Below are 110,192 nucleotides of genomic sequence, written 5' to 3'. Positions count from 1 at the left end.
CCGGAACGGCCGGTAAGCCAGGCCGGCCAAGGAAAACAGGGCGAGGTCGGCGGTCTTGCCGGCCTCGACCGACCCCAGCCGGTCCGCCGCGCGCAGGGCCTTCGCCGCGTTCACCGTCGCCATCTCGAACACCGACGTGACCGGCATGAGCGAGTGGTCGCGGTGCGCGTCCTTGTGGCACACCGCCGCCAGGTACATCACCCGCACCAGGTCGAGGAAACGGCTGATCGCGGCGGCGTCGGTGCCGAGCACCAGCTCGGTCCCCGCCGCCGCCAGGTCGGGGATCACGCCGTGGGCGACCCAGCCCTGCCCGCCGAGCAAACTGGTCGACGGGCAGTGGGCGACGAACGCCGGCGACGCCCCGAGCCGCTTCACGTCGTCCTCCGGCAGCCACCCGACGTGCGCGAGCACCGGCGCCAGCTCCAGCACGCCGAACCGCTCGTAGCGTTCGAGCTGGGGGTTCCGCTCGGGCTGCGAAGTGCCCGGCGCCGGCGGCATCCCGATGAAATGGCCGGACACGCCCGTGTCGCGGTCACCGGCGTGTTTGACGACGCCCCGGATCAGCTCGTCGCTGACCGACGTCGGGTCGTCGAGCCCGTACCAGACCTGGATGCGGCCGCCGGCCGAACCGTGGAAGCGGTCGTAGACCTCGTCCGCGTGGTCGAGTACCGAGTGGACGGTCTCCGGGTCCCGGCCGAGCATGCCGGGCAGGTCGCTCGTGCGGGGCACGATCACGCCGCGAATGCCGATCTCCTCGGCCGCCTTCACGGCTTCCGCCGACTGTGGGCTGCCTGCGTCGATGAAGGTAGTGGTCCCGTGGCGGATGAGCTCGGCGTACGTTGCCAGCGAGCTGGCGTAAGCCTCTTGCGGGGTCAGCATTTTCTCGTGCGGAGCCATGACACCCGCCAGCCTTCGCGCGGGCGGCAGCTCGTCGATGAAGCCGCCGCCGACGAGGAACCCGCTCGCCGGGTGCTGGTGGGCGTCGACGAGCCCGGGGGTCAGCAGGCTGTCGGCCTCGTCGATCAGCGTGTCCGGGCGGTAGCGCGCGAGGATGATCTCCCGCTTGCCGACCGCGACGATCCGGGTGCCGCGGATCGCGACCGCGCCGTCGAGCAGGATCTGCCGCCGCGCGTCCATCGTGGCGATCGCGCCGGCGGCGATCACGAGGTCGACGGGCTGCTGCTCGGTCTCCGCCCCGGTCATCGCGCCACCGCCAGAGAACGTGCCGTTTCGTTCGCTTGCACTGAGCTGTCCTCCCCGTCGGGTCTTTCGGGTGAGGATCGTCGGTTCGCGCCGCCGCGGCCATAACCCCTGGGTGTTATCCGAAGTCGAGCCGGGAGATCTCCGCGGAGATCCGCTGCGCCTCGGCGACGAGATGGCCGATCAGGAGCTGGGCACTCTTCGACGGTGTGCGACCGGCCAGCGTGGTGATGCCGATGGCACGAGGCACGGTCTCCAGCCGGACCGGCAGGTAGCCGAGGGCGTCGTCGGCGGCGCCGATGAGCAGGGGCAGGGGTGTGATCGCGTCGGTGTGCAGCAGGATCGAGCGCATGGTCAGGATCGTCGAGCACTCGATGACGTTGCGGGGCAAGGGAACTTCGTGGCGCGCGAACAGCTCGTCGAGCTCGTCGCGCAGCGCGGTGGGCCGGCCCGGCAGGATCCAGGGGAACTCTTGCAACTCGGCCAGGGAACGCAGTCCGCATCGGATGGCCGGGTGGTCGCGGCGCGCGACGAGGCCCACGGGTTCCTCGTACAGCGGCGCGTGGTGAAACCGGCTCGCGACGGCCGGCGGGCGGCCGACCAGGAGGTCGACCTCGCCGTGGGCGAGCCGGACGTCGAGATCGGCTCCCAGGCCCTCGATCACGGTCGCCGTCAGGGTCGGGTGCTCGGCCTTGAGCCGGACGAGTGCCGAGGGGAGCAGCACGTAGGCGCCGGCGAGGTTGGTGCCGACGCGCACGGGTTCCGCCCCGTCCCGCAGCAGCCCGTCGATGCGGTGCTGCGCGGAGGTCATCGTGCTCACCACGGCCCGCGCGTGGTCGAGCAGGATGTCCCCGGACGCGGTCGGGCGCACCCCGCGCGGGCCACGCACGAACAGCTCCACACCGACGATCGACTCCGTCTCGCGCAGCGCCCGGGTGACCGCCGGCTGCGTCACGTGCAGATCTTTGGCGGCGCCCAGCAGGGAGCCGTTTTCCGCGATCGCGATCACCAGCACGAGGTGCCGGATCTTGAGGCGGCCGTCGAGGAAACGTTGCCGGTCCACTGGCCTCACCCTTTCCGTGGCGAGGTATAGCAGACCCGTTCCGGTATAACCAGACAGGCATAACCAGGCCGGGATAGGCATTGGTGCGCCGGTGCCCGCGCGCACACGATGCATTCATGTCTTCTTCGCCTGAGACCACCGGATCCGTCTCCGTGCTGGTCGGCGCTCTCGCCCGCGGTGACGTGTCGATCATCGAGCTCACGGCGCCGCTCTCGTCCGACACCCCCGTGCTCGACCTTCCGCCGGACATGGCGCCGATTCCCCGGTTCCGCTTGGAGGAGCTGGCGAAATACGACGAACGCGGCCGCACGTCGTACCAGAACGGCATCCACACCGGCGAGCACGTCGGCACCCACTTCGACGCGCCGCGGCATTGGGTCACCGGCGCCGAGCTGGAGGATGTCGCGTCCGTGCCGCCGGCCCGCCTGGTCGGGCCGGCCGTCGTGATCGACAAGACGCGCGAGGCCGCCGCCGACCCGGACTACGTGCTGCGCCGCGACGACGTCGAGGAATGGCAGCGCGAACACGGCCCGCTGCCGCAGGGCTGGCTGCTGTTCCGCACCGGCTGGGCTGCGCGCTCGCACGACCAGGAGACCTTTCTCAACGCCGACGACGACGGGCCGCACACCCCCGGCGTCGATCCCGACTGCGCGCGCTGGCTGGCGCAAGAGACGTCGATCCTCGGGTTCGGCGTCGAGACGGTCGGTACCGACGCCGGGCAGGCGTTCCGCTTCGATCCCGAGTTCCCCGTCCACTCGTACCTTCTCGGCGCCGGCAAGTACGGCATCACCCAGCTGCAGAACCTGCACCTGCTGCCCCCGACCGGCGCTCTGCTGATCGTGGCGCCGCTGCGGATCGTCGGCGGCTCCGGGAGCCCGACCCGCGTGCTGGCTCTCGTCGAGAACGGAGCGAAGTGACCATGCTCGTGCACGAGGCCATCGGCCGGTACCTGACCGAGCACGGTGTGCGTGCCGCGTTCGGGGTGGTCGGCAGCGGCAACTTCCACTTCACCCAAGCGCTGGTGGCCGGGGGAGCGCGGTTCGTGGCGGCGCGCCACGAAGGCGGCGCGGCGACGATGGCCGACGCGTACGCGCGCATGTCGGGCGAGGTCGCGGTGCTGTCGTTGCACCAGGGCTGCGGCTACACCAACGCGCTCACCGGGATCACCGAGGCGGCCAAGAGCCGGACCCCGCTGCTGGTGCTGACGGCCGAGGCCGGCGACCCGGCGTCCAACTTCTTCATCGACCAGCCCGGCCTCGCCGCCGGTGTCGGCGCGGTGCCGCTGCGGGTGGGCTCGCCGGGGACGGCCTTGCGGGACGTGGCCCGCGCGCTGGCCATCTGCGCGCAGCAGCGGCGGACCGTGGTGCTCAACGTCCCGATCGACGTCCAGGAGCTGGAGCTGCCGGAGCAGGAGCACGGGACGGTCCCGGCTGCGATCGCCGCGCCTCAGCCGGCGCCCGAGCCGCTGGCGGAGTTCGCCCGGCTGCTGAGCGAGGCGGCCCGGCCGGTGTTCATCGTCGGCCGAGGTGGCCGTTCGCCCGGTGCGGGCGAGGCGGTCCGGGAGCTCGGCAACCAGGCCGGCGCGCTGCTGGCCACGTCGGCCGTGAGCCGCGGACTGTTCAACGACGACCCGTGGAGCATCGACGTCTCGGGCGGGTTCGCCTCACCGCTGACGGTCGAGCTGGTTTCGCAGGCCGACCTGGTCGTGGCGTTCGGGTGCGCACTGAACATGTGGACGACGCGGCACGGCGCGCTGATCGGGGCCGACACCCGCGTGGTGCAGGTCGATCTGGACCCGGCGGCGATCGGCCGGCACCGCGGCGTCGACCTGGGGCTGTGGGGCGGGATCGCGGAAACCGCCCGCGCGGCCACCGCCCTGCTCCGCTCCGGTGGCGCGCCGCCGCGGACGGGCTACCGGCGACCGGAGCTCGGCGACCGCCTCCGCACGGGCCTGCGCTGGAACCAGCTCCCGTTCGACGACGCCTCCACCGAGGACCGCATCGACCCGCGCACGCTGTCGGCGAAGCTCAACGAGCTGCTGCCGGCCGAGCGGACCGTGTCGCTGGACTCCGGCAACTTCCTCGGCTACCCGAGCATGTACCTCGACGTGCCGGACGAGTACGGGTTCTGCTTCACCCAGGCGTTCCAGTCGGTCGGGCTGGGGCTGGCGAGCGCGATCGGCGCCGCGCTGGCGCGGCCGGACCGCGTCCCCGTCGCGGCGCTCGGCGACGGCGGGTTCCTGATGGGGCTCTCGGAGCTGGAAACGGCCGTGCGCCTCGGGATTCCGCTGCTGGTCGTCGTGTACAACGACGCCATGTACGGCGCGGAAGTGCACCACTTCGGCGCCGGGACAGCGGGCCTGGACAACGTCACCTTCCCCGACGGCGACCTCGCCGCGCTGGCCCGGGGCCACGGCTGCGAGGGCCTGACCGTGCGCTCGGCCGACGACCTGGCCGCGGTCAAGGACTGGCTGTCGTCGGCGCCCCGGCGGCCGCTGGTGCTCGACGCCAAGATCACCTCCGACGGCGGGGCCTGGTGGCTGCACGAGGCCTTCGGTCACTGAGTGCGGCGGCGGCCCTTTCGGCTGACACGATCGTGGTCGCGAAAGGGTCGCCGCCGCTGCCGAGTCCGTAATATCTCGAGGCGGGGCGGCAACCGAGGATCAGCCGCCGGCCGGCGGGAGGAGCACACGATGACCGGTCTCGACTGGCAGGAGGTGGCCCGGTTCGGCGAGCTCGCCTGCGGTTCACTACGTCCGGTCACGGTGCAGCAGCGGACCCTGCCGGAGCTGGTGCGCCTCCTGCAGTGCGATTCGGGCGCGATCCATTTGCTCGACCGCCGCTACCGGGGCCAGGTGGCATCTTTGACGGGCGCGCCGGTGAAGATGCTCCTCGAGTTCGTGCCCATCGCCGGGCCGGCGAACCCGTACTTCAAGCGTTCGACCGCGTCGCGGTTCCCGGTCCACGACGCGGTGCTGCACGGCCGCCGCACCGACCACCTGCGCTCACCGGTGGGACAGCTCCTGGCCGACTACGGGTTCGAGCACTGCCTCTACGCGTTGCTCGTCGCCGAGGGCCGTCCCGTCGGCACGGCGACCTTCGCCCGCCGGACCGGCCGTCCGGCGTTCACCACCCGGGAGCAGGAGCTGGCGCACCGGCTGTCGAAGTTCCTCGCGATCGGCCTGGCCAACGCCGCGGCCTACGAGCGGCGCGCACCCGGGGCGCCACTCGCGGGACCCGCCGCGGCGACCCTCGACATCGACACGATCGATCTGTCCGAGCCTTCGGGGACACCCCAGGCCGGCACCTCGCCGTCCGCGGGAGCCGACGGAGGACTGACCGAGCGGGAGCGCGAGGTGCTCGCGCTGGCCACGAGCGGGCTGAGCAACGCGGAGATCGCCGCCGAGCTCGGGATCGCGGTCAACACCGTCAAACAGCACATGAAGCACAGCTTCCACAAGCTCGGCGTGCGCTCCCGGCTCGAAGCCCTGCGGTACCTGCAGGAGAACAATCTCGTAAAGTCCTGAAATCCCGGCGGAACACAAAACCGCCGGGATCGCTCGCAAGCGGTCCCGGCGGCGTTGATCACCCGGCGGTGGCGGGCCGGCGCAAACCGGCTTCTTCGATCCGGGGCAGCACCTCGCCGGCGAGCTTCTCCAGCCCCTGTTCGTAGTCCAGCCAGATCAGCATCAGGCCGTCGACGCCGGCCTCGGAGAGCTCCTTCATGCGCTGCGCGATGTCGCTCGCCGTCCCCACCAACGGGTAGGCGCCGTAGCCGGCCTTGAACTCGTAAGACATTTCCGCCATCTTCTCCGGCGGCATCGTCTTGGCGTTCGGGATGTTCGCCTCGATCAGGTCCGCGACCGCGATGTCGTCGCCTCGCGTCACGATGTAGTCCTGGGCGTAGGCCTCGGCTTCGGCGGTGGTGTCCTTTTGCACGACGTACGCGGAAAGCCAGATCTGGATCTCCTTGCCGAACTTCTTGCGCGCTTCTTCGCGGTATTCCGCGACCCGCGCCTTCACGGCCTGGGGATCGGGATCGTCGGGAATGGTGAAGGCGACTTCGGCGTGCTGCGCGGCGAACTGGCGGCCACGCGGCGAGCCGCCGGCGTTGAGGAGAACGGGGCGCGACTGCAGCGGACGCGGCTGCGACATGGCGTTCTTGACGTCGAAGTATTCGTTCTTCAGATCGAAGCCCTCGTCCGAGGACCAGAGCTTGTCGAACACCTCCATCCACTTGTCGGCGTAACCGTAGCGGTCGTTGTGCTCCTGCATCGGGACGCCGAACAATCCGAACTCGGGCGGGAACCAGCCGCAGACCAGGTTCATCCCCGCACGGCCGCCGGAGATCAGGTCGACCGTCGCCTCGGCTTTGGCGACGAACGCCGGGTTGATCAGTGACATGGGGAACGTGCTGATGATGCTGATCCGCTCGGTGATCGCGGCGATCGCGCCGGCCCAGGCGAAGGTTTCCATCACGTCGCCCGAGTAGTGCCCGTCGCCACCGAACGCGCGCCAGCGCGACGCCGAGACGAAGCCTTCGATGCCCAGCTGATCGGCCCGTTTGGCCAGCCGGCTGATCTCGTCCCAATCGCCGGAGAACCGGTCGGGGTGATGGGTGAAGGCAGCGCCTTTGCCGTTCACGCCGAAAATGCTCAGCTTGAGCTTGTTGGCCGAGTCTCGAATGGGATTCGGCTTGACCATGCTGTCGTCCACGGTGACCACATTTCTCGTCGAGAAGATTTGATCGACAGTTTCTGCTCGCGAACGCCGGCGTGGCCATAACCCCTGGGTGTTATTGTGCCGGCTCCTCACTCCGCGCTAACGTGATCGTCACTCCGCGCCAAGACGCGGCCCGTGACATGAGCTGTCGCGGGGCTGTACGGGCCACAAGATCTCGTACCAGCTGCAGGAAGTTCGTCAGCGTCCCACTGTCGCGACGAAGCCCGAGGCCTCGCGGGGCCGAACGGAGCAGCTATGAAAACCACCATTGTCGTCGGAAATCCGAAGCCCGCTTCGCGGACGAGGAAAGTCGCCGAAGCCTTGCTCGACCGGCTGGTGAAGGACGATGCGGATCGGCAGGTCATCGACCTCGCCGACCATTCCGCCGAGATCTTCGCGTGGCCGTCGGAGGTGATGTCGGCGTTGACCGAGCGCGTCGCCGGCAGTGATCTCGTGGTGATCGCGAGCCCGACTTACAAGGCCACCTACACCGGGTTGGTCAAGGCATTCCTGGACCGCTACGCGGCGGGCGCGCTGGCCGGGGTGACGGCGATCCCCGTGATGACCGGGGGGAGCCCCGCCCACTCGATGGGCGTCGACAGCCACCTCGCCCCGCTGCTGACCGAGCTCGGCGCCGTGGTTCCGGGAGCCGGGTGGTACTTCGAGACCTCGTCGATGGACGCGCTGGACGCCCTCGCCGACGAGGCGGCCGCGCGCTACGCCCGCACGATCGGGCAGCTCGCCCGCCTGGCCGAGGGGGTGCGGATCCCGTGACGCGACAGTTGACGAGCGTCAGTGATTCCCGCGCGTACCGCGACGCCGTGGGGCGTTACGCCTCCGGCGTCGTGGTGGTCGGGGCGACCGCGGACGACGGGCAGCGTCTCGGGTTCACGTGCCAGTCGTTCCACAGCGTTTCGCTGGACCCGCCGCTGATCCTGATCGGCGTCGCCCGGACTTCGAGCACGTATCCGCTGATCCGGGACGTCGGCCGGTTCGCCGTATCCGTGCTGGGCCACGGCCACCGGGAGGTCGCCTCCGCGTTCGCTCGCAAGGGCGTCGACAGGTGGAGCGGGGTCGCGCACACCGAAACCGCGACCGGGAACCCCGTCCTCGCCGGGAGTCTCGTGTGGCTCGACTGCGAGATCGACGCCGAGCACGACGCGGGCGACCACCACCTCGTCCTCGGCCGGGTGCTGGAGATGAGCTCGCCGGACGCGCAGGACGGCGCCGAGCCGCTGCTGTTCTACCGCGGTGGTTTCCACCGCATCGCCTCGAGGCCCGCCGCCGGCTGAGCGACCCGGGTCCGGCGGTGGAGAGGGCCGTCTCTCCACCGCCGGACCCCACGAAGGAAGACGACAATGACACAGCAGCTTTCCTCAGCAGGCAGCCGGTTCGACACGGTGAGCGTCGAGCAGGCCGCGGCCGCGATCGCGGCCGGCCGGCCGGTGGTGGTGGCGGGCACGCACGGCGACCTCGTGTTCGCGGCGCAGGACGCCACGCCGCACCTGGTGTCGGTGTCCGTGCGCTACACCGACGGGTTCGTCTGCGTCGCCCTGCCGGACGAGGACTGCGACCGCCTCGGGCTCCCGCTGATGTACCCCGGGTCGCCGGCGTGCGGAGGAGAAGCCTTCGCCGTCACGGTCGACGCCCGTGCCGGCGGGACGACCGGCATCTCCGCGGCCGACCGCGCCCGCACCATCCGGCTGCTGGCCGATCCCGCCGCCACTCCGGCCGACTTCACCCGGCCCGGCCACGTCGTGCCCATCCGCACGGCCCGCGAAAGCACCCCGCACCGCGCCGGGCGCGGCGAGGCCGCCCTCGCCCTGGTGCGGCTCGCGGGCAAGCGGGAAGCCGCGGTGCTCAGCGGCATCGTGTCGCAACGGGACGCGGGTGACCTGGCCGGTCCGGAAGAACTGGCGTCGTTCGCCGCCGAGCACGGCCTGCTCGTCGTGTCGGCGGCCGAAGTGCTGGCCCCCGGCTTGACGGCTCAGCCGGCGTGCCCCCACTGCGGGCACGCGGTGTGACTCCGACGTGCGCGCCGGTCAAGCGGTTGCGGCGCCGACCATCCCGGCGTCGCCACCGACCCGACTTTCTCACCCGCCAGCTCGCCGTTCTCTACGACGGGGCCAGCAGCCGCGCCGACGACCTGCGCGGCCTGGCCGTCGCCACCCCGGGAACCCTGCTGGACGCGGCCGGCGTCACGGACTGACCGTCGTCGGCGGACGATCTCCACAGTGGACGGAGTCCGCGCACTGGCTCCTCCTTCTGAGGCGAGGACCGATACCCGTGGCTTGGTTACCATCGCAGGCACCGGCTGTCGGCAGAAGGGATCGACGCCATGGTCCAGTGGATCCCCGGTCTGCGGGTGGTGCGGACCTACCGGCGCCAGTGGCTGGTCAAGGACGTGGTGGCGGGTGTCGTCCTCACGACGCTCCTGGTGCCGCAAGGCATGGCGTACGCGGAGCTCGCCGGGTTGCCCGCGATCACCGGTCTGTACACGTCGATCCTGTGCCTGCTGGGTTACGCGGTGTTCGGGCCGTCGCGGATCCTCGTGCTGGGACCCGACTCGTCGCTCGGGCCGATGATCGCCGCGACGATTCTGCCGCTCGTGGCGGCGGACGGCGACCCGGCGCGGGCCGTCGCGCTGGCGTCGATGCTGGCGATCATGGTCGCGGTGATCATGATCGTCGCCTCGGTCGCGAAGCTCGGGTTCATCGCCGACCTCATCTCGAAGCCCACGATGATCGGGTATCTCAACGGGCTGGCTCTGACCATCGTGGTGGGCCAGCTGCCCAAGCTGTGCGGGTTCAGCGTCGACGGGGAGGGGCTCATCGCCGAAATCGGCGCGGTGGCCCGGGCGATCGCGGGCGGCGAGGTGGTCGCCGCGGCCGCGGCGGTGGGCCTCGGCGCGCTCGCGGTGATCTTGGTGCTGCAGCGCTGGGTGCGCAAAATCCCCGCGGTCCTGGTCGTCGTCGTGCTCGCGCTCATCGTGGTCCCCGTGTTCGACCTGGCCGAGCACGGCGTGCCGGTGGTCGGCGTTCTTCCTGCCGGGTTTCCTCCGCTGACGCTCCCGCACGTGGGGTTCGCCGATCTCGCGCCGCTGTTCGCCGGCGCGGTGGGCATCGCCTTGGTGTCGCTGGCGGACACGATCTCCACGGCTTCGGCCTTCGCCGCCCGCACCGGGCAAGAGGTCCACGGCAACCAGGAGATGGCGGGCATCGGGGTGGCGAACCTGGCGGCAGGGCTCTTCCAAGGGTTTCCGGTCAGCACCAGTGGCTCGCGGACCGCGGTCGCGCAGCAGGCAGGGGCGCGCACCCAGCTGACGGGGGTCGTCGGCGCCGTGCTGATTACGGTGATGATCGTGGCGGCGCCCGGCCTGTTCCGGAACCTGCCACAGCCGGTACTGGCCGCGATCGTCATCACCGCCGCGCTGTCGCTGTCCGACGTGCCCGGGACGGTGCGGCTGTGGCGGCAGCGCAAGACCGAGTTCCTGCTCTCGGCCGCCGCGCTGGCCGGCGTCGCCCTGCTCGGCGTGCTGCCCGGCATCGCGATCGCCGTGGGACTGTCGATCCTGAACGTGTTCCGGCACGCGTGGCTGCCCTACCACACGATTCTCGGGCAGGTCGAGGGTCTGCGCGGCTTCCACGACGTCCGGTCCTACCCGCACGCACTGCGGCTTCCGGGCTTGGTGATCTTCCGCTTCGACGCGCCGCTGATGTTCGCCAACGCCAGGACCTTCCGCACCGAGATCCGCCGGCTGGCCTCGGCGAGTCCCGCACCCGGCTGGATTCTGGTGGCCGCCGAGCCGGTGACCGATGTGGACACGACCGCGGCCGACATGCTTCGCGAACTCGACGACGAGCTCAACGCCCGCGGCATCCACCTGGTCATGGCCGAAGTCAAGGACCCGGTGCGGCGCAAGATCGACCGGTACGAGCTGACCCGCACCATGGACCCCGCTCATTTCTACCCCACTGTCGGCGCCGCCGTGGCGGCGTTCCGTCAGGAGACGGGCGCCGACTGGGTGCCGTTCAATGCAGATGGACGAGAATCAGGTTCTTCAAAAGGATCATGACGACGCCGAGCAGCCCCGCCGCGCAGGTCGTCACGATCAGCGCCACGCCGCGCAGCCGGGCCACCCGCGCCGCGGACCACGCGTGGTAGGTCAGGACCACCACGGCCACCGCCAGTCCGGTGTTGGCCGCGGCGACGGGGGAGGCGCCCGCGAACCGGGCCAGCAGCAGCGCGGCGATCGGGCCGAAAGAGGCCGTCACCATGGGCCACGTGGCCCGCAGCTCCGCGGCGATCCGCGCCCGGCTCGGCAGTTTGCCGTCTTCGACTTCCTCGCCCAGCAGCTCCGCGTATTCCTCGGCCGTCCAGTAGATCAGCAGCGTGACCACGACCGCGACGGCCAGCGACAGGGTGGAGAGCTGTCCGCCCACGGCGGTCAGGATGGCCGCGGTGACGATCACCCCGTAGATGCCCGCCGCGCGGCGCCGCCCGGCGCTTCGGTCAACCACCTGCTCGGCCACGCCCACCTCCGCCTGCGCCTTGTCGGAAACCGGCCCGCCCGGTCACCCGGTCGCGGCGGAGAGCAGGAGCGGCCCCGCCGGCCTCGGCCTGCCGGCGGGGCCTGGCCGGCCCGCGCTCACCGAGCGAGTGCCTTGGCCTTCAGGGATTCGTACTCCTCCGCGTTGATGGCGCCGGTGTCGAGAAGCTTCTTCGCTTCGGCGATCTGGCCGGCGGCGCCCTTGTCGCCGTTGCCGGCGACCGAGCGGACGTAGTCGTCGAACTGCTTCTGGTTGGACGCCACCTCGGACTGGCGGCGTTCGCCCATGTGCTTGCCCTGCGCGATGAGGTAGATCAGCACGCCGACGAACGGCAGCACCAGGACGAACACGGTCCAGCCCGCCTTGCCCCAGCCGGAGACGTCCGAGCGGTGGAAGAGGTCGCCGAAGATCACGATGAGCATCCAGAACCAGACCACCCAGCCGAAGAACACCAGCATGGTCCAGATCACGTCCAGGAACGGGTAGTCCGATTGAGCCAGTGCCATCACGCCTCCGATGCTCGAGACCCGCACGACCGGGAGGTCCGTCCACAACGGATCGGTTACCAGGGTCGAACGGCTTCCGGCCGTGTCCCCCCGGCCTGACCCGGACGCGGGTTCTGCCGCGAGAATTGCCGTACGCGGTCACCGGCAGCGTTCCCATCGACCGCCCCGCGCGACATCACCCGGGGGAGGTGAATTCCGGCGCCGGGATCGGTTCCCCGGTGCCCCGGGGCGGAGCTCACCGCACCGGCCGGCGCGCCCGGACCGCCGCGCCGGCGACGCCGGACAGCGTGCTCGTGATCACGAGACCGATGAGGAGGTTCCCAGCGGCCGTCGCGATCCGGGCGCCGCGGTCCGCGTCGAGGCCCAGGGGGATGACGACGGCGATCGCGGTGACGAGCAGCATGATCGAGACGAAGAACGACTTCGCGCGTGGCGTACTGATCAAGAGCAGATGGAGCAGTCCCGTCGCCGCGAGGGCGACGACGGCGGCGCCGACCGCGTAGGCGACCGTGCCGACACCGCCCCAAGCGCCCTTGCCTTCCGGGGCCAGCACGGGCACGTCGAACAGCCCGCGCGCGACGAGCACCACCACGATGGCGGCCAGCGCCGCGACCAGTGCCGTCGCGCCGCCGCCGGCCCACAGCCTGCCCGCGACGACCCGGTGCTGCGTGTCTCCGGTCATGAGCCCTCCGCGGTCCCGTGCCCGCCCCCGGGCGATCGCCGTCACCGAATCACGTCCGGGGCCCGCGGTGCTCCTCCGATTCGGGTGAAGCGGTGTCCGCGTGCCGTCACGGCCGTGTGCGGCGCGGATTCCGCTCCACAGTGGATGGACAGCGGGATGGACAGCGGACGGACCGCCGTCAGTGTGCCGGGTCCACCAGCTGCCGGACGGTGTCGGTGACGAGGCGGCGGCGTTCGGGTTCGGGGACGAGGCCGCGGACGTCTTCGCCCTGGTTCTGCCACATGTTCGCGACGGTCAGCACGAGGGCGAGCAGCTCGCCGGGCGTCCGCTGAGCGGTCACGGTGCCGCGGCGCTGCGCGTCCTCGATCGCCGCGGTTTTGTCGGTCATGGACTTGGCGACGACGGGCCGGACGCCGCCGCGTTCGAGTTGGTACCAGGTGATGAAGCGCATCACGTCCGGGTACCGCAGTCCCGCGTCGTAGAGCTGTCCCGCGTATTCGGGCAGGTCGTCCGCGTCGATGGGGATCCCGGAGACGACCTGCTCGACGATGGCGTCGTAGACCGCCTCGTACAGCCCTTCTTTGCCGTCGTAGAAGGAATACACGAGCCCGGCGCTGACCCCGGCGCGGGTGGCGATGCGCTCCACGCGTGCGCCGCCGATGCCGTGCTCGGCGAACTCGGTGAGCGCGCCGTCCAGCAGCTGCCGCCGTTTGCTCTCGGGGTCTCGGGTCCGTGCCATGCCGTCATCCTAATGAATGTTCATTCTCGCTGAGCTGCCGCAGCAGGCCGAGCATGTCCTCGCCGAACCACGCCTCGGCGATCTTGCCCGCCCGCACGGTGTAAATGCCGATGCCGAACCAGCTCGCGTGACGGCCGGTGGCGGCGACACCGAGGAACGGCCCGGTGTGGGTGCCGCTGTTGGTGAACCGGAGCACGACCGTGTCGCCGTCGACAAGGGTGTCGTGCACGGTCAGGTGCATGCCGGTGAAGGCACCACCGATCGCGGCACGCAGGGACGCCTTGTAGGCCTCGAGGCCGTGGAGGTCGCCGGCGCTGCCGGCGTGCCACGCGAGGTCGTCGTGCCAGAGCTCGTCGACGACGTCGAGGTCGCCGCCGTTGACGACCTCGGTGACGAACCGGTGCACGAGGGCCGCGGGGTCGGGCGCCGTGCGCGGTGGCTCGAGGAGGTCGTTGATCCACGCGATGGCGCTGTCGAGGGCGACGTCTCCGAGCGGGGTGGCCATGTTGGTGAACGCGTGCGGGGCTTCGGGCCAGATCTCCAGCCGCGCGTCGCAGCCGGCGAGACGCAGGCGGGCGGCGAGCAGGATCGCGTCGTCGCGCAGTGGGTCGAGGTCGCCGACGGTCAGCAGGGTGGGCGGGAAACCGGTGAGGTCGGCCAGCGCCGGGGACAGCTGCGGGGCGCGCCGTTGCTCCGGCGTGTGGTGGGGGAGGGCGAGGTCGGGCAGGTCGTCGATCCAGGACCGGGTGAGCACGAGGCTGTCTTCGGTGGCCGCGGCGGCGCTGGGGGACAGGCCCAGGTCGTAGATGCCGCAGTCGAGGTACGCGCCCGCGAACGCGCCGAACGCGGGGTCACCGGCGTCGCGCAGGGCCAGCAGCGTCGCCGCGGCGAGGTGCGCGCCGGCGGAGATGCCGCCGATCAGCAGCCGGCCGGTGCCGAACTCCGCGGCCGCGTGCCGGGCGAGCCAGCGGGCGACGGCGACGGTCTCCTCGATCTGCTCGGGGACGGTGGCCTCGGGCGCCAGCCGGTACTCCGGGCTGATGACGATCGCGCCGGTCGCGTGCGAGAGGCGGTCGTTGACGAGGTCGTCGTCCTCCGGTGCTCCGGCAGCCCAGCCGCCGCCGTGGATGCGGTAGAGGACCGCGCGTGGCTCGGGCGGCGTGAACACGCGCAGCCGCAGCGGGCCGGCGGGGCCGTCGACGTGGCGTTCGGTGGGGCTCAGGTCCGTCACACCGGGTTTGGGGGCGGTGCCGGCGCGTAGGGCGGCAAGCCCTCCGGGGGTTCGGACGTCCGGGTGAGGCATCTTCGCGAGCACGACGTTCACCTCGCGCTGGGCCTCGAGGAGCGCGGGGTCGACGTTCTGCCGTCGGAGGTCGAAGGTCGGGTCGGTCATGGGATCAGGTCCTTTCGGGAGGTCAGAGGGCGAAGGTGACGCCGGTGAGGCGTTCGCTTTCGGCCCAGAGGCGGGCGCCTTCGGCCGGGTCGTCCGCGCCGCGGGGGAGCTTGACCGGCTTCGGAGTGCCGGAGGTCTGGTCGCGGCCGGCCGGGCCGTAGAAGGCGCCGCTGATCACTTCGGGGCTGGTCGCGACGTACAGCGACGGCCAGGCCGCGCCCTCCGGGGAGCCCATGGCCACGTTGCGGAGCAACGCGATCATCGCCCGGGAGGCCACGCCTTCGGAGTGGCGCTGCAGGTTGGTCACGGCCGAGCCGGGGTGCACGGACACCGCGCGCAGGGCGGTACCGGCCAGCCGCCGGGACAGCTCCTGGGTGAAGACGACGTTCGCGCGCTTGGACTTCGCGTACGCGCTCATCCCGCCGTAGCGCTGCCTGCTCATCAGGTCGTCGAGCCGGCCGGAGCGCCAGGTCGCGGCGATCGCGCTGACGGTGACCACTCGGGCGGCCTCGGCGCGGTGCAGCGCGGGCAGCAGTCCGGCGGTGAGTGCGAAGTGCCCGAGGTGGTTGGTGCCGACGGTCAGCTCGAACCCGTCCGAGGTCGTGCGGCGCTGCGGCACGTTCATGACGCCGGCGTTGTTGAAGAGCAGGTCGATCGTCTCGGTGGCCGCCAGCCGCCCGGACGTCTCCGCGATCGAGGCCAGCGAGCCCAGGTCCAGCACGACGGTGTCCAGCCGCGCGGTGGGCTGGTCGTTGCGCAGGGTGGCGACGGCTTCGTCGAGCTTCTCCTGGCTGCGGCCGGCCAGGAGGACGCGAGCGCCGTGGCGGGTCAGCACGCGGGCGGTCTCGAGACCGATGCCGCTGTTGCCGCCGGTCACGAGCGCGACACGGTCGCGCAGGTCGCCGATCCGGTCGGGGGTCCAGTGGGCCGGGGCGAGGGTGCTGGTCATGGCTACCTCCACTAATGAATATTCATTTAATACTACGATGACACGGGTGCGCCCGGGCGTCAATGAATGTTCATTCAATAGTGGCGGCGCTCACCGCCGGCGCGCGCCGGCCGATCGAGGGTGGCGGCCCGCGCGTCGCGACGAGGCCCGGACTTACGAGGCCCGGCCGGTCTTCTTCGGCGCCACGACCGGAGTGTCCCGGTACTTCAGGATTCCCTCGACGCCGAGGCGGAAGGTTTCGCAGACCGGTGCCGGATCGGTGAGGCAGCCGGCGGCCATGGCGCCGTCCCGCAGCATGACGAAGTGCCTCGCGGCCGGCTCGGGCGCCGTCTCGCCGGCCTGCGCGAGCAGCTCGGTGACGACCTCCAGGAACCACTGCCGGTGGGCGAGAACGGCCCGGTGGACGGGGTGCGCGGGATCGGGGTACTCCGCGACGGCGTTGAGGAACGCGCAGCCGCGGAATCCGGGCGTGCGGATGCCGTCGGCGATCGACTCGGCGACCGCGCGGACGGCGTCGGCCCCGGAGGCCTTGCCGGCGCGGGCGGTCTCGACGTCGGCACGGATCGCCTGGTCGGCCGCCGTCAGGTACGCGACCAGCAGGTCGTCCTTGCTCGGGAAGTGCCGGTAGAGCGTGGCGCGGGTGACGCCCGCGTCGGCGATGACCCGGTCGATGCCGACCGAGTGGAGACCCTCCGAATAGAACAGCCGCGTCGCCGAAGCGAGCAGCCGGGCTCGTGCTTCAGACACTTCGCCGTCCACCTCTCGTCGCTGGTTCCACGGTAGCAGATAGAACGGTCGGTCTTGACGACTCGGCGTCGCGGCTGCCATAGTCCTCACCACGAGATAGAACGATCTGTCTACCTCAGGCCCCACGACGAAGGAGCACTCCATGAGCACCACCACCGTTCCGGCACCCGCAGGCATCGCGAAACCCTTGCGGCGCCTGTACTTCATCCGCTTCGCGTTCGCTGTGGTCTGGGCCGCGCTGCTGTTCGTGACCGGGTCGAGCCTCGGTCCGGTCAGCACCATACTGCTCGTGCTCTACCCGCTGTTCGACGTGGCCGCGGCCGTCGTCGACGCCCGTTCGGCGAAGGGGAGCAAGCCGGTCGCGGGCCTGTATGTGAATGTGGTGACCAGTCTGCTCGCCGCCGTGGGCCTGGCCGTCGCGGCCTCGTCGGGCATCCCCGCCGTCCTCGGCGTGTGGGGCGCCTGGGCGATCGTGGCCGGCCTCGTGCAGCTCGCCGTCGGCCTCCTGCGCCGCACCCTGGGCGGCCAGTGGCCCGTGATCCTCAGCGGCGGCATCTCCGTCGTGGCCGGCGCTTCGTTCGTCCTGCAGGCCACAAAGGACAGTGCGTCCCTCACGACCCTCGCCGGCTACGCCACCCTGGGTGGCATCTTCTTCCTCGTTTCCGCTGTGCGGCTGGGACGCACCGCGAACGGGTCCGACGCCGGCTGAGTTGTCCTGAATCGGACGGGTTTCCCGTCCGGCGTTGCCCGCCGGTCGCCTCGGCAAGCAGAATCGGCGCCGACGCGATGACAAGGTTGTCAACGAGGGGGCGGACATGGCGCTGAGGCGGCGCGCGGTGCTTCAGGGACTCGGCGCGGGTGGGCTCGCGCTGGTGAGCGCGGGCCTGGTGACCCCGGCGGCGCGGGGCGACGCCCCGGCCCCGGCCCGCAGCGGGGGAGCGCCCGACGACGTCGCCGCGACCTACCTGCGCGTGCTGCTGCGCCACACCCGCTGGGCCGAGCAGCAGTTCGACCCGGCGGCCGGCGTCTACCCGGCGAAGGACTTCACGTTCGCCGTGGTTCTGGGCAACGCCGTCCTGCTCACGCGAGACGGGTACGACGCGGCGGTCACGGGCGTCGAGCGCGAGGTGCTGCACCGGCACACCGTCGACACCATCCGGCACTTCGCGGCAAGCAACCTCATCACCGGCGGCACCGAGTGGGGCCGCCGGCTGTTCTTCGACACCACGTTCCAGTCCTACTTCCAGCTGGCCGGCCGGTTGCTGTGGCACGACCTCGACGCCGCCACGCGCGCGAACCTGGACGAGATCGCGACCGGGCAGGCCGCGTACACCGCCGGGCTCGGTACCGGCAACGACCCGCTGTCCGGCGACTGGACGCCGAACGGGCTGGCCGGCGGGCACGTCGGCGACACCAAGCTGGAGGAGATGGGCGTGTACGCCCAGGCCCTCGCCCCGGGGATGGCCTGGGCCGCAATGGATCCCCGCGCCGCGCAGTGGCGCGAGTGGTTCGGGCGGTGGAGCCGCAACGAGACCGCGCTGCCCGCCGCGGACCTGGCCAACCCGCGCGTGGTGGACGGTGTGCCCATCTCGGCCAACACGGCGGAGAACCTCTACGACACCTTCCTTGTGGAGAACCACGGTTCCTTCGGCCCGCACTACCAAGAGGAGCTCTGGCGGACCTCCGGCCGCAACGCGATGCACTTCCTGCTGGCCGGGCGGCCGCTGCCGGAGGTGCTCACCGCGCAGCCCAACGGCGAGCTGCTGTGGCGCACGATGCTGCTGATGGCCAGCGACGCGGGCGAACCCCTGATGCCGATGGTCGCCGACCGCGAGCACCTGTACGGCCGCGACGTCATTCCGCTGGCGTTCCGCGCGCAGGTGCTCGGCGACCGCTACGCCGCGCGTGCCGAGGCGCAGCTGGCCGAACGGCTGGAGCCGTACCAGGCCTACGCGCCCGCTGATCGCGTCACGAAGTTCTCGGGCGAGCCGAAGTACGAGCCGGAGGCACGCGCGGAGATCGCGATCAGCTACCTGCTGCACGAATGGCGCGCGAACCACGGTGGCCCGGTGCGTCCGGTGAGCCAGGCGGAGTTCGACGCGCACGCCGTCGGCGTCGCGGATTTCGGCGACGGGCCCGGCCTGCTCGCGCACCGCAGCCCGGCCGCGTGGGCCGCGGCGGTGAGCAAACCGGGGTTCACGAAGTTCGCGTGGCAGCCGCACCACGACGACTGGCTGTTCACCGTCAGCGGTGCCACGCCGATGCTGCTGCCCTCCACCGCGCTGGCCGTGCGGGAACGGCACGCGACGACGTGGGTGAAGGTCCGCGACGGATTCGACGCGAGCGCCGCGGTGTGGAAATTCGACAACGGCTACGCCGGTTTCGCGACCCTGCCGACGGGCGCGGCGGTCTACTCCAGCACCGGTCTGGGCGCCGGCGAGGGTGTGGTGTCGGTGTACAACCTCGCCATGCCAGGCGTGCCGGGGCTGACCGGCGAGCGGACCTACCGCACCGCCGAAGGCGTGGTGACCGTCCCCGTCGCGCCGGCGCCGCCGTCCGGCGGTGGGCGCACCGACGACGTGACTTTCTCCGCGGTGACGGCCCGGCACGTGCGGATCCTCGGCGTGCAGCCGGATCCGGCGTACGGATATTCGGTGTGGTCGTTCGAAGTCCGCGACGGGGCGCCGGGCCCGGACCTCGCCCGCGCGGCCACGGCTTCGGCGTCTTCGGCTTCGCCGGGCAAGGAGGCGAAGTACGCGAACGACGGCGACGCGACCACGCGCTGGGCCGTCTCCGTCGCTGACCGCCCGCGCGCCGACAGCTGGCTCGCCCTCGATTTCGGTGCGCCACAACGGTTCGACCGCGTTCGCGTGGCCTGGGAGGCCGCCGCCGGCCGTCGCTATCGCGTGGAAACCTCGGCCGACGGCATCACGTGGACCGCGGCCGGCACCTACCCGCTGCCCGCCATCAGCACGACCGGCGGCTGGCTCGACGTCGACGGCCGCGCCGGGTTCGTCGTATCCGGCTCACCGCACCCGGCCACCGTCACCGGCGACCGGATCGTGCTGTCCGACGGCGATTCCGCGCCCCTGCACGTCGAATGCCGCCCGGATCCGCGCGACCTGGCCGCTGCGGTGCGCGCGCCCCGCCCGACGGCGAGTTCCGCGGCACTGCGGGTTTCCGTGCTCGACGGGCACCTCGTGCTGTTCAACCTCTCCGCCGCGGCGACGTCGGGAACCCTCACCCTGCCCGCCTCGGACGGAGCCGCGGCGCTGTACCAGGGCTCGCAGGTCGTCACCGCGACCGGCACTTCGTTGTCGGTGTCGGCGTCGCCCGCCGAAGCCCGCGTCGAACCGGCGCGCTTCACCGTGCGCGGCGTGGGCGGCGCCCTGCCCGCCGGCGTGCGCGCGACCGTCGTCGACGCCGCCACCCTCCGGCTGACCGCCGACCACACCGTGGTCCTCTCCGTGCAGCCGGCGGGCGAACCGTGGCGGCCCGTGGTCCTCCCCGCCCGGCACCCGGTGACGGTCACTGCCCACCGAACCCGCCCGTACCCCTTGCCGGACTTGGCTTTGGGTGCGGTCACCTTCCCCGCCGAACCCCTCCCGCCGGGCATGACCACCCCTGCCGCAGCCGTCGACGACGACCCGCGCACCTCGTGGCGCCCGGGCCCGAACGGCCGCCTCGTCCTCGACCTCGGCGCGGCCCACGACGTCACCACCGCCGAACTGACCTGGACCGGCGGCCGCCTACCCGCCTTCACGGTCGAGACGAGTGTCGACGGCCGCACCTACACCGCGGCGCGAACCCCGGCTGCGCGCCGCGCCACCACGGTTCCCCTCACCGGCAAGGCGCGCTACGTCGCCGTTCACGTGACCGGGAACCCGACGGCAAGCCTCACGCGGCTCACTGTGCGCTGACCAGGCGAGCGGCCGACGGACTGTCCACACAGGAACGACAATGCGGACGAGTTGCTCTACCTCGCCCGCGACGGGGCGAGGTAGAGCAGGGCGTACCGGTCAGGAGCGGAAGAACTCCAGGAGATCCGCGTTGATCGTGTCGGCCTTGGTGGTCGGCATGCCGTGCGGGAAGCCAGGGTAAATTTTCAACGTGGAGTTTTTCAGGAGCTTCGACGACAGCAAGGCGGCGTCGGCGTAGGGGACGACCTGGTCGTCGTCACCGTGGCCGACGAAGACGGGGACGCTGATCTTCTTCAGGTCCTCGGTCTGGTCGGTCTGGGAGAACGCGACGATGCCGTCGTAGTGGGCCAGCGCGCTGCCCATCATGCCCTGGCGCCACCAGTTCTGGATGATCGCCTCGTCGGGTTCGGCGCCCGGCCGGTTGTAGCTGTAGAACGGGCCCGAGGCCACCGCGCGGTAGAACACGGAACGGTTCGCCAGCAGTTGCGCCTGCAGGTCGTCGAAGGCGCTCTTGGGCAGGCCGCCCGGGTTCGAGTCGGTCTGCAGCATGAGCGGTGGGATGGCGGAAAGGATCGCGGCCTTGGCGACGCGGGCCTCGCCGTGGCGGGCGAGGTAGCGCACGACCTCGCCGCCGCCGGTGGAGTGCCCGACGTGGATCGCGTCGTGCAAGTCGAGGTGGGCGGTGACCTCGGCCAGGTCGTCGGCGTAGTGGTCGAGGTCGTGTCCGTCGGCGACCTGCGACGAGCGGCCGTGACCGCGCCGGTCGTGGGCGATGACGCGGTAGCCGTGCTGCAGGAAGAACAGCATCTGGGTGTCCCAGTCGTCCGACGACAGGGGCCAGCCGTGACTGAAGACGATCGGCTGGCCGGTGCCCCAGTCCTTGAAGAAGATCTCGACACCGTCGGCGGTGGTGATCGTCGGCATGGCGTTGTCTCCGTTTCTCGCGACGTTCCCGAATACCTCGTGAATCTGTTGCGTGTGGACACTGGTCGAAGCGCGTCGAACCTGCGCTTCGCAGACTACGCTTGCGCGACCACTGGTCCGGTGGCGTTCATGCTCGAGGCCCTTGGATGATTGCCTGCACCGGAGTAGGGGGCCACGCGTGAACGGCTCACGTTTCACCGGAATCGGCTCATGGACGCGCTGAGCCGGCTCATCCGGCTCGTGCGCCCGGAGAGCAGCATCGACGCGGTGCCTGATGGCCGGCCGGTTCTCCGTGGACCACGAAGCGGCGGCGCCCGGGCAGGTGCCGTTCTACGTCGCGCTCGAGGGCAGATGCACCGTGACCACGGCGGCGGCGGTCGTCGACCTCGCCCCCGGGGATCTGCTCGTCCTCCCGCACGGCGACGCCCACCACGTCCACGTGACCTCAGGCCGGAAGCTGCCGTTCGAAGACGCGCAGGGCGCCACGTTCACCACTCGCCGCACCATCGGTGCCGAGCCCGACCACGACCTGTTCTGCGGCCACTTCCATTTCGACACGGCCGCGGGAATGCTGCTGTTCCGCCTGCTGCCGTCGCTGCTGCACGTCACGCTCAACGCTTCGGCGCTCGCCCTGGCCGAGGTCCTGCGCGCGGAAGCCGCCTTCGACGGCCCGGGAACGAGCGCCATCGTCTCGTCGGTGTGCGACGCACTGCTCGCGATGGCGCTGCGCAGCCGCCCCGAGCAACGTCTCGGGACGTCCGCGCTGTGGACCGCGATGGGTGACGACGTGCTGGGTGAGGTGATCGCCGGCGTCGTCGAACGGCCCGGCGAACCGTGGACCATCGAGCGCATGGCCGCGGCGGCCTCGATGTCGCGTGCCACGTTCGTGCGGCGGTTCACCGCGCGCACCGGGGGCACCGTGGCGACGCTGCTCACCACCGTCCGCATGATGGTCGCCGCCGACCTGCTGGCGAACTCCGACCGGTCCGTGGTGCGCATCGCGGGGGAGGTCGGCTACCGGTCCGAATCGGCGTTCGTGGAGGCGTTCCGCGCCGCGGTGGGCACGTCGCCCGCGCGGTTCCGGAAGAACTCGATGACCGGTGGGTGACGCCCGAGTGATCTCCGGCTTGGTGCGGTTCGCGGGCGCGTGGCGCCTCAGGACTGGCTGACCAGCCGGTATCCGGCGGCGGAGAACTCGGCCGTCAACGCGTAGCGGTCGCCTCGGACGAGGGTGTGGCGCCACTCCATCGGGCGGCCCTGCGAGTGGCTCAGGCGGTTGATGGCGAAGGCCGCGACGTCGTGGGCGCAGGCGAGCTGGGTGCGTTCGGCGGCGGTGGGGATGACGGCGTGCACCTCTTCGCGGCCGTGGTCGAGGCGGATCCCGGTGCGGCGGGCGAGTTCGCCGTAGAGGCTGGTGTGCGTGAAGTCGGCCTGCAGCAACGGTTTCGCGACGTCGGCGGGCAGCCACACGCGGTCCATCGCGAGCGGCTCGTCGCCCGCCAGGCGGAGGCGCTCCAGGTAGACCAGCGGCGTCGAGGCTTCGAGGTCGAGGCGCTCGGCGACGAGTGCGTCGGCGCGGACGTCGAACGTGCGGACGATGCTGTGCTGCGCGAGGCCGGCCGCTTCGACGGACGTGAACAAGCTGTAGAGCGCGCCCAGCGGCTGCGCGATCTCGGCCGGCGGGGCGACCCGCGGCTGACGCCCGCGCTCGGCGACGACCACCCCGTCGGCGCGCAACTGGCGCAGGGCCTGGCGCACCGTGTGGCGGCTGACACCGTACTCCTCGGCCAGCGCGAGCTCGCCCGGGAACTGTTCGGTGAACTCACCGGCATCGAGCCTGGTCAGCAGCTCGCGCTGGAGCTGGCGCCAGAGCGGTTCGGAGCCGGAGCGGCTCAGCGTTCGTGGGGCCATGGCCTCCTCCGGGCTGTCTCGCCCGACACTACCGGTAGCCAAATGTGCGGACATAATCTACGTTGAATGTACGTACATTTACGCATGGGCAGACTCGGGAGGGGAGCGTCGATGGGGACACGCGAACGAACGGGCGCCCGGTGACCGCCACCCAGGACCGGGTCGCCGACCGGCGCCCGGCGCGGGACCGCGTCGCCGAAGCCGCTCCGGGACTGCTGGTGGCGCTTCTCGTCGCCGGGGTCGCGACCGCACTGGGCTCACTGGTCCCGATCGTCGGCGGGCCCGTGTTCGGCATTCTGCTCGGCGCGCTGGCCGCGGCGGTCGTGCCGGGGCTACGCGAGCAGAGGTGGGCGCCGGGCTACGGCGTGGCCTCGAAACCGGTGCTCCAGCTGTCGATCGTCGTGCTCGGGACCGGGCTGTCGCTGCAGCAAGTGGTCCGCGTCGGCGTGCAGTCGCTGCCCGTCATGCTCGGCACGCTCACCGTCGCCCTCGGCGGGGCCTGGCTGCTGGGCCGCCGGCTCGGCATCGATCGCGACACACGCACCCTGATCGGCGTGGGCACGGGCATCTGCGGCGCGTCCGCGATCGCCGCCACCACCGCCGTCATCAAGCCGAAGCAGACGGACGTCGCCTACGCCATCGGCACGATCTTCACCTTCAACATCGCCGCCGTGCTGCTGTTCCCGCCGCTGGGCCACCTGCTCGGCATGAGCTCGCACAGCTTCGGCCTGTGGGCGGGCACGGCCATCAACGACACCTCCTCGGTCGTCGCCGCCTCCTTCGCCTACGGCGGTGACGCCGGCTCGTACGGCATCGTCGTCAAGCTGACCCGGACGCTCACACTCATCCCCATCGTGATCGTGCTCGCGTTCCTCACCGCCCGCCGCGAAGCCCGCGAGAACGCGGGCGGGGCCGGGTTCAGCATCCGCACCATGCCGTGGCGGCGCATCGTCCCGCTGTTCCTGGTGGGCTTCATCGCCGCCGCCGCGCTCGACAGCCTCGGCGTCGTGCCCGCGTCCTGGCACCCCGCACTGTCCACATTGGGCACGTTCCTCATCACCACCGCACTGGCGGGCATCGGCCTTTCCCTGCGCCTGGCGGACATGCGCCGCGCCGGCCCCCGCCCGCTCCTGCTCGGCGGCGTCCTGTGGATCGCCGTCGCGGCCACGAGCCTCGGCCTGCAAGCGGCGACTGGCTCTCTCTGAAAACGGCGCCGAACGGTCCGCGAGCAGGAGTCGCCTACCCGATGTGGTCGCCACGGTCGGGGGACGGCACGTAGCGAACGTCCGCGGGCGCGTCGTGCGTGTGGATGAGGCTCGTGTCCCATCGGTGCGGCACCGACGCCGCCACCCGTTCCACCAGGTGGCTGCAGAACACCGGTGCGCTCAGCCGCACCAGCCGTGTGTCGCCGGTGTCCAGCGCGAACGCGTCGGTCTCACCGGTCACCTCCACGCGCCGGTGCCGCACGTCGGCCGGACGGGGCAGGCCGTAGCCGTGCAGCAGCGAGTTGCGGATGATCCACAGCACCACGGCGTCGTCGTGATCCACGCCGTGTTCGATCAGCAGCCGCTTGAATCGCTGCCCCGCCGGCGCGGACGTCCCCGACAACGTGTCGAGCACGATCATGCCCAGGCAGACCCCGACCCACGACCGCGTGCCCGGCCCGTCACCCGTCTCGGGGTCCCGCCCGTGCGCCGCCCGCATGTCGCGCAGGGCGAGCTCGATGGGCAGGTACTCCCGCCCCGGGTGCGGCGCGCAGTGCAGCCGCCTGAGCGGCGCACCGCCGCGATCGTCGAGCGTGGTCACCGCCGCACGGTACCCGGCCGGCCCGGTGTGGCTCAGCACTCGCCGGCCCGGACGTCGTCGGCGGCGCGGCTCAGGCGAAGCGGGCCGCCAGCTCCTTGGCCTTGGTGATGGCGTCTTCGTGTGCTTGGACCCGAGACGCTTCGTACAGGCGAACAGGTTCCGGACCCCATGCCCGCTTCACGGCGGAGGTGAGCTCGGGGATGATGAACTCGACTTCGGTGATGCCGAAGTAGGTGGCGAAGAGAGTGGTCAGGTAGGGCACGACGAAATCCCTGCCGTCACGCGGGGTGCCGGGCCGGTAAGTGCTGCCGCGGCTGGAGACGACCACAACCGGGGTGCCCGCGGCGGACGGCTGCTCGCCGATGACGCGACCGGGGACCATCACCTGGTCGATCCAGGCCTTGAGCGTGCTGGGGACCGTGAGGTTGTACATCGGGGCGGCGATCAGGACGACGTCGGCCTGTTCGAGCTCGCGGGCCAGTGTGACACGCAGGGGGTCCTCGTTCCCGGCGGTGAACACGTCGTCGGTGAGGTGGGGCAGCGGGTCGGCTGCCAGATCGCGGTGGATCACCGTCCCGTGGGGGTGCTGGGCCTCCCACTCTCCGCGAAAGGTGGCTGTCACGTCGCGCGAGGTGGACGTGCCGGTGGGCCAGATCGAGCTGTCGAGGTGCAGGAGCGTGGGCATGTTCTGGTGACTTTCGTTGCGTCGGCCGGGGACGTTCCGGCTCCCGTGGCTCGCCGAAATGTCCACTGTGGACCCCGGTGGCGTAGCTGTGGGCGCGGCCCAGGGTCGGGCTGAGGCCGCCGCCCAAGGTGTAACCGGAGGATTTCGCAGCCGCCCAAGGAATGTCGGCCCGCGGAAATGGCGGCACGCGAAAGCCGTGGACGGGGCGGCCGAGGCCGCCAGTCCGCCGGCGCCCGGCAGACTGGCGGGGCGAGATCAGCCCGCGACCTGGTAGCGGCTGGTGATGGCGACGCGGTTGAAGGCGTTCATCACTGTGACCAGCCAGGAGACGGCCGAGATCTGGTCTTCGGTGAGTTCGGCCGCGGCGGCGGTGTAGTCCTCGTCGCTGACGTGGCCGTCCGGCACGCGGGTGATCGCCTCGGTCAGGCGGAGGGCGGCGCGGTCCGTCGCCGAGAAGTACTCGGTCTCTTCCCACGCGGGCAGCACGGCGATCCGGTCGGGGTTTTCGCCCTTCTTGAGGGAGTCACGGCTGTGCATGCGCAGGCAGAACGCGCAGCCGTTGATCTGGGAGGTGCGGATCCTCACCAGTTCGACCAGGAGCGGGTCGAGCCCGGCCGCGACGGCGCCGTTGTCCGCCTCCGCCGACAGGGCGATGAGGGCCTTGTAGGCGGCCGGGTGCTGCATGTCGATGCGGACGCGCTGCGTGTTCGTCACAGTTCCTTCGATTCCTTCGTGTGGTCCGAGCCGCGCCGTCCGGGCGCGTCGTGCGTTCTCGGCAGGGAGACGAGGCAGCCCCCGCGGGTGTGACAGCTCAGATCCGGGAAAGTTTGTCCGGGTTCATGACCCTGCGGTACGCGGTGATCAGACCGTCGGTGATCTGCACCGTGTCGACGGAGAAAACGCGGCCCTGCCGGCGGAACACGAGGGCGGGTTCGCCGCCGACCTCGACGAAGTCGATGTGGTCCGGACGCCACTGGCGACCCACTCGCACCATCACCTCGGCGATGCGCTCACCACCGTGGATCAGCTTGCGTGCCGCGGAGATCTTGCCGCCGCCGTCGGTGACGTAGACGGCGTCCGGGTGCAGGAGCCGCACCAGGCCGGCCAGGTCGCCGGATTCGTAGGCGGCGCGGAAGGTCGCCAGCACCCGTTCGCGCTCCGCTTTCGGTGCCTGCGAAGGGGACTGTTTCGCTTTGGCCACCCGGCGTCGCGCCCGGGAGGCGAGCTGCCGGGCGGCCGGCACGGAGACGTCGAGCACTTCCGCGATCCGGGCGAACTCGAAACCGAAGACGTCGTGCAGGACGAAGGCCACGCGCTCCGGTGGGCTCAGCTCCTCCATGATCAGCAGCATCGCCGCACCGACGGACTCGTCCACGAGCACCGGCTCCGAGGCGTCCGGCCCGGTCAGCAGCGGCTCCGGCAGCCACGGCCCCACATAGGATTCCCGGCGCGAGCGAGCGCTCTTGAGGATGTCGTACGACCGTCGCGCGGCCACCGTGACCAGCCAGGCCCGCAGGTCGTCAACCTCGTGCAGATCGGATCCGGCCGCCCGCAGCCACACGTCCTGGGCCACGTCCTCGGCATCGGCCACACTCCCCAGCAGCCGGTAGGCCACGCCGAAGACCGCAGGCCGGTGCGTCTCCCACTCGGCGCCGAGCCTGTCCTCCTGCTCGGACCGTCCGGGCGCATGCCCATCACCCATGCAGACCGCAACCTCCTCCGGCACGTGGATCCAGCGTACCCATCAGGATCCGGACGCTGGCACCGATGATCGCCGGACAGCCCTCGCCGCCCCCAGACGGACAGCGCGTGCCGCAGGGGCCTCGCGGTGCGGGTGCGGCGGCTATGGTCACTGGCGTGAACGACCTGCCGGAGTTCCAGGCGCGTGAGCTGGCCGCGCTCGTCGAAGACCTGAGCGCGCTCGAGCCGCAGCAGTGGCGGGCGCAGACGCTGTGCGCCGAGTGGGATGTCGAGGAGGTCGTCGCCCACCTCGGGGCGGCCGCGACGCTGTCGCGGTGGGCCTGGTTTCGCAGCATGATCGGGGCCCGGTTCGACGGGGATGTGCACAACCGGCGGCGGCTCGAAGAGTTCCGGGGGAGTACCCCGCAGGAGACGCTTGAGCGGTTTCGCCGCGTCGGTCCCATCGCGACGCCGGTGAAGCCGTCTCCGGCGGGGTTGGGTGAGGTGATCGTTCACGCGGAGGACATTCGCCGGCCCCTGGGGCTGAAGCACGCGCCGGACGCCGAAGGGCTGCTCGCGGTCGCCCGGTTCTTCGCCACCAAGAACTTCGCGGTGAACAGCAAAACCGTGGCCGCGGGTCTGACTTTGCGGGCGACCGACGCCGACTTCGCCCAAGGCGCCGGGCCCGAGGTCGCCGGGCCGATGCTGTCGCTGGTGATGGTGATGGCGGGCCGTGCGGCGTTCCTGCCCGATCTCAGTGGTGACGGCGTGGCGGAGTTGACCACACGGCTCGGCTCCTGAGCTACGCGCGTACCGCCGGTTCGAGCAGCGACAGCGTCCGCTGCCCCGCGTCGAGGCCGACGCGAAGGCCGACCGGCATCGGCAGGTTCGGGCCGGCGTGCCCGAACTCGACGTTGCCCAGGACCGGGATGTCGCGATCGCCGAGGACGTCGAGGACGATCTCAGGCAGGGTCGGGGATTCCGGGGACGCGGCGAGTCCGTCGATCGCGTGCGGCACGCCCACGACCATGCCCGAGATCCGGTCGAGGATGCCGCTGTGTCGCAGGACCTGCAGATAGCTCCACACGTAGGCCGCCAGGCCGCCCATCTCCTCCCAGAACAGCACCGCGCCGTCGAACCGCTCGAGCGGGAGCGCGAAAGGCGTCGCCTGCGCCAGCGCGATGCGGTTGATCACCCCGCCGATCAGCCGGCCTTCGGCCCGTCCGGCGCGCCAGCACTCCCACGACGGGGTGGCGGGCAGCGGACCGATCGCTTCCGTGCTGGTCAGCAACTTCGAGTAGAGCCTCTCCAACTCGGCTCTCCGCTGTTCGGGAGCGGCCTGCCAGTGCCCGCCGAGCCCGGGGGTGGCCAGGTCGGCGTGGAACCCGACCAGACCCGTGCGTGCGTGGAGCACGAGATGCAGCAGGGAGATGTCGCTGTAGCCGAGGATGGGCTTGGGGTCGGCGGTGATCGCGGCGAAGTCGATCAGGTCGAGGTAACCGAGCACCGTCTGGCCGCCGTCGTGCGCGATGATCGCGCGCACCTCGGGATCACGCAAGAGAGCGTTGAACTCCGCGGCGATCTCCGCCGGCGCGGCCGCGCTCCACCACCGGTGCCGTCCCGCTTCGAGCAACGGTGCCCGGCGTACGCGGAATCCGCTCCGCTCGAGCACGACCACCGCCTGGTCGAGGTCGGGCTCGTAGCCGGCTTGCAGCGGCCCGGACAGCGAGGCGATGACGACGAGATCTCCGGGCCTCAGGGCGCGGGGTCGTAGCAGCGCGGAATCGGTCACCGCCGGAGTATCCGCGGCCCGCGCGGCACCTCGCGACGCATTTGCTGAGCGCGCGGCCTCACGCTGACGGCAGCCGCGCGGCGACCACCGCGGCGATCGACTTCGCGGTGGCGCAGATGACGTCGAGCTTCCCCTTGTTGGCCTCGTCCGTGAACTCGACGAGGACGACCTCGTCGCGTTGGGCCGGCGTGCCCTTCACCGTCGGCAGGGCCGGTGTGTAGGTGCGGTAGACGACGGTGACGTCGCAAACGTCGCCGTCGTCGTCGTGTGGATCGACGTACGCGGGACGTCCGCCGACGGTCGTGGGGGTCGCGCCGTCGGGCGGGTCGGTGGCCAGCGGCCATTGACGGTCGTAGTACAGGTCCACGGATTCCGCGTCCTCGCCCCAGGAACACGCCCAGTTCGCGAAGTACCGGTCGGTCGGGTAGTCCGGGCCGGCGACGCGGCGGAGGGTCGCGTCGTCGACGAGGGTGCAGGCATCGACGCGCGCCAGTGACGCCGGCGGGAACGGCTGGGCACGGCGGGCGATGGGGCCGCGGACCACGCGTGCGTAGGCGTCGCCGACCACGGCGTCGGACATGGCGCACAGCTGAGGGGAGTCCTCGCCGTCGGCGCGGACGGTGCTGACGGTGACAAGCCGCAGGTCGGGCAGGACGAAGTAGCGGCGGCACTGGCCGGGGTCGGCGTTCGGGCGCTGGATGTCGCCGAGACGGCCGCGGACCGGCGGCACCTGCGGGTATTCCTCCGGCGCGGTCAGCTCCAGGCTGGTGACGATCGTGCTGCCGTCGGCCAGGGTGGTGTCGAGGTCGCAGCGCGCGAACGTGCCGAGGTTGGGTTCGAGGAACACCTTGCCGTACGGGGCCAGCGAGTTCACCGTCAGCAGCGAGCACGGGTCGGCGGTGCGGGGGTCGCCGACGAGGTCGGACGTCGCGTTCGCGGGCGGCGCGTCGCTGCGCGTGAAGACGAGGAAACCGGCCACCAGAAGGACGACGGCGCCGAGCACGCCGGCGGCGACGAGCTTCAGCCGTCGCGGGCGGCGTCGGCGGGGCAGCTGTGCGGTCGGGGCGCCGCTGAGGAGGGCCTCGACCTCGGCGGCGGTGGGCCGGTTCGCGGGCTGCCGGTCGAGCATCACCGCCAGCGTGAGGGCGAGCGAGCCGGCGTTGCGCGCAGCCTCCACCTTGCCTTCCGCCGCACGCCGCAGCTGCCCGAACGGGCCGTTTTCCCCGCTGCCCCAAGGGGAAACGCCCTCGACAGCGGCGAACAGCGTCGCGCCGAGCGAGAAGACGTCCGCGGCGGGGCCGGCGGCGTACCCGTTCGCCACCTCCGGCGCGAGGTAACCGGCGGTGCCGCCGACGCTGGCGCTGCCGGTGAGCGTGACCTCGTCCCAGCGGGAGATGCCGAGGTCGGCGAGCTTGGCCGTGCCGTCCTCGGTGACCAGGACGTTGCCGGGCGTGATGTCGCGGTGCACCATGTCGCGCGCGTGCATCGCGACGAGCGCGGACGCGATCTGCGCCCCGACGGCCGCGGCCCGCTCCGGTTCCAGAACGCCGTCGGCGCGGACGACCTCTTCCAGGCTTCGGGCCGGCAGGTACTCCATCACGAGCCACCGGTCGTCCCCGTCGACGACGGAGTCGAACACCGCCACGACGTGCTGGTGGTGCAGCGAGGCGCCCAATCGCGCCTCACGCCGGATCTGCCCGCCGTCGCCGTCGAGCGACCGCTTGAGCGCGACCGTCCGCCGCAATTCGAGATCCGTCGCCCGCCAGACGACACCCATCCCGCCGGCGCCGAGGCGTTCCTCCAGCCGATAACGCCCGGCGACCACCTGCGCAGACACGCGCACAGTGTAGGGGCTGGACGGCCGCCCGTTCACGGTATTCGGGTGCTCGCCGTCACAGCCGAGAGGAGCGCGACCGCCGTGGGGCGCCAGGGGCGGTCACCGGATCCTGACCGTCCGGACCGGACGGTGACGGTCCGGTCCGGTCCGCGGGTCAGCTGAACACGACCTCCGCGTCGAGGAACTGGCGCAGGTGAGCCAGGAACGCCTTCGGGTACTGGAACTGCGACGCGTGACCCGAGTCCGGGTAGATGATCAGCTGCGAGTTCGGGATGTGCTTCGCCAGGAGGTGCGAGTTGACCGTCGGCAGCATGATGTCGTGGTCGCCGTTGACGACCAGGGTGGGCTGCGTGATGGCCTGCAGGGCGGCGTCGCGGTCGGCTTCGGACCACTGGGCCCAGCTCACCACGGCCTGCTGCTGGCGCTCGCCGACGGCGGGGGTGGCCTCGGGGTCGTAGTCGGTGGTGCGCTGGTGGCGGCGCTGCCAGAACTCGCGGCCGGCCTGCTTGGCGGCGGCGCTGCGGCCGAAGAACAGGTAGAGGTAGTCGTCCAGGGTCAGATCGGGGTGCATGACGACGTCGAGCACCTTCGCTTCGGCCTCGCTCATGTCGCCGGCCGGCGGGATGGTGCCGAGCAGCACCAGGCGGCGCACGAGTTCGGGGTGCCGGAACGTCAAGGCCTGGGCCACGGCGCCGCCGATGGAGAAGCCGACCACGTCGACCAGCGCCAGGCCGAGGACGCGCACGAAGTCGGCGGCGAAGTCGGCCATGGCCTCGAAGGTCACCGGGACTTCTCCGGTCGAGCCGGAGACGCCGACGCTGTCCAGCAGGATCACGGGGCGGTCGGCGGCCAGGCCGTCGGTCAGCAGCGGGTCCCAGTTGTCGAGACCGCCGCGGAAGTGCTGCAGCAAAAGGACCGGCGTGCCAGTGGCGGCGCCGAAGCGGCGGTACGCGATGCGGTCGCCGTTGACGGTGACGTGCTGGGTCGGGGCGGTGGTGTGCGTGGTCATGGAGGTCTTCCTTCTACGGTCCGAATGCTGACTTTCAACAAACAAGCTAGCCGGAGAGGAAACCGATCGGTACCCGTTGAGCCTATGGCTAAAATCACGCCAACAGAACATCAAAACCGCCGATAACGAGGAATATGCTGAGCCTAAGGTACCGATCGGTACCCTGGGAGAGAGGCGGTGACATGACACAGGAGGCGACCAGCCCGCGATCGCGGATCCTGGCCGCGGCGACCGACCTGTTCTACCGCCAGGGCATCAACACCACCGGCATCGCCGAGGTGGCCGACCGCGCCGGCGTGTCCAAGCGGACGCTCTACCAGCTGTTCCCGGGCAAGGACCTGCTGGTGGCCGCCTACCTCGACGGCATCACCGCCACCACCGAGCGCGACACCGGCGACGGCAACAACGAGTACAAGCTCTTCGACACCGCCCTGAGCCCCCGCGAACGGCTGCTCGGGCTCTTCGACCGCCCCGGCCTCGTCGCCCGCTATCGCGGCTGCCCCTTCCACGATGCCGCCGTGGAGCTGGCCGAACCCGACCACCCCGGGCTGCCGCTGGTCATCGAGCACAAGCACCGGATCCTGCGTCAGATCATCGACACCGCCCGCCAGGCCGGCGCCCCCGACCCGGATCTGCTGGGCCGCCAGCTCGCGGTGCTGTTCGAAGGCGCCATGGCACTGTCCACTTCGCTCAACAGCACCGAGGCGTTCGACTTCGCGCGCTCCGCCGCCGAGACCCTCCTGGACGGGGCCCTGCCGGCGTAGCTGTTACGACGCGTAACCCCGCACCTGCCCGCCTGGACAATCTCACTCGAAGGTCAGGACGACAGCGCTTCCGTGCGTACCGCGGCGGACCTGGGCCAGCGCTTCCGCCGCGTCGGACAGGGAAAAGCGCGCCCCGACGTCCAGGGGCAGGGTGCCCGCGGCGAGCAGGCGCAGCAGGGTTGCCAGCCGCGGGCCGTCGGGGGCGACGTAGACCTCGGTGGGGCTGATGCCGCGTGCCGGGGCGGGCGGGTCGGAGGTGATGGTGGCGAGGTGGCCGCCGTCGCGGACCGCGGTGAGGGCGAGAGCGGCTTGGCCGGGGACGGCGTTGACCGCGCAGTCGATGCCGAGCTCGCGGGCGGTCTCCGGCCACGAAGGGTCCGAATAGGACAGCACTTGAGCGGCCCCCGCGGCGGTCAGGGCTTCGGCGCCGGACGGGCTGCCGGTGGCGATCACGCGGGCGCCGTAGTTCGCGCCCAGCGCGACGAGCAGGCGGCCGGTCACGCCGCCGGCGCCGTGCACGAGCAGCGTCTGGCCGTCCTCGAGTTCGACGGCGTCGCGCAGCGCCTGGTCGGCGGTGAGGGCCGGGACGGCGAACGCGGCGGCCGTGGCGAAATCCACCTCGTCGGGCAGCGCGGCGACCTCCGCGGCCCCGGCCAGGAACCGCTCAGCCCACGCACCCTGCGCCCGCAGCGGCGCCGAGTGCACGGCGACGCCGTCACCCACGGCGAAGTCCCGGACCGCGCCACCCACCTCGGCCACGACGCCGGCGGCTTCGACGCCGAGGGCCATCGGCGGCTGTGTCCCGAGGTCCCAGCCGCCGGTCCGGGCGATGTCGTCCCAGTTCCCGACGCCGGCGGCGCGCACGGCGACCACGACCTCGTCCGGCCCCGGGCTCGCGGGCGCGTCGAAGTCGAGGGCGCGGATGTCGCCGCCGAAGCGGTCGATCCCGGCTGCCCGCATCACTCGGGGTACGCGGCGTTGTAGCGGGCTTTCCACTCCGGGACCAGTGCCTCCTCGGTCGCACCGCCGAAGGTGTAGGCGGGGGAGAGGACCTGGTGGACCTCGTCGACGTGGATGAGCACGGCGTGGTGGAACGGGTAGCCCGGGCCGTTGGCCGCCAGCAGCCAGTCGGCGAGCCACTTGTGCACGGGGTCGCCCGGCGGGAGGATCTCGGCGGTGCCCCGGAAGCGGTAGCCGCGGCGGCGGAAGAAGTCGATCGAGTTCACCTCGACCCGCGGATCGTGCCGCAGGTTCTCGATGGTGCCCGGCGAGGCCATGTCCATGAACGCCAGGTGCTCGTCGTCGTACACGCTCACGGAACCCTTGGGCGAAAGGTTCGGCGCGCCGTCGGGGCGGACGGTGGCCACAAAGGACAGCTTCGCGTCGGCCACCACACGGCGCATGTCGTCGTCGAGGAGAGTCACGGGTTACCTCTTTTCGGATGTGGTCGCGAAGAGCCGGTCGAGGCTGAACGCGAACGTGCGGACGGGCGCGAGGGCCAGGAGCAGAGCCGCGGCGCAAGCGCTGAAGACCGAGGCGCTCAGCGGCGCTTCCCAGCCGAGGAACACCATCATGGACAACGCGAACACGAGCTGCAGGGCCGTCGCCGCCCAGGCCGACCACCGCACGGCGACCCCGGCGAGCAGCGTGAGGCCCAAAGTGAGCTCCGCGACGGTCGCCGCCCACGCGGCGACACCGGCCAGGCCGTCGGGCAGGTAGGGCACGAGCTGGTGCGTGTACGCCGTGAAGGCAGCGAAGCCACCCCACGCCACGTTGCCGGTGTGCAGCGCGCCCCAGAGACCGAAGCGGTCGGCCACCGCGGAGAGGAAGCCGGCGGCCAACGCCAGGCGCGCGAACACGGTCGCGACCGGCCACGCGCGCAAAGGCACGGCGATGGTCTCCACCTCGTCCGACACCGACATCAGGCCTCCTCCTCCGGCGAGGGCCGACCGTCTGGGTCCGTCCTCCCCTCGCGAACACCCTCGAGGCTAAGTCCCCGACCGCCCTGAGGGGAAAGACCGACCGCGGCGGATTGAGTACTTTTGAGTTATGGATCTTGAAGCCCGGCACCTGCGCTACGTGGTCGCGGTGGCGGACACGCTCAACTTCTCCCGCGCCGCGGAGCACCTGCACGTGTCGCAACCGGCGTTGTCCGCGCGGGTCAAGGCCATCGAGCGGCACCTCGGCGTCGCGTTGTTCCGCCGGACCACCCGCTCGGTCGCGTGCACGGACGCCGGGGCGCGGTTCGTCGAGCACGCCCGCGAGATCCTGGGGCTCCTGGGCGAAGCGGAACGCGAGGCCCGGCAGTCGGCGTACGGGCGGGTGCTGCCGGTCGGCTTCTACGGCGTCGCGGCCGGCGACCTGACCGCCGAGATCATCGACCGCTTCCGGGAGCGCAGCCCCGGCGTCGAGGTCGAGCTCAAGCGCCACGGCTGGGAGGACCCCTCGGCCGGGCTGCGCGACCGCACGACGTCGCTCGCGTTCGTACGCCCGCCCTTCCGTTCCCACGGGCTGCGCCTGCTGGTCCTGGGCACTGAACTCCGCGTCGCCGGGCTGCCGTCGCGGCACAGGCTCGCCGGGCGCGACAGCGTGGACGTGACCGAGCTGCTCGGCGACCCCGTCGCGGTCCGGCGCACGGCCGACCCGGTGTGGGCCGCGTTCTGGTCCGGGGGAAGCGTCCGGCCGGCCGCGCTCAAACCACGGCTGGTCGAGGTCGGCGACGTCGACGAAGAGCTGCAAGCGGTCGCCGCCGGTCGCGCGATCACGTTGACCGCGGCAGTGGCCGAGACCTACTTCCCGCGAGCAGGCGTCACCTACGTGCCCCTGACCGGGCTGCCGCCCAGCCGCCTCGCCCTGGCCTGGCACGCCGACGAGACCGATCCCGTCTGTCTCGCCTTCGCCGCCGCCACCCGTGACGTCCTCGCCCGGCGGCGGGCCGCGAACTGAGCTCAGTGGCCGGACATGCCCCCGTCCACCGCGAGGGTCGTGCCGGTGATGTAGGACGACGCGTCGCTGGCCAGGAACACGACGGCGGCGTCCAGCTCGTGCTGCTTGCCCAGCCGTCCGAGCGGGCTGTGCTGCTTCACGAACGGCAGGAGCACGTCTTCGGGGATGTCCTCGGTCATCTCGCTGGCGAAGTAGCCCGGCGCGATGGCGTTGACGCGGATGCCGCGCCGGCCCGACCACTGCTGCGCGAGGTCGCGGGTCAGCCCGAGGACGCCGGCCTTGCTCGCCGAGTAGGCCGCCTGCGGCGCGTAGGACTTGATGAGCGCGAGCACGCTGCTGATGTTCACGATGCTCGACCCGGCCGCCATCACGCGCCCGCACGCCTGCGCGGCCCAGTAGACGCCGTTGAGGTTCACCTCGACGACCCGGCGGAACTCCTCGGGCGTCTCGCGCAGGGCCGGGACGGCGGTGCCGACGCCGGCGTTGTTCACGAGCACGTCGATGCGCCCGAACTCGGCGAGCGCGGCCTGCACCAGGGCGTCGCAGGCAGCGGGGTCCGCGACGTCGGCGGCCACCACGGCAGCGCGGCGGCCCAGGTCGCGGACGCTTCCGGCGACCTCGGCCAGGCGGTCGGTGCGGCGGGCGGCGAGGACGACGTCGGCGCCGGCTTCGGCCAGCGCGCGGGCGAACCCCGCGCCCAGCCCTGAGCTGGCGCCGGTGACGACGGCGACCTTGCCGTTGAGGCGGAACAGGTCGAGCACTCCGGTCACGGTCACACCCGCCCGATCCGCGCGGCGGCGCGCAGCCCGGCGGCGGCGAGCGGAGCGACGGCGCCGCCGACGGACTCGAAGCCCGAGCCGCGCGTGAGCCCCTGCTGGTAGCGCGCGTGGATGCCTTCGGCGATCACGGCGATCTTGAAGTAGCCCAGCGCGAGGTAGAAGTCGAGCCGGCCCAGGTCGCGGCCGCTGATCTCGGCGTAGCGCTGCGCGAGGTCACCGACTGCGGGCAGCCGATCGCTCGTCGACGCGGCGGCGCCGGCGAGCACGGGCGCGAACGCGGGGTCCGAGTACACCAGGTGCAGGCCGAGGTCCGCGAGCGGATCGCCCAGCGTCGCCATCTCCCAGTCCACGACCGCGCGGGCTGTCGCCGGGTCGTCCGGGGCGAGGATGATGTTGTCGATGCGGTAGTCGCCGTGCACGATCGACGCGCCGCTCTCGGCCGGGCAGGTCTCTTCCAGGCGCGCGTGCAGCGCCTCGATGTCGGGCAACGGGCGGGTCCGGACCCGTGACCACTGGTCGTGCCAGCGGCGGACCTGCCGGCCCAGGTACCCCTCGGGCCGGCCGAAGTCGCCGAGCCCCACGGCGTGCGGGTCGACGGCGTGCAGGCGGGCCAGCACGTCGACGAGGCCTTCCGCGCAGCGTCGGATGTCGTCGTCGGCCAGCGTGTTGAGCTGTTCCGTGGTCCGGATGACGACGCCGTCGACGTGCGCCACCACCGAGAACGGCACGCCGAGCACGTCTTCGCCGCCCAGCACCACCGCGCGGGCGACGGGCACGTCGCTGTCGCGCAGCGCCGCCACGACGCGGTACTCGCGGCCCATGTCGTGGGCCGAGGGCGTCAGGCCGCCCAGCGGCGGCCGGCGCAGCACCCAGCGGCTGCGGCCGTCGGTGAGCACGTAGGTGAGGTTGGATCGCCCGCCCTGCAGCATTTCCGCGCTCAGCTGTCCGCCGAAGCCGGGGACCTCGGCGGCGAAGAAAGCTTCGAGCGCCTTCAGGTCCAGACCGTCCACTGTGGACGTCATCGCACGGCCTTCGACTGGCGGCGCAGCACGCGGCGCGCGATGGCCCAGCGGTGGGTTTCCGACGGGCCGTCGTAGATGCGGAACGGGCGGACCTCCCGCAGGAACCGGCCGAGTAGCACGTCGCCGGAGATGCCGAGCGAGCCGCAGATCTGCACCGCGCGGTCGACCACGCGCCAGATCGCCTCGGCGCAGAACGTCTTCGCGATCGCCGTCTCCTGCGACGCGTGCCCGCCGCGGTCGAGCTCCCAACACGCTTGCAGGATGAGGCCGCGCGAGGCCGCGATGTCGATCTCGTTGTCGGCGATCATCTGCTGCACCATGCCCAGGTCACCGAGCCGGGAGCCGAACAGCTCGCGTTCGGCCGCGCGGGCGACGGCGATGTCCTGTGCGCGGCGGGCAATGCCGAGCCAGCGCATGCAGTGGGTCATCCGCGCCGGGCCGAGGCGGACCTGCGCGTAGCGGAAGCCCTCGTCGACCTCGCCGAGCACCGCGTCCTCGGGCACGACGCAGCCGTCGAAGTCGAGCTCGATGTGGCCGCCGAAGAGGCTCTCGTCGAGCGTGTCGATGTGCCGGACCACCTTCATGCCGGGGGTGTCCGCGTCGACGAGGAACATCGTCGCGCCGCCGGTGTGGCCGGGCTCGCCGGACGTGCGGGCCATGCAGATCGTGAACCCGGCGCCCTCGGCCCCGGTGATGAACCACTTGCGGCCGGTGATGCGCCAGCCGTCTTCGACGCGTTCTGCCAGCGTCGCCAGGGCGCCCGGGTCGGACCCGGCACCCGGGGCGGGCTCCGTCATCGCGAAGCAGGAGCGGATCTCGCCGGTCGCGAGCGGCCGCAGGTAGCGCTCCTTCTGTTCGTCGCTCGCGATCGCCTCGAGCATGTGCATATTGCCCTCGTCGGGCGCGGCGATGTTCAGCGCGAGCGGGCCGAGCAGCGAGTAGCCGGCCTCCTCGAACACGGCGGCGCGGCCGCGCATGTCGAGACCGTGGCCGCCGTACTCGGCGCTCACGTGCGGGGCGAAGACGCCGGCGTCCTTGGCGGCCTGCTGCAGCTGCCGGCGCACGTCCTCGGAATGCACCACGCCCTTGTGCTCTTCTTCGACGGGGATCACCACGTCGCGGACGAACTTCGCGGTGCGCTCGGCGAGGTCGGCGACCTCCGGCCCGGGCGCGAGGTCGACGGCCACGGCGCTCTCCTATCGGCTAATGACTATTAGCCGCTGACTATAGGCGGGTTCCTGTGCTGTGTCACAGTGCGGTGGCACCAGTCACCCTGGTGGCGGCGCGTCGGCTATCCTGTGTTAGCCGAAGGGAGGTCGCATGGACCGGTCCGGCCACATCCGTGAGGCCGCGCTCGAGCTGTTCACCCGCAAGGGGTTCGAGAGCACCACGATGGGTGACATCGGGGCGGCCGTGGGGATCCGCGGCCCCAGCCTGTACAAGCACGTCGCCGCCAAGCAGGACCTGCTGGTGGCGATCATGGTCACGACCATGGAGGACCTGCTCACCGCGCACCGCGCTGCGGTGGGAGGTGTCGCCGACCCCGTCGAACGCCTCCGCCGCGCCACCGAGGCCCACGTCCGCTACCACGCGCGGCACCGGCTGGAGGCCTTCGTCGGCACCCGCGAGATCCGCAGCCTCGCCGAGCCGCACCTCACCCGCGTGCTCGCCCTGCGCGCCGAGTACGAGGCCTGCTTCCGCGCGGTCGTCCAGTCCGGTGTGGACGCGGGCGTGTTCCAGGTGGACTCCGTTCGCCTGGCCTCGTACGCGGTCCTCGACCTGGGCATGGGCGTCGCGGTCTGGTATCGCGCCGACGGCGAGCAGTCCGAGGACGCACTGGTGTGGCAGTACAGCCGGTTCGCGCTCCGGTTGGTGGGGGTCACGGGTTAGTTCGGGTCGGCGGGTCGGCAAGTGCTGATCAGCGACATCGAGAAGTACGCCAGCGCGTTCGGCGTGAGCGCCAGGCGGAGGCGAACGGGCTGAAGCGCAGGCCGTCCTGCAGGGCGACGACGTAGGCGAACATGAAGGCGCGCCTCGATTTCGCCGTCGGCTCGGCCGGGCTGATGCGCGCGGCGCTGTCACAGGGCTTGCACTACAACGACCGGCGCACGGCGTTCGGCGCGCGGCTTTCGCAGCTGCCGATCCAGGCACCGGTGCTGGCCGACGTCGTCGCCGAGATCGAAGAGCTCGTCATGGCTCCGGAGGACACGGCCCGCTATCTCGTCACGCGCCTCGCGCTCGCCGTGCAGGCCGCGCTGCTGGTGCGGCACGCGCCGACGGTCGTCGCCGACGCGTTCCTCGCCTCGCGCCTGGGTTCCGGCTGGGACCGGGCTATGGAACCCTGCGCGGGCTCGACTTCGAGGCGATCATCGACTACGCCCGGCTCGGCTGACCCGCGTTCTGGCGCCGGGCCCGCCGGCGCGAACGAGCGGACAGCAGGGCGAGGGAACCGAGCCCGACCTCCAGACCGAGGAACGCCCAGTAACTCGCGTCGGTCTTCGGCCGGTCGAGGGCGAGCGAGCCGAGCCGGACGGCGGCGGCGCCCAGCCAGGTGGCGCCGACGGCGACGTCCGCGGCCGGCTGCTTGCTGGCGAGCGCCCAGCCGCCGAGAGCCGCGTAGGTGCCGCCGAGCCCGGCGCGGATTTCCGTGGTGCCGCGCGGGTCCGCGGCGGTGATCCGAAGGGTGTCGGCGACGTTGCCCGGAGCGACGACGCTCGCGACCCCCGAGAGAAGCAGACCCAAGCTGCTGATTTGTCCACTGTGCACAGTGCGAGAATACCGGAGCCGAAGGGGCTCGGGTGTCCACTGTGCCCGTTCGTCCGCCGCCGTGGCCCGTTCACATCGGCAGCGGCCGGTCCTCCACGACGTTCTTCATCACCAGCGTCGAGCTGATGCGCTGAACGCCGGGCAGCGTCGCGAGCCGCTTGTCGTAGAGCTGCTGGAACGCGGGCAGGTCGCGAGCGACCACGCGCAGCAGGTAGTCCGGGTCGCCGAAAAGCCGTTGAGCCTGAACGACGTTCTCGACCTCGGCGACGGCCTCTTCGAACGCGGCCACGGTGGCGCCGTCGGATTCGCGCATCGTCACGAACACGAGGCAGTCGAAGCCGAGCCCCAGGGCCTGGGCGTTCACGTACGCGCGGTACCCGGCGATGGTGCCGGATTTCTCCAGGGCGCGGACCCGGCGGTGGCAGGGCGAGAGGCTGAGCTGCAGCCGCTCGGCCAGCTCGGTGATGGTCTGCCGGCCGTCGCGCTGCAGCTCGGCAAGAATCTTCCGGTCCAAGGCGTCCATGGCCGCAATTCTCCCTCACGAGCGCCGGATCCGGGGAACTTTGGAAACATCTTCCGGACGTTGCGCCATAGCCTTTCCCCAGGTGGGGGATCTGGCGAAAGGAACATCGATGGCGATCGGCGGCATCTTCGCGTTCTGGGGCGTGTCGTTCCTGCTGGTGCTCACACCCGGCGCGGACTGGGCCTACCTGATCAACGCGGGCTTGCGAAAACGCTCGATCCCGCTCGCGGTGGGCGGACTGCTCGTCGGCTACCTGGCCTTGACCGCGGTGGTCGCGGCGGGCGTCGCCGCGCTGGTGGCGGGCTCGCCTGTTGTGCTGACGGTGCTCACCGCCGTGGGCGCGGTGTACCTGATCTGGCTCGGTGTGTCGGCGCTGGTCCGCCCGGCCACGCCCGGGTCGGCGACGGACAGCGAGGCCGGTTCGTGGGTGCGGCAGGTCGCGAAAGGCGCGGGCATCAGCGGCCTGAACCCCAAGGCGCTGCTGCTTTTCCTCGCGCTGCTGCCGCAGTTCACCGACCCGTCGGTGGCATGGCCGGTGGCCGGGCAGATCCTCGTGCTCGGCCTGGTGCACACCCTCAGTTGCGGGCTCGTCTACGCCGGAGTCGGGCTGGGCGCCCGGGTGGTGCTGTCGACGCGGCCCGGCTGGGCCCGTGGTGTGTCCCGCTTCTCCGGCGGGGCCATGATCGCGATCGGCACGACGCTGCTGGTCCAGCAGCTCGCGGCGTGATCATCGAGGACGGTGCTTCTTGACCGGCCGGGGCGACGACGTGGTCGCGATCCCGGGCACTTCCCGTGGTAGAACCAGCTGACCGTTCACCGGAACTCGACTGGCAGGATCGCGCGGATGATCGTCGACGCTCACGTGCACCTGGCGCGGCTCCCGACGTTGAAGCTCGGCTGGGACACCTGGCTCAGCCCGGCCTCCGACCGGGCGGAGGTGGAGTCCGTGTACGGGCCCGACGGCGCGATCATCCCGGAGCGGATCGACGCGCTGTTCGCCGCCGGCGGGGTGGATCGCGCGCTGCTGTTCACCGAGCACAGCCCCCGGGTCACGGGCATCCAGCCGGCCGAGGACCTGCTCCCGGTCCTCGAGTACAACCCGACGCGGTTCCGCCTGGTCGCCAACGTCAACCCGCACCTGCACTACCCGGTCGCGACCGAGCTGCGCCGGCAGCTGGACCTGGGCGCGGTCGCCCTGAAGATCCACCCGGTCCACGGGAACTTCGCGCCGAACGACCGGGAGCTCTACCCCGCGTACGCCGAGTGCGAGCAACGCGGGATCCCGGTGATCACGCACACCGGCCCCAGCTCGTTCCCCGGCGCGAGCGGCCGCCGCGGCGACCCGGTGCTGATGGACGACGTGCTGCGAGACTTCCCGGACCTCACCGTCGTGCTCGCGCACGGCGGCCGCGGCTGGAGCTACGAGGTCGCCGGCTTCATGGCGCTGGCCCGGCCGAACGTCTGGCTCGACATCGCCGGACTGCCGCCGCGCAAGCTGCCGCAGTACTACGACCGGTTCGACCTCGACCGCATCGCGGCGAGGTGGATCTTCGGCACGGACTGGCCCGCGTCGCCCGGCATCGGCGTCAACCTCAAGGCCGTGGCCGGCCTCGGGCTCGAGCCGAGCGTGCTCGATGCGGTGCTCGGCGGCAACGCCGAACGCGTCTACCGGCTGGCGTGACCGGCCGGCCCCTCCGGCGGGGGTGGCACGCTGACGATCGTCAGACGTTGAGCTCGGCGGCGTCGCGCCGGCCGGGTGCCGGTGCGGCGTCCTGCGTGCGCAGGCCGTGGATCCAGGTCCGGCAGGTCGCGCACATCGCCGCTTCGCTGCCACGCGCGTGGCCGATCACGTCGTCGCCGGACCAGAGGATGGCCGCCACCACGCCGGAGTCGACGGGGGTCAGGCCGACCAGCCACCGTCCAGACGCCCACTCCGCCGTGAGCCACTGCCCGTGCGTCGGGCTGCGCGTGACCGACCACGCGGGGTCGGCGTCCAGGTCGTCCACGGATCGCCACTGGTCGTCCATGTCGCTCACCCTCCCACCCGACCCGCTGAACCGGGATAACGATCAGGCGCGGACGAGGCTGTCGCGCAGGTACGCGGCCAGCCGGATCCGTAGCCCGCGCAGGTCGGCCAGCGCGATGGTGAAGCTGTAGACGGGGCGGTAGCCGACGACCTCGGACGTCTCACCACACGGCCCGCTCAGGTACACGAACCCGTCCTCGTCGTCCCGGTGCGGCTCGGCCCACAGCTGCTCCGGGCCGCGAGCGGTGCCGCGGTAGGCCCGCCAGAACAGCGGCGTCTTCATGATCTCGCCCAGCGCCGCGGCGAACCCCGCGACGTCGTGCTCCGGCAGTCCGAGCCCGCGCCCGTCCCAGGTCCGAGGCAGCGCGCGCCGCCGTGTGGTCCTCGACCAGCGGTGTGCACGCGAACTCCGCGACGTCCACGCACAGCCGGACCGTCCACCGCCGCATGTCCGCGGTCACCGGAATCTGGAACATCCCTCGCCCACCCTCCTCCCCCAGGAGAATCGTCCATCCTAGACCGACGCCGCCCGCGGAGAAAAGCCTTCCATCAGGCGACAATCGGGATGATCCGTGATCCGGCGCACGTCGGCCCGGAAGACCCGGTCGTCATGATTATTTACCGACCGGTCACGCCTGCAGTACGGTTTGGTTGACATGTCCCCTAAATTCGTGCTTCTCTGGATCTCGGACCCGCGGACGAGGAGAGCGCGGATGGAAGACGTCGACCAGCTGGTCAAGGGGCACCTGTCTGCCTGGATGATCGCCGTCACCCCAGAGCCAACCCGTGCCCGGGCGAACCGAGCCCATCACCGGGTGGGACGTGCTGACGTTCGAGGGTGAGCTCATCACCCGCGTCGTGATGTTCATCCCCGGGTTCGACGACCTCGAAATCCCCGCGCCGGCCTGAGGTCCACCCTGGAATGGGGGTAGGTGTGTTGAAGGCCGCGCGGTGTTCTGTGACGATGGTGGCACCGGCATGATCCACAAAGGACTGTCGGCACCGTCGAGCACCGAGGAGGCCGGCATGCTCGGCACCGGCAAGAGCGTGGCCCTGCCCGGCGGGCGGGTCGCGTACTCCGAGCGTGGGTCGGGTCCGGCGGTGGTGTTCGTACACGGGCTGCTCGTCAACGCGAACCTGTGGCGCAAGGTCGTGCCGGCCGTCGCCGACGCGGGGTTTCGATGTCTCGCGCCGGATTGGCCGCTCGGTGCGCACCGCGTGCCCCTGGCGCCGGATGCGGACCTGACACCGCCCGGCGTCGCCCGCTTGATCGGGGAGTTCCTCGACGCGCTCGACCTCACTGACGTGACCGTGGTCGCCAACGACACCGGCGGGGCACTGACCCAGATCCTCATGACGGAAAACCCGGGTCGGATCGGCCGGGTCGTGCTCACGCCGTGTGACGCGTTCGAGGAGTTCTTCCCCGCACCGTTCGACGCGCTGCCGCGGCTGATGCGCCTGTCCGGTGCGGCCTGGATCGGCAGCCGGCTGTTGCGGCTGCCGATCGTGCAGCGGCAGTCGTCGGCGTTCGGCGCGTTGGCCAAGCGCGGGATCCCCGCCGAGGTGCTGGACTCCTACCTGCGTCCGGTCTACGACAGCGGCGAGATCCGCCGGGACCTGCGCCGGTTCCTCCTCGGCGTGCACCCCCGGTACACGCTGGCCGCCGCCGAGGCACTGCCCGGTTTCGGCAAGCCCGTGCTGCTGGTCCGCGCGGCCGACGACCGGATCTTCCCCGCTTCGCTCTTCGACCGTCTCGCGGCTGTCCTGCCCGACGCCCGGCTGGTCACGGTCGCCGATTCGGGCGCCTTCGTGCCGGAGGACCAGCCGGACGAGCTGGCGCGGCTGATCGTGGAGTTCGCCGCCTGAGCCCGGCGTGCGGGCCGTCGGCTAGTGGCCGCCGGCGTGGGGTGGGACGGTGAAGGCGACCGTCTTGCTGTCGAGGATCTTGTGCGTCGGGTCCGCCAGCCCGATCCACACCTTGTGCGGCCCCGGCGGCAGGCTCTGGAGGATCAGCGGCTCGCCGCTCGCGTCGGCCCAGTGCCACGGCGCGTCGTCCACGGTCACGTGGATGTGGCCGATCCGCGGCGACACGTCGAGCGCGGCGGGTCCGTACACGGGCACGATCCGCAGATTCTCCGCGCGGTAGCGGATCACCACCAGCCCCATGGCGAGCTGGTCGGGCAGGGGACTGTCCACGACCAGCGCCGGCGGCGGCTGGGAGGCGAGCGGCACCACGGGTGCCGGCGACCAGCTGGTCGCGGCCGCGGCGGGCGCCGGCTGGGGTGGTGGGCTCGGGGCAGCGGCGGTCGGGGTGGTGGGCTTTGAACACGCACTCACAAGGCCCACCGCGAGAGCGGCGAGCATGATCGTGATCGCACGCGTTGTGTTCGGAAACGGACGTCGGTTGTGGGGATCATTCACAAGATCAAGTTAGATTCCGGCACCCGCTCACCGCGCCCGTCGGATGACGCTGTGGTTGTACGTCATCGCTGAGCTTTGTTATTCGGCGAGCACGCTGTCGCGGCGGTATTCGCGCGGAGAACGGCCATAAGTACTGCGGAACAAGCGGGAGAAGTGTGCGGCATCCGAGAACCCCCACCGCCGCCCGATGGCGGCGATCGGCACGTGCCGTTGCTGGGGCGCGGTGAGATCGTGTCGGCAGCGTTCCAGCCGCCGTGTGCGGATCCGCGCGGCGACCGACGTGCCTTGGGACTCGAACACCTTCTGAAGGTGGCGAGTGGACACGAAATGCGCGTCCGCGATCAGCTGGGTGGACAGGTCCGGATCGTGCAGGTGTTCGTCGATGAACTTCGTGGCCCCGGCGAGCAGCGCGCGCTGGGACGCGGACGACTCGCCGTCGACGGAACGCTGCATCAGCTGGGCGAAGGCCGCGGTCGTCAGGTCCACGACGGCGTCGCCGAGGTGGTTCGCGGTGAACGTCGTCGCCGGGCCGACGTCCCGCCCCAGCCCCGCCAGCAGGGGCGCGACGAGCGAGAACATGCCCGTGCTGCCGGGAAACCGGACCGCGGTGGCCTCGGCCAGGTCGGCCCGGGGGAGCTGCACCAGCTCACGCGAGAAGATCGCCACCGTCATCCGGAAGTCCTCGGCGAGCGAGATCCGGTACGGTCGCGACGTGTCGTAGATCGCCAGGTCACCCGGCTTCAGGAAGGCCTGGCGGCCGTCCTGTTCGAGCACGCACGTCCCGCCGACCTGCAGCCCGAACTTGTACACGGCGACGTCGTCGGACCGGATCTGCCGGCGCGTGCGCTCGACGAACCCCTCTGAAGCGGACACGGTCGTGAGCAGCACCGAGCCGAGCGTCGTCGACTCGACGGTGCCGGCGAAGGCCGCGGCGTCGTCGGCGCAGCCGGCTTTCAGCGGCACGAGCCGGCAGACCTGGTCGTGCCAGTCCTCGAACTCGAGCGCCGAAGGCGTTGCCGTCGGAGCCCCCATGCGACCTCCTCGCGGGAAACGTGCTGATCACGGCAGCGTAGGGCGCCGAACCGCCCTCCGCCCGCGTCGGCGCCGCACTCTGCGCGCTCCGCCAGACGGGGGTGGCCGACCGGACATCGCGTTCGCAGCCGATCAAGTTCTGTTCGCGATCGGACAAGTCCGGACTGCGTGTCGATGGTTGCCTTCGAGCCGGCAGCAGGCCGGACGATCCGGGGAAGCGTTCTTCGTCCGCCTGCTGGAGCCGGCGAGGCGACGCCGGCCGCCCCCAGCCCGAACGAATCCGATCCGAGAAGGGGCAGCATGCCCGCGAACACCCCGTCACCCACGGCCGAGGACTTCACGACCATGCTCGGCATGGTCACCGGAGGCTTCTTACCCAGATCACCGCGACGTTCGCCGAGCTGAACATCGCCCGGCACCTGGCGGGAGCACCGCGGACGGCCGGCTATGTCGCCGAGCAGGAGAACGCCGACGCGGCCGCCACCTACCGGCTCCTGCGGGCCGGCGTCACGCTCGGCCTGGTCACCCACGCCGCCGGCGAGTTCGTCGCGACGCCGCTGCTGGCGACCCTGCTGCCCCGCGCGCCGAACTCGCTGGGCCACCTCGCCCGCGCGTGGGCCGCGCCCGGGCACTGGCAGCCGTGGGGCGCGTTCACCGAGGTCGTGCGCACCGGATCGTCGCGGGTCGAGTCGGCCCTGGGGTGCAGCATCTTCGAGTACTTCACCAAGAACTCCGAGGAAGGCGCCCTGTTCTCGAAGGCGGTGACCGACCTGTCGACCCCGGTGATCGCCGAGGCCGTGCCGGTGCTCGACGTCAGCGCCACGAAGACCGTGGCCGACCTCGGCGGTGCGAACGGCGCGTTCGTGCTCTCCCTGATGGTGGAGCACCCGCACCTGCTCGGGTCCGTGGTGGAATTGCCACACGCGGTGCCGGACGCACGTTCGGAAGCGGACGTGCGTGGGCTGGCGGACCGGTTTTCCGCGCTGGAGGGCGACTTCTTCGAGGCAGTGCCGGCGGCCGACCTCTACCTGCTCAAGTTCATCCTCCACGACTGGAGCGACGAGGAGAACGTGCGGCTCCTGCGCAACTGCCGCGAGTCGCTCACGCCCGGCGGGCGCCTCGCGATCGTCGAGATCGTGCTGGGCGAGGCCGCCGACCCGGGCATCGGCGCGTTGATGGATCTGAACATGCTGACCATGCTGCCCGGCCGGGAACGGTCGCTGGCCGAGTTCGACGCGCTCCTGAGCGAGGCGGGGTTGCGCCGCACCAAGCTCACGCACCTGCAGGCGCCCTACGCGGTGATCGAAGCACAGGCGGTGTGAGAACTTCACCGGCCGGACGCGATTCCGGCGTCCGGCCTTTGTGCGCGGGCGCGCAAAGGCGGTGCGCAATCGGACAACTCCTGGTCGCCGAGCCGCGAAAAATGTGCGTCAGTGATCCGGCCCTGTTCCGAAGGAAGTCTTCCGATGACCGCAGTTCCGCAGACGTGTCCCTTCGACCTCACCGGGCGGTCCGTCCACGCGGACGCCGACCGGCTTCGGGAGGAAGGGCCGGCCGTGCGAGTGGACCTGTCCGGCGGGATCACCGCGTGGTCGGTCACCCGGTACGACCTCGTGAAGAGCCTGGCCGCCGACGACCGGGTGTCCCGCGACGCGCGGCAGCACTGGCCCGGACTCGCCGAGGTGGCTGCGGACTGGCCGCTGGCCCCGTTCCTGATCGCGCCGACCGTGCTCAACGCGTACGGCGCCGACCACCGGCGGCTGCGCACGATCATGGCGGCCGCGTTCGGGCCGCAGCGGTCGCGGCCGCTGGAGGCGCGCCTGCGTGAGCGCGTCGAGCACCTCCTCGCCGGGCTCGCGGCGGCCGGGGAGGTCGTCGATGTCCGGGCTCAATACGCGTACGTCGTCGCATGCGAGACGTTGAGTGATCTGTTCGGCGTCGCCCCCGCCGCGTGGGCCGAGATGGCCGCCGTCATCGGCCGGCTGCTGACACCGTCGGAAGACCGGGAGGAAGCGGCGGCCGGCGTGGCCGAAGTGATGCGGTTCCTGGGCGCACTGCTCGCGAGCAAACGCGACACTCCCGGCGACGACCTGGCCACCACCCTGGTCGAAGCGGCCGACCTCACCGAAGTGGAACGCGTCCTCGCCCTCGCCGTGACCATCGCCGGCGGTATCCCGTCGACGACCGGCCTGATCACCAACGCGGTCTTCGACCTCGCCACTCACCCGGACCAGCGAGCGTCGGTCCTCAACGGACAGACGCCGTGGCCGGAAGCCCTCGACGAGACGTTGCGCGCCGACGCTCCCGTGCAGCACATGCCGTTGCGCTACGCCGTCGAGGACATCGATCTCGGCGAAGGCGTCCTCATCCGACGCGGCGAGGCCATCCTCCTGGGCTTCGGCGCGGCCGGGCGCGACCCTCGCCGCCACGGCGAAACGCCCGAGGCCTTCGACGTCCACCGCCCGGACAAAGACCACCTCGCCTTCGGCCACGGCGCGCACCGCTGCATCGCCGGGGCGCTCGGCCTCACCGAGGCGGCGGTCGCCGTGTCCGCGCTCTTCGACCGCTTCCCCGGCCTCGAGCTCGCCGAGCCGGGGGAGACGCTGGAACCGTTGCCCACCACCGTGTTCTCCGGCAAGGCGCGGCTGCCGGTGCGGCTGGAACCCTGACGGGTCAGGGAAGCCCGGCGTGGGGCACGTCCACCCGGGCCGCGGCGAGGCGGCCTTCGCGGGCGTTCTTGCGGGCGTTCTCGTCGAAGTCGGGGGCGGTGCACAGGTAGAGGGTGCGGCCGTCGGCGCTGCCGAGCATGCAGGCGAACACCCCGGTGCCCGTGGGGATCTCGTCGGTGATCTCGCCGCCCTCGCGCACGCGGATCACCCGGGCCCCCACGGCGTCGGCGATCCAGAGCGCGCCCTCGGCGTCGAGGCAGCAGCCGTCGGGGCCGACGACCAGCTGCGCGATCGCGGCCGGGAGATCCGCGCCGGTCGGCAGGTCACCGAACTGCGCCCAGATCCGCCGGTTGGCCAAGGACCCGTCGTCGGCGACGTCGAACGCCGTGACGCGGTTGCCGAAGGTCTCGTTGACCAGGAGCACGCCGTCGTCGGTGAGCACGCTTCCGTTGGGGAACCACAGGTCCCGCGCGACGGTGGTGACGGTGCCGTCCGGGTCGGCGCGCAGCAGCGACGCGGATTCGAGCGGCGCGCCGCCCATGAGGTCGAAGCCGAACTCGCCGACGAAGGCGCGGCCGCGGGCGTCGACGACCATGTCGTTGGGGTGGCCCTTGACGTGGCCGGAGAGGTCCGCGTGGGGCACGAGCGTGCCGTCCGGCTCGCGGCGCAGCAGCAGGCGGTCGCGCATCGACACGACCAGGAGCCGGCCGTCGGGCAGCCAGCCGAGGCCCGACGGCTGGTGCGGAACCTCGGCTTCTGTGCGCAGGTCGGTGCCGTCTTCGGCGGCCGAACACACGCGGTAGGTGTAGAAATCGGCGAACCAGATGCGGTTTTCGTGCCAGCGTGGGCACTCCAGGTAGGACAGTCCTTCTAGGACGGTAGTCGTTTCGCGGCTCATGATTCCCCCGTGGACGATGTGGATTCGGGTCAGCCGGCGGCGGCGTCGAGGAAACGCTCGAGCTCGCCCTGGATATCGGGCCCGCATGGCTGGAAAACGATCTCGGTGACGCCGCGCGAGGCGTAGTCGTCGACCTTGCGGCGGACCTCGTCGCGGGTCCCGCTCAGCGTCACCTCGCGCAGCGTGGAGTTGCCGCCGGCCTGCCAGGCGGCGCCGTCGGCTTCGTTGAGGTCGACGCAGTGTCCTGAGTGGATGGTGAGGTGCCGGTGTTCCTCCGGTGTTTTTTCCACCACCTCGAGCCATTCCGCCCCGCCGGGCAATGTGCGCACCGCGTCGGGGCCGCCGAACTCGTAGGCGCCGTGGAAGGACAGCGCCCAGCCCGGGCCGGCGGCCGAGCGTGCGTGGGCGGAGTCGGTGGGTTCACCCTCGTCGAGCACCGTGCCCCATTCGAGGAACGCGACCCAGGGGTGGTCCTTCATGAACTCGGGCGTCTGCAGCGTGGCGAACAGGCCGTCGCCGAGCTCGGTCGCGACCTTGTTGCCCTTGGGGCCGAGCGCGCCGACGAGGATCGGCACGTCGACGGGCCGCGCCGGAGCGTGGCCGTCGGGGTGCAGCATTCGCATCCGCGCGCCTTCCCACTCCACGGTTTCGCCGCGCAGCAGCCCGCGGTACGCGCGGAGGTAGGACTCCATGAACGCCCAGCGCACGGCGCCGTACCCCATCGCGCGACGACCGGAGAAGCCGGTGCCGAACGCGACCGCCACGCGGCCGGGGGCGAGCGCGGCGAGGGTGGCCGTGGCCGCGGCGTTGACCATGGGGTGGCGCAGGCTGGGCACGAGCACGCCCGGGCCGAGGCCGATGCGCTCGGTGCGGTCGGCGGCGAGGGCGAGGGTCATCCACACGTCGGGGCTTTGCTGGGGTGTGTCGTACACCCACGCCCGGTGGTAGCCGAGTCGCTCGGCCAGTGCGATTTGGTCCGGAGAGTCCAGGGCGGTGGGGAACGCGCAGGACACGTCCACGGTGTCCTCCTCCCGATCGACGGCGGATCGCGGCAGAACATCTACCTGGCACACATCTACCTGGGATAATGACTAAGCGCATAGTCATAGTCGCTGGTGGTGTGCGACGATACACACAGCCGTGGGGCGGAGCAAGGGCCCCTTCCGGCGGAAAGGACCCCGATGAGCGCCCAGCGATCCGCGCTCCCCGACCTGGCGGACGACTCGCCCGACCTGTGGGACGCCGGCTTCGGCAAAGCCGCGCGCGGCCTGCTCACCGGTGGCGTGCGTTGCTTCGCCGCCCAGGGTTTCCACGCCACCACGACCAGGGACATCACCGCCGCGGCCGGCCTCTCGCCCGCCGCGCTGTACGTGCACTTCAGCTCCAAGGAGGAAGTGCTCTTCGAGATCACCCGCGCCGGGCACAAAAGTTCACTCGACGTGCTGAACCGCGTCCCGCCCGACGCCGACCCCGCCGCGCACCTGCGCGCCCTCGTCGCCGCCTTCGTCTCGTGGCACGCCCGCCACCACGTCGCCGCGCGCGTCAGCCAGTACGAACTGGGCGCCTTGACGCCCGCGCACTACGACGTGATCGTCGGCCTGCGCCGCCGGTCCACCTCGGTCTTCCACGACGCCCTCACCCACGGCACCACCACCGGCGCCTTCCCCGACGTCGACGCCCACCGGGTCGTGCGCGCGATCCTCTCGCTGGGCGTCGACCTGGTCCGGTGGTACCGGCTGGACGGAGCGGATTCGCCTGAGGAGCTGGGGGAGTACTACGCGGATCTGGCGCTGGGGATGGTGTCGGCGGCCGCTGCGCGCCGGAGCCGCTGACCCGGAGTGGTCCGGACCTGGAGCCCGCGAGCAGCGCCGGGCTCGTGCGGCCACGTGGTGATTACCGGCGCCGAGTGACGCTGATGCCGGCGGGCGTGTGCATTGCCGACGCGGCCGGGGTGTGTCGGGCGCAGCCGTGGGCTCGTGAGGTGGTCCGGACCGAAGAGCCGATTTGCCCGGGCGGCCCGTGATTCCGGCGCCGATCGGGCCGCGGCCCGGTGGCCGCCACCGCCTGGGCGAGAGCGCGGCGGGCCCGCCCTGGCCGCTTCAGAGCGTGACGAACAGCCCCCGACTCGGTGAAACGATCACGCGCCGTGGATGATCACGGGGTGATCACGTTCCGAGGCCCTGGGGGGCACGCGACACCGGCCGGAGTGCTGAAACACCTGTTTGACGAGGCGGCCGCTCGCCGGGGGGTCGTGGTGGCGTTGGTGGCGGGGGCGGTCGTCTTCGTGGCGGGCGTGCTCGCGGTCGTGTGCACGCTGTGGCCGGTGGACCTGGAGGTCTACCGGCTTGGCGCACAGGCGCTGGCGCACGGCCGCGACCTCTACGGCCCGCTGCCGCCGACGCGGTCGGGCATGACGTTGCCGTTCATCTACCCGCCGTTCGCCGCCGTCCTGTTCCTCGTGCCGGCCGCGGTGCCCACGCCGGTGGCCGCCGTCCTGATGCTGGCGATTTCGCTGACCGCACTGGGCGCGACGGTCTACGTCGTCGTGCGGCCGCGCGCCGAAACGCACACCGCGGTGCTGGCCGCGGTCGTGGTCGGGGCGGCGTCGCTGGCGTTCGAGCCGGTGCGCGAGACGCTGTGGTTCGGACAGGTCAACCTCGTGCTCATGGCGCTGGTCGTGATCGACTGCCTGGGGCCGAAAACCCGCCTGCCGCGGGGGGTGCTGGTGGGCCTGGCCGCGGCCGTGAAGATCACGCCCGCCGGATTTCTGCTGTTCTTCTTGCTGAGGAAGGACTTCCGCGCGCTCACCACTGCCCTCGTCACGTTCGTCGCCGCCGGCGCGGTCGGTTTCGTGGCGGCGCCCCAGGCTTCCGCGGCCTATTGGCTCGGCGGCGGGCTGACCGGTGCGTCGGGCATGAGCGGTTCGATCTTCGCCACCAACCAGACCATCCAGGGCGCCGTCCATCGCTTCGGTCTCCCCGCGACGCCCACGCTCGTCCTGGTCGCTGCGGGGACCCTGGCCGCTTTGCTCCTCGCTGCGGCGGCCATGCGCCGGGCCGACGAACCGGTCGCCTTCCTGCTCAACGCCGCGGCGGTCCTCGTGTGCTCACCCATCTCGTGGTCGCACCACTGGGTCTGGATCGTCCCCGCGACGATCGTGCTGGCCGCCCGCGCCACGACCGGCCGCGCGGTGGCCGGCCTGGCGGCCGTGATCGCGATCTTCATCATCGCGCCGCATTCGCTGTTGCCCAACAACGACTTCCGCGAGCTGTCCTGGGGGCCGCTGGACCACGTGATCGGCAATAGCTACCTGTTGCTGGCACTGGGTTTCCTCGTGTGGCAGTTCGTCACGCGTCACCGCCGGGCGCTCACCCCGCCGCTGCTGCAATAAGTACTACCCGGCGAGGCCGATGTACACCTCCGAAGCCTCGTAGACCTTCTTGCCGTCGAGGTCCGCGGACAGCTTCGGCGCGACGAAGTCCCGGGCCCACTGCGCGGTCTGGAACCGCAGCGGCGGGTTGTCCCGGCCGAGCAGGTCGAGGATCTGCGGGCCGACCTCCTCGACCGCCTGCACGCCGCCGGTGTTGCCGATGACCCGGGACAGGAAGTCCCACGGCTCGGGGTACGGGCTGTTCTCCACCGCGTCGTGGGGCCGCAGCTTCTCGAAGCGCCGCGGGGCCATCACGTCGGTGGCCACCGGCCCGGGTTCCACGATGGTGGTCCGCACGCCGTAGCGCGCGACGACCGGAGCGAGCGACTCGACTGCTCCTTCGAGCGCGAACTTCGAAGCCGCGTACGCGTCGTTGTACGGCGCGCCGACCAGCCCGTTTGCGCTGGTCGTGACGATCAGCCGGCCCTTGCTCGCGCGCAGGTGCGGCAGCGCGGCCTTGATGACGGCGAGGTTGCCGAAGAAGTTCGTCTCGAGGACGAAGCGGAAGCCGTCCATCGTGATCTGCTCCGCCGTACCGAGGGCGAAGATGCCGCCGGCTTGCGAGACCACGGCGTCGAGGTGGCCGTGAGTCCGGGCCACGTCGTCGATCAGGGCGTAGACGGCGGGGTGGTCGGTGATCTCGAGGAACCGGATGTCGAGCTCGACCCCGCGGGCCTTCGCCTCCTCGGCGAGTTCGGCCATGCGCTGCTCGTCGCGCCCGGTGGCCACGACCGTGTACCCGGCCGCGGCGGCGTCGAGCGCGATCGTACGGCCCATCCCGGACGTGGTGCCGGTGACGAGGAGAACCTTGCTGGTCATGGAAGCCTCCTGCTGATTGCGCACAGCTTGTGCGTTAATCAGACGCTAGCCTCGCCGCGCTTGTCCTGTCAACGCACACGTCGTGCGTTATGCTGGGTGGGTGACTTCCTTCCAGCGCGCGCGTTCGCCCGAGAGCAAGCGTCAGCGTGCTGAAGCCCTGGTGGACGCGGCGCGCACGCTCGCGCGGGAGCGGGGCGTCGCGTCGGTCACGCTCACGGCGATCGCCGACCAGGTGGGCGTGCACCATTCCGCGATGCGTCGCTACTTCCCCTCGCACAAGCACGTGCTGTTGCGGCTCGCGGCGGACGGCTGGGCGAGCTGGGCGAACGCGGTCGATGAAGAGCTTCGCGGCCGCACGGTCTCGCCGGCGGAGCTGGCGGAGGTGCTCGTCGCGTGCCTGGCCGCCGATCCGTTGCTGTGCGACTTGTTCGCCAACGTCCCGCTGCATCTGGAACACGACGTCGACGTCGACCACGTCGTGGAGTTCAAGCGCGGCAGCCGCCAGGCGATCGACGTCCTGACCGCGGCCATCGGAGCTGCGACGCCTTCCCTTGCCGCCGCGGCGATCGACGTCGTCACCGCGGCCAACGCCCTCGCCGCCACGCTGTGGCAGGTCACCCATCCCGGGGCCGAGCTCGCCGCGGCGTACCGGGCCGACGCGTCGCTGTCGATCATCGGCCCCGGTGACTTCACCCCGACGCTGACCCGGCTGCTGGCCGCGACGTGCGCCGGGCTCGCCGCCGCGCCCCTACGCTGACGGTGCCTGGTGGGCTTCGCGGCGCAGTGCGGCATCTCGCCGCCGCTGCTCACGCGGGACGCGGCGGAGCTCGCCCGGCTGTTCGGCTCCCGCAGTGGCTTCGACGTCGACAAGTTCTCCTTGCGCGCCTGGCATTCCGGGCCGCGCGGTCTCCCGTTGCCCGCGACGAGTGGCGGCCCGCAGCTCGGGTTTCAGGATGTGCGGGACCTACCACCGGGCAACGCGGCCTGAGCGCCGTGCATCAGGAGTTGTGCGTATCCGGACAGCTTTTCGGGAGTTCCCTCACGGGTGATGAGGCCGAGGTAACCGTCGGGGCGGATGAGGGCGAGGCCGTGTTCGCCGGTGCCGTAGAGGTCGGTGAACGAGCCGTCCGGGTCCTGGAGGCCGCCGGGGCCGACGGGTACGACCGTGCCGAGCCCGGCCAGGGCCGCGCGGAATTCGTCGAGGACCGCCGTGTCCCGGACGCTCGTGAGGAGCAGGTGGCCGGGCCGGTGGAGCAGCTCGTCGAGTGAGGTCGGCGTGCCGATTGCGGAGCGCAGGCCGGGCAGGTCGGGCGCGTGGTCGCCCGGGTGCGGGTGCCGCCGTGAGGTCGCGCGGCCGCTGACGATGGGGCTGGCGCGGTAGTGGATGTCGACCTCGGCGATGCCGGAGATCAGCTCCTCGCGCACGGGCGGGAGGTGTCCGACCAGGAACAGCGCGAGGTTGCGCAGCCCGCGTTCGGCGCCGTTGACCGTCATGACGTCGGTCATGCGCGTGGTCTGCTTGACCACGGACGCGCCGACCCGGTGGCGTTCGGCGTGGTAGGAATCGAGCAGCCCAGGATCGGCGCGGCCGGTGGTGACCAGGGCGAGCTTCCACGCGAGGTTGACCGCGTCGTGGATGCCGGTGTTCATGCCCTGACCGCCGGCGGGGCTGTGGATGTGCGCGGCGTCGCCGGCCAGCAGCACGCGGCCGTGCCGGTAGCGGGGCACCTGGCCGTGGTGGATCTCGAAGTACGTGAGCCAGTGGGCGTCCGTCACGCGCCAGGCGCCGCCCGCGCGCTGGTCGACGAGCTGTTGCGTCTCGGCGATCGTCGGGACCGCGCCGGCCGCCGGGCGTCCGACTTCGAACAACAGCCGTGTGCGCCCCTCGGGCATCGGGAACACGCCGCCGATGCCGTCGGGGTGCGCGAACATTCGCACGGTGTCGGGTGAGCGTTCGGACTCGGCGGCGACGTCGGCGAACAAAAAATGTTGACCTTCGAACACACCCTCGATCCGCGTGCCGACGGCCGTGCGGGTGGTGCTGTGCCCGCCGTCGGCGCCCACCACCCAGCCGTAGCGGGACCGGTCGCGCCCGGCCGCGGAGGTGAAGGTGGCCGTGACGCCCGTCGAGTCCTGTTCGAGGCTCTCCAGCGTCACGCCGCGTTCGACCCGCACGCCCAGGCCGGCAGCGTGTTCGGCGAGCAGCGCCTCGGTCCGCGGCTGGGCCAGGTCGAGGATGCGGCCGTAGCGGGTGGCGAGGTGCTCGGTGTCCAGCCGCACGGTGGGCTGCTTCGGGTCTTGGCCGGCGTACATCTCCAGCGCGGTCATCGCGGACGCCTCGCGCTCCATTCGCGCGAGCACGCCCATGGCGGCCAGGTGCTCCTGCGTGCGCGGATGCACGACGACCGCGCGGGACTGCGTGGTGGGCTCGGCCAGCTGCTCGACCACCCGCACGCGCGCGCCCTGGCGCACCAGCTCGGCGGCGGCGGTCAAGCCCACCGGTCCGGCCCCCACGACCAGCACGGTGTCCTGTCCGGACGCGGTCACGGCGCGGGCGTCAGATCGCGGTCATCTGTTTTGGCGAGTGTCATTTTCCCCGTTCCTCTCGGTCTCGCGAAAGGGTTACCCCAGTTCAATCGAGGAGGATTTCATGAGCGTTACAGGGTTGACTCGATCGGACTGAATTTATTCGTCCACAGTGGACTTCGCGGCCGAGTGCGACGGTTCTTGTCGGATCCCCGGCGTAGCCTGCGCTGTCATGGTGTTGACAGCGGAAATACGCGAACAGTTCCTGGCCGAGCCGCACGTCGGCGCGTTGTCGGTGGTCGAACGCCCCGACCGCGCCCCGCTCGTCGTGCCCATCTGGTACCAGTACACCCCTGGCGGTGACCTGTGGATCCGCACGCCCCCGGGCGCGCGCAAAGCCCGCGCGATCAAGGCGGCGGGGCGTTTCACCCTGATGGTGCAACGGATCTCTCCTACCGTTCGGTACGTCTCGGTGGAGGGACCGGTCACCGGTACCGGCCCCAGCGCCGACGAGCAAACGCGGGAAATGGTGTCGCGGTACCTGCCGCCGGAGAAAGTCGCGCCCTTCCTGGACTTCGAGCGCACCCACCTCGGAGAGCACATCGTGATTTCGATGCGTCCGGAACACTGGCTGTCCTCGGATCTGGGGCCGGCCTGATTTCGCGCCGACCGTCGGTAGCGCGGGCGTTTTCCACTATGGTGAACGCGCTCGCGCGAACGACAGGCGGCGGCGGATGACGACGTCGGACAACGACGGACCTACGGATCCCGGCGCTCTCGACGAGGACTCGCCGCGATTCGGTGATCCGGACGCGCCGACGCCACCGTCGGGGATTCCACGTGGCGACGCCCGGTCCATTTCGCTCGGCGGCGTTGGCTTCGATGTCGAACCCCTCAGGCGGGGGAAGCTGACGGTCCACCGTGGCCGGGTGGTCAACAGGGTGTCCAGCCACCAGGTCCAGCTTTCCTTGACGAGGCCCCACCTTTTGGCGGCCGGCGGCGTGGCGGCGGTTGGTTCGCCGGCTGCGGGGGCGCGGGGGCGCGGGGGCGCGGGTAGAGCATGACCGGGATTTTTCAGGGTGCCCTCGGTGGTGCCCGGGCGTTGCTGGTCGGGTGGATCCTGCCAAGCCTGATCAACGTCGTGGTGTTCGGGTTCGCCGTGGCGCCGGGGCCGAGGCGGATCGGGACGTTGAGCGTGGACGCGGGGTGGGCGGCCGTTGTGGGGCTGCCGGCCATGGCCGTGCTCGGGCTGGTGCCGGCGGCACTGCACACGCCGCTCTACCGCGTCCTCGAGGGCTACTTCGCGTGGCCGGGCCGGCTTTTCCGCGCGCGGTGCCGTCGCGCGGCTCGGCAACGCGATCCGGCGGTTCGAGGAGTACGGCCACCACCGCTACGGGCTCGATTCGCAGGTGTTGTGGCACGAGCTCAACGCCGTGGTCTCCGAGCCCGTCCGCGAGCAGGTGGAGGACGGGCGCACGAACGTCGACTTCTTCGTCAGCCTGCTCTGCGGCCACGTGCTCGTCGCGGTGGCCGCTGCCGTCGACCTCAACGCCGGGCGGGCGGACCTGCCGTGGGTGACGGCGGGGGCGCTGGCGGGCCTGCTGGTGCCGGCGGTCGTCTGGTACCGGGTGGCTGTGGTCGCCACGGACGAGTGGGCCGGCGGCGTCCGCGCGATGGTCGACCTCGGCCGCGCGCCGCTCGCCGCCGCGATGGGGTTGACGCTGCCCGTGCGGCTGGCGGACGAACGCGAGATGTGGCGGGCGACCGGCGACTTCGTCGGCAAGGGGCCGACCGACGCGCTCGACCCGTACCGGGCTATGCCGCAGTAGCCTCGCGCCGGTCGCGCAGCACGGCCAGGAGGATCGCGGCCAGGCCGAGGAGTGCCACGAGGGCATTGGCGGTGGTGAGCACGACGGCCTGCCACCTCACCGGCGGGTGCGTGTCGAACAGGTGGAAGAAGAAGTGCGGCACGGCGAAGAGCGAGAACGCCGCCGCGGCGGGCACGACGTAGTGCGTCTTCGGTTTGACCAGCGCGATGCCGAGCACCAGCGCGATGGCCAGCGTCGCGCCGCCGAAGTCGCGGGCGAAGTGTTCGCTGAACGGTGGGTTCAGGTCCACCGTGGGAAACGTGGTGTAGAAGCTTTCGGGAAACAGCTGGTTCCAGCCGCCGACGACCACTTCGTCGAGGAACGGGATCACCAGGGCGGCCCGGATGGCGAGGGTGTTCATCGGAGTCCTTTCAGGACAGTCGGTTCGCGACGCGGCGCAGGTACTCGGCGAACGTGCGCTCGCCCCGGGCGTAGTCTTCGCGCGGGAGCAGCGCGCCGCCGGTCATGGCCTTGCCGACCGCGCCCGGCAGGCGCACCGGCAGCACGATCTTGCGGGATCCGCGGGCCTTGACCAGCCGGCGGGCCATGTCGGCCATCTGGAGCTGCTCGGGTCCGGCGAGCGGCCGCACGTAGCCGCCCGGCTCCTGCCCGACCCGCGCGGCCAGCGCGCTCGCGACCTCGTCCGCCGAGACCGGCTGGGACAGTTCCTGGGGCACCACCACGAACGGCCCGCGGGCACCGTCCACAAGGGGCTCCGGGAACTCGTGGAACTGCGTGGCCCGCAGGATCGTCCACGGCAGCGGGCCGTTGCGCACGAGCTCCTCCTGCTTGCGCTTGCCGAAGTAGTAGCCGAGGTCGACGTCGTCCACGCCGACGATCGAGAGCGTGATCACGTGCCGCGCCCCGGCCGTCGCGGCGGCGTCCAGGAGGTTGCTCGTGGCGGCAGCGAAGAACCCGACCGCGGGCTTCCTGCGCACGGACATGACGTTGGTGACGTCGACGACCTCTTCGCAGCCGTCGAGCTGTCCGCCGAGCCCGGCGCCGGTCGTCAGGTCGACGCCACGCGAACGCGCCAGCACCACCGGCTTGTGCCCGGCGGCGGTCAGCTTCCGCACCACCAGCGCGCCGATCAGCCCGGTCCCGCCGGCGACAGCCACTCGCATCGGTCTTGCCTCATTTCGTCTCGGGTGTCGATCACTGCCCAGACCGCGCAGGTCCGGCGAACGTGACAGGCCGGTGTGTGATCCACACCTCCGGATTCCGTGAACCGGTCCAACGGGGCCGGGGCGAAGTGGACTACCGGTCCGGCGTGGGTGCGGGTTGACTGGATCTCGCCGAGTTGTCCACACGAGATCGTTTGAGAGGGAAAGATGCGGATCTTCCTCGCCGGTGCGTCCGGCGTTGTCGGGCGCCGGGTGGTGCCGGCGCTGCTCGGGGAGGGCCACGAGGTGGTGGGCCTGGCGCGCGGCGCCGGGTCGGCCGACCGGATCACCGCGCTCGGCGCGACGGCCGTGCTCGGCGACGTGTACAACGCGCCCGCGCTGGCCGAGATCGTCCGCGCCGCCGCGCCGGACGTCGTGATGCACCAGCTGACGGACCTCGGCTCGGGCGATCGCACCGCGAACGCCCAGGTGCGCACGGTCGGCACTCGCAACCTCGTCGACGCGGCGAAGGCCGCCGGGGTGCGGCGGATCGTCGCGCAGAGCATCTCGTGGGCCTACGAGCCCGGCGCCGCGCCCGCGACGGAAGACACGCCGCTCGACCTGGCCGGCGCCCCCGACCGGCTCGGCTCGGTGTCGGGCGTCGCCAGCCTGGAGACCGCGGTGTCGGAATTGCCCGAATGGGTGGTCCTGCGCTACGGCACCCTCTACGGCCCGGACACCTGGTACACCGCCGGCGGCCTCATGGCCCAGCTCGCCGCGGCCGGCACCCTCGCCGCCACCGCCGACGTCACCAGCTTCCTCCACATCGACGACGCCGCCTCGGCCGCACTCGCCGCCCTCACCTGGCCCACCGGCCCGGTCAACGTCTGCGACGACGAGCCCGCGGCGGGCTACGAGTGGGTCCCGGCGTTCTGCGCTTCCGTCGGGGCGCCGCCTCCCGCTCGGACCGACGGTGAGCGCACGCCGTGGGCTCGGGGAGCGGACAACACGCACGCTCGGAAGGACCTGGGTTGGCTGCCGAGCCGGCCTTCGTGGCGGGAAGGGTTCAAGCTGGGCTGACCGCGGCCTCAGCGCACTGCGCGGCTCGGTTGGCTCGGCTCTGGCGTGGAGCAAGGCGCACTGGCGTGGCATGGAGTTCCGGTGGCCGTGAGCTGGCGTGCCCGGAGGGCTGCATCCGGGGCCGGGGCAGCGCAGGGTACGGCCTGGTTCGGTCGGCTCCGGCTGGGATAAGGGTCCCACGGCGTGGCGTGACGGCCCGGCGGCTGTGGATCGGCGTGCCCGGAGGGCTGCACCCTGGGCCGGGGTTGGCGGGGTAGCGCAGGGCGTGGCCTAGTTCGCTCGGCTCCGGCTGGGAGCACGGTCCGCAGGCGTGGCCTGACGGCCCGGTGGCAAGGGCAGTGCGGGACCGCGGCCGGAAGGCTCCGAGCTGGGCCGACGGCTGCGGCTGCGCATCTGTGTGGTCCGGTGCCCGGCGGCACCGGCCGCGGGCGAGGCTGGGCGTGAGTTGTCAGGCCGAATGCCCAAGCCGACCGAATGCCCAAGCCGGCAACAGCCGGGTCACCAAGCGGCGATCTCCGCGCCCTCCAGCAGTTGCGCCAGCGTGTCCAGCGCAGGGTGCCACGAGTGTTGCGGTGGGGTGGCGTAGCCGAGGACCAGGCCGGCGCGGTCGTCGCTGCCGTGCCAGTAGCCCGAGGTGTGCAGGCCCATCAGGCGGAGGCCCGCGTGGAGGCCGGCGTCGACGAGGCGCTTTTCCTCGTGGCGCGACGCCAGGGGGAGCAGGGCGTGGAGGCCGGCGGGGACGCCGTCGAGGGGGACGTCGGTGAGGGTGGCGAGGCGGGTGGCCAGCTCGGCGCGCCGCTTCTGGTAGGTCTGGCGGGCGCGACGGACGTGGCGGTCGTAGTCGCCGCGCTGGAGCAGGTCGGCGAGGGCGAGCTGGTCGGGGGCACCGACGGACGCGCCGGTGACGGCGAGCGCGTCGAGCACGGGGATGCGCAGCCGCGGCGGCAGCACGAGCCAGCCGAGGCGCAGGCCGGGTGCCAGGGACTTGCTGGTGCTGCCCGCGAAGACCACGCGCGACGGGTCCAGCGCCTGCAGCGCGCCCACGGGCTGTTTGTCGTAGCGGAACTCGCCGTCGTAGTCGTCCTCGATGACGAAGCCGTCGCGGGCGCGGGCCCAGTCGAGGAAGGCCGTGCGCAGGTCGGGGCTCAGCACGACGCCGCGCGGGTGCTGGTGCGCGGGCGTGAGCAGGACCGCGCGGACGTCCGGGTCCAGAACAGCGGGATCCGCGCCCTCCGGACCCACAGGCAGCGGTGCGGTCGCGAGACCCGCGCCGTGGATGAGGCGCCGGTGGTGGACGAGGCCGGGGTCCTCCGTGCCGATCACGGACATCCCCGACTCCCGCAGCGCCCGCGCCAGCAAGGCGAGGCCGTGGGTGAAGCCGCTCGTGATCACGACCGCCTCGGCCTCGGCGCGAACGCCCCGCGTCCGCGACACATAGGTGGCCACCGCTTCGCGCAGAAGACGCGAGCCGGCCGGGTCGCCGTAGTCCAAACTGGACGGTCCCGCCGCCGCCAGCGTGCGTTTCACGCTGGCCGACCACAACGTGTGCGGGAACAGGCTCAGATCCGGCCGTCCGGGCCGCAGGTCGAGCAGGCGCGGCTCGACCTCCGACATCGCTTTCGCCACGGGGAGCCGGGTTTCGGCGACGCGGGTGCCCGATCCGGTCGTGCTCACCAGCCAGCCCTCGGCCACGAGCTGCGCGTAGGCCTCCACGACGGTGCCGCGCGCGATCCCCAGATCGTCGGCCAGGCTGCGGGTGCCGGGCAGGCGCGTGCCGGCCGGCAGCCGCCCGGACGTCACGGCCTCGCGCAGCGCGGCCTCGATCGAGCGCGCCCGCGGTTCGCCGCCGGCCTCGAGGTGCAGGTCGATCCCGAGCGAGCTCACCCCGCGACCGCCGCGGCCAGCCGGGCGAGCTTCGCCGGGTTCACGACGAAGCAGACCTGGTCGATGCCCAGCGGCGATGCGTCCACCCAGCACGCCGCCAGCGGTTCGCCGGCGCGGGAGACGAGGACCACGTGCTGCCCGTTCGCCGCCACGACGGAAGTGTCGACCTGCTGCCCGTGGATCCCGACCGTTCGCACCAGGTACTGCGCCACGCGATCGCGGCCGGAGATCGGTTTGCGCGCTGCCGTGACGACGCCGCCACCGTCCGAGTAGGCCACGGCGTGCTCGGCCAGCAGGCTCTGCAGGCCTTCGAGATCACCCCGCTGCGCGGCTGCCAGAAACGCTTGCAGCAACCGGTCGCGCTCGGCCGGGCTCACGCGCGCGCCGCGTTCGCGGGTCACGTGGCCCCGAGCCCGGTGGCCCAGCTGGCGCGCGTGCTGCTCGTTGATGTCGAGGAACCCGGCGATGTCGCGATACGGGTAGTCGAAGGCCTCCTTGAGCACGTACACCGCGCGCTCCTGCGGCGTCAGCCGTTCGAGCAGCACCAGCACGGCGAGCTCGAGTGCCTCGCTGCGCTCCACTGTGACGTCGGTGCCGTCGGCGGTCGGGATCGGCTCGGGCAGCCACGGGCCGACGTAGAGCTCGCGGCGCGCGCGGGCCGAGGTCGCGGCGGTCAGCGCCAGGCGGCTCGCGGCGGTGACGAGGAAGGCCTCGGCGTTGCGCACCGCATCGCGATCCGTGCCCTGCCAGCGGATCCACGTGTCCTGCACCACGTCTTCCGCGTCGGCCGCCGTGCCCAGCAGCCGGTAGGCGATGCCGAACAGGCGCGGGCGCATGGCTTCGAACGCCGCCACCGCGTCGGTCAGTCCGCCACCGGCCACTTCGGTCACTTCGCCGCTCCTCGTGCGCTACAGGGAATTCCGATGGTGGCAGGTGCGCTCCCGTGCCCGCAACCGGAACCTTGACTTCCAGGGTCCAGATTGTCTAGGGTGACGGCCGTGCGGATGAACCAGGGTGTCGAGTGGTCCGTCCATGTCCTGCTGTCGCTCGCGTGGCTCGACGACGACGAACCGGTGTCCACCGCGTCCCTCGCGGCCAGCTACGAGCTTCCCGTGGCGTACCTGAACAAGCAGCTGCAGGCGCTCGTACGCGCGGGGCTGCTGCGTTCGCTCCCGGGCGCGCGCGGCGGGTTCGTGCTCGCGCGCCGGCCCGAGGACATCACGCTGATGGACGTGGTCGCCGCCATCGAGGGCCGGGACCACGCGTTCCAGTGCACCGAGATCCGGCAGCACGGGATGGGCCAGGAGGCGCCGCAGAGCGCGTTCCGCCGCAAGTGCGCGGTCGACTCGGCCATGCAGCACGCGGAGCTCCAGTGGCGCAAAGCCCTGGCGGTCAAGACGATCGCCGACATCCGGGCCGAAGCCGACAGTCACGCTCCTTCAGCCGCGCGGCTGGCTCGCAAGGCCTACGGCCGCAGCTGACGAGAACGGCCTGCCGCCTCCGTGTCGGAGACAGCAGGCCGGACAGACCTTCAGGCCGAGCGACGGGCCTTCGGATGACGCAGGTGGTCGCGCTCGCGGATCTCGTCCTCGTCGAGGAACGTGAGCATCGGCACGTCGGGCGCGCAGACCATGCAGACCACGAACTTGCTCGCGATGTCCTCGCGCAGGTTGCCGGCCTGGTAGTGCACGACCTCGCCGCCGGGCTCCCAGAACGCCTCCCCGGCCTTGATCGGGTAGGGCTCCTCGCCTTCGAGCTCGAAGAGGATCTCGCCTTCGAGCACGTAGCCGAACACGGGACCGGAATGCCGGTGCGGGCCGCTGCCCGGGTCGCCCGGCGGGATCGAAACGGTGCCGACCATGAAGTGCGAGCCCTCGGGGACGAATGGCGGCGTGCGGGTGAGCAGGTTGTCGTAGGTGCTGCCTGAGCCGGGTGAAAGAATCATACGGCCAGGCTAGGTCCGCGCCCGCGCGTGTGACCGGTCCAATCGAGGGCCGATTTCCTGTACCAGTTGGCAAAAGGTCCCCGGCAGGCACACTGTCGCGATCGGACGGTGGTCACCCGAGACCACCGTCCGATCGCGACAGTCAGAACGGCCAGTCGGCGTTGCGCCCGGCCTCCAGCAGCGGGATCATCCGGAAGGCCTGGTCGGTCAGGCCGCCGAACGTGTGCCGGTTGCGGCCGCCGCTGGGAGCGTGGCCACGCTCGTACCCGGCGAGGTTCCACGTGTACAGCGGGGTGGCCGCCGGCACGGACTGCCCGACGTCGCCGTGCGCGGCCTGCTCGTCGGTGATGATCACGACGCGGTCGTGGCCGCGCTCGTGCTTCCCCACGGCGAGGTGCGTGTCGGTGCCGTTGCCGAGAAAGTACCCGTCGGCGGTCCAGCGGTCCACCGACTTCAGCAGCGATTCCCGCTGCCGCAGCTGGAACTCGCGGGTGTCGCCGGAGAACGACACGACGTCGGCCTTCTCGCACCGCTGCCCGAGCGCGAGCCCGAACACCGCGGCCGCGTCCCACCGCTTCAGCGTGCCGTCCTTCGAGAACCGCGAGGTCATCGACCACGAGGTGTCCACCAGGATCAATGTGCGGCCCGGCAGCACCGGGACATTGGCGAGCGAGTGCGTGATCGCCTGTTCCAGCGCCCACGCCCACCGCAGCGACGGCGCCGCCCGGTAGGCCGAGAGGAACCGCATCGGCAGCTGCCGCGACCGCGCGACCTGCTCCGGTTCGGCGAGCCGCGTGGCGACGGCTTGCGCCACCTCGTCGGAAACCCCGGCCTGGTCGAAGTTGCGCAGGTTGCGCAGCAGCCCCATGTAACCCATCGACGGGATCATCGACTCCCACGCGGCCGCGGTCAGCGGCCCCTGGAGCCACCCGGCGAGCGACTCCCACGTCATCCCGGCGCGGCGCAGCGCCTCGGGCGCCGTGACGGACTCGACCAGCTCGCGCCGGCGCTCGATCGGCCAGGCCATCAGCTCCCGGTGCGCGCCGAGAGTCCGCAGCGCAGCGGGGATCTCACGGTCGGTGTGGAAGCGGACGTCGAGGACGTGCTCGAACAGCGCGTCCTGCCAGTCGACACGCGGGCCGGGGTGCGTCAGCCCGAGGACGTCGGCGAACCGGAACCCGCGCGCGTCGGAGTCCCACTTGAGGTAGGAGCTCTCGGTGTAGAGGCGCTGGGCGGCGTCGGCCACACCGCGCTTCACCGGCTTGGGCAGGGTGCGGCCGTGGACGCTCGTCCAGTAGGCCAGCAGCTCACCCGGCTCGTCCGCCCGCTGCAGCACGCTGTTCACGACCTGGCGCGAGAGGCCTTCGAGGCCGGCTTCCCGACGCGCCGCGGCGAACTCGGCCGCGCCGACGAGCGCCGCGGTGCGCAGGTTCGCCTCCCGGCGCAGCCACGCGAGGAAGCGCACCGTCCACTCGGGATCGGCCAGCGTCGCGGCGCGCACGAGTTCGGCGTAGCGGGTGTCGCGCTGCCCGGCGCTCTCGTAGAACGTGTGCTCGCCGACCAGGTTGGTCACGGCGAGCAGGAACAGCTCGCTCTTGGCATCGCGCGCGTAGCCGGTCCCGCCTTCGTACGTGCGCCCGCTCGCGACGGCCTCGCTGGAGATCGGCGAGCGGGCCGCCCGCAGTGCGCCGAGGATGTTGAACTTGGCCATGGGTCGACCCCCTCTGTTTTGTGTGTTCGGTCGTGGGAGGGAGCAACAGTTTCAGGTGTGCCCGAGAAAAAGTCGGCCACGGTACGTTTAGCTGCTCTGCCGGATTGAGCTACACCCCGATGGGTCGGGGTGACGGGATTCGAACCCGCAACCTGCCCGTTGATAGCGGAAGTAACCGTCACCTGCGCACCGGGCACACCTGAAATTGTTGCTCCCGAAGAAGCTTTCGGTTCGGTTCGGGTGTGCCCGAGAAAGATCGGCGACGGTGTACAGGAATCGAACCTGTGGGCACCAGTTGAAGTAACCGTTGCCTGCGCACCGGGCACACTCGAACCTTGACGGTTACTCTAGCCGCGCGGATCCCGTGGTGTCGCGGGGTTTTTCCGCAGCGGGTTCAGAGTTCGATGACGAGCCGCGAGATCAGCCCGTTGGCGAGCGTGAAGCGGAAGTGCAGGTCGACCTGACCGCCGGGGAAGTCGCCTTCCAGGTGGTGCGTGGCGACGTAGTGTTCGTCGTCGACGCGCTCGGTGGCGATGAGCGTGCTGGTGTAGGTGTATTCGCTCGCGGCGCCCTCGAGCCAGGCGCGGATTTCGGCGGGGCCGTGGTAGGTGTGGCCGTCGTCGGCGACGGTGGCGTCGGGCGTGAGGAGCGGCAGCGCACGGTCGGCGTCGCGGGTTTCGTGCGCAGCGAGGTAGCCGGTGACGGTCTGGGGCAGCGCGGTGGTCATGTGGGGCTCTCCTGGGTTCGACTCGGGATGACGACCCCACCGTCGGCCCTCTCCCGGGGAGAGAGTCAAACCCGAGTTGACCCTCTCCCCGGGAGAGGGTGCACAGTGGCCCCATGCGGTCAGGTCTGACGATCGGCGAGTTCGCCCAGCTCACGCGCTTGAGCGTGCGCACGCTGCGCCGCTATCACGAGGCGGGGCTGCTGGCGCCCGCGTCGGTCGACGACGCCACGGGCTACCGCTACTACGCGCGCGAGCAGATCCCGAACGCCCAAGTGATCCACCGGCTGCGCGAGCTCGACGTGCCGCTCGCCGAGGTGAAGCACATTCTGGCCACGAGTGACCCGCGAACGCGCGCCGACCTCATCGCCGGCCACCTGCAACGGCTGGAGGACCGGCTGGACCGCACGCGCGCGGCGGTCACGTCGTTGCGGCAGCTGCTGAAGCCGGACGTCGAGGAGCTCGCCGTCGAGCTGCGCTCGGTGCCCGCCCGGACCGTCGCGGCGATCGAGGCCACAGTGGACCTCGACGACGTGCTGGAGTGGTACGACGCGGCGATGTCCGAACTGGACGCCGCCGTGGCCGGACGCGAAGGCTTCGCGCCGCCGGGTGGGCTGTACGACAACGAGCTGTTCACCGCCGGGCGCGGTACGGCCCTGGTCTACCGGCCGGTTTCCGACGCACCGGCTGTCGGTCGCGTTGTGCCGCACACACTTCCGGCGACGGACCTCGCCGTGACAGTGCACGTCGGTGAGCACGACGACATCGACGTCACCTACGGCCGGCTGGGCAATTGGGTGGTGGCGCACGCGCTCGCCGTGGCCGGCCCCGTGCACGAGACTTACTTGTGCGGCCCGCGTGACGACCCGGATCCGCGGTCGTGGCGCACGGAGATCGGCTGGCCGGTGTTCCGCGTTTCGCCGGCCTGAGAACACGCGTGTAGCGTCCGCCGGGGGAGGTGGCCGTGGACGGGGTTCTTCGGGGACGCGAGCGGGAATGCGGTGCGCTCGAGGAGCTGCTGCGTGACGTGCGCGCGGGGCGCAGCCGGGTGCTCGTGGTGCGCGGCGAGGCGGGCGTCGGGAAGACGGCGCTGCTCGATCACCTCGCGGGGCAGGCGCCGCCGTGCCGGGTCGTGCGGACGGTCGGGGTGCAGTCGGAGTCGGAGCTGTCCTTCTCGGGGCTGCAACGGCTGTGCGCGCCGCTGCTCGGACTGCTCGACCGGCTGCCGGGACCGCAGCGCGACGCGCTCGCGACGGCGTTCGGACTCGCCGCCGGGAGTCCGCCGGAGGGGTTGCTGATCGGGCTCGCGGTGCTGGGCCTGTTCGCAGAGGCGGCCGCGGAGCAGCCGCTGATGTGTGTGGTGGACGACGTGCAGTGGCTCGACCGCATGTCCGAGGTGATCCTGACGTTCGTGGCGCGGCGGCTCGACGCGGAGTCGGTCGCGCTCGTCTTCGGGGCGCGCCTGGACGACGCCGCGCTGGAGGGGTTGCCCCAGCTGCGCGTCGATGGACTCGCCGACGCGGACGCGCGGGCGCTGCTGGACCGGACGCTCGCCGGGCGGGTCGACGAGCGCGTGCGGGACCGGATCGTCGCCGAGACGCGCGGGAACCCGTTGGCGTTGCTGGAGCTTTGCCGGGACCGGACGCCGGAGGAGCTCGCGTTCGGGTTCGGGACGCGTGCCGCGGAGCCGGTGGTGAACCGGCTGGAGGAGGAGTTTTCGCGGCGGATTTCGGCGTTGCCTTCGGACACGCGGCGGCTGCTGCTGGCCGCGGCCGTGGAGCCGGTGGGGGATGTGACGTTGCTGTGGCGGGCGCTCGAACATCTTGGTGTCCAACCCGGTGCGGCAGCGCCTGCGGAGGCTGCGAGGCTGGTCGAGCTCGGCGCGCGGGTGCGATTCCGGCACCCACTGGTGCGCTCGGCCGCGTGGCGTTCGGCCGACGCGACGGAGCTGCGGGACGTGCACCGCGCGCTGGCCGAGGCCACCGACCCGGAGCAGCACCCCGACCGGCGGGCGTGGCACCGGGCGCACGCGACGGTGGGGCCGGACGAGACGGTCGCCGCCGAGCTGGAGCAGTCCGCCGACCGGGCGCTGGCCCGAGGCGGGCCGGCGGGGGCAGCGGCGTTTTTCGAGCGGGCCGCCGAGCTGACGCCGGACCCCAAGACGCGCGCGACGCGGGCGTTGGAGGCGGCGCGGGCTCGGTTCGCGTCGGGTGCGCCCATGCAGGTGCCGGAGTTGTTGTCGGCTGCCGAGCTGGGGCCGTTGGATCCGTTGCACCGCGCGGGGGTGGAGCGGTTGCGGGCGCAGGTGGCGTTCGCGGTGAACCGCGGGCGGGCGGCGGGGCCGCCGTTGCTGGCGGCCGCGCGCCGGCTCGAGGAGCTGGACCTCGCGGCGGCGCGGGAGACGTACTTGCTGGCGGCGGGTGCGGCCGTGCACGCGGGGCGGCTCGGCGCAGAGTTCGGTGATCCGGCCGTGGCTGGCGGAAACGAACCGGCCGGTCTGTTTCTGGCCGGGCTTTCGGCGTGGCGTTCGGAGGGCTGCGCCGCGGCGCCTCTGCTGCGGGTCGCGTTGGCCGCGGCTGATCCGGGTCTGGTGTGGCTCGCGGTGCCGGTCGCGATCGAGCTGTGGGACGACGTCACTTGGGACAGCCTGACCTCGCGCGCGCTCGGATTCGCGCGTGAGACCGGGTCGCTGGCGCTGCTGCCGACCGCTTTGGTCCTTCGCGCCGGGGCGGTGTTGCGGGCGGGGCTCTTTTCCGAGGCGGCCGGCCTGGTCGCGGAAGCCGAAGCGTTCGGCGAAGCCACGGGTCTTCTCGCAGCTCCGTCGGCGGCGCTCGACCTGGCCGCACACCGCGGCCGCGAGCAGCCGGCGCTGGAGCGCATCGCGGCGACCGAGAAGGCGGCCGAGGTGAGTGGGGAGGGCCGGCTGCTCGCGGAGGCCTGGTACGCGAAAGCCGTGCTGTACAACGGACTCGGCCAGTATTCGGCCGCGCTGGAGGCCGCGCGGCGCGTGGTCGAGTACGACGATCTCGGCGTGCACAACCGGGCGCTCGTGGAGCTGGTGGAGGCGGCCGCTCACGCCGGTGACGCTGGTGTGGCTGCCTCGGCTCGGGAACGTCTCGCCCCGTTGACCGCCGCGGCGGACACGGCTTGGGCCCACGGCGCGCAGTCCCTCGCCGAAGCCCTGGCCGGGCCGCGCCAGCAGGCCGAAAACCACTACCGCGCCGCCGTCGAGCACCTGTCGACCGGCCGCCTCGACGTCCCCCTCGCCCGCGCGCGCCTCCTTCACGGCGAATGGCTGCGCCGCGAAAACCGGCGCAGCGAAGCCCGCGTCCCCCTGCGCGCCGCGCACGACGCCTTCACCGCCATGGGCGCCGAGGCCTTCGCCGCCCGCACCGGCCGCGAACTGGCCGCCACCGGCGAGACGGTCCGCAAACGCACCTCGGGCTCGTGGGACGAACTCACCCCCCAGGAGACGCAGATCGCCCGCCTCGCCCTGGCCGGCCGCACGAACCCCGAGATCGCGGCCGCCCTGTTCCTCAGCCCGCGCACGGTGGAGTGGCACTTGCGGAAGGTGTTCACGAAGCTGGGCATCACGTCGCGGCGGGAGCTGGGTGGGGTGTTGAACTGAAGGCGGTCCCGGCCCTCCGAGGAGAGCCGGGACCGGGCGGAAGGAAGAAAACCCGTCAGCTACAACGGTAATTCGCAGCCGAGGCGGGGTTGCCGTGGCCGGTGTAGTGGGCGAGTTTCGGGTAGCGGCACAGGTTGCGGGTCGCGAGGGTGGTGCCGTCCGTGGTCTTGACGGCGGCGGCCAGGGTGTCCGGGGCCTGGCCGTGCTCGACCCACTTCACCAGGGCGCCCAGGGCGTCCGTGGGCTGGGCGCCGGGGCCGCCGCCGCAGTGGGTGACGCCGGGGGCGAGGAAGAGGCGGTAGAACTGGTCGACGCGGGAGTTGCCGCCCATGAGCCGGTTGACGCGTTCGCGATAGTCGGCCGTGCCCTGGGTGGGGACGAGCTCGTCGGACTGGCCTTGCCAGCTCAGCAGCTTGCCGCCGGCGTGGGCGAAGGCCGAGAGGTCCGGGTCGTCGCTGCCGATGATGTCGTGGAACTTCTGCTGGGACTCGCGGAACAGCTGCGCGAAGGAGCTGTACGTGAGCTTCGTGGTGTCGAACGTCGGGTCCTGCTTCACGAAGTACTTGACCCAGCTGTCGGCGACGAAGAACGGCATGCCGGCCTGCGCGTGTCCGCTGAAGGGTGCGCCGATGTTGGACTCGTACCAGAGCTGCTGCCCGGACGGCGAGACCGGCCCGGCCCAGATCTTGCGCACGACCTCGGCCGTCGCGGCGGAGATGGTGAGCTCCTTGCCCTCGCACAGCACCTTCGTGCCGATCAGTTTGCGCGGGTCCCAGTGGCAGGCCTGCGGGTTGCCGATCACGCCGTCCTTGACGCCGTCGAGCGTGTCGCACGCCGCGACCGCCGCGGTGTTGAACGCCTCCAGTTCGCACTGCGTCGGCTGCGTCTTCTCCTCGTTGAACACGACCTGCGGCCACAGCGAGGCCACGGCGAAGCGGTCCCAGTTGATGGCCGGCGCGTCGGCCAGGATGCCCTGGAAGTCCTTTGGGTAGTCCTGGGCCTCGACGTACCCCTGCCTTCCACCGGTCGAGCAGCCGTTCCAGTACGCGTAGCTCACAGGCTTGCCGTAGAAGCGGTTCGCCACGTCCTTGCCGACCACGGCCAGGTCGTGCAGCGAGCGCGACGAGAAGTCCTCCAGCAGCGCCGGCGTCTCCGGCTTCAGGGCCCAGCCGCTGACGTCGAGCGGGTCGGAACCCACGCCGGCGTCGGTCGCGGCGGCGACGTAGCCGTCCTTGACGGCGGCGACCAGCGGGCTGCCGAAGTCTCCGGCGAGGTACGCGCTGCCGCCGGTGGCCTGGAACCGGCCCGACCACTTCGCGCGGTCGCGGGGCAGCGAGATCTTCACGGCGACGTGGTCACCGGCGCCCGGGTGCGTGAGGGTGACGGTGACGTCGCACCAGGCCGGCACGTCCGTCAGCGTCGTCGGTGCGGGGTGCAGCGGGGGAGCGGCCGGGAACGTGACGGTGCCGCCCTCGTGGGCGGTCGCGGTCACCGCCTCGACCTGGGCGCCGGGTGGCGCGGACACGGGCATGGCCGCACACGTGGTGGCCGGGGCACCGGGAGCGGCACTGGCGCCCGGCACCAGCACGGCCGCGAGCGGCAGCACGGCCGCCAGCAGGATCAGTCGTCTCATGCCGCTCACCCTCGCGTGACCAGGCCACCGGTGGAGCCAGGGAGACACCCTGGGGTGCACCCTGGCCCGGGTGCCGACCCGTGTCTCACCCTGGGGTGACGAGGCCGGCCCCGCGGCGACGATGACGTCACCACCTCCGAAGGGAAACACCGTGCCCGTCATCCGCTTCCACCTCGACTCCGCCCTCACCCCGGCCGCCGCGCTCGCCGTGCTCACCGACTTCGGCCCCGCCCGCGCCGAGCACTGGCCCTCGATCGACGCCGAGCACTTCGAGGTCCACGCCCTCGGCGCCACCTGGGCCGAAGTGACGGAAGGGACCAGCGCGGCGTGGGAACGCGCGCGCTACGAATGGGACGCCACGAGCGTCACCGTCACCACACTCGACTCCAAGCTCTTCGGCCCCGGCGGCGGCTGGGTCTTCCGGCTGCGGCCGGCCGGCGAAGGCACCCGCGTCGACGTCGAGCTCACCCGCACCCCGTCGACGCCGAAGGGCAAGATCCTCGCGACGCTCCTGCGGGTGGTCGGGCCGCCGAGCCTGCGCAAATCGTTCAGCGGACCACTCCAGACGCGGTGAACGTGGCGTCGATCTCGTCCCGGTGCGGCCTTCGCGGGTTGACCGGTCCCCTCGGCACTGGCCATACTCGTTCGTCAGACGTTCAAGTGTACGTCTGACGAACACAAGGAGATCGCACATGGCCAGGCTGGACTACGCGGACGAGAGCGGCGAAGTCGCCGACCGCATCCGCGCGCGCCGTGGGGGGCGCCTGACCCCGCTCGATCGCATGCTGTTGCACAGCCCGCCTTTCGCCGACGGCTGGAACAGCCTGCTCGGCGCGATCCGCAAGCAGGGCGTCCTCCCCGCGACGGTGCGGGAGCTGGCGATCCTGCGGGTCGCCGAGCTCAACGGCGCCGAGTACGAGTGGACCGCCCACGCCCTCGTCGCCGCGGAGGCCGGTCTGCCGGCCGAGGAGATCGAGGCTTTGCGCGAGGGCGCCGACCTGAGCGTCCTGGACGAGCGGCAGCTGGCGGTGCTGGCCTACACCGACGCGATGACGAAGCAGGTCGCCGTGCCGGACGAGGTGTTCCTGGCTCTGCAGAAGCACTTCGCGGAGCAGGAGATCGTCGAGCTGACGGTGACCGTGGGCGCGTACAACCTCGTGTCGCGGTTCCTGGTCGCGCTGGAGGTCGGCCAGTGACGGACCCGCGCAACCCGGGCCCGCACCCCCACCCGCACGCGCCGCGAATCCCGTTGCCCGCCAACAGTTGTGACGCGCACTGCCACGTCTTCGGCCCGACGGCGAAGTTCCCGTACGCCGAGGGCCGGTCCTACACGCCGCCGGCGTCGCCGAAGGAAGACCTGCGGGCGCTGCACCGGCTGCTCGGGATCGACCGCGCGGTGCTCGTGCAGCCCGCGTGCCACGGCACCGACCACGCCGCGCTCCTCGACGCGCTGGAGACTTCCGGCGGCCGCTACCGCGGCGTGGCGCTGATCCGGCCGGACACGTCCGCGGCGGAGGTGAAGCGGCTGCACGAGGCGGGGGTCCGCGGCGCGCGCCTGAACTTCACCCCGCACCTCGGCCCGGCACCGGCGCGCGACGAGATCGATCGCGTTCTCGAGCTCATCCGGCCCCACGGCTGGCACCTCGCGCTGCACGTGGCCGGTGCCGGTATCGCCGAGCACGCGGACCTGGTGCGGTCGCTGGGGGTGCGGGTGGTGATCGACCACCTCGCGCGGGTCGACCTGCGCGAGGGTCTCGACAGCGCGGCCGTGCGGGCATTGCTGGACCTGCTGGCGACCGGGACCGTGTGGGTCAAGCTGAGCGGCACGGACCGCATCGCGACCGCGCCGCCGAGCCTCGCGGATTCCGCCGCACTGGCCCGGCTCCTGGCCACGCGGGCGCCGGACCGCGTCCTGTGGGGCACGGACTTCCCGCACCCGAACACCACCGGGTTCGTCCCCGACGACGGCGATCTCGTCGACCTGATCGCCGAGATCGCGCCGGACGCGGCCGCCCGCGAACGGCTGCTCGTGACGAATCCCGCGGAGTGCTTCGACTTCCCGGACGCCGGCTCGCCGGAGGTCTAGTGCAGACCCTCGATGTCCTTGGTGATCGCGTCGGCCGTTTCCAGCAGCCGGGGCACGAACCGCTTGCGCAGCTCGGCCTGCGACACGCGGGCCGCGTTGACCGACACGTTGAGCGCGGCCAGCGTCCGCCCGCCCGCTCCGCGCACGGGCGCCGCCGCCGAGCGCACGCCTTCTTCCCGTTCCCCGTCGACCACGGCGAACCCCGCTTCGGCGACCTCGTGCAGCTCGGCCCACAGCCGCGCGGGATCGGTGATGGTGTGGCGCGTGAGCTTTTCCAGGTGCACACTGTCCAGATAGGATCGCAGGTCCGCCTCGGGCAGTGCCGCGAGCAGGACCCGGCCCATCGACGTGGGGTAGGCGGGCAGGCGCGAGCCGACATTGAGCGTGATGGACATCGACCGCGACGCCGGGACCCGGGCCACGTACACGATTTCGGGACCGTCCAAGGTGGCCATCGAGCACGACTCCCGCAGCTCGTCGGCCAGCTCGCGCATGTGCGGCTGGGCGTGCTCCCAGAACGGCAGGGCGGCGAGGTAGCCGTAGCCCAGGCGCAGCACCCGGGCGGTGAGGCGGAAGTGGCGGTCGTCGGCCTCCGCGAACCCCAGGCGCTCCAGCGTGAGCAGGATGCGGCGGGCCGTGGCGCGGGTGAACCCGGTGGCCGCGGCGGCGTCGCTGACGGTCATCGCGGCGCGCTCGGCGGAAAAGACCTGCAGCAACCGGAACGCCTTCTCCACCGAGTCGATGACGTCGGGGTCTTCTCTCGACACTGCCGTCCCTTTCCCTGGTTGCTGCCTGACGAGAACGGTACCCGAGCGAGGGCGAGGAGTGACGGATGACGGACGGGCTGCTCTGCGTGCTTTCCGAACCGGGCGCGGTCGGCGAGGACGAGTTCCACGACTGGTACGACGGTGAGCACGCGCCGGCGCGGGTCGCCGTGCCCGGTGTGCGCAGCGGCTACCGGTACCGGGCGATCGACGGCGCCACGCCGTCGTGGCTCGCGTGGTACGAGCTCGACCTCGCCTCGCTGGCGTCCGCGGAGTACGCGGCCGTGCGCCGGCGCAGCCCGCGTGAGCAGTCGGTGGTCGAACGCCTCGAGACGCTCGACCGGCGCGTGTACGAGCTGACCGCCGAGTACGGCGAACAGACCGGCCCGGCACCGGTGCTCGTCGCGGTCGCGCTGACCGGCGACGAGGCGGCGCTGGACGAGTGGTACCGCGAAGAGCACGTGCCACTGCTGCTGGAGCTGCCGGGCTGGCACCGCATCCGGCGCTATCGGCGCGTCGAGGGAGCGGGGCCGGATCTGCTGGCGCTGCACGAGATCTCCGGCGTGGAGCTGTTCGACGAGCCGGGGTACCGGCACGCGACCGGTACCCCGTGGCGCGACCGCGTGATGGCGACGGTGACGGCGCGGGAGCGGCGGGTCTTCCGTTACCACAACACCGCCCGCTGACCGGTCACGTCGGATTCAGGCCGGACTCGCCGGTGATGTCGTGCGCGAGCTTCCGGTGTTCGAACAGCCAGCCGGCTCCGGTCCTGACCACGCGGTCGGTGTAGGTGCCGGCCACTGCGATCGCAGGGCCCGCGCTCGTGTCGCGCACGACGAGGAAGTTCGACCGCACGGTGGCCCGATCGTCGCCGTCGAACCGGATGACGATGTTCGTCGTGAGGTGCTTGCGTCGCGTGCCAGGCCCGGGCGGCGGCACGAGGGCGCTCATGAGCTCTTCGACGGCGGCGGGCCCGGTTGCCGTGCCGTTGCGCGACTCCCACGTGCCGGTTTCGGTGAACAGGAGGGAGAACTCCGCGAGTTCGTAGCCGTCGAGCAGGAAGCAGTAGGTGGCCAGCAGTTCGCGGATGTCGTCCTTGGCCGTCGCGTCGGTCATGGGGCCACCAGCTCGTTCGTGACGGCCCGGCGGGCGGCGATCGGGGTGCGCGTCATCGTCATGGTCAGCACGGCGCCGACGACGAGGAGCACGCCGGCGACGACGAACGCCGTGCCGTAGCCGCCGGACCACGCGATCACGTAGCCGGTCGCAATGGGCGCGAGCACGCCGAACCCGTTGCCGCCCACCATGAGGATCCCGTTTGCTCGCCCGGTGTCCGCCGGGTCGGCGAGCAAGTCGTTGAGCAGTGCGATGTTGAGGCCCACCGCACTGCCGATGCTGGTGAGCGACAAGGAGAACAGCGCCAGGATCACCGCGGCGTTGGTGACGAACGGCGTGAGCAGGATGCACGAGGAGACCAGCATCGTCACGGTGACCATCACGCGGCGGCGGCCCGAACCGGCCGGACGGCCGCGCAGCAGGCGGTCGCTGAGCCAGCCGACGAACATGGTCCCGGGCACGGCCACGGCGTACGGCACGGCGGTGTAGAGGCCGGACTTCAGGACGGTGAGCCCGTGGGTCGCCTGCAGGTAGCTCGGCAGCCAGGTCAGGAACATGTAGACGGTGTACACGGCGCAGCCCTGCGCCACGAACATCCCCCACATCGTGCGCGAGCGCAGCAACGTGCCGAGGGACGAACCGCCGTGACCGGGCCGGTCCGGGTCGCCGCGTTCGGTGAGGATCTTCGTGCGCTCGGCCTCGCCGATGAAGCGGGCCTGCTCGGGTCGCTTGTAGACGAAGATCCATGCCAGCAGCACGAGCACGCCGAGGATCGCGCCGAAGTAGAACCCGCTTCGCCAGCCGAACTGGCCGACCAGGAACCCGACGACGACCGAGCCGATCGCGGGGCCGGCGTACCCGCCGGCGTTGAACACGGTGGTGGCCAGCCCGCGCTCGCGGGTCGGGATCCACTCGCGGATGGCGGCCGCGCCGGCCGGGTACGTCGACGCCTCGCCCACGCCCATGACGAGCCGGAAGGCGAACAGCGACCCGAATCCGCCCGACACCCCGGTCAGGAGCGTCGCGACCGTCCACAGTGCCAGCCCGGAAACCGTCGACGGTTTGGTGCCGATCTTGTCGGTGAGGATTCCCCACGGCAGCACGAAGACCAGGTAGCTCCACAGGAAAGCCGAAAGCAGCAGTCCCAGCTCCGGCGCCGAGAGCCCGAGCTCTTGTGAGATGGGCTTCGCGGCCACGGAGAGGATGACGCGGTCGACGTAGTTGACCGTGACCGCACCCAGAAGCAGCAGGTAGACGAGCACGCGCCCGGTTCTCAGGGTTCTCAAGGTGGGTTCCCTTCCGCGCTGACGGGACCACGGCCGGCGTCTCCGGCCACGGGGGAGGTGCTCCGGACCGAAGAGTGTGCGACCGACGAACACATGGACGTCTGACGAACATACGTCCGACGAAGAGATAGTGGGACACGGTCACCGTGATGTCAATCCCGGAACGCGAGCCGGCCCCGTGGCCGGTTCTCGCGACCACGGCGGACGGCCGCCGTGCCGGGACCGGCGCCGTAGGATCACCCCGCGCACAGACATCCGGTCCGCGCGCCCGGCTCGAGGAGTCGCCGTTGTCGGCCGCACCGTCCGCCCCCGCGTCGTCCACGTGGGCGCCACTGCGCCGGCACGTGTTCCGTGCGCTGTGGTTCGCGCAGCTGGGCTCGAACGTCGGCAGCTGGATGCAGTCGGTCGGTGCGCAGTGGACGGTCGTGCACCAGCCCGACGCCGCCACGCTGACCTCGATCGTGCAAGCCGCGAGCCTGATCCCGGTGCTGTTCGTGTCGTTGCCGGCGGGCGTACTGGCCGACGTGCTCGACCGGCGGAGGATCATCGCAGTGCTCACGGCGGTGATGGTTGTGATCACGGGGATCCTGGCGGTGCTGAGCAGCCAGGGCCTCGTGACACCGGCGACGCTGATCACGATCACGCTGCTGCTCGGCGTGTGCCAGGCGCTGATGAGCCCGGCCTGGCAGGCGATCCAGCCCGAGCTGGTGCCGCGCGAGGAACTGCCGTCGGCGGCGGCGCTGGGCAGTCTCAACGTCAACATCGCGCGCGCGATCGGGCCGGCGCTCGCCGGGTTCGTGCTGGCGCTGACGGGGCCGGCGGTGGTGTTCGGCATCAACGCGGTGTCGGACCTGCTGATCCTGGGCGCCGTGCTGATGTGGCGGCGCACGAGCGCCGAGTCCGCCGGCCCGGCGGAACCCTTGCTGCCCGCCTTGCGCGCCGGAATCCGGTATGTGCGGTACGCGCCCGGTGTCCGCCGGATCCTGGTGCGCGCCTTGGTGTTCGTGCTGCCCGCGTCGGCGTTGTGGGGGCTGCTGCCGGTCGTGGCCGCTGACCGGCTCGGTCTCGGTTCCGGCGGCTACGGCGTGCTGCTCGGCGCCCTCGGCCTCGGCGCGGTGGGCGGCGCCGTGCTGATGCGGCCGATGCGCGCGAGGTTCGGCCGCAACACGCTGCTGGGGGCCGCCACCATCGCCTACGCGGTCGGGGTGTTCGCCGCCGCGCTGCTGCCGAGCGCGGCGGTGGTCGCGGTCCTGCTCGTGCCGGGCGGCGCCGGCTGGCTGGCGGGACTGTCCACTTTGAACACCACGCTGCAGCTCGCGCTGCCCGGCTGGGTCCGCGCGCGGGCGCTGGCGGTGTACCTGATGATCTTCCTGGGCGGCCAGGGCGTCGGCGCGCTGATCTGGGGCCTGGTCGCCGCCGGCCTGGGCGCCGCGACGACGCTCGCCATCTCCGGTGTGCTGCTGGTGCTGGGCGCGGCGTCGCTGTTCGTGCTCCCCATCCACGCGCGCACGGGCGAGCTGGACCGCACGATCGTCACGCCGTGGCCGGAACCGGAGATCGCCGTGCTCACCGGCGACGAGGAAACCCTCGACCCCACGGCGGGACCCGTGCTGGTCGAGGTCGCCTACCACGTCCCGGCCGAGAGCTCGGCCGAGTTCCTGGCCCTGCTCACCCGCGTGGGCGTCTCACGCCAGCGCACGGGCGCCCGCCGGTGGAGCGCCTACCGCGACCTGAGCGTGCCCGACCGCTACGTCGAGGTCTTCGAGGTCGCGACCTGGGCCGAGCACCTGCGCCAGCACCACGAACGCATCACCGGCGAGGACGCCGGGCTGTACCGGGAAGTGGCTGGGTTCTCGGTGGAACCGCCGTCGACCCGGCACCTGCTGGCGAACTGACGTCCGGAGAGTCCTTCGACACCCGGACAACCGGGAGATTCGCGGCGCCCGCGCCGAGCGGAATACAGTCCTCCGCATGAGCAGAAGCGAGGGCGTGGCGGGCGTCAACCCGCCGCAGTACCCGATCGAATCCGTCGACAACGCGCTCAAGCTGCTGCTGCTGTTCGGCGAGCGGTCGGAGGTGCGGCTGGCGGAGGTGAGCGAGTACCTCGGCGTCGCCTCGTCCACAGCGCACCGGCTGATGGCGATGCTGCTCTACCGCGGGTTCGTGCGGCAGAACCCGGCCACGAAAACCTACGAGCCGGGTACGGCGCTGACCGGCGTGGCGTTCTCGATCCTCGAGCGGTTCGACTTCCGCCAGGTGCTGCGGCCCTACCTCGAACGCCTCAACGCCGAGCTGCGCGAGACCGTGCACCTCGGCGTGCTCGACGGCACGAGCGTGCGGTTCGTCGACGCGATCGAGAGCCCGCAAGCGGTCCGGGTCGCGTCGCGGCTGGGCAGCTCGCTGCCGGCGAGCTCGACGTCGTCGGGCAAGGCGATGCTGGCCGGCCTCAGCACCGATCAGCTGCGGGTGCTCTACCCGGACGAGCGGATCAGCGGGCTCACCGACCGCAGCATCCGCACCCGCGGTGACCTCGAAGCCGAGCTCGGGCGGGTGCGCGAGCTCGGCTACGCCACCAGTGCCGAGGAGAGCGAGGCCGGGGTGTCGTCGGTGGCGGTCGCCTTCCCGGTGACGGTGGGGGCCGGCCGGATCTCGTTCAACGTCGCCGTGCCCGCGAGCCGCATGCCCGAGTCGCAGCAGCTCGTCGTCGCGACGGCACTCCAGGCGATCGTGCGGGAGGCGACGCCGCTGCTGCACAGCTGAGCCCCGTCTTTTCCGAACGGCGGTGACCTGGGTGAAATGCCCAGGTCGCCGCCGTTTTTTTGCGCCCTGGGCGCGGCCGGCCGGCCTCACCTGACCGAGGGAGAGCCGACGTCGGGTGTTGTCATTCTGCTGTGCAGAAGACTACTCTTTCTATTGCGGTCGTCACAGAGGCGACATAGAAGAGGAGGACGGGATGGCCATCGTTCACGCGGATCGGGGGAAGTGCCGGGGCTGGGCCAACTGTGTGGCCGGCGCCGACGACGTGTTCGACATCGACGACGACGGAGTCGTCACACTGCTGCGCGGGGCCATCGGACCGGACGAGGTCGGGCGCGTCGGCGAGGTCGCGCGCCGGTGCCCAGAGGCGGCGCTGGCGGTGGACGGGGCATGAGGCCGCGCACGGTCGTCGTCGGTGCGTCCGTCGCCGGGGTGCGCGTGGCCCAGGCGCTGCGGTCGCACGGCTACGAGGGCCGCGTCGTGCTGGTCGGCCGGGAGGACGAGCTCCCGTACGACAAACCGCCGCTGTCCAAGGGGGTGCTCGCCGGCTCGACCGCGCTCGACGACGTCCGGCTGCTCACCGAACGCGAAGCGGCCGACGCGGAGATCGAGCTCGAGCTCGGGCAGGTCGCGACCCGGCTCGACCTGCTCGGTTCCCGCGTGCACCTGGCCGACGGGTCGGCCCTCGGCTTCGACGACCTCGTGATCGCCACCGGCGCGAGCGCGCGGCCCGCCGGCTGGGAGCACCTCGAAGGCGTCCACTCGCTGCGCACGGCCGCAGACACCCTGGCGCTGCGGGAAGGCCTCGGCCGCGGCGGCCCGGTGGTCGTGATCGGCGGCGGCTTCATCGGCTCGGAGGTCGCGGCCACCGCGAACCGGCTCGGCCTGTCCGACGTGACCGTGCTCGACGCCACCCCGGCGTTGCTGTCCCGCGCGGTGCCGGAAGTGTTCGGCGACCGGCTCGCGGACCTGCACCGGCGGCACGGAGTGCGGGTGCGGCTCGGCGCCCGCGTCGCGACGGTGGAGCGGATCCGCGGCCGGCTGCGGATCCGGCTCGGCGACGGGTCCGAAGTGGACGCCGCCACCGTGGTCGTCGGCATCGGCGCCGTGCCGGACGACGCGTGGGTGACCGGCACCGGGCTGAAGGTCGACGACGGCGTCGTCTGCGACCCGTTCGGCCGCGCCGCACCGCACGTGTTCGCGGTCGGCGACGTCTCCCGCTGGCAGACCGCCCGCCACGGCCGAGCGGTGCGGTTCGAACACTGGACCAACGCGGTCGAACAGGCCGCGTGCGTCGCGCACACCCTCGTGCACCCGGGTGATCCCCGCGCGCACAAACCCGCCGAATACGTCTGGACCGACCAGTACGACTGGAAGGTGCAGCTCGTCGGCGATCCCCGGGCCGGCACCGAAACCCTGCTGTTCGAACGCTCCGGCGACGCGTTCGCGATGGTCTTCGGCGCCGCCGGCCGGCCGGCGGGCGCCGTGGTCGTCAACTGGCCGAAAGCACTCGTCGGCTGCCGGCGCGCCCTGGCGGCCGGGAAGCCATTCGCCGAGCTCTGTGAAGAACTCCAGCACCTGTCCGCGAAGACCCAGTGAAAGGAGCCGCCGTGAACTACGTCCTCAACCCGAGCGACATCGCCTGGCACCGCCTCGAGAAGCCCGGGTTCCCCGGCATCGGGTTCCAGTTCAGCGAAAGCGTGGTCGACGACGACTACACGTCCGTCTACAGTGTCCAGCTCTCGAAGATCGGGCCGGGCGGGAAGTCGAAGCTGCACCGCGACCCGTACAACCACGCCTTCTACGTCACCGCCGGCACCGGTTCGGTCCGCATCGGCAAGGACAGCTGGGACGTGGAGCCGGGCAGCGTCGTGAAGATCCCCGCCGGGCTGCCGCACGGGTTTTCCAACACCGGCGACGTGGACCTCGAGTTCGTCGTGATCTACGACCCGCCCTACGTCGCCGGCACCGACCCGGTCAAGGAGCTCGAAAGCTGATTCGCGACCGGGCACCCGGCCTCGGCCGGGTGCCCCTCGTTTCCCCCGTCCCCTTTGCGCCCATGCGACCCACCGGAGTGTCCATGTCCCGCACCGCCGCGGCTTCCACGCTGCGCAGATCCGTCCTCGTCAGCCTCGCCGGCTCCGCCATCGAGTGGTACGACTTCTTCGTCTACGCCTCGGCGACCGCGCTCGTGTTCGGCAAACTTTTCTTCCCGGCGAGTGATCCGCTCGCCGGCACCCTCCTCGCGTTCAGCACCTTCGCGGTCGGCTTCGTCGTCCGGCCCGTGGGCGCCGCGCTGTTCGGCCACTTCGGCGACCGCGTCGGCCGCAAACCCGCTCTCGTCACGGCGATGCTCATCATGGGGCTCGCCACCACCGCGGTCGGGCTCGTGCCGCCGTACGCGTCGATCGGCGCGGCCGCACCGGTTCTTCTCGTGGTGCTCCGGCTGGTGCAGGGCCTCGCGCTCGGCGGTCAGTGGGGCGGCGCCGTGCTGCTCGTGACCGAGAACGCGCCGCCGGGCCGGCGCGGGTTCTACGGCAGTTTCGCGCAGCTCGGTGTGCCGATCGCGTTGATCCTCGCGAACGTCGTGTTCCTCGTGGCCTCCACGGCGTTGCCCGAGGACGCCTTCCTCACCTGGGGCTGGCGGATTCCCTTCTTGCTCAGCGTTCTCCTCGTCGGGGTCGCGTTGTACGCGCAGAGCCGGGTCGCGGAACACGCGCCCGCCGCACCCCGCGGCGGCGGCCGCGCGCCACTGGTCGAGCTCCTGCGCCGCTACCCGCGCCAGATCGTGCTCGCGGCCGGCGCGACGATGGTCGGTGGCACCAGCTACTACCTGCTGGCGGTGTACCTCGTCTCCTACGCCACCGACCACCTGCACCAGCCGCGCGGCACCGTCCTCATCGCAGTACTGGTCTCGGCCGTCGTGTGCGTGGTCGCGATGCCGGCGTTCGCCGCGTGGTCCGACGTGGTCGGCCGGCGGCGGATCTTCCTGGCCGGCGCGGTTCTCTTCGCGCTGTGGGCGTTCCCGCTCATCCGGCTCGTCGAGACGGGCGCACCCGTGCTCGTCGGGCTCGGACTCGTGGTCGGCCAGGTGTTCTTCGCGATGACCTACGGCCCGGCGCCCGCCCTGTTCGCCGAGCTGTTCGGCGAACGCGTCCGCTACACCGGCATCTCACTCGGCTACCAGATCGGCTCCGTGCTCGGCGGTGCGTTCGCCCCGATCATCGCGACCGCTCTGCTGGCCGGCACGAACTGGTCGGGCTCCATCGCGCTGTACGCGATCGCCGTCTGCGGGATCTCCTTCGTCGCGGTGTGGTTCGCGCCGGACCGGCCGGCCGGCTCACGCGCTGCGCGCCGCGCTCTCGTCCGGGTCCCAGGGGCCGAGGACGGGTCCCGCTGAGGCGAACCCCTCGCCGCCCGGCCGGTCGCCGAACACGACCGGCCGGCGCGGCGTGGTGTCGTGGTGCAGCTGAAAGACGTCGAAGCGGTTGTAGGAACCGACGATGTCGTGCATCTGCTTGGGCTGGATGCAGCGAGCCAGGTCGATTTCCGCGTAGACGATGCCCTCTTCGTCGATGAGTGGTTCGACGACGGGGTTGCCGTCGGGACCGAAGATGCCGGACAGCGCGCTGTTCGGGCGGCGCATGAGCTCGGCGATGCCCGCGTCGTCGCCGGCGGCGATCTCGATCATCTCGTCGGTGATGGTGGAGCAGGCGACCACGGAGAACAGCTTGCCTTCGAAGGCGTGCGCGGCGCTGCGGACGGCGATCGCCTGGGCCATGTCGTAGTCCGCGGGGGCGACGGGCAGGGAGATGTAGCTGGCGACGTGGACCAGTTCTCCTTGCGCCAGCAGGGAGAACCGCGCGAGCGTGTTCGTGTTCTCGCCGCACGCCAGCGCGCCGAGCGGGCCGACGGCGGAGTCGAGCACGCGCACGGTGCTGCCGTCGCCGCCGCCCCAGGTGAGTTTCTCGGCCCACGTGGGCACGAGCTTGCGGTGGACGTTGAGGACCGAACCGTCGGGGCCGATCGTGACGACGCTGTTGTAGATCAGCCCGAGGCTGTGGCGGCTGCGTTCGTTGACGCCGATGACCACCGTGGTCTTCGTCGACGCGGCGGCCGCGCGCAGGGCGTCGAGGTGCGGGCCGGGGATGTCGATGGCGGTGCGGTAGAGGCGCTCGTACCACGGCGAGCCCTGCACCGGGTTCATCGTCCAGTTCCAGTACGGGTAGCCGGGCACGAAGACCTCGGGGAACGCGATGAGGGAGGCGCCGTGCGAAGCGGCTTCGGTGATGAGCGAGACGGCCTTGGCGACCGTCGCGGCGGTGTCGAGGTACACGGGCGCGGCCTGCACTGCGGCGGCGGTGAAGCGGGGGAAGTCTTCCACGGCTCAGAGGCTCCTGTTCGGGGTTCCGGCGGGTACCGGGGTCCAGCGCGAACGGGCCGGCGAGGGTTCGTCCGCGCGGAGGGTGAGCAACGGCCGGGCGCGGCCGCCGCTTGGCGGTTTGGCCTCGCCGCCGGCCTGGATGGGCGGCCAGTACGCGCCGGGCCCGGAGTAACCGAGCTCGGCCGCCGCGTGCAGCGCCCACGACGGGTCATGCAGCTGCGCCCGGCCGATGCCGACGAGGTCCGCGCGGCCGGCGAGCACGATCGAGTTCGCGTCGTCGCAGGTGGAGATGCCGCCGACGGCGATCGCCGGGACGCCGACGTCGGCGCGGATCCGTTCGGCGAACGGCGTCTGGTAGCTGCGGCCGTACGCCGGCTGTTCGTGCGCGACGACCTCGCCGCTGGACACGTCGATCGCGTCCACCCCGCGTTCGGCCAGCGCGGCGGCGATCCGCACGCTGTCCTCGATCGTCGTGCCGCCCTCGGCCCAGTCGACGGCCGAGAGCCGCACGAGCAGCGGCTTGTAGTGCGGCCAGACGGCGTGCACCGCGGCCACGACGGCGAGCGGGAAGCGCAGGCGGTTCTCCAGGGTCCCGCCATAGCCGTCGGTGCGGTGGTTCGTGAGCGGCGACAGGAACGTCGAGAGCAGGAATCCGTGTCCGGCCTGCAGTTCGAGGACGTCGAAGCCCGCCTCGTCGGCCCGGCGCGCGGCCGCGGCGAAGTCCTCGATCAACGCCTGCAGCTCGGTTTCCGTGAGCTCGTGCGGCACAGGCAGGTCGCCGTACGCGAGGGCCGAGGGGGCGACGGTCCGCCAGCCGTTGGCGGCCAGCGCCGGGCCCAGCGGTGCCGCGTCGGGCACGGTCGTGGAGCCCTTGCGCCCGGAATGGCTGAGCTGCACGCCGATCAGGGCGCCGGTGTGCGCGTGCACGGCGTTGGTGATGCGGCGCCATGCCGTGGCCTGCTCGTCGGTGTACAGGCCGGGGCACGCGGGGGTGACGCGGCCGTGCGCGGTCACGGCGGTCATCCCGGTGAGCACCAGCCCGGCGCCGCCGAGGGCTTTGCCCGAAAGATGCAGTAGCTCCGCTTCGCCGGGGATCCCGTCGACCGCGCTGTACGTCGCGATCGGCGCGGCGACGATGCGGTTGCGCAGGTGCCGGCCCGCCAGGACGAGCGGCTGGAACAGCGGGGGCGTGCCGTCGTCGCGGCCGCCGGGGCTATGAGTGCTGAACCAGCGGTCGACGGAGCGGATGTAGGCGGGGTCGCGCAGGCGCAGGTTGTCGTAGGTGACGCGGCGGCTGCGCGTGAGGAGGTTGAACGCGAACTGCGGCGGCGCCTGGCCCACGACGTGGTCGATCGTCTCGAACCACTCGAGGCTTGCCTGCGCCGCGCGCTGCGTGGACTCGACGACGGGCCGCCGTTCGGTCTCGTAGTGCTCCAGCGCCGCGGCGAGGTCGCCGGGCGTGGCCTCCAGCGCGGCGGCGAGGGCCAGCGCGTCCTCCATGGCCAGCTTGGTGCCCGAGCCGATGGAGAAGTGCGCGGTGTGGGCGGCGTCGCCGAGCAGCACGACGTTGCCGTGGCGCCACGTTTTGTTGCGCACGGTGGTGAAGCGCAGCCACTTCGAGTTGTTGGTGAGCAGTTCCGCGTCGCCGAGGAAACCGCGCAGCAGTTCACGGCAGCGCTCGACGCTCGCTGTGTCGCTGACGCCGGGACCGAAGGCGCCGTCGGTGAACCCGGCGGCGCGCCAGGTCTGGTCGTTCAGCTCGACGATGAACGTGCTGCGGTCGGCGCTGAAGGGGTAGGCGTGCACCTGCACCGGGCCGAACTCGGTCTCCTCGACCAGGAACGTGAACGCCTCCAGCACGCGGTCGGTGGCCAGCCACATGTAGTGGCACTGGCGCACGTCGAGCGAGGGGCGGAAGACCTGCTCGAAGCGTTTGCGGATGGCGGAGTTCACGCCGTCGGCCGCGATCACGAGGTCGTAGTCGGCGGTGAGCTGCTCGACGTCGGGTGCCTCGGTGCGGAACCGGACGTCGACGCCGAGGTCGTGGCAGCGCCGCTGCAGGATCTCCAGCAAGCGTTTGCGCGCGATGGCGGCGAAGCCGTGACCGCTCGATGTCTGCGTCGTGCCGCGGTAGTGCACGTCGATGTCACTCCACCGGGCGAACTCCCGCTCCATCGAGGAGAACACGGTGGGGTCGGCGTTGGCGATGCCTTCGAGCGTCTCGTCGGAGAAGACGACGCCGAAGCCGAACGTGTCGTCGGCGGCGTTGCGTTCCCAGACGGTGACCTCGCGGCTCGGGTCGAGCTGCTTGGCGAGCGCGGCGAAGTAGAGCCCGCCGGGCCCGCCGCCCACGATGGCGATCCTCATCACGCCGCCACCTCCTTCTTGAGCGCGGTCCGCACGGCGTCGGGCCACGGCGTGGCAGCCGGCTTGTCGGGTTCGGCGTGGACCACGACGACGGAACCGTCGGCGGCGATCCCGTTCGGGCCGTGGACCTCGAAGGCGAACGTGAGTGAGGTACGCCCGAGTTGCGCAACGCGGAACGTGATGCGCACCGGGTCGCCGAACCACAGCCGGCCCCGGTAGTTCACCTCGTGGCGTACACGCGGGGTGCGGCCGAACAGCCACGCGAGGTCCTTGCCCCGCAACAGGTCTGCCTCGGCCTCTTCGGCCCAGCGCAGGACCACGGAGTTGTGCTGGTGGCCCGACGCATCGGTGTCGTGCCATTCGACCCGCCGCTCGACCGTGGTCTCGAGACCGGCGAGCGGGGGAGAACCCGCGGAAGGGGATGTCGGCATGAGTTTTCCTCCTGGCGCCCTTGACATCACGAACGGTATAGCTGAACTATGACTGTCGTCAAGAAAACGACATACGGACGGGAAGGCGCGATGACCACACACAGCGATGACCAGCTGGGCCGCGCACGGGTGACGGACAACGAAGATCTGCGGGCGTACTACGAGAAGCTGGAGCAGCTCGACGCCGGTGCACTGTGGACGATCGCGAACAAGATCGAGCCGTGGTACCCGCAGCCGCAGTCCGTACCGATCAAGTGGAGCTACGAGCAGCTGCGCCCGCTGGTGCTGGAAGCGCTCAACCTGGTCAGTGGTGACGACGCCGGCCGCCGCGTGGTGGCGCTCTACAACCCGCTGCGGCGCGACATCGCGGCCACGGTGGGACTCCTCTACACCGGCCTGCAGGTGATGGGTCCCGGCGAGTCGATGACGGCGCACCGGCACCAGGCCGCCGCGCTGCGCTTCGTGCTGGAGGGCACCGGCGCGTGGACGATCGTCGACGGGCAGAAGCTCAAGGTCGGCCCGCGCGACTTCGCCATCACGCCGAACTGGACCTGGCACGAGCACGGCAACGAGGGCCTCGAAGGCGTCGACGGCCCGGTCATCTGGCAGGACGGCCTCGACATCCCGCTGGTCAACGCGCTCGACGCGCCGTTCTACGAGGTGCACCCGGACGTCTACCAGAAGCAGGACGGGGTCGTGAACTCCTCACTGCTGACCTACGGTGCCGGGCAGCTGCGTCCCTTCGGTGACACGTGGCACAAGAACCACTCACCGCTGCTGGCCTACCCGTGGGAACAGACGTACGAAGCGCTGCTCAACGCGGCGAAGGCGAGCGACGGCTCGCCGTACGACGGCATCATCATGGAGTACAGCAACCCGCTCACCGGCGGTTCGGTGATGCCGACCATGAGCGCGCACATGCAGCTGCTGCGCGCCGGTGAGTCCACACTCGCCCACCGCCAGGTCGGGTCGAAGATCTACACCGCGGCCAAGGGCAGCGGCACCTCGATCGTCGCGGGCAAGCGGATCGACTGGTCCGAAGGCGACATCTTCTGCGTCCCGTCGTGGGCGTGGCACGAGCACGCCAACGCCAGCCGCTCCGACGACGCGTGCCTGTTCTCGTTCAACGACTTCCCGGTGATGCGTTCGCTGGGCTTCTTCCGCGAAGAAGCCTATTCGGACAACGACGGTCACCAGCCGCTCGCCTGAGCTCACTGTCCACTTCGAACGGAGTTCTTCCATGCTGCTCGTCACGTTCGCCGGTCCCGACGGCCAGGACCGGCTCGGGATCCAGGACGGCACCGACGTCGTCGACGTCCGGGCCGCGGCGACCGACCGCGGAACCACCGCCCCCGCGTCGATGCTCGACGTGATCCACGCCGGCACGGCGGCGCTGGAGTCCCTCGTGGATTCCCCCGTGCGGAGTCCACTGGAGACGGTGACCCTGCGCGCGCCCCTGCGGCCGGGCAAGATCGTGGGTGTCGGCCTCAATTACACCGAGCACGTCGCGGAGTCCGCGCGGACACTCGACACCGACAAGGAGCTGCCACAGCGCCCGGTGCTGTTCAGCAAGCCGGCCACCGCCGTCGTCGGTCCGGGGGAGCCCATCCAGCACAACGGTGACCTCACCGCGCAGCTGGACTGGGAGTGCGAGCTCGCCGTCGTGATCGGGAAAACGGCGAAGCGCGTGTCGAAAGAGGATGCCATGGACCACGTCTTCGGCTACAGCATCGTCAACGACATCAGCGCGCGCGACCAGCGGCGTTCGGGGCAGTGGTTCTTCTCCAAGGGTCAGGACACCTACGCGCCGTTCGGCCCGGCGATCCGGACTGCGGACGACGTGGCCGACCCGTATGCGTTGGAGCTGTCGCTGCGTGTGAACGGGGACGTGAAACAGAAGTCGAGCACGAAGTACATGCTGTTCCGCATCGCCGAGCTGATCGCCGACATCAGTTCCGGCATGACGCTGGAGCCGGGCGACGTGATCGCGACCGGTTCCCCGGCGGGGGTGGGCGCCAGCTTCACCCCGCAGCAGTTCCTCAAGCCCGGCGACGTCGTGGAAGCGTCCATTCAGGACATCGGCACGCTGCGCAACCCCGTGGTGGACGCCCGATGACCGCACGGACGTATCGCATCGGCCAGATCGTGCCGAGCTCCAATGTCACGATGGAGACCGAGATCCCGGCGATCTTCCGCGCGCGCGAAACCGTCGCGCCGGAGCGGTTCACGTTCCACTCCAGCCGCATGCGGATGAAACACGTGCGCAAGGAAGAGCTCGCGGCGATGGACGCCGACTCCGGCCGGTGCGCGGCCGAGCTTTCGGACGCGCACGTCGATGTGCTCGGGTACGCGTGTCTCGTCGCCATCATGAGCCTGGGCCACGGTTACCACCGCACGTCGGAGTCGACGCTCGCGCGGATCACCGAGGAGAACGACGCGCCGGCCCCGGTCGTCACGAGCGCGGGGGCTCTGGTGAACGCGCTCGACGTGCTGGGCGCGAAGTCGATCGCCGTGATCTGCCCGTACCTCAAGCCGTTGACCGAGACCGTCGTGGATTACATCCGCTACGAGGGCGTCGAGGTGACCGACTACACCGCGCTGGAGATCCCCGACAACCTCGAGGTCGCCGCCCACGACCCGCGCAAGCTCGTGCCGCTGGCGCGCGACCTCGAGCACGAAGGCGCCGACGCCGTGGTGCTGTCCGCGTGCGTGCAGATGCCCTCACTCGCGTCGATCGACATCGTCGAGAACGAGCTCGGCAAACCCGTGCTCTCGGCGTCGATCGCCACCGCCCACCAGATGATGCGCGCGCTCGGCCTGCCCGCCGTCGCGCCCGGCGCCGGCGCGTTGCTGTCCGGCCGCTACGCCGAATCCCCGTATCCCGTCCCGCCCGCCGTCGGCTGACGGATTCCCAGGAAGGCCGCAGATGGAGCTCACCCCATCGGCCCACGTCGACTCGTTCTGCCGCGACAACCTCCCCGCTCCGGCGGACCAGCCCGAGTTCCGGTTCACGCTGCCGGAGCTCGCCTACCCGCCGAGGCTGAACTGCGCCGTCGAGCTCCTGCGCGGGAGCATCGACCGCTTCGGCCCGGACCGCCCGTGCCTGCGCACGGACACGGAGACCTGGAGCTACGCCGACCTCGACCGGCGCAGCGACCTGGTCGCCCACGTGCTCGTGCGGGACTTCGGGGTGGTGCCCGGCAATCGCGTGCTGCTGCGCGGGCCGAACAACCCGTGGCTGGTGGCGGCGTGGTTCGCGGTGCTGAAGGCGGGCGCGGTGCCCGTCACGACGATGCCGCTGCTGCGGGCCCGTGAGATCGACGACCTCGTGGAGCTCACGCGGCCTCGCCTGATCGTGACCGACCATCGCTTCGCCGCCGATCTCGCGGACGTCTCCCTGCCGGTACTCACTTACGGTGCCGACGGTCCTGGCGATCTGCTGGCTCGGGCGAGCGGCGTGCGGGAAGCGTTCGCCGCCGTGGACACCGCTGCCGACGACGTCGCCCTGCTCGCCCCGACGTCCGGCACCACCGGCAAACCCAAAGCCACCATGCACTTCCACCGCGACGTCCTGGCCGCCACGGACACCTTCGCCCGGCACGTCCTCAAGCCCGTCCCGGACGACGTTTTCACCGGCACCCCGCCGATCGGCTTCACCTTCGGCCTCGGCGGCCTGGTCCTGTTCCCGCTTCGCTTCGGCGCGTCGACGCTGCTGCTGGAAAAAGCGTCCCCGGAAGAACTCGCCGACGCGGTCGAACGCCACCACGTCACGGTGCTCTTCACCGCCCCCACCGCGTACAAGGCCCTGCTGTCCTCGGGCAACGCGGCGGCGCTGTCGAAACTCCGACGCTGCGTGTCCGCGGGCGAACACCTGCCCGTGTCCACGTGGGAAGATTTTCACGCCGCCACCGGAATCAAGATCATCAACGGCATCGGCGGCACGGAGATGCTCCACATCTTCGTATCGGCGGCTGACGACGACATCCGCCCGGGCTCCACCGGCCGCGCCGTCCCCGGCTTCGAAGTCACCGTCCTGGACGACGCCGGCCGGCCCGTCCCCGACGGCACGCCCGGTCGCCTCGCCGTGAAGGGGCCCACCGGCTGCCGCTACCTCGCCGACAGCCGCCAGAAGAACTATGTCGGCAACGGCTGGAACCTCACCGGCGACACGTACCTCCGCGACACCGACGGCTACTTCTGGTACCAGGCCCGCAACGACGACATGATCGTCTCCTCCGGCTACAACATCGCGGGCCCCGAGGTGGAACAGGCCCTGCTGTCCCACCCGGACGTGCTGGAGGCCGCCGTGGTCGCCGCCCCGGACCCTGCCCGCGGCACCATCGTGCACGCCTTCGTCCACTTGCAACCCGGCGCGACCGAGGACGCCGCCGCTCTGCAGGCTTTCGTCAAACAGGCGATCGCACCGTACAAGTACCCGCGCGCGATCGACTTCGTGACGGAGCTGCCGAAAACCCCGAGCGGGAAGATCCAGCACTACCGGCTCAGGGAGCTGGTGGCGGCCCGGAACCGGTAACGGCGGCTCGTGGACATGGCCGGCAGCGCGGCCGGTCCGCGAGCTTGCCCCCTTCCGGCCCCCCTCGCTCGGTGATCACCGCCGCCGGCAGTCACCGAGCGAAGGGCCGGGCGTTACCGCGCAGGCTCCCGGCCCAGCAGCACATCCGCCGCCCGTTCGGCCACCGCCAGCACCGTCGCGTTGGTGTTCGCGCCGATCAGGGTGGGGAGGACGGACGCGTCGGCGATGCGGAGGCCGGTGACGCCGTGGACGTTCAGCGCGGGGTCCACCACGGTGCCCAGTGCGCAGGTACCGCAGGCGTGGAAGTAGCTGCCCGTGCTCTGGCGCAGGAAGTCCTCTTCCGCGGCGGGGTTCATGGCGGCCGGGCCGGGCAGGACTTCCTTGTCGCGCCACGGATCCAACGCCGGGGCGGTGCCGACGTGCCGGGCGAGGCGCAGGCCGGCCAGCATGCCGGCGAGGTCGCGCGGGTCGTCCAGCAGCGCGGGGTCCACGACGGGCGCGACGGTCGGGTCGGCCGACGCCAGCGTGACCGAGCCGCGGGAATGCGGGTACAGGTAGCTGAAGCCGATGGTGAACCCGGTCGCCGGGCCGGACAGGGGCGGCCGGAAGTACGGGATGTCCAGGAACAGCAGCTGCACGTCGGGCGCTTCGAGGTCGGCGCTGCTGCGCACGGCGGCGACGAGGTCGCTGTGGTTGTTGGCGCCGTCGGGCAGGGGGCGGGCGTTCGAGTACACGATGCCGGTCAGCGGGTGGTCCTGCAGGTTCCGGCCGACGCCCGGCAGTCCTACCCGCGGCGTGACCCCGGCCTGCTCCAGCGCGGCCGGGTCGCCGATGCCCGAGAGCATCAGCAGGCGCGGCGAGCCGATCGCACCGGCGGCCAGTACCACGGACCGCTCGGCCTCGGCGGAGGCCGGGGAGCCGCCGACGCGGTACTCGACGCCGGTGCAGTGGCTGCCCGCGAGCACGAGCCGGGTCACGAGCGCGCCGGTCACCACGGTCAGGTTCGGCCGGTTCAGCACCGGGCGCAGGTAGGCGTCGGCGGCCGACTGGCGCGCGCCGTCGACGATGTTCATCTCCAGCCAGGTCGCGCCCTCCGGCTCGGCGCCGTTGAGGGCGGGCGACTCGGGGAACCCGCGCTCCCGCACGGCGGACAGCGCGGCGTGGGCCAGCGGGTGCCGGACGGGCGGCGGCCCGACCCGCATGGGGCCGTCGGTGCCGCGGTACTTCGGGTCGCTGCCGGGCCGCGCGGTCTCGCTGCGGCGGAAGTAGGGCAGCAGGTCGTCGTAGCGCCAGCCGTCGACGCCCCAGGCGTCGTAGCCGGCGCGGTGGCCGCGAAGGTGCGCCATGGCGTTGATCGAGCTCGACCCGCCGAGCGTGCGCCCGCGCGGGTACGGCAGCTCCACACCGTGCAGGCCCGGCTGCGGGGTGGTGTGGAAGTTCCAGTCGACCGAGCTGCCCAGCAGCGCCGGCCACGCGGGCGGCACCCCCATCACGTCCGGCCCGGTCGCGGGACCGGCCTCCAGCAGCAGGACGGTCGTCGCCGCGTCTTCGCTCAGCCGCGCGGCGAGGACCGAACCGGCCGTGCCCCCGCCCACGACCACGTAGTCGTACTTCATCTCTTGGGTGTCCCTCCTCGACGGACACCTCCGGGTGCCCACGGCCCATGAAGCCAGACCCAGGCGGGTGAAAGAGGGCTCAGCCAGGACTTGCCGTTCCTAGGATCGGCGTCACACGAGCGACCGGCCGGGGCAGCTCCGCGGGTACGGCCGGTCCACGACGGACGGCCCCGCGCCGCGGCCGACGTAGGCTGTGGCCAGGCGAAAGGACGGGCGGCGATGAGGAGCTCCGAACTCGGCGAGTTCCTGAGGACGAGGCGCGCCCGCGTCGACGTCGCCCAGGTCGGCCTGCCGCCGACGGCCCGCCGCCGCGTGCCCGGGCTGCGCCGCGAGGAGGTCGCGGCCCTGGCCGGGCTCAGCGCCGACTACTACGCGCGCCTGGAGCAGGGCCGCCAGCTCACGGCGTCGCACGAGGTCCTCGACGCCCTGGCGCGCGTGTTCAGCCTCGACGAGGCCGAACGCTCCCACCTGCGCCGCCTGTCCGCGCGCCGCAGCGGTCCGCCGGACGAGGTCGCGCGCGGCGTCGGGCCCGGCATGCGCGGCCTGCTCGACGAGCTGGGCCGCGTGCCCGCGATCCTGCTCGGCCGCTACACCGAGGTGCTCGCCGCGAACCGGATCGCGCGGCTGGTGTTCGCGGACTTCCCCGGCATGCCCGCGCGCGATCGAGTGGTCGTGCGGTGGCTGCTGTGCGACGAGTCCGCCCGTGCCCTCCACGACGACTGGGAGGGCATCGTCGAGGAGATGATCGGGATGCTGCGCCTCGCGGTCGGCCGCGACCCCGAGGACCTGCGTGCCCGGCGCCTGGTGGCCGAACTGTCGGCGACCAGCCCGCTGTTCCGCCGCGTGTGGGCCGACCACCGCGTGGAGGCGACCCCGCGTTCGACGAAGCGGATGTTCCACCCGGTCGCGGGCGAGCTGAACTTCTACGTCGAGCACCTGGCCTCCCAAGGCGCCGGCGGACAGAACCTTTTCACGTTCGTTCCCCGCCCTGGAACGGGTACCGCGGAGGCGGTCGACGAGCTCCTGGCCAGGGAAAACGTGCCGGCGAGCTGAACTTCGAGTCCACTGTGGGCTGGGGTCGGACCGTGACCGGGCCACTTCCGGTGATTCATTCGTGACCCGATCGGGTAAGTCGACAGGAAGTGCGCTTACCGCGAATCGGGGAGGTGGTGGCGTTGACCGGAGCCCGCAGTGCCGGCCGTCCGGGCACGTGGGTGCTGCCGCTGCACGGCACCACGTCGGCGACGGTGCGGACGATGCGCAGATGGGTGTCGGAGCACCTGAGCACGCTGGGTGACGAGCACCGCGACGACGTGCTCCTCGTCGCCACCGAACTGCTGGCCAACGCCCACGACCACGGCGACGGACCGCGCCACCTGCAGCTGTGGCACAGCCTGCGCCCGTGCACCGTGCGGGTCGAGGTCGCCGACCGCAACCTCGTGCAGCCGACCATGGGCTTGTCCCGCCTGCCCGGCCCGCGCGGCCGCGGGCTCCTGCTCGTCGACCGCCTGTCGGTGACGTGGGGCGTGCTGCCCGAGACCGAGTTCGGGCGCAAGACGGTGTGGGCGCAGATCCCGTGCCTCGGCCGGTGCCCCCGGCCCGGGCGGACGGGTGACCAGACCACCTACGGCGGCGGATCCGGCGAGCTGGCCGGCTGAGGCCCGCGACTGTCCCCTGTGGACGGATTCACCCGCCGGGGGTGACGTCGCGGCCACGGCCCACCCCGCGCGTCGCGGCCCGCGAACCGGCCCGCGGAAGGCCGTCGCCGACGCTCCCACCGCGCCGGCCCAGGTCTCATCCGGCACGGGTGAAGCGCGAGCCGTGTGCGGACGGTGACCGTATCCCCGGGACCCACCGGCCGGAGCCGCCGCGCAGGTCCGGCCACACCGGAGTGACATCGGGGAGTCGCCCGTCGACGCGGGGCACCGCCGCAGCACCCCAACCCGGATGAGGGTGAGGTGGTCTCGTGAGGCTGCGCGGACGAACCGGTACCACGAAGCGCAAGCGTTCCGGCCCTGCGCCCGTCGCGCCGACTTTCCCGCCCGGGAGCACGCTGCCGCGGGTGCTCGTGATCATGGTCGGCGCCGCGTCGGTGGTCATCACGCTGGGCGGCCTGCGGGCGATCGCGTTCATCGTCGGGCCCGTGTTCCTGGCGATGGTCATCGTGGTCACGGCGAGCCCCGTGCAGTCCTGGCTGCGGCGCAAGGGCTGGCCGCGCTGGCTCACGACGGTCGTGCTCGTCACGGTGGTCTACCTGGTGATCGTGAGCCTGGTGTTCGTGGTGATCGTGTCGCTGGCGCAGCTCGCGACGTTGCTGCCGACCTACGCGTCGAAGGCCAGCGAGCTGCTGCAGTCCGCCACCGACAAGCTCGCCCAGTTCGGCGTGGGACCGCAGCAGCTGCGGGAGATGGCGTCTTCACTGGATCTCGGCAAACTCGCGAACGTCGTCGGTTCTCTGCTCTCCGGCATCGGCGGCGTGCTCACCAACCTCGTGTTCCTGCTGGCGTTGCTGCTGTTCCTCAGCACCGAGGCCACCTGGGCCGACAAGCGGCTGGACGCGATCGACACCGACCGGCCGTGGCTCACCGCCGCGTTCCACCGCTTCGCCGCGGGGACCCGCAGCTACATTCTCGTGACCACCGTGTTCGGCTTCATCGTGGCGGTACTCGACGGGGCCGCGCTGGCGATCATCGGCATCCCCGTGCCGATCCTGTGGGCGCTGCTGGCCTTCGTCACCAACTACATCCCCAACGTCGGGTTCGTGCTCGGCGTGATCCCGCCGGCGCTGCTGGGCCTGCTCGACGGTGGCTGGGAGAAGATGGTCGTCGTCGTCGCGGTCTACTGCGCGCTGAACTTCGTGGTGCAGTCGCTCATCCAGCCGCGCTTCGTGGCCGGTTCGGTCGGGCTGTCGACGCTCGTGACCGTGCTCTCCCTGGTGTTCTGGACGTGGCTGCTCGGCCCGCTGGGCGCGATCCTCGCCGTGCCGGCCACACTGCTGATCAAGGCGCTGTTCGTGGACATCGACCCCACGGCGGGCTCGGCCGACGCGCTCATCCGCATGGTCGCCAGGGGCCCCGACCGTCCGGAGGCTGGCGAAGAGACGGCCGAAGAGACCGAAGCACCTGGGAAAACCCGAGCGGAGACCGGCGCGGACCCCGGGGAACCAGGGCCCGCACCGGCCTGACCGCCCCGGTCAGAGCTTCCTCATCTCCTTGCCGTGCACCGCGAGCGCGTAGATCACGAGCACGTCGACGGCGATGATGACCATCGACCACAGCGGGTACGCCGGCAGGAACGCGAGGTTGACGATCGCGCTCAGGCCCGCGAGGACGATGCCGGCGATCTGCGCGACGCGGTTGCCGGTGAACACGCCGATGCCGACGACGATCAGCAGCGCGCCGAGCGCGAGGTGCACCCAGCCCCACGTGGTGTAGTTGACCGAGACGACGAGGCCCGTCTCGTCGACCACGAAATACCGGGTGTTGAGCAGTGCGACAAGCCCTTCGATCACCTGGAACGCGCCCAGCAGCATCATCATGGTCGCGGCGAAGGCGACCCACCCGGTCCAGCCGCTCGGTATCGACTGGGAGTCCGGGGGACGGCCGGTGGTTCCACCGGCCTCGGTGTGCGGCGCTCGTGCTCCCGTGTCGGTCATGGTGAGAGTCCTCTCGTGTCCGCGGGATCCGTGCCCGTGCCGGGCTTGCGGAAAGCGTCGGACTCCGGCGCGGGCACGGCCTCATCTGTCGCGGATGAAGCCTCACGCGAGACCGTGCTCGCGGGCGACGAGGACGGCGTCGCGGCGGTTGGTCACGCCGAGCTTCACGTAGATCGCCCGCACGTGGGTCTTGACGGTGTTCACGGACACGGTCAGGTCCGCCGCGATCTCGTCGAGTGACCGTTGCGACGGCAGCCGCTGCAGCACGACCTGCTCGCGCCCGGTGAGGCGGTCGTCCACGGGCGCGGGGTCGAAGCGGCGCAGACGGTTGCGGACCGACGCCGCGAAGCCGTCGAGCCGGCCAAAGCCGCCCGAGTGGTCCACGAGCAGGTGCTGCACGGCCGGGTCGGCCAGCGCGAACGGCCGTGCGAAATCACCGCCCACCGCCAGGCCCAGCGCGCGTTCCAGCGTCCGCAGCGCCTCGGTGCGGCGCCCGGCGCGCAGCGCGAGCGCGGCTTCGGTGAGCTCGGCGTCGACCGGGGTGGTCGGCAGCAGTGCCGCGCGGCGGGTGCGCACCGCGGCCGCGGCCTCGTCGAGCCGGCCGGCGGCGAGGTGGGTCCACGCCTGCATGAGGTCCAGCTCGCGCGTGTGTGGGAGGTGGTCGCGGGCCCACAGCAGCACTTCGTTGGCGTGCAAGGGTTCCCCGAGGAACACGGCCGCGTGGTGCTCCAGCACGGCGACGAGCGCGGCCGGGCCGGCGGCGAGCTCGCCGAGGTCGTGGCGGGCGCGGCGCATGGTCTCGAGGCCGTCGCGGCGGTCCTCGCCGTCGAACTGCGCCGCGCCGTCGAGGAACGCCCCTAGCGGCGTGGCCGCGTCGCGCGCTTCGCGCGCGGCGGCCGCCGGGTCGAGCCGCAGCAGGTGGTCGCACGCGAGCACGAGCCGGCAGACGGCCAGCCACGGCGACCGCGGCCAGCCGTGCCGGGCGGCGAGTTCGACGGCTTCCTGGCAGGCCGCGCGGGCCGCGTCCTGGTTGCCGCCGAAGGCGCCGGCCACGGCGAGCGAGGCCAGGCCGTGGAGCACGAGGTAGTCCTGGCCGTCGCCACGCGCGGTGTCGAGGGCGTCGCGGACGCGCGTGGAGGCGTCGTGCCACGCGCCGCGGTAGAGCGAGGACCACGCGCGGTCGAGGTCCGCCCAGGTGCCCGGCTCGGTCGGCGCGGGCCCGTCCGGGCGGCGGCCCTCGGCCAGCGCGTGGTGGCGTGCGAGCAGGGGGTCGTCGGACGGTTCGGCCGGGTCGCCGCTCTGGATGGCGGCGAGCGTGCGGGCCGCGCGCAGGCCGGGATCGACGTCGTCGCCCAGGTGCGCCAGGGTTTCGCGGACGGCGTCGTCGTCGCCGGCCAGCAGGCACGGGACGGCGTGGGCGCGGAGGAGCTCAACGATGCCGTCGCGGTCGAGGCCGGCGACGGCGTGTTCGAGGGCTTCGCTGATGTGGTCCTCGTTCGCGAACCAGCGCGCGGCCGTGGCGTGCAGCTCGCTCGCGAGGCCGGGGTAGCGCAGATCGAGGTCGGCGCGCAGGTAGGAGCGCAGCAGCGGCTGCACGCGGTAGGAGGCACTGGGGTCGTCGATGCGCGCGACCAGGAACGTGTGCCGCTCCAGCTCGGCGAGCACCGCGCCCGCGTCTTCGCGCGCCGCCAGCTCGCGGGCCAGCGCGGCCGGCACGGAGTCGCACACGCTGATGCGGCGCAGCAGCTCGGGCGCGCCTTCCGGAAGGCGGGCGAGCACCTCGTCGGCCAGGAACCCGGCCACGGAGCGGTCGTCGCCGTCGAGCTGGGTGAGGAAGGCGTCGACGTCGGCTCCGGTCCGCAGCGACACCGCGGCCCAGTGCACGGCGGCGGTCCAGCCCGCCGTGCGTTCGACCAGGCGGCGCACGTCGTCCTCTCCGCAGCGCACGCCTGTGACCCGCAGCAGCTGCGCGGTCTCCGCGGTGGTGAAGCGGAGGTCGTCCGCGCCGATGCGGGCGAGGTCGCCCTGCACCTTCAGGCGCGCGAGCTGCAGCCGGGGATCGGCGCGCGCCGAGAGCGTGAGGCGCAGCCCGGCGGGCGGGGTGCGGATGAGCGTGGTCATGTCGTGCAGCGGGCCGGCGTCCACGATCTCCTGGAAGTCATCGAGCACCAAGCGCACCGGCGCGGGCAACGCGTCGAGGGCGTCGACGAGCTCGGCGAGGAAATCGGCGCGGCTCTCGCCTTCCGGCGCCGCGACGCTGTGCACCCGGCTGTCGGCGGGCACGGCTTTGTCGAGCGCGCAGAGGATCGCGGACCAGAAGCGGCGCGGGTCGTTGTCCTCCGTGTCGAGCGAGACCCACGCGACGGGGCGGGTCGTGGCCCATTCGGCCAGCAGCGCGGTCTTGCCGAAGCCGGCGGGCGCGCAGACGGCTGTGACGGGGCTGCCGGCGGCCGCGTCGAGGGCGTCGAGCAGTCGTGGGCGCGTCACGAAATCCGGTGGCAGCAAGGGCATTGTCACCTTCGCGCCCGGTACCCGCCACCGGTTGGTCCCCGACCGGCCGGCTCCACCCACGCCTTCGACCGTAGGTCGTCGCGGTGCCCCGGTAAGGGCCGAACGTCCCAACTAACTGTCCACGAGACCGCGCCGGACGGCCGAACGCACGGCCTCCCGTCGCGAGCCGACGCCGAGCTTCCGGTACAGAGCTCGCACGTGTGTTTTGACGGTGTTGGGCGACACCATGAGGTCTCCGGCGATTTCGTCGAGTGAGCGGACTGTCGGCAGGAGGCGCAGCACGGTCCGCTCACGCTCGGTGAGCGCGACGGCGTCGGGCTGCCTTCCGCGGACGGCCCGCGCCTGGCGCAGGTCGGTGGTGAAGCGGCGGCCGCCGGGCACGTCGAGCAGAGCCAGGTCGAGTACCTCCGGAGCGGCGGTGACGAGCGGGCGCAGCACGCCGAGCTGTTCGGCCGGGCCGAGCGCCCTCGCGACGGCGCGCCGCGCGCGGGCGTCCTCGCCGCAGCGCAGGGCGATTTCCGCTTCGAGCAGCCAGGCCGTGACCGGCGTCCACGCCAGCACGGGGTCGATCGCGCCGTCGAGCAGCGGGCGCAGCAGGTTGCGGGCGTGGCCGTCGCGGCCGAGCACGACCTGCGTGCTCGCGCGGACCAGGAGGATCTCGGCGGCCGAGGGGATCCGTTCGCGCGCCCAGGCCAGCACGTCACGGGCGGTTTCGCCGCGGCCGAGGCGCGTGGCGGCGTCGTGCTCGCACACTGCGGCGAGGGCGACGATGCCGTCGGGCAGGGGGGCGGAGCCCTCGGCGACGCGGGCGTCGGTCATGCGGCGCAGCCCGGCCGAGCGCTGCCCGCCGTCGAAGCGTGCGGTTCCTTCGAGCGTCGCGGTCAGCAGCGTGAGGCCGCCGTGGCCGAGGCTTTCGGTGGTGGCGAGCACGCCCGAGACGCGGTCGACCTGGGCCAAGCAGGCGGAGGCGTCGGCACGAAGCAGTGCTCCGCAGGCCAGGATCAGCGAGGTTTTCGCGCCGGCCACGGTGTCACGCCAGCCGTGGGTTTCGGCGAGCTCGTCGGCGGCGCGGGCGAGGGCGGCCATGGCGCGGAAGTCACCCGTGGCCGCGGCGACGCCGGCCAGCACGGTGAGGCACTGCTGCTCCAGGTGCCCGTGGCCGTGTGCGCGGGCGAAGGCCAGCGCCGACTCCACGGGACGGCGGGCCTCGACGGCCCGGCCCGCGGCGAGCAGCGCCTGGCCCAACTCCAGCACCGTCATGGCGCTCAGCGCGGAACCCTGCTCGGCGAGGGCGTCGATATCGCCTTCGAGCGAGCCCGCGGCGTGGGCGAAGCGGGAGTCGACGAGTCCCCGCAACGCGCGAAGTTCGGGTGAAGGCTCGCGGGGCCACGCGCGTTCGGCGAGCGTGACCTGGGCGCGAGCGGCGCCGGGGCGAGCGGCGTCGAGATGCTCGAGGGCGCCGGTGAGGGCGAGCCACGGGTCGTCGCCGACCACGTCGTCGCTGAGTGCGGCGCGAGCCCGGCGCAGCACGTCGTGTTCGCCGGCGAGCAGCAGATCGAGCGCGTGGCGGCGCAGGAGGTCCGCGACGAGTGCCGCGTCGCCGGCCTCCAGCGCGTGCGAGACGGCGTCGCCGGCCTGGTGGCGCGCGCGCAGCCACTCGGCGGCGCGGCGGTGCAGCGCGGGCACCTGGCGGGGCGTGCGCAGCATGAGGTCGGTGAGCAAATGGGCGCGCAACAGCGTGTGCAGGCGGTAGATCCGGCGGCCGGCGCCGGCGCGGAACAGCATCGCCGTGCGGTGTTCCAGCCGGGCCAGCAGCTCGCCGGCGTCGGCGCGACCGGAGAGCGCGGTGGCGAGCGAGGCGGAAACTCTTTCACAGACGCTGATCTCGCGCAGGAACTGACGCTCCTCTTCGGACAGTGGCGCGAGAACCTCGTCGACGAGGTAGGCGCTCACCGTCGGGTCGGTGCCGGTGAACTCCGCGCCACCCTTGAGGGATTCGGCCGCCAGGCGCAGCCCGCTCGCCCAGCCTTCCGTGCGCGTGACGAGCCGGTCGACCTGTTCCGGACTGATGGCGACGCCTTCGGAAGTCAGCAGTGCCGCGGCCTCGTCCGGGCGGAATTGCAGGTGGTCGGAGCGCAGGTCGACGAGCCGGCCGGACAACCGCAGGCGCGCGAGGGGGAGCGGTGGGTCCCAGCGCGTCGACAGCACGACCCGCAACCCGCGTGGGCGCAGGCGAAGCAGCTGTTCCACGTCGCGCAACGGTTCCGTCGCCACGAGCTCGTGCACGTCGTCGAGGACGAGGCGCAGCGGCGCGGGCAGGGTGTCGAGGGCGTCGACGAGGTCGGCCAGGAAACTCGGGCTGCCCGCGTCGAAATCGTGCAGTCCGGGCGCCGCCGGGGTGAGCGCGTCGAGGAGACCGGAGCGGAACCGGTGCTCGTCGTTGTCGGCGGCGTCGAGCGAAAGCCAGGCCGCGGAACCGAGTCCGCCGCCGCGCAGCCATTCCGCGAGGACCAAAGTCTTGCCCGACCCCGCGGGCGCGCACACCATCGTGGCGGCTTCCGGCGCCGCGCGATCGAGCGCTTTCAGCAGTCGCGGCCGGGACACGAACCCGTGCGGCAGTTCGGGCACACTCCTCTTGCGCCGCGGCACGCGCGGCTTTTCCTTGTGGGACACCCTCTTCTCCCTCCGACCCCGCAGTCACCCACTGTCGCACGCCCACCGCCCGAACACGAGCTCATCCGGCACGGGCGAGGACGCCCACCCGCTCACGCGCGACCGTGGCGACGAGGGGCGCTCGAAGGGCCAGACGGGAGGCTCAGGTGTCGCAGTCCAGCTACGTGTTCCGCGTCTCCGGCCGCCTGTCCGACCGCGCCGCCCACGCCGTCGTCGACTTCGGCGAGCTGGAAGTCGCCGCCGCTCCACCGGAAACGATCATCTACTGCCACGTCACCGACGAGGAACGCCTGCACCGCTTGCTGAGCCTGTTCCGCGTCCTGGGCCTCGACGTGGTTTCCATGCACCAAGTCCCGTGATTTTCCTGGGCCCACGGCTTTTTCACGCGAGGCGGCGTTCGGGTGAGCTTCGTGGGCCCGGCTGACAGCCCGTGGCGGAGCGGCGACGCACCGGTTTCGCTCCTCACGAGGGAAATTCGCCGGGTCAGGCAGGAAATCGCGGTGGGCCCGTCGCCGGCCCGCTCGGGCAAGCCGGCGAAGCCCAATGCGTCACGGACGGTAACGAGGTTTGCACGGTCACCAGCGCGGGTGGCGGCAGCTGACCTGTCTGCTTCAGCTCGGCTGTGCACTCAGCGCGGCGCAGGCGACGGCCTCCTCGGCAGCTCGTCCACGAGAATCGCGTCCTGTCGCCCCGAAGCCCTCCTCAGGTTCCGCACCACCAGCCGCACCAGAACCCCCGCGGCGACGACGACCAGCACGCCGAAACTGATCACCCCAGCGTGCTCGACCAGAGCGTCCCGGTAGTGCCGCCCCAGAAACCCGACGGCGATCCCGATGGCCAACGCGTCCACCAGCGCCAGCCGAACCATCCACGGCCTGGGCGGACGGCGTGCGGCACCCATTGCTCAACCCTCCAGGGCGAGGTCGTGGCGGCGACGTCCCTGCAACCTAGACGACGCGTCCCACTCCACGGCACAACCACCAACCTGTTCGGCCTACTCCGCCGGCTCACCCGGGGCCCTGTGATATTTTGGAGCGAACTGGGGCTCATGTGCTAATGCAAACTGGGTGTCAGCGAGGGGCCGGTAGCTCAGTTGGTTAGAGCAGGGGACTCATAATCCCTTGGCCGTCGGTTCGAGCCCGACCCGGCCCACTCTTCACGTCTACATTGTGTCCCTGACCTGCGTAAACGTGGCGACTAGTTGATCTCGGTGAGCCTCTTGGCGGGGCGCCAACAAGTAGCACAGCGCTGGGTACCCAAGGGATTATCCGGGTACGACTGATCTCATCGCCGTCGCCGAGGCACCTGGGGAGGTGCTGGACCCCGAGGACGTCAGAGCGCTCGTCGGGGACTGGAGAACGCATCTGAGGGCGAAGAACCGCGCTGACTCCACGATCGATGCGTACTCGAGAGCGTCGCCATGCTTCGAAGACATCATCGAGATCTCGCCCTTCTGCAAAATGGAAGTGCCCGCCGTCCCGGACAACCCGCCGGCGATCTTGCGTGACCACGAACTGAAGGCACTTCTGGCGACGACGGTGGGCAAGTCGTTCGTGCAGCTTCGTGACCGCGCGATCATGCTGGTGTTGATCGACTGCGGAGTACGGCTCGGAGAACTGTGCGCGCTGCGAGCGGCGAACCCGGCTGAGCGGGATCCGGGAAGTTTCGACTTCGAGGTGTGTTCGATGGGGGTCTTGGGCAAGGGGCGTCGTGCACGTCCCGTCCCGCTCAACCCCGCCACGGGGGAGGCATTGGCGTCGTTACTTCCGCGCACGCGCGCGCCACCCACACGCCAAGCTCATCAACGCGGCGTGGCTCGGCCGCTTCGGCCCGTTGAACGAGTGGGGAATCAGGGCGATGCTCGATCGCCGTGCCGAGGAGGTCGGGATTGCCCGGATGTTCCCGCACCTGTGGCGCCACACCTGGGCTCACCGCAACAAGGTGGCAGGAATGCGCGGTTGGGTGTCGGGCGGGCGGTGTCGTCTTGGACGAGGAAGCTGCCGTAGTCGGCGAAGACGTCGAGTTCGGGGTAGGCGATCTGGCCGGTTGCGGGACTGGGGGTGTCGGGCACGCTCAGCCGCCGGGGAGGGGGCCGGGGTAGCGCCTGAGGACGTGGGGTTCGGCGATGGGGCCGGGCCAGAGGATGAGGTGGTAGAGGTCGTTGCCGAAGCGGCCGTCGTCGGAGATGGTGCGGAAGCCTTTGGCGTAGACGCGGGCGGTCGTGGCACCGTGGTGGACAAGAAACCTGACCTGCGACCTGGCTCTGTGTGGGTTGCACTTGAGACAGCCGGGATCCACCTCGTTCCCGGCGCACGTCTGCGCACCGTGGAGTCCTAGCCTTCGCCGTGGTGGCTCCGTCGACTCGACGGCTTTACCGCTCCGGGAGCTACCCGCGGCGCAGGCATGGGCTTGCGTGTCTCACCAAGGACAACACCGCTGAAGCGCGGTGCTCGGCGCTGCAATTTCGTAGGTGAGGAACTGCCGTGCGGCGGCGAGTTTGCCGGCGTAGATCCACGGCAGTCCTCCACTTTCGTCGGGGCCGCCGCTGACCGGGCAGGTGTTGAGGTTCAGGCTTCGATGAGTCCGCCCCGTATTGCGTAGCGGGTGAGTTCCAAGCGGTCCTTGAGGCCGAGTTTCTGGAGGATATTGGCTCGGTGCCGCTCGACGGTCTTCGCGCTGATGAACAGCAGATCGGCGATTGCCTTCGACGAGTGGCCTTCGGCGACGAGTTTGAGGATCTCTTCCTCGCGCCGAAGCCGGAAACGGCGCGGAAGCGATCGCTGCGGCACGGGCTAAGAATCCGGACCTGGCCATCCTCGACATCGCGATGCCCCGGATGACCGTGGCTTGGGGATACGTCTGGCTGCGCTACTTCACCTGACTCCCATCGCCCCACAAGGCCCGCTCGTGACAGCCACGATCACCGGCGCTGCACGACCGCGTCGCGGTCGGTCTCGATCGTGCCGAGAGTCGCGAGCGACACGCCTCTCAGCGTCGGCTCTGCAGTGGTCTGGAGCACTACGCGGCTCACTGTTCGGCTTCTGCCACGGCACGAACTCCATCGCGCGATCATTGCTCGAAGACCGCGGTTACGAGCCTCGCCCCCACGTTCAACTGCGATGAGCCCCTGGAGCGAGCTTGGCCAGCAGCTCTCGACCCTTCTCCGCATTGCGTGGCTGGCACAGGACGTCGTAGCGGCCGGCAACGAGCTGGCTGGCAGAGGAGAAGTCGCGGCGTCCGCGGGCAGTGGCGTAGCTGAGCGCCGCGAATACGCCGCCGAACAGGGCTCCTGCGGCGAGGCCGACGATCATCGGCGCAGCGGCCATGCCCTTGGTGCTGTTGAACAGGCCCAGCAGCAGGCCGACGAACAGCCCGAACCAGGCGCCGGACAGCACGCCGGTGCCCAGCACTTTGCCCCAGGTGAGCCTGCCGATGACACGCTCGACGAGCATGAGGTCGACGCCGACAATCGTCAGGTCCTGGACTGTGAACTCGTTGTCGACCAGATACTCGACCGCGCGCTGTGCTTCTTCATAGGTGTCGTATGAGCCGATCGGCCACCCCGATGGCGGCGTCGGCAGGCTGGGCAGTCCCGGCGCCCGCAGTCCCGACGAGATGGGATTGGTCACGATCATCACCTGTGCTTCGTTCGGCTGCGCTGAGGGTCTTGACATGCTGGATTCCACTTTGCGGCGCCTTGCGTGACTGTCTTACTTGGTGCCGGTGGATGAGGTGACATGAAGGCGTCCTCATCAGACTTGCCTCGGCTGAACTATCGGCCTGGCGATGCCGACCGTCCGATGGTTTGACGAGCGGTAAGGACCCACCACGTTGCGGTAGCAGACCGGCGGATGAACACCAGGAAGCTCTCTTCGGATGGGTTCGACGTCGTGAAAGAGCGGATGGTCCGCGCTGGCCGCGCTCCCGTCCGGTGCCGGCCAGCTGCGGCCGATCGAGGTGCGCTGGTTCGGGCACCGCCAGCGCGACGCCGCCACCGACATCCTGCGGCGCCGGCGGTCCGCCCGGCCGCCGAGGCAGCCGGCGCGGAGCACCCTCGGGGGGTGTCTGCCGAGATCCAAGCCGAGCGGGAACGTCGGCAGGCTGAGCGCGCCGAGCTGAATCACTCGAGGTGCGTCGCGGACCGGGGCCTTGCGGCATCAGCACACCCGGTCAGCGCACTCGCCAGGCCGGCCGCGTCCAGTACGTCCCGGCGCGCCACAGCCATTCGAACGGACCGTAGGCGAAGTGCGCGAGCCAGAGGTGGCTGAACACCAGCTGCACCGCCCAGATCGGCACGCACAGCAGCAAAAGCAGCGCAGTGGGGATCGTCCAGAACGAAGCGAGAGTGCCCACCACCGCGAGGCCGAGGATCGCGTGGGTGAGGTAGCTCGTGAGCGCCATGCGCCCGTAGCGCTGCAGCGGCAGCAACGCTGCGCGCAGCCGGGCCGAGCGCAGCAGAAGAACGAGCCCGCTGAGGTACGCGACGGCCGGCACGATGGCGAGGTTTTCCTCCAGCGCGTGCATGAGATTCGTGTCCGACAAAGACAACGTCCACGCCCACAAGGCGATCGTCGCGATCCCGGTTACCGCGAAGAGCTTCCGGATCGCCGGCACGTGCCGCTCGGCTGTCAGCAGACCGGCGCGCAGCGCCCAGCACCCGAGCATGGTGTGGCCGAACGACTGGACCACGACGCCTGTCGCCAGCCACGAAACCTGGCCGATTCCGGCGCCCGTGTAGTGGTCCGCGAGCGCGACGCCGGTGCTGGCGACGTCGGCGCCGAGTCCCACGACGAGGCCGACGACGAGCAGAACTCGTTGCGGCGCGCGGAAGAACAACGCGAGCACGGCGCCGTTGAGCGCGTACACGGTCAGCACGTCCGGTGCGTGCAGCAGGGTCAGGTTCACCAGGCCGAACGCAAGCAGGATGCCCATCCGGCGCAGGTAAGGTGCCCAGAAGTTCCCTCGCCGCGTCATGTTCTCGTACTGGATGGCCGCGCTGACGCCGAAGAGGAACGCGAAGATGAAGTGGAACTTGTCGAGCACCAGCAAGTCGACGAGCCCGCTCGCCACCGTGTCCACGGCCGACGTTTCGGGCGCGGGTCGGTGACCCGGGCTGGCTGTGGCGTAGTACGCCCCGACGTTCACGAGCAGGATCGCCATCACCGCGATCGCGCGGATGATGTCGATCGACTCGATCCGCTGCCGGACCGTCGTCATGGGTTTCGTAGCCGTGTCCACGGAAAGTTCCCTTCGTGCTGTGGTGTGGTGTGGAGAGTCAATCGCCGCCCGGACTGCTCAGGCATCGATCCCGAGGATGATCCGGGGGTGCCCGGAGGCGCTAGGTGCCACGGTCGATCAGCAGCTCAGCGAGGATGTCGTTGCGGAATCTCCGTAGTGGACGTTTAGGTCCAAATCTATCAGGCTTAGGGTCGACTCACGGGACTGTGTATCATCAAGTGGACTGTATGGTCCAGTTTTGTCTCGCTTGACCCCAGTTGGCAGGACCGAGCTCGGCAAGAACGAATGGGAAGTCGATGAGATCAACTGTCATGAGCGAGAGCTTCGGGGCCGTGAGGCCGGGGAGGCTCGTGCATGCGCCACTGGTCAACCGGCGGTGGCAGGTCACCCTCTATGTCAGTCCACGCGGCCTGACCTCCCCGGTGGTTCCTGTTGGAGAGGAGACCTTCGACAGGTTCGCGGATTCACCTAACCCGTGGCCCCGAGTAGCCGGGGGCTCGGGGCCACCTCGATGACGTTAAGGAGCAACGATGAACGAGAAGCCCAGCCCCGCAATCCACGAACTCCACCAAGTGGTCGATCTCGAACTTGCCGAGGTCGCAAATAGTGCCGACCCCGACGGCGACGACGTGCCAGAGCGTGAACTCTACGAGGCGGAACTACGCAGCTTCCATGACGCTGTTGTGGTCGAGGAGAAGGCGGAGGAGGAGGAACGTAACTCCGAAAGTTGATCGTGCGGCACTAGGCCCCGTGCTGACCTCACGAGTGCACCTCTGTGTCGGCGCGACAGACCGTGCTTATCGCAAGGTGACGTTCTTCCAACACAACACGCGGTCTGCCGTCTGTCGAGCTACGACCCCAGCCGGCCCACGGGGGGCGGCACAAATTGCCAGCAAGTCACATCAATAACAACGGGGGAGTCACCATGGGCGACATAACGCCTCCGCCACTGACGATTGTGCAACCGGGAGAGGGAAAGGAGGGGGATCTCGGAGATATCGGAGTGGCCTTCAAGCTCTGGAGCCACGAGACAGGAGGTGCTGTGTCGATCGTGGAACACTCCTTCCCCGTCGGTGCACTGGTCGCTCCGCACCTGCACACCCGTGAGGACGAGTACTCGATCGTGACCGAGGGGGAGATCGGTTTCCGATCAGGCGACCGCGAGGCCGTACTCGGCGCAGGTGGATACATCACCAAGCCACGCGGAGAACTCCACACGATGTGGAACGCGAGCAAGACGCCCGCGCGGATGATCGAGGTGATCGCCCCGGGCGGCTTCGAAGGGTTCTTCCATGACCTGTCCGACCTGATTGCAGGCAGCCCGCCCGCCGAAGGGGAGATGGCACGCCTCGCGGCCGAGTACGGACTGGAGTTCGCCACCCCCGATTGGCTGCCGGACCTCATCGCCCGGTACGGGCTCAAGCCACCGCCGGGCCGCGACTAGCCCCGTCGCGGTGGGTGCGCCGCCGCCGCGTGCGGCCTACCGCCGAGGAATCGACCGGCGGCGGCAGCCGAGGTCGAGGAATCCCATCCCATCCCGTCACCGAGCCGATGCGCGCGCTCGGTCGAACATCCGGAGGTATGTCATGAGCATGCAGAATCAGAAGGTTGCCGTCATCACCGGGGCCTCGCAGGGTATCGGCGCCGGCCTGGTCGAGGCCTACCGCAAGCTCGGCCACGCGGTCATCGCCACCTCGCGCACCATCACCCCCGCCGAGGACGCGGGCGTCCTCGCGGTCCAGGGCGACATCGCCGACCCGGCCACCGCCGAACGGGTGATCTCCGCTGCCCTCGAGCGGTTCGGCCGCGTCGACACCCTGGTCAACAACGCGGGCGTCTACGTCGCCAAGCCGTTCACCGACTACACCGCCGAGGATTACGCCACCGTCACCGGGATCAACCTGGCCGGGTTCTTCCGTCTCACCCAGCTCGCCGTCGGCCAGATGCTCGCCCAGGGCGGCGGGCACATCGTCAACATGACGGCCAGTATCGTCGACAACCCCGATTCCCGAGTCCCGTCCGTCCTCGCCGCACTGACCAAGGGCGGCCTGCAGTCCGCCACCAAGTCCCTCGCCATCGAGTACGCCACTCGCGGCATCCGGGCCAACGCCGTCTCTCCGGGCACCACCCGCACCCCGATGCACGACCCGCAGACTCACCAGTTCCTCGCAGGCCTGCAGCCCGTCGGCCGCATGGTCGAGACTCGCGACGTCGTCGAGGCGGTCGTCTACCTGGAGAACGCGCCGTTCGTCACCGGCGAGATCCTCCACGTGGACGGCGGCATGAGTGCCGGCCACTGACCACGCTCACCCACTCCTTCCACGGAGCACCACCTTGAACCAGAACACCGCGGACAGCGAGACGATCCTGCGCGGCGTCCTCGACGGCTGGAAGGCCGCCGTCGACAAGCACCAGCCCGACCAGGTCGCCGCCCACTTCACCGACGACGCCATCTTCCAAGGC

Annotated in this window: 111 protein-coding genes, 1 tRNA gene and 2 pseudogenes (1 of these 114 running past the window's edge); 57 read left to right on the top strand and 57 right to left on the bottom strand. The window is 71.3% G+C overall.

What is annotated here, in order from left to right; genetic code table 11:
• Together AB0H62_RS07640 and AB0H62_RS07635 are read right to left on the bottom strand one after the other, a co-directional pair.
• On the bottom strand, positions 1 to 1,203 hold the 5' portion of the coding sequence (locus tag AB0H62_RS07640) for an amidohydrolase family protein (RefSeq protein WP_220242610.1). The gene continues 204 nt to the left of window position 1, outside the view; the window shows 1,203 of its 1,407 coding nt (coding positions 1-1,203); its start codon is at positions 1,201 to 1,203; the stop codon falls past the left edge of the window.
• Between the two features lie 115 nt (positions 1,204 to 1,318).
• The gene (locus tag AB0H62_RS07635; protein ID WP_220242609.1) at positions 1,319 to 2,263 is read right to left on the bottom strand and encodes a LysR substrate-binding domain-containing protein; all 945 of its coding nucleotides are present in this window, start codon (positions 2,261 to 2,263) and stop codon (positions 1,319 to 1,321) included.
• Between the two features lie 116 nt (positions 2,264 to 2,379).
• Between AB0H62_RS07635 and AB0H62_RS07630 the strand changes: the two genes are divergently transcribed.
• The 3 genes from AB0H62_RS07630 to AB0H62_RS07620 all read left to right on the top strand — a co-directional run bounded on the left by AB0H62_RS07630 (position 2,380) and on the right by AB0H62_RS07620 (position 5,789).
• The gene (locus AB0H62_RS07630) at positions 2,380 to 3,180 is read left to right on the top strand and encodes a cyclase family protein (protein WP_360584785.1); all 801 of its coding nucleotides are present in this window, start codon (positions 2,380 to 2,382) and stop codon (positions 3,178 to 3,180) included.
• A 2-nt stretch (positions 3,181 to 3,182) separates the two neighbouring features.
• Positions 3,183 to 4,826 carry a thiamine pyrophosphate-binding protein gene (locus AB0H62_RS07625; protein ID WP_360585388.1) on the top strand — a complete coding sequence of 548 codons (1,644 nt, stop codon included), beginning with the start codon at positions 3,183 to 3,185 and terminating at the stop codon, positions 4,824 to 4,826.
• A 129-nt stretch (positions 4,827 to 4,955) separates the two neighbouring features.
• Entirely contained in the window at positions 4,956 to 5,789 is an 834-nt protein-coding gene (locus AB0H62_RS07620; protein WP_360584783.1) for a LuxR C-terminal-related transcriptional regulator, read from the top strand.
• A gap of 58 nt (positions 5,790 to 5,847) precedes the next feature.
• On the opposite strand, the gene AB0H62_RS07615 is transcribed toward AB0H62_RS07620, so the two are convergent.
• On the bottom strand, positions 5,848 to 6,978 hold the full coding sequence (locus AB0H62_RS07615) for an LLM class flavin-dependent oxidoreductase (protein ID WP_360584781.1): 1,131 nt from the start codon (positions 6,976 to 6,978) through the stop codon (positions 5,848 to 5,850).
• A 261-nt stretch (positions 6,979 to 7,239) separates the two neighbouring features.
• Here AB0H62_RS07615 and AB0H62_RS07610 point away from each other — a divergent pair, with 261 nt between their 5' ends.
• The 5 genes from AB0H62_RS07610 (at position 7,240) to sulP (ending at position 11,059) form a co-directional block, all read left to right on the top strand.
• On the top strand, positions 7,240 to 7,758 hold the full coding sequence (locus AB0H62_RS07610; RefSeq protein WP_220242605.1) for an NAD(P)H-dependent oxidoreductase: 519 nt from the start codon (positions 7,240 to 7,242) through the stop codon (positions 7,756 to 7,758).
• The gene (locus tag AB0H62_RS07605; protein ID WP_255638248.1) at positions 7,755 to 8,276 is read left to right on the top strand and encodes a flavin reductase family protein; all 522 of its coding nucleotides are present in this window, start codon (positions 7,755 to 7,757) and stop codon (positions 8,274 to 8,276) included. The genes AB0H62_RS07610 and AB0H62_RS07605 overlap by 4 nt, the downstream gene beginning before the upstream one ends.
• 66 nt (positions 8,277 to 8,342) lie before the next feature.
• Entirely contained in the window at positions 8,343 to 9,008 is a 666-nt protein-coding gene (locus tag AB0H62_RS07600) for a 3,4-dihydroxy-2-butanone-4-phosphate synthase (RefSeq protein WP_220242604.1), read from the top strand.
• A complete protein-coding gene (locus AB0H62_RS07595) occupies positions 9,005 to 9,193 on the top strand; it encodes a hypothetical protein (RefSeq protein ID WP_220242603.1) in 189 nt (62 codons plus the stop codon). The genes AB0H62_RS07600 and AB0H62_RS07595 overlap by 4 nt, the downstream gene beginning before the upstream one ends.
• 129 nt (positions 9,194 to 9,322) lie before the next feature.
• Positions 9,323 to 11,059 (top strand): sulfate permease, encoded by a 1,737-nt coding sequence (gene sulP, locus AB0H62_RS07590; RefSeq protein WP_360584778.1) that lies wholly within the window; start codon positions 9,323 to 9,325, stop codon positions 11,057 to 11,059.
• Here the strand turns inward: sulP and AB0H62_RS07585 are convergent.
• The 7 genes from AB0H62_RS07585 to AB0H62_RS07555 all read right to left on the bottom strand — a co-directional run bounded on the left by AB0H62_RS07585 (position 11,016) and on the right by AB0H62_RS07555 (position 16,550).
• Positions 11,016 to 11,516, bottom strand: a complete 501-nt coding sequence (locus AB0H62_RS07585; protein ID WP_255638247.1) for a hypothetical protein — start codon at positions 11,514 to 11,516, stop codon at positions 11,016 to 11,018. The genes sulP and AB0H62_RS07585 overlap by 44 nt on opposite strands.
• Positions 11,517 to 11,632: 116 nt before the next feature.
• Positions 11,633 to 12,040 carry an SHOCT domain-containing protein gene (locus AB0H62_RS07580; RefSeq protein ID WP_220242600.1) on the bottom strand — a complete coding sequence of 136 codons (408 nt, stop codon included), beginning with the start codon at positions 12,038 to 12,040 and terminating at the stop codon, positions 11,633 to 11,635.
• Positions 12,041 to 12,275: 235 nt separating this feature from the next.
• Positions 12,276 to 12,722, bottom strand: coding sequence for a DUF6069 family protein (locus AB0H62_RS07575; RefSeq protein ID WP_220242599.1), 447 nt, complete (start codon positions 12,720 to 12,722; stop codon positions 12,276 to 12,278).
• Positions 12,723 to 12,900: 178 nt separating this feature from the next.
• Entirely contained in the window at positions 12,901 to 13,461 is a 561-nt protein-coding gene (locus AB0H62_RS07570; protein ID WP_360584775.1) for a TetR family transcriptional regulator, read from the bottom strand.
• A gap of 4 nt (positions 13,462 to 13,465) precedes the next feature.
• Positions 13,466 to 14,854, bottom strand: a complete 1,389-nt coding sequence (locus AB0H62_RS07565; protein ID WP_360584773.1) for an alpha/beta hydrolase fold domain-containing protein — start codon at positions 14,852 to 14,854, stop codon at positions 13,466 to 13,468.
• Between the two features lie 22 nt (positions 14,855 to 14,876).
• Entirely contained in the window at positions 14,877 to 15,803 is a 927-nt protein-coding gene (locus tag AB0H62_RS07560; protein WP_360584771.1) for an oxidoreductase, read from the bottom strand.
• Positions 15,804 to 15,956: 153 nt separating this feature from the next.
• Positions 15,957 to 16,550 carry a TetR/AcrR family transcriptional regulator gene (locus tag AB0H62_RS07555; RefSeq protein WP_360584770.1) on the bottom strand — a complete coding sequence of 198 codons (594 nt, stop codon included), beginning with the start codon at positions 16,548 to 16,550 and terminating at the stop codon, positions 15,957 to 15,959.
• Positions 16,551 to 16,692: 142 nt separating this feature from the next.
• On the opposite strand from AB0H62_RS07555, the gene AB0H62_RS07550 reads away from it, so the two are divergent.
• Complete coding sequence (locus AB0H62_RS07550) at positions 16,693 to 17,259, top strand: hypothetical protein (RefSeq protein ID WP_360584769.1); 567 nt, start codon at positions 16,693 to 16,695, stop codon at positions 17,257 to 17,259.
• A 106-nt stretch (positions 17,260 to 17,365) separates the two neighbouring features.
• The gene (locus AB0H62_RS07545) at positions 17,366 to 20,470 is read left to right on the top strand and encodes a discoidin domain-containing protein (RefSeq protein WP_360584767.1); all 3,105 of its coding nucleotides are present in this window, start codon (positions 17,366 to 17,368) and stop codon (positions 20,468 to 20,470) included.
• Between the two features lie 99 nt (positions 20,471 to 20,569).
• Here the strand turns inward: AB0H62_RS07545 and AB0H62_RS07540 are convergent, their stop codons facing one another.
• The gene (locus tag AB0H62_RS07540) at positions 20,570 to 21,394 is read right to left on the bottom strand and encodes an alpha/beta hydrolase (RefSeq protein WP_360584765.1); all 825 of its coding nucleotides are present in this window, start codon (positions 21,392 to 21,394) and stop codon (positions 20,570 to 20,572) included.
• A gap of 256 nt (positions 21,395 to 21,650) precedes the next feature.
• Here AB0H62_RS07540 and AB0H62_RS07535 point away from each other — a divergent pair.
• Together AB0H62_RS07535 and AB0H62_RS07530 are read left to right on the top strand one after the other, a co-directional pair.
• A pseudogene (locus AB0H62_RS07535) lies at positions 21,651 to 22,115 on the top strand (cupin domain-containing protein); the annotation flags it as partial.
• Entirely contained in the window at positions 22,113 to 22,502 is a 390-nt protein-coding gene (locus tag AB0H62_RS07530) for a helix-turn-helix transcriptional regulator (protein WP_360585386.1), read from the top strand. The pseudogene AB0H62_RS07535 and the gene AB0H62_RS07530, both read left to right, overlap by 3 nt.
• Positions 22,503 to 22,549: 47 nt before the next feature.
• Here the strand turns inward: AB0H62_RS07530 and AB0H62_RS07525 are convergent, their stop codons facing one another.
• Positions 22,550 to 23,305 carry a GntR family transcriptional regulator gene (locus AB0H62_RS07525; protein WP_220242590.1) on the bottom strand — a complete coding sequence of 252 codons (756 nt, stop codon included), beginning with the start codon at positions 23,303 to 23,305 and terminating at the stop codon, positions 22,550 to 22,552.
• Positions 23,306 to 23,445: 140 nt separating this feature from the next.
• On the opposite strand from AB0H62_RS07525, the gene AB0H62_RS07520 reads away from it, so the two are divergent.
• The gene (locus AB0H62_RS07520; RefSeq protein WP_360584763.1) at positions 23,446 to 24,510 is read left to right on the top strand and encodes a putative sulfate exporter family transporter; all 1,065 of its coding nucleotides are present in this window, start codon (positions 23,446 to 23,448) and stop codon (positions 24,508 to 24,510) included.
• Between the two features lie 34 nt (positions 24,511 to 24,544).
• Here the strand turns inward: AB0H62_RS07520 and AB0H62_RS07515 are convergent, their stop codons facing one another.
• The 4 genes from AB0H62_RS07515 to sigJ all read right to left on the bottom strand — a co-directional run bounded on the left by AB0H62_RS07515 (position 24,545) and on the right by sigJ (position 27,498).
• Entirely contained in the window at positions 24,545 to 25,111 is a 567-nt protein-coding gene (locus AB0H62_RS07515; RefSeq protein WP_220242588.1) for a hypothetical protein, read from the bottom strand.
• Between the two features lie 70 nt (positions 25,112 to 25,181).
• Positions 25,182 to 25,796 (bottom strand): NAD(P)H-dependent oxidoreductase, encoded by a 615-nt coding sequence (locus tag AB0H62_RS07510; RefSeq protein ID WP_220242587.1) that lies wholly within the window; start codon positions 25,794 to 25,796, stop codon positions 25,182 to 25,184.
• Positions 25,797 to 26,051: 255 nt separating this feature from the next.
• Positions 26,052 to 26,510 carry a carboxymuconolactone decarboxylase family protein gene (locus AB0H62_RS07505; RefSeq protein WP_220242586.1) on the bottom strand — a complete coding sequence of 153 codons (459 nt, stop codon included), beginning with the start codon at positions 26,508 to 26,510 and terminating at the stop codon, positions 26,052 to 26,054.
• Between the two features lie 97 nt (positions 26,511 to 26,607).
• Positions 26,608 to 27,498 (bottom strand): RNA polymerase sigma factor SigJ, encoded by an 891-nt coding sequence (gene sigJ, locus AB0H62_RS07500; RefSeq protein WP_220242585.1) that lies wholly within the window; start codon positions 27,496 to 27,498, stop codon positions 26,608 to 26,610.
• Positions 27,499 to 27,653: 155 nt separating this feature from the next.
• On the opposite strand from sigJ, the gene AB0H62_RS07495 reads away from it, so the two are divergent.
• Positions 27,654 to 28,277: a maleylpyruvate isomerase family mycothiol-dependent enzyme gene (locus AB0H62_RS07495; RefSeq protein WP_255638246.1), complete on the top strand. Its 624-nt coding sequence runs from the start codon at positions 27,654 to 27,656 to the stop codon at positions 28,275 to 28,277.
• A 1-nt stretch (position 28,278) separates the two neighbouring features.
• On the opposite strand, the gene AB0H62_RS07490 is transcribed toward AB0H62_RS07495, so the two are convergent.
• The 3 genes from AB0H62_RS07490 to AB0H62_RS07480 form a co-directional block, all read right to left on the bottom strand.
• Positions 28,279 to 29,268, bottom strand: a complete 990-nt coding sequence (locus tag AB0H62_RS07490) for an LD-carboxypeptidase (protein ID WP_220242583.1) — start codon at positions 29,266 to 29,268, stop codon at positions 28,279 to 28,281.
• 58 nt (positions 29,269 to 29,326) lie between these two features.
• Positions 29,327 to 31,105: a serine/threonine-protein kinase gene (locus AB0H62_RS07485; protein WP_360584759.1), complete on the bottom strand. Its 1,779-nt coding sequence runs from the start codon at positions 31,103 to 31,105 to the stop codon at positions 29,327 to 29,329.
• A gap of 154 nt (positions 31,106 to 31,259) precedes the next feature.
• Positions 31,260 to 32,114 (bottom strand): alpha/beta hydrolase, encoded by an 855-nt coding sequence (locus AB0H62_RS07480; protein WP_220242581.1) that lies wholly within the window; start codon positions 32,112 to 32,114, stop codon positions 31,260 to 31,262.
• Positions 32,115 to 32,296: 182 nt separating this feature from the next.
• Between AB0H62_RS07480 and AB0H62_RS07475 the strand changes: the two genes are divergently transcribed.
• Positions 32,297 to 32,878, top strand: a complete 582-nt coding sequence (locus tag AB0H62_RS07475) for a TetR/AcrR family transcriptional regulator (RefSeq protein ID WP_220242580.1) — start codon at positions 32,297 to 32,299, stop codon at positions 32,876 to 32,878.
• A gap of 42 nt (positions 32,879 to 32,920) precedes the next feature.
• On the opposite strand, the gene AB0H62_RS07470 is transcribed toward AB0H62_RS07475, so the two are convergent.
• Genes AB0H62_RS07470 through AB0H62_RS07460 form a run of 3 tightly spaced genes read right to left on the bottom strand, consistent with a single transcriptional unit; the run spans position 32,921 to position 34,800 of the window.
• Complete coding sequence (locus AB0H62_RS07470; protein ID WP_360584757.1) at positions 32,921 to 33,838, bottom strand: alcohol dehydrogenase catalytic domain-containing protein; 918 nt, start codon at positions 33,836 to 33,838, stop codon at positions 32,921 to 32,923.
• Positions 33,838 to 34,302, bottom strand: coding sequence for a pyridoxamine 5'-phosphate oxidase family protein (locus AB0H62_RS07465; protein ID WP_220242578.1), 465 nt, complete (start codon positions 34,300 to 34,302; stop codon positions 33,838 to 33,840). The genes AB0H62_RS07470 and AB0H62_RS07465 overlap by 1 nt, the downstream gene beginning before the upstream one ends.
• Positions 34,303 to 34,305: 3 nt before the next feature.
• A complete protein-coding gene (locus tag AB0H62_RS07460) occupies positions 34,306 to 34,800 on the bottom strand; it encodes a hypothetical protein (protein WP_220242577.1) in 495 nt (164 codons plus the stop codon).
• A 127-nt stretch (positions 34,801 to 34,927) separates the two neighbouring features.
• Between AB0H62_RS07460 and AB0H62_RS07455 the strand changes: the two genes are divergently transcribed.
• Positions 34,928 to 35,824 (top strand): LysR substrate-binding domain-containing protein, encoded by an 897-nt coding sequence (locus AB0H62_RS07455; RefSeq protein WP_220242576.1) that lies wholly within the window; start codon positions 34,928 to 34,930, stop codon positions 35,822 to 35,824.
• Positions 35,825 to 35,826: 2 nt separating this feature from the next.
• Here the strand turns inward: AB0H62_RS07455 and AB0H62_RS07450 are convergent, their stop codons facing one another.
• From AB0H62_RS07450 to AB0H62_RS07440, 3 genes are read right to left on the bottom strand one after another with little or no spacing between them, the layout of a single operon-like run.
• Positions 35,827 to 36,594, bottom strand: coding sequence for a glucose 1-dehydrogenase (locus AB0H62_RS07450; RefSeq protein WP_220242575.1), 768 nt, complete (start codon positions 36,592 to 36,594; stop codon positions 35,827 to 35,829).
• Between the two features lie 2 nt (positions 36,595 to 36,596).
• Positions 36,597 to 37,625 carry a phosphotransferase family protein gene (locus AB0H62_RS07445; protein ID WP_220242574.1) on the bottom strand — a complete coding sequence of 343 codons (1,029 nt, stop codon included), beginning with the start codon at positions 37,623 to 37,625 and terminating at the stop codon, positions 36,597 to 36,599.
• Entirely contained in the window at positions 37,622 to 38,812 is a 1,191-nt protein-coding gene (locus AB0H62_RS07440) for an acyl-CoA dehydrogenase family protein (protein ID WP_220242573.1), read from the bottom strand. The genes AB0H62_RS07445 and AB0H62_RS07440 overlap by 4 nt, the downstream gene beginning before the upstream one ends.
• 133 nt (positions 38,813 to 38,945) lie before the next feature.
• Here AB0H62_RS07440 and AB0H62_RS07435 point away from each other — a divergent pair, with 133 nt between their 5' ends.
• Together AB0H62_RS07435 and AB0H62_RS07430 are read left to right on the top strand one after the other, a co-directional pair.
• The gene (locus AB0H62_RS07435; protein ID WP_220242572.1) at positions 38,946 to 39,515 is read left to right on the top strand and encodes a TetR/AcrR family transcriptional regulator; all 570 of its coding nucleotides are present in this window, start codon (positions 38,946 to 38,948) and stop codon (positions 39,513 to 39,515) included.
• A 131-nt stretch (positions 39,516 to 39,646) separates the two neighbouring features.
• Positions 39,647 to 39,793 (top strand): annotated as a pseudogene (locus AB0H62_RS07430) (acyl-CoA dehydrogenase family protein); the annotation flags it as partial.
• 205 nt (positions 39,794 to 39,998) lie between these two features.
• Here the strand turns inward: AB0H62_RS07430 and AB0H62_RS07425 are convergent.
• Both AB0H62_RS07425 and AB0H62_RS07420 read right to left on the bottom strand, forming a co-directional pair.
• Positions 39,999 to 40,391 (bottom strand): DUF4345 family protein, encoded by a 393-nt coding sequence (locus tag AB0H62_RS07425; RefSeq protein ID WP_255638244.1) that lies wholly within the window; start codon positions 40,389 to 40,391, stop codon positions 39,999 to 40,001.
• 70 nt (positions 40,392 to 40,461) lie between these two features.
• Positions 40,462 to 40,914, bottom strand: a complete 453-nt coding sequence (locus AB0H62_RS07420; protein ID WP_220242570.1) for an Lrp/AsnC family transcriptional regulator — start codon at positions 40,912 to 40,914, stop codon at positions 40,462 to 40,464.
• Positions 40,915 to 41,023: 109 nt separating this feature from the next.
• Between AB0H62_RS07420 and AB0H62_RS07415 the strand changes: the two genes are divergently transcribed.
• A complete protein-coding gene (locus AB0H62_RS07415) occupies positions 41,024 to 41,641 on the top strand; it encodes a LysE family transporter (RefSeq protein WP_220242569.1) in 618 nt (205 codons plus the stop codon).
• A gap of 117 nt (positions 41,642 to 41,758) precedes the next feature.
• The gene (locus tag AB0H62_RS07410; protein ID WP_220242568.1) at positions 41,759 to 42,595 is read left to right on the top strand and encodes an amidohydrolase family protein; all 837 of its coding nucleotides are present in this window, start codon (positions 41,759 to 41,761) and stop codon (positions 42,593 to 42,595) included.
• Between the two features lie 40 nt (positions 42,596 to 42,635).
• Here the strand turns inward: AB0H62_RS07410 and AB0H62_RS07405 are convergent, their stop codons facing one another.
• The gene (locus tag AB0H62_RS07405) at positions 42,636 to 42,941 is read right to left on the bottom strand and encodes a hypothetical protein (RefSeq protein WP_255638243.1); all 306 of its coding nucleotides are present in this window, start codon (positions 42,939 to 42,941) and stop codon (positions 42,636 to 42,638) included.
• Positions 42,942 to 42,983: 42 nt separating this feature from the next.
• Complete coding sequence (locus tag AB0H62_RS07400) at positions 42,984 to 43,223, bottom strand: hypothetical protein (RefSeq protein WP_360584755.1); 240 nt, start codon at positions 43,221 to 43,223, stop codon at positions 42,984 to 42,986.
• Positions 43,224 to 43,726: 503 nt separating this feature from the next.
• Between AB0H62_RS07400 and AB0H62_RS07395 the strand changes: the two genes are divergently transcribed.
• Both AB0H62_RS07395 and AB0H62_RS07390 read left to right on the top strand, forming a co-directional pair.
• Entirely contained in the window at positions 43,727 to 43,849 is a 123-nt protein-coding gene (locus AB0H62_RS07395; RefSeq protein WP_255638242.1) for a hypothetical protein, read from the top strand.
• A gap of 117 nt (positions 43,850 to 43,966) precedes the next feature.
• Positions 43,967 to 44,806 carry an alpha/beta hydrolase gene (locus AB0H62_RS07390; protein ID WP_220246944.1) on the top strand — a complete coding sequence of 280 codons (840 nt, stop codon included), beginning with the start codon at positions 43,967 to 43,969 and terminating at the stop codon, positions 44,804 to 44,806.
• Between the two features lie 21 nt (positions 44,807 to 44,827).
• On the opposite strand, the gene AB0H62_RS07385 is transcribed toward AB0H62_RS07390, so the two are convergent.
• Both AB0H62_RS07385 and AB0H62_RS07380 read right to left on the bottom strand, forming a co-directional pair.
• The gene (locus AB0H62_RS07385) at positions 44,828 to 45,304 is read right to left on the bottom strand and encodes a DUF6130 family protein (protein WP_220242566.1); all 477 of its coding nucleotides are present in this window, start codon (positions 45,302 to 45,304) and stop codon (positions 44,828 to 44,830) included.
• Positions 45,305 to 45,439: 135 nt separating this feature from the next.
• A complete protein-coding gene (locus AB0H62_RS07380) occupies positions 45,440 to 46,393 on the bottom strand; it encodes a helix-turn-helix domain-containing protein (protein ID WP_220242565.1) in 954 nt (317 codons plus the stop codon).
• Positions 46,394 to 46,494: 101 nt separating this feature from the next.
• Between AB0H62_RS07380 and AB0H62_RS07375 the strand changes: the two genes are divergently transcribed.
• Complete coding sequence (locus tag AB0H62_RS07375; protein ID WP_360584752.1) at positions 46,495 to 47,715, top strand: methyltransferase; 1,221 nt, start codon at positions 46,495 to 46,497, stop codon at positions 47,713 to 47,715.
• Between the two features lie 144 nt (positions 47,716 to 47,859).
• Positions 47,860 to 49,062, top strand: coding sequence for a cytochrome P450 (locus AB0H62_RS07370; RefSeq protein ID WP_220242563.1), 1,203 nt, complete (start codon positions 47,860 to 47,862; stop codon positions 49,060 to 49,062).
• A 4-nt stretch (positions 49,063 to 49,066) separates the two neighbouring features.
• Here the strand turns inward: AB0H62_RS07370 and AB0H62_RS07365 are convergent, their stop codons facing one another.
• Positions 49,067 to 49,960, bottom strand: coding sequence for an SMP-30/gluconolactonase/LRE family protein (locus AB0H62_RS07365; RefSeq protein ID WP_220242562.1), 894 nt, complete (start codon positions 49,958 to 49,960; stop codon positions 49,067 to 49,069).
• A gap of 29 nt (positions 49,961 to 49,989) precedes the next feature.
• Positions 49,990 to 50,979: an LLM class flavin-dependent oxidoreductase gene (locus AB0H62_RS07360; protein ID WP_220242561.1), complete on the bottom strand. Its 990-nt coding sequence runs from the start codon at positions 50,977 to 50,979 to the stop codon at positions 49,990 to 49,992.
• A 162-nt stretch (positions 50,980 to 51,141) separates the two neighbouring features.
• Here AB0H62_RS07360 and AB0H62_RS07355 point away from each other — a divergent pair, with 162 nt between their 5' ends.
• Positions 51,142 to 51,792: a TetR/AcrR family transcriptional regulator gene (locus AB0H62_RS07355; RefSeq protein WP_220242560.1), complete on the top strand. Its 651-nt coding sequence runs from the start codon at positions 51,142 to 51,144 to the stop codon at positions 51,790 to 51,792.
• A gap of 374 nt (positions 51,793 to 52,166) precedes the next feature.
• Positions 52,167 to 53,351: a glycosyltransferase 87 family protein gene (locus AB0H62_RS07350; RefSeq protein WP_255638240.1), complete on the top strand. Its 1,185-nt coding sequence runs from the start codon at positions 52,167 to 52,169 to the stop codon at positions 53,349 to 53,351.
• A gap of 3 nt (positions 53,352 to 53,354) precedes the next feature.
• On the opposite strand, the gene AB0H62_RS07345 is transcribed toward AB0H62_RS07350, so the two are convergent.
• On the bottom strand, positions 53,355 to 54,209 hold the full coding sequence (locus AB0H62_RS07345; protein ID WP_360584749.1) for an SDR family NAD(P)-dependent oxidoreductase: 855 nt from the start codon (positions 54,207 to 54,209) through the stop codon (positions 53,355 to 53,357).
• 100 nt (positions 54,210 to 54,309) lie between these two features.
• Between AB0H62_RS07345 and AB0H62_RS07340 the strand changes: the two genes are divergently transcribed.
• Positions 54,310 to 54,966: a TetR family transcriptional regulator gene (locus tag AB0H62_RS07340; RefSeq protein WP_360584747.1), complete on the top strand. Its 657-nt coding sequence runs from the start codon at positions 54,310 to 54,312 to the stop codon at positions 54,964 to 54,966.
• Between the two features lie 9 nt (positions 54,967 to 54,975).
• Entirely contained in the window at positions 54,976 to 55,197 is a 222-nt protein-coding gene (locus AB0H62_RS07335; RefSeq protein WP_360584745.1) for a hypothetical protein, read from the top strand.
• On the opposite strand, the gene AB0H62_RS07330 is transcribed toward AB0H62_RS07335, so the two are convergent.
• Positions 55,158 to 56,756: an FAD-dependent monooxygenase gene (locus AB0H62_RS07330; RefSeq protein WP_360584743.1), complete on the bottom strand. Its 1,599-nt coding sequence runs from the start codon at positions 56,754 to 56,756 to the stop codon at positions 55,158 to 55,160. The two genes, AB0H62_RS07335 and AB0H62_RS07330, sit on opposite strands and share 40 nt — an antisense overlap.
• 211 nt (positions 56,757 to 56,967) lie before the next feature.
• Here AB0H62_RS07330 and AB0H62_RS07325 point away from each other — a divergent pair, with 211 nt between their 5' ends.
• Both AB0H62_RS07325 and AB0H62_RS07320 read left to right on the top strand, forming a co-directional pair.
• Positions 56,968 to 57,393 carry a pyridoxamine 5'-phosphate oxidase family protein gene (locus AB0H62_RS07325; protein ID WP_360584741.1) on the top strand — a complete coding sequence of 142 codons (426 nt, stop codon included), beginning with the start codon at positions 56,968 to 56,970 and terminating at the stop codon, positions 57,391 to 57,393.
• 751 nt (positions 57,394 to 58,144) lie between these two features.
• A complete protein-coding gene (locus AB0H62_RS07320; RefSeq protein WP_360584739.1) occupies positions 58,145 to 58,564 on the top strand; it encodes a hypothetical protein in 420 nt (139 codons plus the stop codon).
• On the opposite strand, the gene AB0H62_RS07315 is transcribed toward AB0H62_RS07320, so the two are convergent.
• Positions 58,551 to 58,964, bottom strand: a complete 414-nt coding sequence (locus AB0H62_RS07315) for a hypothetical protein (RefSeq protein ID WP_354868910.1) — start codon at positions 58,962 to 58,964, stop codon at positions 58,551 to 58,553. The genes AB0H62_RS07320 and AB0H62_RS07315 overlap by 14 nt on opposite strands.
• Positions 58,965 to 58,974: 10 nt before the next feature.
• Positions 58,975 to 59,727: an NAD(P)H-binding protein gene (locus AB0H62_RS07310; RefSeq protein ID WP_360584737.1), complete on the bottom strand. Its 753-nt coding sequence runs from the start codon at positions 59,725 to 59,727 to the stop codon at positions 58,975 to 58,977.
• A gap of 207 nt (positions 59,728 to 59,934) precedes the next feature.
• Here AB0H62_RS07310 and AB0H62_RS07305 point away from each other — a divergent pair, with 207 nt between their 5' ends.
• Positions 59,935 to 60,786 carry an NAD(P)-dependent oxidoreductase gene (locus AB0H62_RS07305; protein WP_360584735.1) on the top strand — a complete coding sequence of 284 codons (852 nt, stop codon included), beginning with the start codon at positions 59,935 to 59,937 and terminating at the stop codon, positions 60,784 to 60,786.
• A gap of 498 nt (positions 60,787 to 61,284) precedes the next feature.
• Here AB0H62_RS07305 and AB0H62_RS07300 read toward each other — a convergent pair whose 3' ends face one another.
• Both AB0H62_RS07300 and AB0H62_RS07295 read right to left on the bottom strand, forming a co-directional pair.
• Positions 61,285 to 62,670, bottom strand: coding sequence for a PLP-dependent aminotransferase family protein (locus tag AB0H62_RS07300; protein ID WP_360584733.1), 1,386 nt, complete (start codon positions 62,668 to 62,670; stop codon positions 61,285 to 61,287).
• The gene (locus tag AB0H62_RS07295; protein WP_360584731.1) at positions 62,667 to 63,560 is read right to left on the bottom strand and encodes a sigma factor; all 894 of its coding nucleotides are present in this window, start codon (positions 63,558 to 63,560) and stop codon (positions 62,667 to 62,669) included. Before AB0H62_RS07295 ends, AB0H62_RS07300 begins: the two co-directional genes overlap by 4 nt.
• 114 nt (positions 63,561 to 63,674) lie before the next feature.
• On the opposite strand from AB0H62_RS07295, the gene AB0H62_RS07290 reads away from it, so the two are divergent.
• Positions 63,675 to 64,151 (top strand): Rrf2 family transcriptional regulator, encoded by a 477-nt coding sequence (locus AB0H62_RS07290; protein WP_354869303.1) that lies wholly within the window; start codon positions 63,675 to 63,677, stop codon positions 64,149 to 64,151.
• 50 nt (positions 64,152 to 64,201) lie between these two features.
• Here AB0H62_RS07290 and AB0H62_RS07285 read toward each other — a convergent pair whose 3' ends face one another.
• The 3 genes from AB0H62_RS07285 to AB0H62_RS07275 form a co-directional block, all read right to left on the bottom strand.
• Positions 64,202 to 64,615: a cupin domain-containing protein gene (locus tag AB0H62_RS07285; RefSeq protein ID WP_220242549.1), complete on the bottom strand. Its 414-nt coding sequence runs from the start codon at positions 64,613 to 64,615 to the stop codon at positions 64,202 to 64,204.
• 142 nt (positions 64,616 to 64,757) lie between these two features.
• Positions 64,758 to 66,326, bottom strand: a complete 1,569-nt coding sequence (locus tag AB0H62_RS07280) for a TROVE domain-containing protein (protein WP_360584728.1) — start codon at positions 66,324 to 66,326, stop codon at positions 64,758 to 64,760.
• A gap of 394 nt (positions 66,327 to 66,720) precedes the next feature.
• Positions 66,721 to 67,053 carry a nuclear transport factor 2 family protein gene (locus tag AB0H62_RS07275; protein ID WP_360584726.1) on the bottom strand — a complete coding sequence of 111 codons (333 nt, stop codon included), beginning with the start codon at positions 67,051 to 67,053 and terminating at the stop codon, positions 66,721 to 66,723.
• 113 nt (positions 67,054 to 67,166) lie between these two features.
• On the opposite strand from AB0H62_RS07275, the gene AB0H62_RS07270 reads away from it, so the two are divergent.
• Together AB0H62_RS07270 and AB0H62_RS07265 are read left to right on the top strand one after the other, a co-directional pair.
• Positions 67,167 to 67,979, top strand: a complete 813-nt coding sequence (locus AB0H62_RS07270) for a MerR family transcriptional regulator (RefSeq protein WP_360584724.1) — start codon at positions 67,167 to 67,169, stop codon at positions 67,977 to 67,979.
• A gap of 35 nt (positions 67,980 to 68,014) precedes the next feature.
• The gene (locus tag AB0H62_RS07265) at positions 68,015 to 70,678 is read left to right on the top strand and encodes an AAA family ATPase (RefSeq protein ID WP_360584722.1); all 2,664 of its coding nucleotides are present in this window, start codon (positions 68,015 to 68,017) and stop codon (positions 70,676 to 70,678) included.
• Between the two features lie 55 nt (positions 70,679 to 70,733).
• On the opposite strand, the gene AB0H62_RS07260 is transcribed toward AB0H62_RS07265, so the two are convergent.
• Complete coding sequence (locus AB0H62_RS07260) at positions 70,734 to 72,311, bottom strand: tannase/feruloyl esterase family alpha/beta hydrolase (RefSeq protein ID WP_360584720.1); 1,578 nt, start codon at positions 72,309 to 72,311, stop codon at positions 70,734 to 70,736.
• A 151-nt stretch (positions 72,312 to 72,462) separates the two neighbouring features.
• Here AB0H62_RS07260 and AB0H62_RS07255 point away from each other — a divergent pair, with 151 nt between their 5' ends.
• The 3 genes from AB0H62_RS07255 (at position 72,463) to AB0H62_RS07245 (ending at position 74,397) form a co-directional block, all read left to right on the top strand.
• Positions 72,463 to 72,885: a hypothetical protein gene (locus AB0H62_RS07255; RefSeq protein WP_220242543.1), complete on the top strand. Its 423-nt coding sequence runs from the start codon at positions 72,463 to 72,465 to the stop codon at positions 72,883 to 72,885.
• 118 nt (positions 72,886 to 73,003) lie between these two features.
• Complete coding sequence (locus AB0H62_RS07250; RefSeq protein WP_220242542.1) at positions 73,004 to 73,507, top strand: carboxymuconolactone decarboxylase family protein; 504 nt, start codon at positions 73,004 to 73,006, stop codon at positions 73,505 to 73,507.
• Positions 73,504 to 74,397: an amidohydrolase family protein gene (locus AB0H62_RS07245; RefSeq protein WP_220242541.1), complete on the top strand. Its 894-nt coding sequence runs from the start codon at positions 73,504 to 73,506 to the stop codon at positions 74,395 to 74,397. The genes AB0H62_RS07250 and AB0H62_RS07245 overlap by 4 nt, the downstream gene beginning before the upstream one ends.
• Here the strand turns inward: AB0H62_RS07245 and AB0H62_RS07240 are convergent.
• The gene (locus AB0H62_RS07240) at positions 74,394 to 75,164 is read right to left on the bottom strand and encodes an IclR family transcriptional regulator C-terminal domain-containing protein (protein WP_220242540.1); all 771 of its coding nucleotides are present in this window, start codon (positions 75,162 to 75,164) and stop codon (positions 74,394 to 74,396) included. The two genes, AB0H62_RS07245 and AB0H62_RS07240, sit on opposite strands and share 4 nt — an antisense overlap.
• A 65-nt stretch (positions 75,165 to 75,229) precedes the next feature.
• Here AB0H62_RS07240 and AB0H62_RS07235 point away from each other — a divergent pair, with 65 nt between their 5' ends.
• Positions 75,230 to 75,847 (top strand): hypothetical protein, encoded by a 618-nt coding sequence (locus AB0H62_RS07235; RefSeq protein WP_220242539.1) that lies wholly within the window; start codon positions 75,230 to 75,232, stop codon positions 75,845 to 75,847.
• 4 nt (positions 75,848 to 75,851) lie between these two features.
• On the opposite strand, the gene AB0H62_RS07230 is transcribed toward AB0H62_RS07235, so the two are convergent.
• The gene (locus AB0H62_RS07230; protein WP_220242538.1) at positions 75,852 to 76,277 is read right to left on the bottom strand and encodes a nuclear transport factor 2 family protein; all 426 of its coding nucleotides are present in this window, start codon (positions 76,275 to 76,277) and stop codon (positions 75,852 to 75,854) included.
• Complete coding sequence (locus AB0H62_RS07225; protein WP_220242537.1) at positions 76,274 to 77,563, bottom strand: MFS transporter; 1,290 nt, start codon at positions 77,561 to 77,563, stop codon at positions 76,274 to 76,276. The genes AB0H62_RS07230 and AB0H62_RS07225 overlap by 4 nt, the downstream gene beginning before the upstream one ends.
• A 287-nt stretch (positions 77,564 to 77,850) precedes the next feature.
• On the opposite strand from AB0H62_RS07225, the gene AB0H62_RS07220 reads away from it, so the two are divergent.
• From AB0H62_RS07220 to AB0H62_RS07195, 6 genes are all read left to right on the top strand, one after another.
• Entirely contained in the window at positions 77,851 to 79,458 is a 1,608-nt protein-coding gene (locus tag AB0H62_RS07220) for an MFS transporter (RefSeq protein ID WP_220242536.1), read from the top strand.
• 76 nt (positions 79,459 to 79,534) lie between these two features.
• The gene (locus tag AB0H62_RS07215) at positions 79,535 to 80,323 is read left to right on the top strand and encodes an IclR family transcriptional regulator (RefSeq protein WP_220242535.1); all 789 of its coding nucleotides are present in this window, start codon (positions 79,535 to 79,537) and stop codon (positions 80,321 to 80,323) included.
• 193 nt (positions 80,324 to 80,516) lie between these two features.
• Entirely contained in the window at positions 80,517 to 80,714 is a 198-nt protein-coding gene (locus AB0H62_RS07210) for a ferredoxin (protein ID WP_360584714.1), read from the top strand.
• A complete protein-coding gene (locus AB0H62_RS07205) occupies positions 80,711 to 81,919 on the top strand; it encodes an FAD-dependent oxidoreductase (RefSeq protein ID WP_220242533.1) in 1,209 nt (402 codons plus the stop codon). The genes AB0H62_RS07210 and AB0H62_RS07205 overlap by 4 nt, the downstream gene beginning before the upstream one ends.
• Before the next feature lie 11 nt (positions 81,920 to 81,930).
• Positions 81,931 to 82,317, top strand: coding sequence for a cupin domain-containing protein (locus tag AB0H62_RS07200; protein ID WP_220242532.1), 387 nt, complete (start codon positions 81,931 to 81,933; stop codon positions 82,315 to 82,317).
• An 83-nt stretch (positions 82,318 to 82,400) separates the two neighbouring features.
• Positions 82,401 to 83,720, top strand: coding sequence for an MFS transporter (locus AB0H62_RS07195; protein ID WP_220242531.1), 1,320 nt, complete (start codon positions 82,401 to 82,403; stop codon positions 83,718 to 83,720).
• Here the strand turns inward: AB0H62_RS07195 and AB0H62_RS07190 are convergent.
• Genes AB0H62_RS07190 through AB0H62_RS07180 form a run of 3 tightly spaced genes read right to left on the bottom strand, consistent with a single transcriptional unit; the run spans position 83,661 to position 87,502 of the window.
• The gene (locus AB0H62_RS07190) at positions 83,661 to 84,704 is read right to left on the bottom strand and encodes a carbon-nitrogen hydrolase family protein (RefSeq protein ID WP_220242530.1); all 1,044 of its coding nucleotides are present in this window, start codon (positions 84,702 to 84,704) and stop codon (positions 83,661 to 83,663) included. The genes AB0H62_RS07195 and AB0H62_RS07190 overlap by 60 nt on opposite strands.
• Before the next feature lie 3 nt (positions 84,705 to 84,707).
• Positions 84,708 to 87,071: an FAD-dependent monooxygenase gene (locus AB0H62_RS07185; protein WP_360584711.1), complete on the bottom strand. Its 2,364-nt coding sequence runs from the start codon at positions 87,069 to 87,071 to the stop codon at positions 84,708 to 84,710.
• Positions 87,071 to 87,502 carry a thioesterase family protein gene (locus AB0H62_RS07180; RefSeq protein ID WP_360584709.1) on the bottom strand — a complete coding sequence of 144 codons (432 nt, stop codon included), beginning with the start codon at positions 87,500 to 87,502 and terminating at the stop codon, positions 87,071 to 87,073. Before AB0H62_RS07180 ends, AB0H62_RS07185 begins: the two co-directional genes overlap by 1 nt.
• Positions 87,503 to 87,592: 90 nt before the next feature.
• Here AB0H62_RS07180 and AB0H62_RS07175 point away from each other — a divergent pair, with 90 nt between their 5' ends.
• The 4 genes from AB0H62_RS07175 to AB0H62_RS07160 are packed head-to-tail and all read left to right on the top strand — an operon-like array spanning position 87,593 to position 92,036.
• The gene (locus AB0H62_RS07175; protein ID WP_220242527.1) at positions 87,593 to 88,711 is read left to right on the top strand and encodes a cupin domain-containing protein; all 1,119 of its coding nucleotides are present in this window, start codon (positions 87,593 to 87,595) and stop codon (positions 88,709 to 88,711) included.
• Positions 88,712 to 88,742: 31 nt separating this feature from the next.
• Positions 88,743 to 89,618 carry a fumarylacetoacetate hydrolase family protein gene (locus AB0H62_RS07170; RefSeq protein ID WP_220242526.1) on the top strand — a complete coding sequence of 292 codons (876 nt, stop codon included), beginning with the start codon at positions 88,743 to 88,745 and terminating at the stop codon, positions 89,616 to 89,618.
• Positions 89,615 to 90,406 (top strand): Asp/Glu racemase, encoded by a 792-nt coding sequence (locus AB0H62_RS07165; RefSeq protein WP_304504302.1) that lies wholly within the window; start codon positions 89,615 to 89,617, stop codon positions 90,404 to 90,406. Before AB0H62_RS07170 ends, AB0H62_RS07165 begins: the two co-directional genes overlap by 4 nt.
• 22 nt (positions 90,407 to 90,428) lie before the next feature.
• The gene (locus AB0H62_RS07160; protein ID WP_360584706.1) at positions 90,429 to 92,036 is read left to right on the top strand and encodes an AMP-binding protein; all 1,608 of its coding nucleotides are present in this window, start codon (positions 90,429 to 90,431) and stop codon (positions 92,034 to 92,036) included.
• Positions 92,037 to 92,149: 113 nt separating this feature from the next.
• Here AB0H62_RS07160 and AB0H62_RS07155 read toward each other — a convergent pair whose 3' ends face one another.
• Positions 92,150 to 93,652 carry a GMC family oxidoreductase N-terminal domain-containing protein gene (locus tag AB0H62_RS07155; protein ID WP_360584704.1) on the bottom strand — a complete coding sequence of 501 codons (1,503 nt, stop codon included), beginning with the start codon at positions 93,650 to 93,652 and terminating at the stop codon, positions 92,150 to 92,152.
• Between the two features lie 219 nt (positions 93,653 to 93,871).
• Between AB0H62_RS07155 and AB0H62_RS07150 the strand changes: the two genes are divergently transcribed.
• The 3 genes from AB0H62_RS07150 (at position 93,872) to AB0H62_RS07140 (ending at position 96,836) form a co-directional block, all read left to right on the top strand.
• Positions 93,872 to 94,705: a helix-turn-helix transcriptional regulator gene (locus AB0H62_RS07150; RefSeq protein WP_220242523.1), complete on the top strand. Its 834-nt coding sequence runs from the start codon at positions 93,872 to 93,874 to the stop codon at positions 94,703 to 94,705.
• Between the two features lie 122 nt (positions 94,706 to 94,827).
• Positions 94,828 to 95,310 (top strand): ATP-binding protein, encoded by a 483-nt coding sequence (locus AB0H62_RS07145; RefSeq protein WP_255638238.1) that lies wholly within the window; start codon positions 94,828 to 94,830, stop codon positions 95,308 to 95,310.
• Positions 95,311 to 95,618: 308 nt separating this feature from the next.
• On the top strand, positions 95,619 to 96,836 hold the full coding sequence (locus tag AB0H62_RS07140) for an AI-2E family transporter (RefSeq protein ID WP_255638237.1): 1,218 nt from the start codon (positions 95,619 to 95,621) through the stop codon (positions 96,834 to 96,836).
• A gap of 9 nt (positions 96,837 to 96,845) precedes the next feature.
• Here the strand turns inward: AB0H62_RS07140 and AB0H62_RS07135 are convergent, their stop codons facing one another.
• The 3 genes from AB0H62_RS07135 to AB0H62_RS07125 form a co-directional block, all read right to left on the bottom strand.
• Positions 96,846 to 97,307 (bottom strand): hypothetical protein, encoded by a 462-nt coding sequence (locus AB0H62_RS07135; RefSeq protein ID WP_220242522.1) that lies wholly within the window; start codon positions 97,305 to 97,307, stop codon positions 96,846 to 96,848.
• Between the two features lie 102 nt (positions 97,308 to 97,409).
• Entirely contained in the window at positions 97,410 to 99,818 is a 2,409-nt protein-coding gene (locus tag AB0H62_RS07130; protein WP_220242521.1) for a LuxR C-terminal-related transcriptional regulator, read from the bottom strand.
• 111 nt (positions 99,819 to 99,929) lie between these two features.
• Positions 99,930 to 102,491, bottom strand: coding sequence for a LuxR C-terminal-related transcriptional regulator (locus AB0H62_RS07125; RefSeq protein ID WP_360584701.1), 2,562 nt, complete (start codon positions 102,489 to 102,491; stop codon positions 99,930 to 99,932).
• A gap of 146 nt (positions 102,492 to 102,637) precedes the next feature.
• On the opposite strand from AB0H62_RS07125, the gene AB0H62_RS07120 reads away from it, so the two are divergent.
• Positions 102,638 to 102,850: a hypothetical protein gene (locus AB0H62_RS07120; protein WP_220242519.1), complete on the top strand. Its 213-nt coding sequence runs from the start codon at positions 102,638 to 102,640 to the stop codon at positions 102,848 to 102,850.
• 269 nt (positions 102,851 to 103,119) lie between these two features.
• On the opposite strand, the gene AB0H62_RS07115 is transcribed toward AB0H62_RS07120, so the two are convergent.
• A complete protein-coding gene (locus AB0H62_RS07115; RefSeq protein ID WP_220242518.1) occupies positions 103,120 to 103,392 on the bottom strand; it encodes a hypothetical protein in 273 nt (90 codons plus the stop codon).
• 177 nt (positions 103,393 to 103,569) lie between these two features.
• Between AB0H62_RS07115 and AB0H62_RS07110 the strand changes: the two genes are divergently transcribed.
• Positions 103,570 to 103,643, top strand: a tRNA-Ile gene (locus AB0H62_RS07110).
• Between the two features lie 1,415 nt (positions 103,644 to 105,058).
• On the opposite strand, the gene AB0H62_RS07105 is transcribed toward AB0H62_RS07110, so the two are convergent.
• The 3 genes from AB0H62_RS07105 to AB0H62_RS07095 form a co-directional block, all read right to left on the bottom strand.
• Complete coding sequence (locus AB0H62_RS07105; protein ID WP_255638236.1) at positions 105,059 to 105,280, bottom strand: helix-turn-helix transcriptional regulator; 222 nt, start codon at positions 105,278 to 105,280, stop codon at positions 105,059 to 105,061.
• 321 nt (positions 105,281 to 105,601) lie between these two features.
• Entirely contained in the window at positions 105,602 to 106,126 is a 525-nt protein-coding gene (locus tag AB0H62_RS07100) for a general stress protein (protein ID WP_220246937.1), read from the bottom strand.
• Positions 106,127 to 106,661: 535 nt separating this feature from the next.
• A complete protein-coding gene (locus AB0H62_RS07095) occupies positions 106,662 to 107,729 on the bottom strand; it encodes a DUF418 domain-containing protein (RefSeq protein ID WP_220242517.1) in 1,068 nt (355 codons plus the stop codon).
• Between the two features lie 296 nt (positions 107,730 to 108,025).
• Here AB0H62_RS07095 and AB0H62_RS07090 point away from each other — a divergent pair, with 296 nt between their 5' ends.
• The 4 genes from AB0H62_RS07090 to AB0H62_RS07075 all read left to right on the top strand — a co-directional run bounded on the left by AB0H62_RS07090 (position 108,026) and on the right by AB0H62_RS07075 (position 110,029).
• The gene (locus AB0H62_RS07090; RefSeq protein WP_220242516.1) at positions 108,026 to 108,244 is read left to right on the top strand and encodes a DUF5996 family protein; all 219 of its coding nucleotides are present in this window, start codon (positions 108,026 to 108,028) and stop codon (positions 108,242 to 108,244) included.
• Between the two features lie 15 nt (positions 108,245 to 108,259).
• The gene (locus AB0H62_RS07085) at positions 108,260 to 108,460 is read left to right on the top strand and encodes a hypothetical protein (RefSeq protein ID WP_220242515.1); all 201 of its coding nucleotides are present in this window, start codon (positions 108,260 to 108,262) and stop codon (positions 108,458 to 108,460) included.
• 311 nt (positions 108,461 to 108,771) lie between these two features.
• Complete coding sequence (locus tag AB0H62_RS07080) at positions 108,772 to 109,173, top strand: cupin domain-containing protein (RefSeq protein ID WP_360584697.1); 402 nt, start codon at positions 108,772 to 108,774, stop codon at positions 109,171 to 109,173.
• A gap of 142 nt (positions 109,174 to 109,315) precedes the next feature.
• On the top strand, positions 109,316 to 110,029 hold the full coding sequence (locus AB0H62_RS07075) for an SDR family oxidoreductase (RefSeq protein WP_255638234.1): 714 nt from the start codon (positions 109,316 to 109,318) through the stop codon (positions 110,027 to 110,029).
• The last annotated feature ends 163 nt before the right edge of the window (positions 110,030 to 110,192 follow it).

This window comes from Amycolatopsis sp. NPDC050768 (assembly GCF_040654155.1).
Lineage (GTDB): Bacteria > Actinomycetota > Actinomycetes > Mycobacteriales > Pseudonocardiaceae > Amycolatopsis.
The sequence above is the reverse complement of the archived record's forward strand: the minus strand, read 5'-3'. Positions and strand labels throughout refer to the sequence as shown.

Coding starts and splice junctions, on each gene's coding strand:
- AB0H62_RS07630 (WP_360584785.1), top strand. CDS start 2,380: ATGTCTTCTTCGCCTGAGACCACCGGATCCGTCTCCGTGCTGGTCGGC.
- AB0H62_RS07625 (WP_360585388.1), top strand. CDS start 3,183: ATGCTCGTGCACGAGGCCATCGGCCGGTACCTGACCGAGCACGGTGTG.
- AB0H62_RS07620 (WP_360584783.1), top strand. CDS start 4,956: ATGACCGGTCTCGACTGGCAGGAGGTGGCCCGGTTCGGCGAGCTCGCC.
- AB0H62_RS07610 (WP_220242605.1), top strand. CDS start 7,240: ATGAAAACCACCATTGTCGTCGGAAATCCGAAGCCCGCTTCGCGGACG.
- AB0H62_RS07600 (WP_220242604.1), top strand. CDS start 8,343: ATGACACAGCAGCTTTCCTCAGCAGGCAGCCGGTTCGACACGGTGAGC.
- sulP (WP_360584778.1), top strand. CDS start 9,323: ATGGTCCAGTGGATCCCCGGTCTGCGGGTGGTGCGGACCTACCGGCGC.
- AB0H62_RS07580 (WP_220242600.1), bottom strand. CDS start 12,040: ATGGCACTGGCTCAATCGGACTACCCGTTCCTGGACGTGATCTGGACC.
- AB0H62_RS07575 (WP_220242599.1), bottom strand. CDS start 12,722: ATGACCGGAGACACGCAGCACCGGGTCGTCGCGGGCAGGCTGTGGGCC.
- AB0H62_RS07570 (WP_360584775.1), bottom strand. CDS start 13,461: ATGGCACGGACCCGAGACCCCGAGAGCAAACGGCGGCAGCTGCTGGAC.
- AB0H62_RS07565 (WP_360584773.1), bottom strand. CDS start 14,854: ATGACCGACCCGACCTTCGACCTCCGACGGCAGAACGTCGACCCCGCG.
- AB0H62_RS07560 (WP_360584771.1), bottom strand. CDS start 15,803: ATGACCAGCACCCTCGCCCCGGCCCACTGGACCCCCGACCGGATCGGC.
- AB0H62_RS07550 (WP_360584769.1), top strand. CDS start 16,693: ATGAGCACCACCACCGTTCCGGCACCCGCAGGCATCGCGAAACCCTTG.
- AB0H62_RS07545 (WP_360584767.1), top strand. CDS start 17,366: ATGGCGCTGAGGCGGCGCGCGGTGCTTCAGGGACTCGGCGCGGGTGGG.
- AB0H62_RS07540 (WP_360584765.1), bottom strand. CDS start 21,394: ATGCCGACGATCACCACCGCCGACGGTGTCGAGATCTTCTTCAAGGAC.
- AB0H62_RS07530 (WP_360585386.1), top strand. CDS start 22,113: ATGGCGCTGCGCAGCCGCCCCGAGCAACGTCTCGGGACGTCCGCGCTG.
- AB0H62_RS07525 (WP_220242590.1), bottom strand. CDS start 23,305: ATGGCCCCACGAACGCTGAGCCGCTCCGGCTCCGAACCGCTCTGGCGC.
- AB0H62_RS07510 (WP_220242587.1), bottom strand. CDS start 25,796: ATGCCCACGCTCCTGCACCTCGACAGCTCGATCTGGCCCACCGGCACG.
- sigJ (WP_220242585.1), bottom strand. CDS start 27,498: ATGGGTGATGGGCATGCGCCCGGACGGTCCGAGCAGGAGGACAGGCTC.
- AB0H62_RS07480 (WP_220242581.1), bottom strand. CDS start 32,114: ATGACCACGCACACCACCGCCCCGACCCAGCACGTCACCGTCAACGGC.
- AB0H62_RS07475 (WP_220242580.1), top strand. CDS start 32,297: ATGACACAGGAGGCGACCAGCCCGCGATCGCGGATCCTGGCCGCGGCG.
- AB0H62_RS07470 (WP_360584757.1), bottom strand. CDS start 33,838: ATGCGGGCAGCCGGGATCGACCGCTTCGGCGGCGACATCCGCGCCCTC.
- AB0H62_RS07460 (WP_220242577.1), bottom strand. CDS start 34,800: ATGTCGGTGTCGGACGAGGTGGAGACCATCGCCGTGCCTTTGCGCGCG.
- AB0H62_RS07455 (WP_220242576.1), top strand. CDS start 34,928: ATGGATCTTGAAGCCCGGCACCTGCGCTACGTGGTCGCGGTGGCGGAC.
- AB0H62_RS07445 (WP_220242574.1), bottom strand. CDS start 37,625: ATGACGTCCACAGTGGACGGTCTGGACCTGAAGGCGCTCGAAGCTTTC.
- AB0H62_RS07435 (WP_220242572.1), top strand. CDS start 38,946: ATGGACCGGTCCGGCCACATCCGTGAGGCCGCGCTCGAGCTGTTCACC.
- AB0H62_RS07420 (WP_220242570.1), bottom strand. CDS start 40,914: ATGGACGCCTTGGACCGGAAGATTCTTGCCGAGCTGCAGCGCGACGGC.
- AB0H62_RS07415 (WP_220242569.1), top strand. CDS start 41,024: ATGGCGATCGGCGGCATCTTCGCGTTCTGGGGCGTGTCGTTCCTGCTG.
- AB0H62_RS07410 (WP_220242568.1), top strand. CDS start 41,759: ATGATCGTCGACGCTCACGTGCACCTGGCGCGGCTCCCGACGTTGAAG.
- AB0H62_RS07405 (WP_255638243.1), bottom strand. CDS start 42,941: ATGGACGACCAGTGGCGATCCGTGGACGACCTGGACGCCGACCCCGCG.
- AB0H62_RS07400 (WP_360584755.1), bottom strand. CDS start 43,223: ATGAAGACGCCGCTGTTCTGGCGGGCCTACCGCGGCACCGCTCGCGGC.
- AB0H62_RS07390 (WP_220246944.1), top strand. CDS start 43,967: ATGCTCGGCACCGGCAAGAGCGTGGCCCTGCCCGGCGGGCGGGTCGCG.
- AB0H62_RS07385 (WP_220242566.1), bottom strand. CDS start 45,304: ATGCTCGCCGCTCTCGCGGTGGGCCTTGTGAGTGCGTGTTCAAAGCCC.
- AB0H62_RS07380 (WP_220242565.1), bottom strand. CDS start 46,393: ATGGGGGCTCCGACGGCAACGCCTTCGGCGCTCGAGTTCGAGGACTGG.
- AB0H62_RS07370 (WP_220242563.1), top strand. CDS start 47,860: ATGACCGCAGTTCCGCAGACGTGTCCCTTCGACCTCACCGGGCGGTCC.
- AB0H62_RS07365 (WP_220242562.1), bottom strand. CDS start 49,960: ATGAGCCGCGAAACGACTACCGTCCTAGAAGGACTGTCCTACCTGGAG.
- AB0H62_RS07355 (WP_220242560.1), top strand. CDS start 51,142: ATGAGCGCCCAGCGATCCGCGCTCCCCGACCTGGCGGACGACTCGCCC.
- AB0H62_RS07345 (WP_360584749.1), bottom strand. CDS start 54,209: ATGACCAGCAAGGTTCTCCTCGTCACCGGCACCACGTCCGGGATGGGC.
- AB0H62_RS07325 (WP_360584741.1), top strand. CDS start 56,968: ATGGTGTTGACAGCGGAAATACGCGAACAGTTCCTGGCCGAGCCGCAC.
- AB0H62_RS07315 (WP_354868910.1), bottom strand. CDS start 58,964: ATGAACACCCTCGCCATCCGGGCCGCCCTGGTGATCCCGTTCCTCGAC.
- AB0H62_RS07310 (WP_360584737.1), bottom strand. CDS start 59,727: ATGCGAGTGGCTGTCGCCGGCGGGACCGGGCTGATCGGCGCGCTGGTG.
- AB0H62_RS07305 (WP_360584735.1), top strand. CDS start 59,935: ATGCGGATCTTCCTCGCCGGTGCGTCCGGCGTTGTCGGGCGCCGGGTG.
- AB0H62_RS07290 (WP_354869303.1), top strand. CDS start 63,675: ATGAACCAGGGTGTCGAGTGGTCCGTCCATGTCCTGCTGTCGCTCGCG.
- AB0H62_RS07285 (WP_220242549.1), bottom strand. CDS start 64,615: ATGATTCTTTCACCCGGCTCAGGCAGCACCTACGACAACCTGCTCACC.
- AB0H62_RS07280 (WP_360584728.1), bottom strand. CDS start 66,326: ATGGCCAAGTTCAACATCCTCGGCGCACTGCGGGCGGCCCGCTCGCCG.
- AB0H62_RS07275 (WP_360584726.1), bottom strand. CDS start 67,053: ATGACCACCGCGCTGCCCCAGACCGTCACCGGCTACCTCGCTGCGCAC.
- AB0H62_RS07270 (WP_360584724.1), top strand. CDS start 67,167: ATGCGGTCAGGTCTGACGATCGGCGAGTTCGCCCAGCTCACGCGCTTG.
- AB0H62_RS07260 (WP_360584720.1), bottom strand. CDS start 72,311: ATGAGACGACTGATCCTGCTGGCGGCCGTGCTGCCGCTCGCGGCCGTG.
- AB0H62_RS07250 (WP_220242542.1), top strand. CDS start 73,004: ATGGCCAGGCTGGACTACGCGGACGAGAGCGGCGAAGTCGCCGACCGC.
- AB0H62_RS07235 (WP_220242539.1), top strand. CDS start 75,230: ATGACGGACGGGCTGCTCTGCGTGCTTTCCGAACCGGGCGCGGTCGGC.
- AB0H62_RS07230 (WP_220242538.1), bottom strand. CDS start 76,277: ATGACCGACGCGACGGCCAAGGACGACATCCGCGAACTGCTGGCCACC.
- AB0H62_RS07215 (WP_220242535.1), top strand. CDS start 79,535: ATGAGCAGAAGCGAGGGCGTGGCGGGCGTCAACCCGCCGCAGTACCCG.
- AB0H62_RS07210 (WP_360584714.1), top strand. CDS start 80,517: ATGGCCATCGTTCACGCGGATCGGGGGAAGTGCCGGGGCTGGGCCAAC.
- AB0H62_RS07205 (WP_220242533.1), top strand. CDS start 80,711: ATGAGGCCGCGCACGGTCGTCGTCGGTGCGTCCGTCGCCGGGGTGCGC.
- AB0H62_RS07195 (WP_220242531.1), top strand. CDS start 82,401: ATGTCCCGCACCGCCGCGGCTTCCACGCTGCGCAGATCCGTCCTCGTC.
- AB0H62_RS07185 (WP_360584711.1), bottom strand. CDS start 87,071: ATGAGGATCGCCATCGTGGGCGGCGGGCCCGGCGGGCTCTACTTCGCC.
- AB0H62_RS07180 (WP_360584709.1), bottom strand. CDS start 87,502: ATGCCGACATCCCCTTCCGCGGGTTCTCCCCCGCTCGCCGGTCTCGAG.
- AB0H62_RS07175 (WP_220242527.1), top strand. CDS start 87,593: ATGACCACACACAGCGATGACCAGCTGGGCCGCGCACGGGTGACGGAC.
- AB0H62_RS07170 (WP_220242526.1), top strand. CDS start 88,743: ATGCTGCTCGTCACGTTCGCCGGTCCCGACGGCCAGGACCGGCTCGGG.
- AB0H62_RS07165 (WP_304504302.1), top strand. CDS start 89,615: ATGACCGCACGGACGTATCGCATCGGCCAGATCGTGCCGAGCTCCAAT.
- AB0H62_RS07160 (WP_360584706.1), top strand. CDS start 90,429: ATGGAGCTCACCCCATCGGCCCACGTCGACTCGTTCTGCCGCGACAAC.
- AB0H62_RS07155 (WP_360584704.1), bottom strand. CDS start 93,652: ATGAAGTACGACTACGTGGTCGTGGGCGGGGGCACGGCCGGTTCGGTC.
- AB0H62_RS07150 (WP_220242523.1), top strand. CDS start 93,872: ATGAGGAGCTCCGAACTCGGCGAGTTCCTGAGGACGAGGCGCGCCCGC.
- AB0H62_RS07135 (WP_220242522.1), bottom strand. CDS start 97,307: ATGACCGACACGGGAGCACGAGCGCCGCACACCGAGGCCGGTGGAACC.
- AB0H62_RS07130 (WP_220242521.1), bottom strand. CDS start 99,818: ATGCCCTTGCTGCCACCGGATTTCGTGACGCGCCCACGACTGCTCGAC.
- AB0H62_RS07115 (WP_220242518.1), bottom strand. CDS start 103,392: ATGGGTGCCGCACGCCGTCCGCCCAGGCCGTGGATGGTTCGGCTGGCG.
- AB0H62_RS07100 (WP_220246937.1), bottom strand. CDS start 106,126: ATGATCGTGACCAATCCCATCTCGTCGGGACTGCGGGCGCCGGGACTG.
- AB0H62_RS07090 (WP_220242516.1), top strand. CDS start 108,026: ATGAGATCAACTGTCATGAGCGAGAGCTTCGGGGCCGTGAGGCCGGGG.
- AB0H62_RS07085 (WP_220242515.1), top strand. CDS start 108,260: ATGAACGAGAAGCCCAGCCCCGCAATCCACGAACTCCACCAAGTGGTC.
- AB0H62_RS07075 (WP_255638234.1), top strand. CDS start 109,316: ATGAGCATGCAGAATCAGAAGGTTGCCGTCATCACCGGGGCCTCGCAG.